108 protein-coding genes, 5 pseudogenes and 1 riboswitch (2 of these 114 cut by a window edge) are annotated in these 111,912 nt (G+C 71.9%); of the genes and pseudogenes, 54 read left to right on the top strand and 59 right to left on the bottom strand.

The window, feature by feature from the left end; genetic code table 11:
- On the bottom strand, positions 1-1,092 hold the 5' portion of the coding sequence (locus J3486_RS03775; RefSeq protein WP_229377576.1) for an MFS transporter. Its footprint begins 369 nt before the window's first position; only the first 1,092 of its 1,461 coding nucleotides appear in the window; it begins with the start codon at positions 1,090-1,092; its stop codon lies off the left edge, out of view.
- 374 nt (positions 1,093-1,466) lie between these two features.
- Here J3486_RS03775 and J3486_RS03770 point away from each other — a divergent pair, with 374 nt between their 5' ends.
- The 3 genes from J3486_RS03770 to J3486_RS03760 all read left to right on the top strand — a co-directional run bounded on the left by J3486_RS03770 (position 1,467) and on the right by J3486_RS03760 (position 3,229).
- Complete coding sequence (locus tag J3486_RS03770; protein WP_307804672.1) at positions 1,467-1,679, top strand: hypothetical protein; 213 nt, start codon at positions 1,467-1,469, stop codon at positions 1,677-1,679.
- 76 nt (positions 1,680-1,755) lie between these two features.
- Entirely contained in the window at positions 1,756-2,148 is a 393-nt protein-coding gene (locus J3486_RS03765) for a DUF302 domain-containing protein (RefSeq protein ID WP_207818460.1), read from the top strand.
- Between the two features lie 94 nt (positions 2,149-2,242).
- Complete coding sequence (locus J3486_RS03760; protein ID WP_207818459.1) at positions 2,243-3,229, top strand: NAD-dependent epimerase/dehydratase family protein; 987 nt, start codon at positions 2,243-2,245, stop codon at positions 3,227-3,229.
- Between the two features lie 6 nt (positions 3,230-3,235).
- On the opposite strand, the gene J3486_RS03755 is transcribed toward J3486_RS03760, so the two are convergent.
- Both J3486_RS03755 and J3486_RS03750 read right to left on the bottom strand, forming a co-directional pair.
- On the bottom strand, positions 3,236-4,345 hold the full coding sequence (locus J3486_RS03755) for a sensor histidine kinase KdpD (RefSeq protein ID WP_207818458.1): 1,110 nt from the start codon (positions 4,343-4,345) through the stop codon (positions 3,236-3,238).
- A 2-nt stretch (positions 4,346-4,347) separates the two neighbouring features.
- Positions 4,348-5,073, bottom strand: coding sequence for a response regulator transcription factor (locus J3486_RS03750; protein ID WP_207818457.1), 726 nt, complete (start codon positions 5,071-5,073; stop codon positions 4,348-4,350).
- A 124-nt stretch (positions 5,074-5,197) separates the two neighbouring features.
- Here J3486_RS03750 and J3486_RS03745 point away from each other — a divergent pair, with 124 nt between their 5' ends.
- From J3486_RS03745 to J3486_RS45140, 3 genes and pseudogenes are all read left to right on the top strand, one after another.
- Positions 5,198-5,896 carry a glycosyltransferase family 2 protein gene (locus tag J3486_RS03745; protein WP_207818456.1) on the top strand — a complete coding sequence of 233 codons (699 nt, stop codon included), beginning with the start codon at positions 5,198-5,200 and terminating at the stop codon, positions 5,894-5,896.
- Positions 5,893-6,519, top strand: a complete 627-nt coding sequence (locus J3486_RS03740; protein WP_207818455.1) for a DUF2064 domain-containing protein — start codon at positions 5,893-5,895, stop codon at positions 6,517-6,519. The genes J3486_RS03745 and J3486_RS03740 overlap by 4 nt, the downstream gene beginning before the upstream one ends.
- Positions 6,516-6,959: pseudogene (locus tag J3486_RS45140) on the top strand (class I SAM-dependent methyltransferase); the annotation flags it as partial. The gene J3486_RS03740 and the pseudogene J3486_RS45140, both read left to right, overlap by 4 nt.
- Before the next feature lie 176 nt (positions 6,960-7,135).
- On the opposite strand, the gene J3486_RS45135 reads toward J3486_RS45140, so the two are convergent.
- Together J3486_RS45135 and J3486_RS03730 are read right to left on the bottom strand one after the other, a co-directional pair.
- Positions 7,136-7,642, bottom strand: a complete 507-nt coding sequence (locus J3486_RS45135) for a hypothetical protein (RefSeq protein WP_374194677.1) — start codon at positions 7,640-7,642, stop codon at positions 7,136-7,138.
- A complete protein-coding gene (locus J3486_RS03730; RefSeq protein ID WP_207818453.1) occupies positions 7,609-8,871 on the bottom strand; it encodes a molybdopterin-dependent oxidoreductase in 1,263 nt (420 codons plus the stop codon). The genes J3486_RS45135 and J3486_RS03730 overlap by 34 nt, the downstream gene beginning before the upstream one ends.
- Positions 8,872-8,984: 113 nt before the next feature.
- Here J3486_RS03730 and J3486_RS03725 point away from each other — a divergent pair, with 113 nt between their 5' ends.
- Entirely contained in the window at positions 8,985-10,352 is a 1,368-nt protein-coding gene (locus J3486_RS03725; RefSeq protein ID WP_307804671.1) for a hypothetical protein, read from the top strand.
- A 12-nt stretch (positions 10,353-10,364) separates the two neighbouring features.
- Here the strand turns inward: J3486_RS03725 and xdhC are convergent, their stop codons facing one another.
- The 4 genes from xdhC to J3486_RS03705 all read right to left on the bottom strand — a co-directional run bounded on the left by xdhC (position 10,365) and on the right by J3486_RS03705 (position 16,294).
- Positions 10,365-11,168, bottom strand: coding sequence for a xanthine dehydrogenase accessory protein XdhC (gene xdhC, locus J3486_RS03720; RefSeq protein WP_207818452.1), 804 nt, complete (start codon positions 11,166-11,168; stop codon positions 10,365-10,367).
- Position 11,169: 1 nt separating this feature from the next.
- Positions 11,170-13,545 carry a xanthine dehydrogenase molybdopterin binding subunit gene (gene xdhB, locus J3486_RS03715; RefSeq protein ID WP_207818451.1) on the bottom strand — a complete coding sequence of 792 codons (2,376 nt, stop codon included), beginning with the start codon at positions 13,543-13,545 and terminating at the stop codon, positions 11,170-11,172.
- Complete coding sequence (locus tag J3486_RS03710) at positions 13,542-15,017, bottom strand: xanthine dehydrogenase small subunit (RefSeq protein ID WP_207818450.1); 1,476 nt, start codon at positions 15,015-15,017, stop codon at positions 13,542-13,544. The genes xdhB and J3486_RS03710 overlap by 4 nt, the downstream gene beginning before the upstream one ends.
- Positions 15,018-15,376: 359 nt before the next feature.
- Positions 15,377-16,294, bottom strand: a complete 918-nt coding sequence (locus tag J3486_RS03705) for an AraC family transcriptional regulator (protein WP_229377381.1) — start codon at positions 16,292-16,294, stop codon at positions 15,377-15,379.
- Positions 16,295-16,435: 141 nt separating this feature from the next.
- Between J3486_RS03705 and J3486_RS03700 the strand changes: the two genes are divergently transcribed.
- Positions 16,436-17,215: an alpha/beta fold hydrolase gene (locus J3486_RS03700; RefSeq protein WP_374194688.1), complete on the top strand. Its 780-nt coding sequence runs from the start codon at positions 16,436-16,438 to the stop codon at positions 17,213-17,215.
- On the opposite strand, the gene J3486_RS45130 is transcribed toward J3486_RS03700, so the two are convergent.
- Both J3486_RS45130 and J3486_RS45125 read right to left on the bottom strand, forming a co-directional pair.
- Positions 17,199-17,417 (bottom strand): hypothetical protein, encoded by a 219-nt coding sequence (locus tag J3486_RS45130; RefSeq protein WP_374194676.1) that lies wholly within the window; start codon positions 17,415-17,417, stop codon positions 17,199-17,201. The genes J3486_RS03700 and J3486_RS45130 overlap by 17 nt on opposite strands.
- A 128-nt stretch (positions 17,418-17,545) precedes the next feature.
- A pseudogene (locus J3486_RS45125) lies at positions 17,546-17,908 on the bottom strand (lytic polysaccharide monooxygenase); the annotation flags it as partial.
- Positions 17,909-18,178: 270 nt separating this feature from the next.
- Here J3486_RS45125 and J3486_RS03690 point away from each other — a divergent pair.
- Complete coding sequence (locus J3486_RS03690; protein WP_207818448.1) at positions 18,179-18,871, top strand: alpha/beta fold hydrolase; 693 nt, start codon at positions 18,179-18,181, stop codon at positions 18,869-18,871.
- 117 nt (positions 18,872-18,988) lie between these two features.
- On the opposite strand, the gene J3486_RS03685 is transcribed toward J3486_RS03690, so the two are convergent.
- Positions 18,989-19,309 (bottom strand): FAD-dependent monooxygenase, encoded by a 321-nt coding sequence (locus J3486_RS03685; protein ID WP_207818447.1) that lies wholly within the window; start codon positions 19,307-19,309, stop codon positions 18,989-18,991.
- A 44-nt stretch (positions 19,310-19,353) separates the two neighbouring features.
- A riboswitch (cobalamin riboswitch) is annotated at positions 19,354-19,554 on the top strand.
- A 70-nt stretch (positions 19,555-19,624) separates the two neighbouring features.
- On the opposite strand from J3486_RS03685, the gene J3486_RS03680 reads away from it, so the two are divergent.
- From J3486_RS03680 to J3486_RS03665, 4 genes are read left to right on the top strand one after another with little or no spacing between them, the layout of a single operon-like run.
- Positions 19,625-20,674, top strand: a complete 1,050-nt coding sequence (locus J3486_RS03680; RefSeq protein ID WP_207818943.1) for an ABC transporter substrate-binding protein — start codon at positions 19,625-19,627, stop codon at positions 20,672-20,674.
- A complete protein-coding gene (locus J3486_RS03675) occupies positions 20,671-21,687 on the top strand; it encodes an iron ABC transporter permease (RefSeq protein WP_207818446.1) in 1,017 nt (338 codons plus the stop codon). Before J3486_RS03680 ends, J3486_RS03675 begins: the two co-directional genes overlap by 4 nt.
- Positions 21,684-22,466: an ABC transporter ATP-binding protein gene (locus J3486_RS03670; RefSeq protein ID WP_207818445.1), complete on the top strand. Its 783-nt coding sequence runs from the start codon at positions 21,684-21,686 to the stop codon at positions 22,464-22,466. The genes J3486_RS03675 and J3486_RS03670 overlap by 4 nt, the downstream gene beginning before the upstream one ends.
- 22 nt (positions 22,467-22,488) lie before the next feature.
- Positions 22,489-24,117: a CdaR family transcriptional regulator gene (locus tag J3486_RS03665; RefSeq protein WP_207818444.1), complete on the top strand. Its 1,629-nt coding sequence runs from the start codon at positions 22,489-22,491 to the stop codon at positions 24,115-24,117.
- A gap of 13 nt (positions 24,118-24,130) precedes the next feature.
- Here the strand turns inward: J3486_RS03665 and J3486_RS03660 are convergent, their stop codons facing one another.
- Positions 24,131-24,751: an L-threonylcarbamoyladenylate synthase gene (locus tag J3486_RS03660; RefSeq protein WP_207818443.1), complete on the bottom strand. Its 621-nt coding sequence runs from the start codon at positions 24,749-24,751 to the stop codon at positions 24,131-24,133.
- Positions 24,752-24,998: 247 nt separating this feature from the next.
- Here J3486_RS03660 and J3486_RS03655 point away from each other — a divergent pair, with 247 nt between their 5' ends.
- A complete protein-coding gene (locus J3486_RS03655; protein WP_207818442.1) occupies positions 24,999-26,156 on the top strand; it encodes a hypothetical protein in 1,158 nt (385 codons plus the stop codon).
- 39 nt (positions 26,157-26,195) lie between these two features.
- Here J3486_RS03655 and J3486_RS03650 read toward each other — a convergent pair whose 3' ends face one another.
- Positions 26,196-26,552, bottom strand: coding sequence for a hypothetical protein (locus tag J3486_RS03650; protein ID WP_207818441.1), 357 nt, complete (start codon positions 26,550-26,552; stop codon positions 26,196-26,198).
- Between the two features lie 75 nt (positions 26,553-26,627).
- Between J3486_RS03650 and J3486_RS03645 the strand changes: the two genes are divergently transcribed.
- Positions 26,628-26,984, top strand: coding sequence for a DUF779 domain-containing protein (locus tag J3486_RS03645; RefSeq protein ID WP_207818440.1), 357 nt, complete (start codon positions 26,628-26,630; stop codon positions 26,982-26,984).
- Between the two features lie 38 nt (positions 26,985-27,022).
- Positions 27,023-28,273: a phosphodiester glycosidase family protein gene (locus J3486_RS03640; protein WP_207818439.1), complete on the top strand. Its 1,251-nt coding sequence runs from the start codon at positions 27,023-27,025 to the stop codon at positions 28,271-28,273.
- A gap of 40 nt (positions 28,274-28,313) precedes the next feature.
- On the opposite strand, the gene J3486_RS03635 is transcribed toward J3486_RS03640, so the two are convergent.
- Positions 28,314-28,508, bottom strand: a complete 195-nt coding sequence (locus tag J3486_RS03635; protein ID WP_207818438.1) for a hypothetical protein — start codon at positions 28,506-28,508, stop codon at positions 28,314-28,316.
- A 125-nt stretch (positions 28,509-28,633) separates the two neighbouring features.
- Complete coding sequence (locus J3486_RS03630) at positions 28,634-29,491, bottom strand: phosphatidylinositol-specific phospholipase C/glycerophosphodiester phosphodiesterase family protein (protein WP_207818437.1); 858 nt, start codon at positions 29,489-29,491, stop codon at positions 28,634-28,636.
- 231 nt (positions 29,492-29,722) lie between these two features.
- On the opposite strand from J3486_RS03630, the gene J3486_RS03625 reads away from it, so the two are divergent.
- Positions 29,723-30,241 (top strand): hypothetical protein, encoded by a 519-nt coding sequence (locus tag J3486_RS03625; RefSeq protein ID WP_207818436.1) that lies wholly within the window; start codon positions 29,723-29,725, stop codon positions 30,239-30,241.
- 6 nt (positions 30,242-30,247) lie between these two features.
- Here the strand turns inward: J3486_RS03625 and J3486_RS03620 are convergent, their stop codons facing one another.
- The 6 genes and pseudogenes from J3486_RS03620 to J3486_RS03595 form a co-directional block, all read right to left on the bottom strand.
- Entirely contained in the window at positions 30,248-30,625 is a 378-nt protein-coding gene (locus J3486_RS03620) for a VOC family protein (RefSeq protein WP_207818435.1), read from the bottom strand.
- A gap of 12 nt (positions 30,626-30,637) precedes the next feature.
- A pseudogene (locus J3486_RS45120) lies at positions 30,638-31,001 on the bottom strand (ABC transporter ATP-binding protein); the annotation flags it as partial.
- A complete protein-coding gene (locus tag J3486_RS03610; protein WP_207818433.1) occupies positions 31,002-32,120 on the bottom strand; it encodes an acyl-CoA dehydrogenase family protein in 1,119 nt (372 codons plus the stop codon).
- Positions 32,117-33,301 (bottom strand): acyl-CoA dehydrogenase family protein, encoded by a 1,185-nt coding sequence (locus J3486_RS03605; RefSeq protein WP_207818432.1) that lies wholly within the window; start codon positions 33,299-33,301, stop codon positions 32,117-32,119. The genes J3486_RS03610 and J3486_RS03605 overlap by 4 nt, the downstream gene beginning before the upstream one ends.
- Positions 33,298-34,284: an NADPH:quinone oxidoreductase family protein gene (locus J3486_RS03600; protein WP_207818431.1), complete on the bottom strand. Its 987-nt coding sequence runs from the start codon at positions 34,282-34,284 to the stop codon at positions 33,298-33,300. The genes J3486_RS03605 and J3486_RS03600 overlap by 4 nt, the downstream gene beginning before the upstream one ends.
- An 84-nt stretch (positions 34,285-34,368) precedes the next feature.
- Positions 34,369-34,998: a helix-turn-helix domain-containing protein gene (locus tag J3486_RS03595; protein ID WP_229377380.1), complete on the bottom strand. Its 630-nt coding sequence runs from the start codon at positions 34,996-34,998 to the stop codon at positions 34,369-34,371.
- Between the two features lie 100 nt (positions 34,999-35,098).
- Between J3486_RS03595 and J3486_RS03590 the strand changes: the two genes are divergently transcribed.
- Together J3486_RS03590 and J3486_RS03585 are read left to right on the top strand one after the other, a co-directional pair.
- Positions 35,099-36,127 carry an NAD(P)/FAD-dependent oxidoreductase gene (locus J3486_RS03590; protein WP_207818430.1) on the top strand — a complete coding sequence of 343 codons (1,029 nt, stop codon included), beginning with the start codon at positions 35,099-35,101 and terminating at the stop codon, positions 36,125-36,127.
- Between the two features lie 25 nt (positions 36,128-36,152).
- Positions 36,153-37,052 (top strand): SDR family oxidoreductase, encoded by a 900-nt coding sequence (locus J3486_RS03585; protein WP_207818429.1) that lies wholly within the window; start codon positions 36,153-36,155, stop codon positions 37,050-37,052.
- Between the two features lie 15 nt (positions 37,053-37,067).
- On the opposite strand, the gene J3486_RS03580 is transcribed toward J3486_RS03585, so the two are convergent.
- Positions 37,068-37,499: a PPOX class F420-dependent oxidoreductase gene (locus J3486_RS03580; RefSeq protein ID WP_207818941.1), complete on the bottom strand. Its 432-nt coding sequence runs from the start codon at positions 37,497-37,499 to the stop codon at positions 37,068-37,070.
- 59 nt (positions 37,500-37,558) lie between these two features.
- Between J3486_RS03580 and J3486_RS03575 the strand changes: the two genes are divergently transcribed.
- Positions 37,559-37,927 (top strand): MerR family transcriptional regulator, encoded by a 369-nt coding sequence (locus J3486_RS03575; RefSeq protein ID WP_207818428.1) that lies wholly within the window; start codon positions 37,559-37,561, stop codon positions 37,925-37,927.
- 39 nt (positions 37,928-37,966) lie between these two features.
- Here J3486_RS03575 and J3486_RS03570 read toward each other — a convergent pair whose 3' ends face one another.
- Positions 37,967-38,806 carry an enoyl-CoA hydratase/isomerase family protein gene (locus tag J3486_RS03570; RefSeq protein WP_207818426.1) on the bottom strand — a complete coding sequence of 280 codons (840 nt, stop codon included), beginning with the start codon at positions 38,804-38,806 and terminating at the stop codon, positions 37,967-37,969.
- A 140-nt stretch (positions 38,807-38,946) separates the two neighbouring features.
- On the opposite strand from J3486_RS03570, the gene J3486_RS03565 reads away from it, so the two are divergent.
- Together J3486_RS03565 and J3486_RS03560 are read left to right on the top strand one after the other, a co-directional pair.
- Positions 38,947-39,540 (top strand): TetR/AcrR family transcriptional regulator, encoded by a 594-nt coding sequence (locus J3486_RS03565; RefSeq protein ID WP_207818424.1) that lies wholly within the window; start codon positions 38,947-38,949, stop codon positions 39,538-39,540.
- Positions 39,537-40,913 carry an MFS transporter gene (locus tag J3486_RS03560; RefSeq protein WP_207818422.1) on the top strand — a complete coding sequence of 459 codons (1,377 nt, stop codon included), beginning with the start codon at positions 39,537-39,539 and terminating at the stop codon, positions 40,911-40,913. The genes J3486_RS03565 and J3486_RS03560 overlap by 4 nt, the downstream gene beginning before the upstream one ends.
- A gap of 69 nt (positions 40,914-40,982) precedes the next feature.
- On the opposite strand, the pseudogene J3486_RS03555 reads toward J3486_RS03560, so the two are convergent.
- A pseudogene (locus J3486_RS03555) lies at positions 40,983-41,276 on the bottom strand (DUF664 domain-containing protein); the annotation flags it as partial.
- Positions 41,277-41,422: 146 nt separating this feature from the next.
- Here J3486_RS03555 and J3486_RS03550 point away from each other — a divergent pair.
- Positions 41,423-41,605: a hypothetical protein gene (locus J3486_RS03550; RefSeq protein WP_207818420.1), complete on the top strand. Its 183-nt coding sequence runs from the start codon at positions 41,423-41,425 to the stop codon at positions 41,603-41,605.
- Positions 41,606-41,629: 24 nt separating this feature from the next.
- On the opposite strand, the gene hemC is transcribed toward J3486_RS03550, so the two are convergent.
- The 4 genes from hemC to J3486_RS03530 all read right to left on the bottom strand — a co-directional run bounded on the left by hemC (position 41,630) and on the right by J3486_RS03530 (position 45,858).
- A complete protein-coding gene (gene hemC / locus J3486_RS03545) occupies positions 41,630-42,562 on the bottom strand; it encodes a hydroxymethylbilane synthase (RefSeq protein ID WP_207818419.1) in 933 nt (310 codons plus the stop codon).
- Positions 42,563-42,588: 26 nt separating this feature from the next.
- Complete coding sequence (locus J3486_RS03540; RefSeq protein WP_207818418.1) at positions 42,589-43,341, bottom strand: PIG-L deacetylase family protein; 753 nt, start codon at positions 43,339-43,341, stop codon at positions 42,589-42,591.
- 74 nt (positions 43,342-43,415) lie between these two features.
- A complete protein-coding gene (locus tag J3486_RS03535; protein WP_207818417.1) occupies positions 43,416-44,720 on the bottom strand; it encodes an alpha/beta fold hydrolase in 1,305 nt (434 codons plus the stop codon).
- Positions 44,721-44,832: 112 nt separating this feature from the next.
- Entirely contained in the window at positions 44,833-45,858 is a 1,026-nt protein-coding gene (locus J3486_RS03530; RefSeq protein ID WP_207818416.1) for a LacI family DNA-binding transcriptional regulator, read from the bottom strand.
- 312 nt (positions 45,859-46,170) lie between these two features.
- On the opposite strand from J3486_RS03530, the gene J3486_RS03525 reads away from it, so the two are divergent.
- The 9 genes from J3486_RS03525 to J3486_RS03485 all read left to right on the top strand — a co-directional run bounded on the left by J3486_RS03525 (position 46,171) and on the right by J3486_RS03485 (position 58,892).
- Positions 46,171-49,302: an alpha-L-rhamnosidase gene (locus J3486_RS03525; RefSeq protein ID WP_207818415.1), complete on the top strand. Its 3,132-nt coding sequence runs from the start codon at positions 46,171-46,173 to the stop codon at positions 49,300-49,302.
- A gap of 198 nt (positions 49,303-49,500) precedes the next feature.
- Positions 49,501-50,520 (top strand): LacI family DNA-binding transcriptional regulator, encoded by a 1,020-nt coding sequence (locus J3486_RS03520; protein ID WP_207818414.1) that lies wholly within the window; start codon positions 49,501-49,503, stop codon positions 50,518-50,520.
- Between the two features lie 92 nt (positions 50,521-50,612).
- Positions 50,613-51,905: an extracellular solute-binding protein gene (locus J3486_RS03515; RefSeq protein WP_207818413.1), complete on the top strand. Its 1,293-nt coding sequence runs from the start codon at positions 50,613-50,615 to the stop codon at positions 51,903-51,905.
- On the top strand, positions 51,902-52,792 hold the full coding sequence (locus J3486_RS03510; protein ID WP_207818412.1) for a carbohydrate ABC transporter permease: 891 nt from the start codon (positions 51,902-51,904) through the stop codon (positions 52,790-52,792). The genes J3486_RS03515 and J3486_RS03510 overlap by 4 nt, the downstream gene beginning before the upstream one ends.
- A gap of 1 nt (position 52,793) precedes the next feature.
- On the top strand, positions 52,794-53,630 hold the full coding sequence (locus tag J3486_RS03505) for a carbohydrate ABC transporter permease (protein WP_207818411.1): 837 nt from the start codon (positions 52,794-52,796) through the stop codon (positions 53,628-53,630).
- Between the two features lie 7 nt (positions 53,631-53,637).
- Positions 53,638-54,717 carry a glycosidase gene (locus J3486_RS03500; protein WP_207818410.1) on the top strand — a complete coding sequence of 360 codons (1,080 nt, stop codon included), beginning with the start codon at positions 53,638-53,640 and terminating at the stop codon, positions 54,715-54,717.
- A complete protein-coding gene (locus J3486_RS03495) occupies positions 54,714-55,934 on the top strand; it encodes a Gfo/Idh/MocA family protein (RefSeq protein ID WP_207818409.1) in 1,221 nt (406 codons plus the stop codon). Before J3486_RS03500 ends, J3486_RS03495 begins: the two co-directional genes overlap by 4 nt.
- Complete coding sequence (locus tag J3486_RS03490; protein ID WP_207818408.1) at positions 55,931-57,541, top strand: glycoside hydrolase family 13 protein; 1,611 nt, start codon at positions 55,931-55,933, stop codon at positions 57,539-57,541. The genes J3486_RS03495 and J3486_RS03490 overlap by 4 nt, the downstream gene beginning before the upstream one ends.
- Entirely contained in the window at positions 57,525-58,892 is a 1,368-nt protein-coding gene (locus tag J3486_RS03485) for a phosphomannomutase/phosphoglucomutase (protein ID WP_207818407.1), read from the top strand. The genes J3486_RS03490 and J3486_RS03485 overlap by 17 nt, the downstream gene beginning before the upstream one ends.
- 12 nt (positions 58,893-58,904) lie before the next feature.
- On the opposite strand, the gene J3486_RS03480 is transcribed toward J3486_RS03485, so the two are convergent.
- The 6 genes from J3486_RS03480 to J3486_RS03455 are packed head-to-tail and all read right to left on the bottom strand — an operon-like array spanning position 58,905 to position 64,980.
- Positions 58,905-59,939: a LacI family DNA-binding transcriptional regulator gene (locus J3486_RS03480; RefSeq protein WP_207818406.1), complete on the bottom strand. Its 1,035-nt coding sequence runs from the start codon at positions 59,937-59,939 to the stop codon at positions 58,905-58,907.
- Entirely contained in the window at positions 59,932-60,252 is a 321-nt protein-coding gene (locus J3486_RS03475; protein WP_207818405.1) for an L-rhamnose mutarotase, read from the bottom strand. Before J3486_RS03475 ends, J3486_RS03480 begins: the two co-directional genes overlap by 8 nt.
- Positions 60,253-60,269: 17 nt before the next feature.
- Positions 60,270-61,364 (bottom strand): rhamnose ABC transporter substrate-binding protein, encoded by a 1,095-nt coding sequence (gene rhaS, locus J3486_RS03470; RefSeq protein WP_207818404.1) that lies wholly within the window; start codon positions 61,362-61,364, stop codon positions 60,270-60,272.
- A 49-nt stretch (positions 61,365-61,413) separates the two neighbouring features.
- Positions 61,414-62,409: an ABC transporter permease gene (locus tag J3486_RS03465; RefSeq protein WP_207818403.1), complete on the bottom strand. Its 996-nt coding sequence runs from the start codon at positions 62,407-62,409 to the stop codon at positions 61,414-61,416.
- Complete coding sequence (locus J3486_RS03460) at positions 62,402-63,457, bottom strand: ABC transporter permease (protein WP_207818402.1); 1,056 nt, start codon at positions 63,455-63,457, stop codon at positions 62,402-62,404. The genes J3486_RS03465 and J3486_RS03460 overlap by 8 nt, the downstream gene beginning before the upstream one ends.
- Complete coding sequence (locus J3486_RS03455) at positions 63,454-64,980, bottom strand: sugar ABC transporter ATP-binding protein (RefSeq protein WP_207818401.1); 1,527 nt, start codon at positions 64,978-64,980, stop codon at positions 63,454-63,456. Before J3486_RS03455 ends, J3486_RS03460 begins: the two co-directional genes overlap by 4 nt.
- A gap of 322 nt (positions 64,981-65,302) precedes the next feature.
- On the opposite strand from J3486_RS03455, the gene rhaI reads away from it, so the two are divergent.
- The 7 genes from rhaI to J3486_RS03420 all read left to right on the top strand — a co-directional run bounded on the left by rhaI (position 65,303) and on the right by J3486_RS03420 (position 74,424).
- Positions 65,303-66,478 (top strand): L-rhamnose isomerase, encoded by a 1,176-nt coding sequence (gene rhaI / locus J3486_RS03450; RefSeq protein WP_207818400.1) that lies wholly within the window; start codon positions 65,303-65,305, stop codon positions 66,476-66,478.
- A gap of 53 nt (positions 66,479-66,531) precedes the next feature.
- The gene (locus J3486_RS03445; protein ID WP_207818399.1) at positions 66,532-68,571 is read left to right on the top strand and encodes a bifunctional aldolase/short-chain dehydrogenase; all 2,040 of its coding nucleotides are present in this window, start codon (positions 66,532-66,534) and stop codon (positions 68,569-68,571) included.
- Between the two features lie 219 nt (positions 68,572-68,790).
- Positions 68,791-70,242: a rhamnulokinase family protein gene (locus J3486_RS03440; protein WP_207818398.1), complete on the top strand. Its 1,452-nt coding sequence runs from the start codon at positions 68,791-68,793 to the stop codon at positions 70,240-70,242.
- 85 nt (positions 70,243-70,327) lie between these two features.
- The gene (locus J3486_RS03435) at positions 70,328-71,101 is read left to right on the top strand and encodes a (Fe-S)-binding protein (protein WP_207818397.1); all 774 of its coding nucleotides are present in this window, start codon (positions 70,328-70,330) and stop codon (positions 71,099-71,101) included.
- Positions 71,098-72,594: a lactate utilization protein B gene (locus J3486_RS03430; RefSeq protein ID WP_207818396.1), complete on the top strand. Its 1,497-nt coding sequence runs from the start codon at positions 71,098-71,100 to the stop codon at positions 72,592-72,594. Before J3486_RS03435 ends, J3486_RS03430 begins: the two co-directional genes overlap by 4 nt.
- The gene (locus J3486_RS03425; RefSeq protein WP_207818395.1) at positions 72,591-73,238 is read left to right on the top strand and encodes an LUD domain-containing protein; all 648 of its coding nucleotides are present in this window, start codon (positions 72,591-72,593) and stop codon (positions 73,236-73,238) included. The genes J3486_RS03430 and J3486_RS03425 overlap by 4 nt, the downstream gene beginning before the upstream one ends.
- A gap of 22 nt (positions 73,239-73,260) precedes the next feature.
- Complete coding sequence (locus J3486_RS03420) at positions 73,261-74,424, top strand: ABC transporter ATP-binding protein (protein WP_207818394.1); 1,164 nt, start codon at positions 73,261-73,263, stop codon at positions 74,422-74,424.
- Positions 74,425-74,496: 72 nt separating this feature from the next.
- On the opposite strand, the gene J3486_RS03415 is transcribed toward J3486_RS03420, so the two are convergent.
- The 4 genes from J3486_RS03415 to J3486_RS03400 are packed head-to-tail and all read right to left on the bottom strand — an operon-like array spanning position 74,497 to position 77,996.
- Complete coding sequence (locus J3486_RS03415; protein WP_207818393.1) at positions 74,497-75,660, bottom strand: FAD-binding oxidoreductase; 1,164 nt, start codon at positions 75,658-75,660, stop codon at positions 74,497-74,499.
- A gap of 25 nt (positions 75,661-75,685) precedes the next feature.
- Entirely contained in the window at positions 75,686-76,627 is a 942-nt protein-coding gene (locus J3486_RS03410) for an ABC transporter substrate-binding protein (protein ID WP_207818392.1), read from the bottom strand.
- Positions 76,624-77,298: an ABC transporter permease gene (locus J3486_RS03405; RefSeq protein ID WP_207818391.1), complete on the bottom strand. Its 675-nt coding sequence runs from the start codon at positions 77,296-77,298 to the stop codon at positions 76,624-76,626. Before J3486_RS03405 ends, J3486_RS03410 begins: the two co-directional genes overlap by 4 nt.
- A complete protein-coding gene (locus J3486_RS03400) occupies positions 77,295-77,996 on the bottom strand; it encodes an ABC transporter permease (protein WP_374194687.1) in 702 nt (233 codons plus the stop codon). Before J3486_RS03400 ends, J3486_RS03405 begins: the two co-directional genes overlap by 4 nt.
- A gap of 219 nt (positions 77,997-78,215) precedes the next feature.
- Here J3486_RS03400 and J3486_RS03395 point away from each other — a divergent pair, with 219 nt between their 5' ends.
- On the top strand, positions 78,216-79,181 hold the full coding sequence (locus tag J3486_RS03395) for a pirin family protein (protein ID WP_207818390.1): 966 nt from the start codon (positions 78,216-78,218) through the stop codon (positions 79,179-79,181).
- Positions 79,182-79,897: 716 nt separating this feature from the next.
- Complete coding sequence (locus tag J3486_RS03390; protein WP_207818389.1) at positions 79,898-80,692, top strand: VOC family protein; 795 nt, start codon at positions 79,898-79,900, stop codon at positions 80,690-80,692.
- A gap of 40 nt (positions 80,693-80,732) precedes the next feature.
- Here the strand turns inward: J3486_RS03390 and J3486_RS03385 are convergent, their stop codons facing one another.
- Complete coding sequence (locus tag J3486_RS03385) at positions 80,733-81,620, bottom strand: Rieske 2Fe-2S domain-containing protein (protein WP_229377379.1); 888 nt, start codon at positions 81,618-81,620, stop codon at positions 80,733-80,735.
- 264 nt (positions 81,621-81,884) lie between these two features.
- On the opposite strand from J3486_RS03385, the gene J3486_RS03380 reads away from it, so the two are divergent.
- Both J3486_RS03380 and J3486_RS03375 read left to right on the top strand, forming a co-directional pair.
- Positions 81,885-82,865: a TIGR03557 family F420-dependent LLM class oxidoreductase gene (locus tag J3486_RS03380; RefSeq protein ID WP_207818387.1), complete on the top strand. Its 981-nt coding sequence runs from the start codon at positions 81,885-81,887 to the stop codon at positions 82,863-82,865.
- 295 nt (positions 82,866-83,160) lie between these two features.
- The gene (locus J3486_RS03375; protein ID WP_207818939.1) at positions 83,161-83,529 is read left to right on the top strand and encodes a VOC family protein; all 369 of its coding nucleotides are present in this window, start codon (positions 83,161-83,163) and stop codon (positions 83,527-83,529) included.
- Between the two features lie 289 nt (positions 83,530-83,818).
- Here the strand turns inward: J3486_RS03375 and J3486_RS03370 are convergent, their stop codons facing one another.
- The 5 genes from J3486_RS03370 to fdh form a co-directional block, all read right to left on the bottom strand.
- On the bottom strand, positions 83,819-84,391 hold the full coding sequence (locus J3486_RS03370; protein WP_207818386.1) for a cysteine hydrolase family protein: 573 nt from the start codon (positions 84,389-84,391) through the stop codon (positions 83,819-83,821).
- A 386-nt stretch (positions 84,392-84,777) separates the two neighbouring features.
- Entirely contained in the window at positions 84,778-85,575 is a 798-nt protein-coding gene (locus J3486_RS03365; RefSeq protein ID WP_207818385.1) for a SigB/SigF/SigG family RNA polymerase sigma factor, read from the bottom strand.
- Positions 85,576-86,149: 574 nt separating this feature from the next.
- Positions 86,150-87,121 carry an NrfD/PsrC family molybdoenzyme membrane anchor subunit gene (nrfD, locus tag J3486_RS03360; protein ID WP_207818384.1) on the bottom strand — a complete coding sequence of 324 codons (972 nt, stop codon included), beginning with the start codon at positions 87,119-87,121 and terminating at the stop codon, positions 86,150-86,152.
- Complete coding sequence (locus tag J3486_RS03355) at positions 87,118-88,065, bottom strand: 4Fe-4S dicluster domain-containing protein (RefSeq protein ID WP_207818383.1); 948 nt, start codon at positions 88,063-88,065, stop codon at positions 87,118-87,120. The genes nrfD and J3486_RS03355 overlap by 4 nt, the downstream gene beginning before the upstream one ends.
- Positions 88,062-91,331, bottom strand: a complete 3,270-nt coding sequence (fdh, locus tag J3486_RS03350; RefSeq protein WP_207818382.1) for a formate dehydrogenase — start codon at positions 91,329-91,331, stop codon at positions 88,062-88,064. The genes J3486_RS03355 and fdh overlap by 4 nt, the downstream gene beginning before the upstream one ends.
- A gap of 847 nt (positions 91,332-92,178) precedes the next feature.
- On the opposite strand from fdh, the gene J3486_RS03345 reads away from it, so the two are divergent.
- From J3486_RS03345 to J3486_RS03330, 4 genes and pseudogenes are all read left to right on the top strand, one after another.
- On the top strand, positions 92,179-93,363 hold the full coding sequence (locus J3486_RS03345; RefSeq protein ID WP_207818381.1) for an alcohol dehydrogenase catalytic domain-containing protein: 1,185 nt from the start codon (positions 92,179-92,181) through the stop codon (positions 93,361-93,363).
- Between the two features lie 56 nt (positions 93,364-93,419).
- Positions 93,420-94,315, top strand: a pseudogene (locus J3486_RS03340) (aminotransferase class I/II-fold pyridoxal phosphate-dependent enzyme); the annotation flags it as partial.
- Between the two features lie 134 nt (positions 94,316-94,449).
- Positions 94,450-95,439, top strand: a complete 990-nt coding sequence (locus J3486_RS03335) for an SDR family oxidoreductase (protein WP_207818379.1) — start codon at positions 94,450-94,452, stop codon at positions 95,437-95,439.
- Positions 95,440-95,614: 175 nt separating this feature from the next.
- On the top strand, positions 95,615-96,121 hold the full coding sequence (locus tag J3486_RS03330; RefSeq protein WP_207818378.1) for a hypothetical protein: 507 nt from the start codon (positions 95,615-95,617) through the stop codon (positions 96,119-96,121).
- Positions 96,122-96,607: 486 nt separating this feature from the next.
- Here J3486_RS03330 and J3486_RS03325 read toward each other — a convergent pair whose 3' ends face one another.
- From J3486_RS03325 to J3486_RS03305, 5 genes are all read right to left on the bottom strand, one after another.
- Positions 96,608-97,531 carry an AraC family transcriptional regulator gene (locus J3486_RS03325; RefSeq protein ID WP_207818377.1) on the bottom strand — a complete coding sequence of 308 codons (924 nt, stop codon included), beginning with the start codon at positions 97,529-97,531 and terminating at the stop codon, positions 96,608-96,610.
- 88 nt (positions 97,532-97,619) lie between these two features.
- On the bottom strand, positions 97,620-97,949 hold the full coding sequence (locus J3486_RS03320) for a MoaF N-terminal domain-containing protein (RefSeq protein WP_207818376.1): 330 nt from the start codon (positions 97,947-97,949) through the stop codon (positions 97,620-97,622).
- A gap of 15 nt (positions 97,950-97,964) precedes the next feature.
- Positions 97,965-98,267: a DUF2630 family protein gene (locus tag J3486_RS03315; RefSeq protein WP_307804669.1), complete on the bottom strand. Its 303-nt coding sequence runs from the start codon at positions 98,265-98,267 to the stop codon at positions 97,965-97,967.
- Complete coding sequence (locus J3486_RS03310) at positions 98,264-98,911, bottom strand: NADPH-dependent F420 reductase (protein ID WP_207818375.1); 648 nt, start codon at positions 98,909-98,911, stop codon at positions 98,264-98,266. Before J3486_RS03310 ends, J3486_RS03315 begins: the two co-directional genes overlap by 4 nt.
- A 135-nt stretch (positions 98,912-99,046) precedes the next feature.
- Positions 99,047-100,063, bottom strand: coding sequence for an ABC transporter substrate-binding protein (locus tag J3486_RS03305; RefSeq protein WP_207818374.1), 1,017 nt, complete (start codon positions 100,061-100,063; stop codon positions 99,047-99,049).
- A gap of 312 nt (positions 100,064-100,375) precedes the next feature.
- Here J3486_RS03305 and J3486_RS44615 point away from each other — a divergent pair, with 312 nt between their 5' ends.
- The gene (locus tag J3486_RS44615; RefSeq protein WP_267878142.1) at positions 100,376-100,615 is read left to right on the top strand and encodes a hypothetical protein; all 240 of its coding nucleotides are present in this window, start codon (positions 100,376-100,378) and stop codon (positions 100,613-100,615) included.
- Positions 100,612-100,896 carry a hypothetical protein gene (locus J3486_RS45115; RefSeq protein ID WP_374194686.1) on the top strand — a complete coding sequence of 95 codons (285 nt, stop codon included), beginning with the start codon at positions 100,612-100,614 and terminating at the stop codon, positions 100,894-100,896. The genes J3486_RS44615 and J3486_RS45115 overlap by 4 nt, the downstream gene beginning before the upstream one ends.
- A 102-nt stretch (positions 100,897-100,998) precedes the next feature.
- Here the strand turns inward: J3486_RS45115 and J3486_RS03295 are convergent, their stop codons facing one another.
- Complete coding sequence (locus tag J3486_RS03295; RefSeq protein WP_207818373.1) at positions 100,999-102,258, bottom strand: DUF418 domain-containing protein; 1,260 nt, start codon at positions 102,256-102,258, stop codon at positions 100,999-101,001.
- Between the two features lie 213 nt (positions 102,259-102,471).
- On the opposite strand from J3486_RS03295, the gene J3486_RS03290 reads away from it, so the two are divergent.
- Entirely contained in the window at positions 102,472-103,155 is a 684-nt protein-coding gene (locus tag J3486_RS03290; RefSeq protein WP_207818372.1) for a response regulator transcription factor, read from the top strand.
- A complete protein-coding gene (locus tag J3486_RS03285; RefSeq protein ID WP_307804668.1) occupies positions 103,152-104,261 on the top strand; it encodes a histidine kinase in 1,110 nt (369 codons plus the stop codon). The genes J3486_RS03290 and J3486_RS03285 overlap by 4 nt, the downstream gene beginning before the upstream one ends.
- A 31-nt stretch (positions 104,262-104,292) precedes the next feature.
- On the opposite strand, the gene J3486_RS03280 is transcribed toward J3486_RS03285, so the two are convergent.
- From J3486_RS03280 to J3486_RS03270, 3 genes are all read right to left on the bottom strand, one after another.
- On the bottom strand, positions 104,293-104,982 hold the full coding sequence (locus J3486_RS03280) for a (2Fe-2S)-binding protein (RefSeq protein ID WP_207818987.1): 690 nt from the start codon (positions 104,980-104,982) through the stop codon (positions 104,293-104,295).
- Positions 104,975-105,544, bottom strand: coding sequence for a 2'-5' RNA ligase family protein (locus tag J3486_RS03275; RefSeq protein ID WP_207818371.1), 570 nt, complete (start codon positions 105,542-105,544; stop codon positions 104,975-104,977). Before J3486_RS03275 ends, J3486_RS03280 begins: the two co-directional genes overlap by 8 nt.
- A gap of 119 nt (positions 105,545-105,663) precedes the next feature.
- Positions 105,664-106,989 (bottom strand): glycoside hydrolase family 18 protein, encoded by a 1,326-nt coding sequence (locus J3486_RS03270; protein WP_207818936.1) that lies wholly within the window; start codon positions 106,987-106,989, stop codon positions 105,664-105,666.
- A gap of 76 nt (positions 106,990-107,065) precedes the next feature.
- Between J3486_RS03270 and J3486_RS03265 the strand changes: the two genes are divergently transcribed.
- Positions 107,066-107,542 carry a LysE family translocator gene (locus tag J3486_RS03265; protein ID WP_207818370.1) on the top strand — a complete coding sequence of 159 codons (477 nt, stop codon included), beginning with the start codon at positions 107,066-107,068 and terminating at the stop codon, positions 107,540-107,542.
- A gap of 136 nt (positions 107,543-107,678) precedes the next feature.
- Entirely contained in the window at positions 107,679-108,119 is a 441-nt protein-coding gene (locus J3486_RS03260) for a hypothetical protein (RefSeq protein WP_207818369.1), read from the top strand.
- Between the two features lie 98 nt (positions 108,120-108,217).
- Here J3486_RS03260 and gvpJ read toward each other — a convergent pair whose 3' ends face one another.
- The 3 genes from gvpJ to J3486_RS03245 form a co-directional block, all read right to left on the bottom strand.
- The gene (gene gvpJ, locus J3486_RS03255) at positions 108,218-108,562 is read right to left on the bottom strand and encodes a gas vesicle protein GvpJ (protein ID WP_207818368.1); all 345 of its coding nucleotides are present in this window, start codon (positions 108,560-108,562) and stop codon (positions 108,218-108,220) included.
- Positions 108,559-108,936, bottom strand: coding sequence for an ATP-binding protein (locus J3486_RS03250; RefSeq protein WP_207818367.1), 378 nt, complete (start codon positions 108,934-108,936; stop codon positions 108,559-108,561). Before J3486_RS03250 ends, gvpJ begins: the two co-directional genes overlap by 4 nt.
- 117 nt (positions 108,937-109,053) lie before the next feature.
- Complete coding sequence (locus tag J3486_RS03245; protein ID WP_207818366.1) at positions 109,054-109,386, bottom strand: helix-turn-helix domain-containing protein; 333 nt, start codon at positions 109,384-109,386, stop codon at positions 109,054-109,056.
- 144 nt (positions 109,387-109,530) lie between these two features.
- Between J3486_RS03245 and J3486_RS03240 the strand changes: the two genes are divergently transcribed.
- The gene (locus tag J3486_RS03240; protein WP_207818365.1) at positions 109,531-110,400 is read left to right on the top strand and encodes an RNA polymerase sigma factor SigF; all 870 of its coding nucleotides are present in this window, start codon (positions 109,531-109,533) and stop codon (positions 110,398-110,400) included.
- Between the two features lie 10 nt (positions 110,401-110,410).
- On the opposite strand, the gene J3486_RS03235 is transcribed toward J3486_RS03240, so the two are convergent.
- Both J3486_RS03235 and J3486_RS03230 read right to left on the bottom strand, forming a co-directional pair.
- A complete protein-coding gene (locus J3486_RS03235; RefSeq protein WP_207818364.1) occupies positions 110,411-111,310 on the bottom strand; it encodes a serine hydrolase in 900 nt (299 codons plus the stop codon).
- Positions 111,307-111,912, bottom strand: the 3' portion of a protein-coding gene (locus J3486_RS03230) for a LysR substrate-binding domain-containing protein (RefSeq protein ID WP_307804667.1). Its footprint extends 324 nt past the window's final position; 606 of the gene's 930 nt are visible here — the last part of the coding sequence; the start codon falls outside the window, past its right edge; the stop codon is at positions 111,307-111,309. Before J3486_RS03230 ends, J3486_RS03235 begins: the two co-directional genes overlap by 4 nt.

The following is a 111,912-nucleotide window of genomic DNA, read 5'->3' as shown; positions in this document are numbered from 1 at the left end:
CAGCAGGCACAGGCCGAGCAGCAGCAGTCCGGCGTAGATCGCCAGGTGGCCGCCCATGCGCAGCAGCAGGAACGCGGGCAGGGTCAGCACGACGAAGCCGATCATGCCGGTGAGCAGGACGGGCTTGCGGCCGACGCGGTCGGAGAGCGCGCCGAGCGGGTGCACGAGGCACATCAGGACGACCATGACGACGACGATGGCCACGAGGCCCGCGGTGGAGCCGTACTTCAGCTCGTCGGTGAGGTAGGTCGGCATGTACGACAGCAGGCCGTAGTCGGCGATGTCGTAGGCGGCGACGAGGATCATGCAGAGCAGCAGCGCGCGCCAGTGGTCGCGGAAGAACGGGCCGAAGCGGAACTTCGGCCGTTCGGCGCCCCGCTCGTGCTCACGCTCCAGCTCCTGGAAGGCGGGGGTGTCCTCCAGCTTGAGCCGCATGTACATGCCGATCAGGCCGAGGGGGCCCGCGACGAGGAACGGCACGCGCCAGCCCCAGGCCAGCATGGCCCCGTCGTCCAGGACCGTGGTGAGGACGGTGACGAGACCGGCCGCGCCGACGTATCCGGCGAGCGTGCCGAACTCCAGGTAGCTGCCGAAGAAGCCGCGCCGCTTGTCCGGCGCGTACTCCGCGATGAACGTGGCGGCGCCGCCGTACTCACCGCCCGTGGAGAAGCCCTGCACGACACGGAAGAGCAGCAGCAGGACCGGCGCCCAGATGCCGATGGCGGCGTACGAGGGCACCAGGCCGATACCGAAGGTGCCGAGCGCCATCATGATCATGGTGAGCGAGAGGACCTTCTTGCGGCCGATGCGGTCGCCGAGCGGTCCGAAGACGAAGCCGCCGATCGGCCGCAGCAGGAAGGCCGCGGCGAACGCGCCGAAGGACGCGAGGGTCTGGGCCGTCGGGTTGCCCGACGGGAAGAAGACCTGGCCGAGGGTGACGGCCATGTAGGAGTAGATGCCGAAGTCGAACCACTCCATGGCGTTGCCGAGCATCGCGGCCTTCACCGCGCGCCGCACCGCCGCCTCCTCGGTCACCGTGATGTCGCTGACGCGCAGCTTGGGGCTGCGCCGCCGCTCGATCACCCGGAACATCCCGCGGTGGCGGCGGACCGCCTCGGGATTCCACTCCGGTTCACTGTCACTGGCCGCCTGCGTCGTCTCCGCGCTCACGGACGGGTTCCTTCCTCCGGTTTCGCCTTCAGGCAGACCCGCCTGCCCTTCATCGTCACGTTCATGCAGCTCACCGCCGTGCGAACCCGGCGATGAAGATCACAGCCCCGCGCTCCCGGCGGCCCCGGCCCGCCGGGAACAAGTCCGCTTTCCGCAGCGCTGTCACTGATGTCCGGCCGTACGACGGAGCGCGGCCGACACACCGGTGGGCAGGGCCCCGGACGGACCGAAGGAGCGTGACAGCGATGGGCGGGTCAGGACCGGACAGGCCCCTGGCGAACGAGGACACCTGTGTCGTGACCACCTGTGGTCGCAAAATCGCCGTGCACCGGCTGCGGCTGGCGGTGGCCGACCGGCCCATCGGGCGGCTCGCCCTCGACGTGGGCGAGGACCGGGGCGGCGACCCGGGCGCGTGGGCCTCGCTCACCGCCGACGAGGCGCGGGAGCTGGCCCGCCTGCTGCTGCTGCACGCGGACCTGACCGAGCAGGGCGCGACCGCCGAGAAGTGACCGGCGCGCGCCGCTACCGCGTATCCCGCCGTCAGCTGTTCACCGTTTCCCTCGACCGGAAGGGCAGACCCCCGTCATGCGCTACGACCGCACCGTTCATCTGGACGCCGACTTCGCCACCGCCGTCGCACGCACCCGCGACGCCCTGGCCGCGCAGGGCTTCGGCATCCTCACGGAGATCGACGTCACGGCCACGCTGAAGGCCAAGCTCGATCACGACATGGAGGACTACGTCATTCTCGGTGCGTGCAATCCGCCGCTGGCGCACCGCGCCCTGGACACCGACCGGTCCATCGGACTGCTGCTGCCGTGCAACGTGGTGGTGCGCCGGGACGGCGACCGGACCGCGGTGCAGGCCCTCGACCCGAACACGATGGTCGCGCTCACCGAGCTCGACGCGCTGCGCCCGGTCGCCGAGGAGGCCACGCGACGCCTGGACGCGGCGCTGAAGTCGCTCGCGGACTCCTGACTCCCGCGGACCGCGGCACTCGTGACTCTTACGGAAGAGTGACGCACCGGCCCGGCGGGCCGGTCGGGCCCCGCCGCGGGCCTAGCGTGACGGCATGCGTGTGTTGGTCACCGGCGGTGCCGGTTTCATCGGGTCCCATGTGGTCGAGGCGCTCCGGGCGCGCGGACACGAGGCGTTCGTGTTCGACGTCCGCGACGATCCGGGGGCGGACGTCCGCGACCCCGAGGCCGTCGCCCAAGCGCTGAAGGGCGTCGACGCCGTCTGTCACCAGGCGGCCATGGTCGGCCTCGGCAACGGCGTCACGGACGCGGCGGCGTACGTCTCCCGCAACGACCTCGGCACCGCGGTGCTCGTCTCGGCGATGGCGCAGGCGGGCATCGCACGGCTGGTCCTCGCCGGGTCGATGGTCGTCTACGGCGAGGGGCGGTACAGCTGCCCTCGGCACGGGGACGTACGACCGGGCCCGCGCGCGGCCGGTGATCTCGACGCGGGCCGCTTCGAACCCCTCTGCCCGTCCTGCGGCGCCGCGTTGACGCCCGCGCTGATCGGCGAGGACGCACCGGCGGACCCGCGCAACGTGTACGCGGCGACCAAGCTCACCCAGGAACACCTCGCCGCCGCGTGGGCCCGCACCTCGGGCGGCTCCGCGCTCTCGCTGCGCTACCACAACGTGTACGGCCCGCGGATGCCGCGAGACACGCCGTACGCGGGTGTCGCCTCCTTCTTCCGCTCGGCGCTGGCCCGGGGCGAGGCCCCGCGTGTCTTCGAGGACGGCCGGCAGCGCCGGGACTTCGTCCACGTACGGGATGTCGCCGCCGCCAATGTCGTGGCGCTGGAGGCGGACGCGGCGGGCGGCGCGCTGCGCGCGTACAACGTGGGCAGCGGAGTCCCGCACACCGTGGGCGAGTTGGCGCGGGCGCTGGCCGCCGCGTGCCGGGGACCCGAGCCGGTCGTGACCGGCGAGTTCCGTCTCGGCGACGTCCGGCACATCACCGCGGACTCTTCGCGGCTGCGGGCGGAACTCGGCTGGCGGCCCGTCGTCGCGTTCGAGGACGGGATGCGGGAGTTCGCCGGGGAGTAGGCCCGGTCAGGGGGCCGCGGGCAGTGTCACCTCGAAGCAGCAGCCGCCCGGGATGTTGCGGACGCTGGCCCGGCCCCGGTGGGCCTCGACGATGCCGCGCACGATGGCGAGGCCGAGGCCCGCGCCCGCCGGGGGTGTCCTGGCGTCCGTGCCGCGCCAGCCGGTGTCGAAGACGCGCTGCAGATCGGCCTCGGGGATGCCGCCGCAGCCGTCGCTGACCGACACCACCACGCCGTCCGCGGAGCGGGCCGCGGCGACGGCGACGGTGCCGTCGGACGGGGTGCGCCGGATCGCGTTGACCAGCAGGTTGCCGAGGACGCGGCTCATCTCCTTGCCGTCGACCTCCACCGGCACCGGGTCGACGCGCTCGCCCACGAGCCGCACGCCGTGCTCCCTGGCCAGCGGGTCGGCGCCCGCGAGCGCGTCGCCGATCAGGTCGTAGACCGACATCCGCGCCGGGCTCAGCGGCAGGGCGCCCGCGTGGATCCGGGAGAGTTCGAAGAGGTCGCCGACCATGCCGTCGAGGTGCTCGACCTCGGTGCGCATCTGGGTGAGGTAGCGCCCCGGGTCGGCGGCGACGCCGTCCTCCAGCGCCTCGGCCATGGCCCGCAGGCCCGCCAGCGGGGTGCGTAGATCGTGCGAGATCCAGGCGACGAGTTCACGGCGCGCGGTCTCCAGGGCCCGCTCGCGCTCCCGGGACGCGGCGAGTTTCGCGCTGGTCGCCGCCAACTCCCGGCTGACGGCCTCCAGTTCGGCGGTGGCGGGGCCGTCGGGGGCGGCGAAGGAGCCGCCGTCACCGAAGGAGCGGGCCGCCACGGCCAGGGCGCGGCTGCGGGCGACGACCCAGCGGCCGAGCAGCAGCGCGGTCGCGAGCGACACGACGGCGGCCATCGCGACGACGGTGGTGACGACGGTGAGGTCGTGCGGCGACAGGAACATCGCCCAGGCGACGGCGAGGGTGCCCGCCAGCATGGCGAGCACGCCGACCGCGGCGACGACGGCGAGCAGCACGGTCAGGGAGCGGCGCCGGATCAGGCGCAGCGCCGCCGCCCCGGCGAGGCCGCTGGCGGCGGCGCCCCCGAACGCGTAGAGGGCGATGAGGAGGTTGGCGTGCACGGTCAGTCCCCCTGCCCGGCGGGTTCGAAGCGGTAGCCGACGCCCCACACCGTCTGGATGAGGCGCGGGCGGGCCGGGTCGTCCTCGACCTTGCCGCGCAGCCGGCGCACATGGACCGTGACGGTCGACAGGTCGCCGAAGTCCCAGCCCCACACCTCCCGCATCAGCTGCTCGCGGCTGTACACGCGGCCGGGATTGCGCAGCAGGAAGGTCAGCAGGTCGAACTCCCGCAGGGTCAGGGCGAGTTCGCGCTCGCCGCGCAGGGCGCGGCGGGCCGTGGGGTCGACCGTGATGCCGCCGGCGCTGACCGGCCCCCGGTCGGCGCCGGGGCGGGCGCGGCGCAGGACGGACTCGACGCGCAGGACGAGTTCGCGGGGGCTGAAGGGCTTGGTCACGTAGTCGTCGGCGCCGACCTCGAGGCCGAGGATACGGTCGTCCTCGTCGCCGCGCGCCGTCAGCATGATCACCGGGACGGGGCCGTGCGCCCGGATCCGCCGGCACACCTCCAGGCCGCCCATGCCCGGCAGCATCAGGTCGAGCACCACCAGGTCGGGCGGGAGCGCGGTGGCGCGGGCGAGGGCCTCGGGGCCGTCGGCCGCCCGGTCGACGGCGAATCCGGCCCGGTCCAGATATCCGGCGACGACCTCGGCGACGGTCGGGTCGTCGTCGACCACCAGGACGCGCGCGGGCTGCGCCGTCGGGCGTACGGGCTCGTGGGGCTGTTGCATGCCGTCCAGCTTCGCACCGCACCCCCGCCCCACGGCCGTCCGCAGGTCGCGGGGCGTGCGGACGTCCTTGTTTCGTAAGGAGCCTGCGCCCGTTTTGACCGGTTACTGTACGTAGGGTGATGCTGTGACTTCCCACCGCCCCCAGGTCGACGTGATCCTGCCCTGTCTCGACGAGGCCGAGGCCATTCCCTGGGTTCTCGAACGCATCCCGCCCGGCTGGCGCGCCGTGGTCGTCGACAACGGTTCGACGGACGGTTCCGCGGACCTCGCGCGCGGCCTCGGCGCCGAGGTCGTGCACGAGCCGGTCCGCGGTTTCGGTGCCGCCTGCCAGGCCGGTGTCGCCGCGAGCACCGCCGACATCGTGTGCTTCTGCGACTGCGACGCCTCCCTCGACCCGGGCGCTCTCGTGCCGTTCGTGCGCGCGGTGCGGGCGGGCGAGGCGGATCTGGTGCTCGGCAGGCGCCGCCCGGCGCGCCGTGGCACCTGGCCGCTGCACGCCCGGCTCGGCAATGCCGCCGTGGCCCGGATGGTGCGCCGCAGGACCGGGGTCGCCGTGCACGACATCGGCCCGCTGCGCGCGATGCGGCGCGCGGCGCTGGAAGGGCTCGCGCTCACCGACCGGCGCAGTGGCTATCCCCTGCAGATGGTGGTGCGGGCGGCGGAGGCCGGCTGGCGCATCACGGAGGAGGACGTGGCGTATCTGCCGCGCAGCGGACGTTCCAAGGTCACCGGCACCTGGCGCGGCACGTGGCAGGCGGTGCGCGACATGAGCCGGGTGCTGGCCGGAACGGACCCGCGGGCGATGGAGGGAGCCGTCCGATGAGCACGCTCCCCACGCTTCTCGTCATCGCCAAGGAGCCGCGTCCCGGCCGGGTCAAGACGCGGCTGACGCCGCCGTTCACGCCCGAGCAGGCCGCGGACCTGGCCGAGGCCGCTCTGACGGACACCCTCGGCGCGGTGGCCGCCGCGCCCGCGACCCGGCGGGTCCTCGTCCTGGACGGCGCTCCGGGGCCCTGGCTGCCGCCGGGTTTCGAGGTGGTGCCGCAGGTCGCGGGCGGTCTCGACGAGCGGCTCGCGGCCGCGTTCGCCGGGTGCGAAGGGCCCGCGCTGCTCGTCGGCATGGACACGCCGCAGCTGACGCCCGCGTTGCTGACCGTGGACTTCGACGCGGCGGACGCCTGGTTCGGTCCCGCGCTGGACGGCGGCTTCTGGGCGCTCGGCCTGGCCGCGCCCGATCCGGCGCTGTTGCGCGGGGTGCCGATGTCGACACCGCACACGGGAGCGGTCCAGCGGGAACGCCTGGTCGCCGCCGGACTGCGGGTGCGGGATCTGCCCGCGCTGCGGGACGTCGACACCGCCGCGGACGCGCAGGCCGTCGCGCGGTCCGCGCCGCACAGCGTGTTCGCGCGTCGCCTGGCCGACTGTACGGGCGTGGTACGCCGATGAGCACACCGTCCGCGACCACCGCCCCCTGGGCCGCCGCCGACCCGTACGCGGCGGCGCTGCGCGCGGGCGGCGGGTCGCTGTTCCTGCGCCGCTCCGACGGCTGGCTGCTGCCGCTGGACGTGGCGCGCTGGTGCACCCGGGCCGACGCCGTCGACCGCGCGGTGCTCGACCGCTGCGAGGGGTCCGTCCTCGATGTCGGGTGCGGTCCCGGCCGGCTCGTCGCCGAACTGCACCGGCGGGGCCGGGACGTGCTCGGCATCGATGTCAGCGAGGCCGCCGTCGACCGTACGACGCGCCTGGGCGGCGCCGTGCTGCGCCGCTCGGTCTTCGAGCCGCTGCCCGGTGAGGGCCGCTGGGGCACCGTGCTGCTGATGGACGGCAACATCGGGATCGGTGGCGACCCGCGCACGCTGCTGCTGAGGGCGCGTCAACTCCTGCGCGGCGACGGACTGTTGCTGGTGGAGACGGCCGCCGTCGACGTCGACGAGCGGGCCGAGGTCCAGGTCGTCGACGCCGCCGACCGGCCGCCGCTCGACGGCCGCCCGTTCCCGTGGGCGCGCGTGGGCACCGAGGCGCTGCTGCGGCACGCGCATGGGACGGGTCTCGCGGTCCGGGCTCAGTGGGGCGCGGGCGGCCGCCGCTTCGTCGCCCTCCGGACCTGCACGGCGAACACGAGCGCGGAACCGGCGAACAGCGCCGCGGTGATCAGGAGCCAGCGACCGAGGAAGCCGTCCGCCGACAGGCCGGTGGCGGAGCGGTAGCGGTCCGCCACGGCGCCGCCGATCAGCGGGAACCACACGAGGAGCAGCAGCGCGGACAGCGCGGCCGGGACCCGCACGTACCCGGCCGCCTGCCGCCGTCCCAGCGCCGTGAAGCCCTTCAGCAGGACACGGTCGGCGGTCGCGTACAGGGGCAGGAGCACGAGGTCGTGCAGCAGGGCGGCGCCCACCAGCCACAGCGCGACGGTGAACCAGTCGTCGGCGAGGAGTCGCACGGCCGCGTATCCGGTGAGGGCGAACGAGCAGCACAGCAGGAGGATCTGGAGCGGGCTGCCGAGCGGCAGCCGGAGCGTCGGCTTCGTCACGAGGGTCACAGCTTTCCGAAGGTGAGACGGGCCACCCATTTGGTGTTGAGGACACCGGGCGCGGCGGGCACGATGATGCGCGCCGGGTAGCCGTGGTCGGGGGAGAGTTCCGCGCCGTTGACGTACAGCGCGAGCAGGGAACGCGGGTCGGCGACCTGGTTCGAGCGCAGGGCGGCGTGGCGGAACGCGCCGTGCCGCTGGAGCGAGGCGACGAACACGTCGACCGGTTCGTCGTGGCCGACGAGGGCCGCGAGGTCGCGCAACCGCACCCCGCGCCACTCCTGGTCCGACGTGGACCAGCCCTCCACGCAGGCGATCGGCAACTCGGCGGTGTGCAGGGGGAGCCGGGACAGTTCGGCGCGGCTCAGCCGGATCGTCCCGGTGCGGCCGGTGAGCACGAGCCGCCAGGCCTCGTCGCCGGTCTCCGCCGCGTCGATCCCGGCGTAGGCGGCGGTCTTGTTGATCTGGAAGGCGTTGCCCCCGCTGCCCGGGTCGCCGCCTCCGTGCGGGGCGAGCAGGGCGGTGCGGCGCAGCGGGCCGTCGAAGCTGCGCCCGACCGTGGTGGCGAACAGCAGCAGCGCTCCCCCGCCGACGAACCAGAAGGCGCCGCGCCGCGAGAAGGTCGGCTCCGCAGGATGCGGCGCCACCAACTCGTCGTGTACGTCGGCCCGTTCGTCGCTCTGCTCTGCGTCCTGGTGTCGCATCGCGCGTACGTTGCGCAGCGCGAGCGGCAGCTTGAGCGCGGTGTGGACCGCGAACGCCGCGAAGAAGACCCAGGCGCCGTAGAAGTGGAGCCGGTAGAAGGAGCCGGGGAAGACGTAGTCGAGCTGGACGTTGAGCACCCCCGTCACGAACTCGAACAGGCCCCCGCCGACGAGCAGCAGCAAGGAGAGCCGCTCCAGGGCGTGGCTGACCGAGCGGACGGGCGGCAGCGCGAACAGCTTCGGGATCACCGACCACAGCTTGGCCAGGAGCACCGGGATCAGGGTGACGCCGAGGGTGACGTGCACACCCTGCGTGAGCCGGTAGAGCCAGCGGGGGTCGGTCGGCCAGGAGAAGAGATAGAAGCCGAGGATCCCCTTGTCCGGTGTCTTGTCGTTCACGGTCGCGAGGTCCGGGTTGTACGCGGCGTAGGAGAGCAGCCCTGTCACGAACAGCACGGTGATGCCGGCGAGCAGCACGAGCCCGAGCACGGAGGTGAAGCGGAGCCCTCGCAGGGGGCTGCGCCAGAACGCGGCCGAGGTGGGCGGAGGCGGGATGTCACGCATGCTGCGACCGTAGGCCGGACCCACCCCCGCGCAGGGCCCGCGACTCATGACGAAACCCTGACGTCCGGCCACGACGACACGGTCGGCGCACGTGCACGCCGTACGTTGCAGACGTGATCCGCACGAAACCCTCCACCGGCTCCCCCGGTACCCGCCACGATCTGATCGCCGTCGCGGCCGCCGCGCTCCTGGTGACCGCCGCCGTGCTGATCGGTCGGCACATCGAGCACACCTACGGCACGCTGCACGTCGGATGGCCGCCGCTCTACGCGAACTGGCTGCCCCATGCGGGCCCCGGCACGCCCGCGGCGATCGTGGTGGCCGTCGCCGTCGTCACCTGCGGCCCCGCGGTCGCGGCCCGGCTGCGATGGCGGGCGCTGCTCGCGGCGTCCTGGGCGGCCGCGAGCATCTGGATCCTGTCGCTCGCGCTGATCGACGGCTGGCAGCGCGGCGTCGCGCGCCGCCTCACCACGCGCTACGAGTACCTCCAGGTCATCGACCGGTTCCACGACATCCCCGCGACGCTGCGGGACTTCACCCGGCACATCCTCATCGACTCCCCCGACCACTGGCCCGCGCACACCGCGGGCCATCCCCCTGCCGCCCCGCTCACCTTCGTGCTGCTCGACCGGATCGGCCTCGGCGGGGGCGCCTGGGCGGGCCTGTGGTGCATCGTCGTCGGCGCCACCGGGTGCGTGGCGGTGCTGATCGCCGTACGGGCGCTGGCGAGCGAGGACCTGGCGCGACGCGCGGCTCCGTTCCTGGTGCTCGCGCCGGTCGCGGTGTGGATGGGGGTCTCGGCCGACGGGTACTTCGCGGCGGTGGCGGCGTGGGCGCTCGCCTGCCTGGCGCTGTCCGTCACCGGCCGGTCGCCCAGGGCCTCGCTCGGGTGGGCGGCGCTCGCCGGGCTCTTGTACGGACTGACCTGCTATCTCTCGTACGGTCTGACGCTCTTCGCCGTCATCGGCGCGGTGGTGCTGCTGCTCGGGCGGCGCGTGGTGCGGGAGCGGCCGCTGCTGCTCGCGGCCCTTGCGGTGGGGCTCACGGTGGTGCCGCTGGCGTTCACGCTCGCGGGGTTCGACTGGTGGGAGGCGTACCACCTGTTGGTGAAGCGCTACTACCAGGGCGCGGGCGGCATCCGTCCCTACGGGTACTGGGTGTGGGCCAATCTCGCGTGCACGGTGCTGATCGCGGGCCCGGCCACGGTGGCGGGGCTGCGGCGGGCGGGCGCGCTGCTGCTGCGCGACCGCCGCCGCGACGCCGCCCGCACCCGCCTCGCCGTCCTGGCCGTGACGGCGCTCGCGGTCCTGCTGATCGCCGACCTGTCCGGCATGAGCAAGGCGGAGACGGAACGGATCTGGATCCCCTTCACCCTGTGGCTGCTGGCCGCGTGCGCGTTCCTTCCCCGTCCGCGCGCGTGGCTGACGGCGCAGGCGGTCCTCGCCCTGCTGATCAACCACCTGCTGCTGACCGGCTGGTGACGGTACGTCACTTCAGGCGCCGTCGAACCCGCGCAGCAGGTCGGCCGCGACGCTCACGGCGATCGTCGCCGGCTCCTTGCCGGTGATGTCGGGCAGGCCGATCGGGGTCCTGATCCGTTCGATGGCCGCCTCGTCGTGGCCGCCCTCGGTGGCGAGGCGCGTGCGGAAGCGGGCCCATTTGGCGGCGGACCCGATCAGCCCGATGGAGCCGAGATGGCCGGCGCGCAGGGCGGCGTCGCACAGGGCCGCGTCCTCGGCGTGGTCGTGGGTCATGATCAACACGTGGGTGCCGTGCGGCAGTCGGTCGAGGACCTCCTCGGGCAGCAGCGGTGTGTGATGGACGTGCACCTGGGCGACGGCGTCCGCGAGGACGGCGAGCCGTTCCTCGGTGAGCATGTCGGCGCGGCTGTCGATCAGATGCAGGTCGAGGTCCTGGCGGGCCAGGATGCGGGCCAGTTCCAGGCCGACGTGCCCGACACCGAAGACGGCCACCGCGCCGACCACCGGCAGCGGTTCGAGGAGCACCGAGACGGTGCCGCCGCAGCACTGCACGCCGTGCCGGTTGGTCACCTTGTCGTTCAGGGCGAAGTCGATCAGCTCCGGCTCCGGCTTGCGCGCCTCGATCATCTCGCGGGCCCGGTCGATGGCGACGGCCTCGACGTTGCCGCCGCCGATCGAGCCCCAGGCCGCGTCGGACGCGACGACGAGTTTGGCTCCGGCCTCGCGCGGGGCGTGGCCGCGCACGGTCGCGACGGTGACGAGCACGCCGGGCTCCCGGCGTGCCCGCAGCCGCGCGACCGCGGCGATCCACGTCATGTCAGGCACCGCTCAGCGCCTGCGTGCCGGTCAGGCCGTCGCGCGCGGCCGTGCTCTCACGGGCGGCCTGAACCGCCCAGAACACGGCCTCCGGGGTCGCGGGCGAGGCCAGTTCGACGGCGGTACCGGGCGCACCGAACGCGGCGGCGGCCTGCCGCAGCGCCTCGCGCACACAGAACGCCAGCATCAGCGGCGGCTCACCGACGGCCTTCGAGCCGTACACCGCGCCCTCCTCGGCGGCGTTCTCCAGGAGCGTGACATGGAACTCCTCGGGCATCTCCGAGAAGCTCGGCAGCTTGTAGGTGCTCGCCGCCCGGGTGAGGAGCCGGCCGCGATGCGGTCCGTCGCCCGCGTCCCAGCGCATGTCCTCCAGGGTCAGCCAGCCCGCGCCCTGCACGAACCCGCCCTCGATCTGCCCGATGTCGATCATCGGGGAAAGACTGTCGCCGACGTCGTGCACGATGTCCACGCGCCGGGTCCGGTACCCGCCGGTGAACCCGTCGACCTCCACCTCGGCGACGGCCGCGCCGTGGGCGAAGTACTTGAACGGCGAGCCGCTGAACGTGCCCGCGTCCCAGTGCAGTCCTTCGGTGCGGTAGAAGCCGGCCGCGGAGAGCTGGACCCGCTGGAAGTACGCGGTGCGCACCAGGTCGTCCCAGGCGAGCTCCTTGTCGCTGCCGATGCCGCGGGCGACGCCCTCGACGATCCGGACGTCGCAGGCGTGCGAGCCGAGCTGGGTCGCGGCGACCTGGAGGAGGCGTGCGCGCAGCTGCTCGCAGGCGTCCTTGATCGCCGCGCCGTTCAGGTCGGTGCCCGAACTGGCCGCGGTGGCCGAGGTGTTGGGCACCTTGTCGGTACGGGTCGGGGCGAGCCTGACCTTGTGCAGCGGGATACCAAGGGTGGTCGCGGCCACCTGGATCATCTTGGTGTGCAGGCCCTGGCCCATCTCGGTGCCGCCGTGGTTGATCAGGACGGAGCCGTCCTTGTAGATCAGCACCAGCGCGCCGCCCTGGTTGAAGGCGGTGAGGTTGAACGAGATGCCGAACTTGATGGCGGTGACGGCGAGTCCGCGCTTGGTGTGCGGATGCGCGGCGTTGAACGCGGCGATCTCGCGCCGCCGGTCGGCGACCCCGGCGTTCTCCTGCACCTGCTGCCACACGGCGGCGATCCGCTGCGGCGCGAGGACCGGCTGTCCGTACGGCGTCGTCTGGCCGTGCCGGTAGAAGTTGCGCTCGCGCAGTTCGGCCGGGTCGAGGCCGAGCAGCGGTGCGCAGCGGCCCATGATGTCCTCGATCACGAGCATGCCCTGGGGTCCGCCGAAGCCGCGGAAGGCCGTGTTGGAGACCTTGTTGGTCCTGGCGATGCGGCCTTCGACCCGGGCGTTGGGGATCCAGTACGTGTTGTCGATGTGGCACAGGGCGCGGGCCACGACGGGTTCGGAGAGATCGAGGCTCCAGCCGCCGTCCGCGGTGAGAGTGGCGTCGAGGGCCTGGATGTGCCCGTCGGCGTCGAACCCGATCCGCCACCGCGCGTGGAAGCCATGGCGTTTGCCGGACATGGTCAGGTCCTGCGTGCGGTTGAGCCGGAGCCGCACCGGGCGGCCGGTGAGCCGCGCGCCGAGCGCGGCGACAGCCGCGAAGCCGTGCGGCTGCATCTCCTTGCCGCCGAACGCGCCGCCCATCCGCAGGCACTGCACGGTCACCTCGTGGCTGTGCAGACCGAGGACGTGGGCGACGATCTCCTGCGTCTCGGAGGGGTGCTGGGTGCTGCTCTGGACGAAGACCTGACCGGCCTCGTCGATGTGGGCGAGCGCCGCGTGCGTCTCCAGGTAGAAGTGCTCCTGGTCGCCGAACCGCAGCTCGCCCGTGAACACGTGCGCGGAGTCGGCGAATCCGGCGTCGACGTCCCCGGTGGTCATCACGGGCCGAGCGCCGTGGAAGCTGCCCGCCTCGATCGCCTCCTCCAGCGAGACGAGGGCGGGCAGTTCCTCGATGTCCACCTCGACGGCCTCGGCGCCGAGCCGTGCGGCCTCCAGGGTCTCGCCGAGCACCCAGGCGACGGCGTGGCCGTGGAACATCACCTCGTCGGGGAAGAGCGGTTCGTCGTGCTTCATCCCGGCGTCGTTGACCCCGGGCACGTCCGCGCCGGTCAGGACACGGACGACGCCGGGCACGGCGAGCGCGGGCGCGGTGCGCAGCGCGGTGATCCGGCCGCGGGCCTTCATGACCTGGACCGGGTGGGCGTGCAGCACGTCCTTGGTTCGGTGGACGAGGTCGTCGGTGTAGAGCGCGGCGCCGGTGACGTGCAGCCCCGCGCTCTCGTGCGGCAGCGACAGGCCGACGGCGGGCTTCTCGGGTCGTTCGGACAACTGGCTCATGCCGACACCGCCTCGGTGGTCTGCGCGTACAGCTTCAGCAGGCTCTGCCCGAGCATGGCGCTGCGGTACGCGGCGCTGGCCCGGTGATCGCTCATCGGTGTGCCCTGGGCCCGCAGCACACGGGCCGCCTCCTCGACAGTCTCCTGCGACCAGGGCTCGCCCTCCAGGGCCGCTTCGGCGGCGAGCGCGCGGATCGGGGTGGCGGCCACGCCGCCGAGTCCGATCCGGGCCCTGCGCACGACCCCGTCGCGGAGGTCGAGGGCGAAGGCGGCCGCGACGCTGGAGATGTCGTCGAACCGCCGCTTGGCGATCTTGTGGAAGGCGGTGGTCGGCGCGAGCGGCAGCGGGACGCGTACCGCCCGGATCAGTTCGCCGGCCCGGCGCACGCTCTGCCGGTAACCGGTGAAGTACTCGGCGAGCGGCACCTCGCGCTCGCCGTCGGCGTCGGCGAGCACCAGCGACGCCTCCAGCGCGAGCAGCACGGGCGCGCCGTCCCCGATCGGGGACCCGGTGCCCAGGTTGCCGCCGAGGGTGGCGCTGTTGCGGATGAGGCGGGACGCGAACTGCGGGAACAGTTCGGCGAGCAGCGGGACCCGGCCGTCGAGGCGCCGCTCGATCTCGGTGAGGGTGAGCGCGGCCCCGAGCTCGATGTGCCCCTCGGTGACGTGCAGTTCCCTCAGTTCCGGCAGCCGGTCGACGGCGATGACGCAACCGGCCCGCCGGGCACGGATGTTGACCTCCACGCCCCAGTCGGTGGACCCGGCGACCACGACGGCGTCGGGCCGCTCGCGCAGCAGCTCCAGCGTCTCGGCGAGACTGCCGCGGCGCAGGAACTCCCGGTCGCCGCGGGCGTACGCGGTGGGGACGGCGGCGGGCGGCTCCTGGTCGCGCCGGAGCGCCAGCGGATCGTCGGCGGCGGGCGCGCCGACGGCGTACGCGGCGTCACGGATCGGCCGGTATCCGGTGCAGCGGCACAGGTTCCCGCTCAGCGCGTGCAGATCGAAGCCGTTCGGCCCGTGCTCGGCGCCATCGTCACCGGCACCGTCGCCTTCCTGGCTCGCGTGCGCACAGCGGTCGGGCCGGTAGTACTCGGCGGCCATGCTGCACACGAACCCCGGTGTGCAGTAACCGCACTGGGATCCGCCGCGCGCCGCCATCTCCTCCTGCACCGGGTGCAGGGTCGGCGCGGTGCCGGGTTCACCGGCGCGGGCGAGCCCTTCGGAGGTGACGATCTCCTGCCCGTCGAGGGCCGCGACCGGCACCAGACAGGCGTTGACCGCCACCCAGTCGGTGGGCCGGTCCACGCCGGGCCGGGCGACGAGGACCGAGCAGGCGCCGCACTCGCCCTCGGCGCAGCCCTCCTTGGTGCCGGTCAGGCCGCGCTCGCGCAGGAAGTCGAGGACGGTGGTGTGGGGCGCGGCCGGGGCGATCGGCGCCTCCTGCCCGTTGACCGTGATCCGTGCCGCTACCACGACAGCACCTCGTCCCGGTGCGCGGGCGCGGGCCGTCGATTCGTCGTGTACGCGAGGTACGTCATGTACGCCAAGGTCGGGCAGCTTTCTGTGGTCGGACGCGCCACGGCACGAGGACGGCGGGCGCGCAGCGGCACGCGTCGACGGCGTACCGGAAACCGGAAAAGGGGAGGACGGACGACTCGGCACGCGCCGCGGACGGGCGGCGTGCCGGGTGGGCTTCAGCAGCCGTGCGCGATCCGCCCCGGGGCCCAGGCCGTGCGCTGGGCGAGGCGACCGAGGTCGGAGAAGCTGTCCATCCGCTCGTCGCCTCCTCTCCGCGGTTTCGGGCATGTCTCAGGGCCGACGATGACGGCAAGCTAGCCGCTGGGGTGAGGGAGATCAAGAGGGTGCCCGGTCGATCCCGGCGGCCGGCCGGCCCGAGCCGTCCGCCGCGGCGGCTCCCACGGGCCGCCGTCCGGCCATGCCGCGTCGTCCACGGTCAGGAACGGTTCCGCCGCCACGGTGCGCGGCGTCAGACCGGTGAACGCGCGCACTTCCCTGTGCAGGTGCGACTGGTCGAAGTAGCCGCTCTCCACGGCGACTTGGGCCGCGGGGGCACCGGCGACCAGGCGGTGGACGGCGTGGTCGAAGCGGGCCAGGTTCACGGCGTGTTTGGGCGGCATGCCGAGTTGCGTGCGGAAGCGGGTCCACAGGCGCTTGCGGCTCCAGCCGACTTCGGCCGCGAGGTCGTCGACGCGGACGAGGCCGGGGCGGGCGGCGATGCACTGCCAGGCGCGAGCGACCTCCCGGTCGACGGGGCGGGCCGCGGCGCAGCGGCGCTGGAGCGCGTCCTTCACCTGTGCGAAGCGTTCGTCCCAGGTGGTGGTCTCGGCGAGCCGCTCGCGCAGGCGGGCCGCGTCGCGGCCCCAGAGGTCGTCGAGGCTCGTCATCGCGCCGGCCAGGTCGGCCGGGCCCACGCCGAGGGCCGCGCGGGCCACCACCGGGGACAGCCGCACCTGGAGGCACGCGAGGTGGGCGCCGCCGACCCGGACGGTGCCGCCGCGGCCGAAACCAGGGCCCGCGACCATGCTCCCTGCGGGACGCGGACCGGTGCCGTCGTCCACGGTGGCCCTGCCCGCGCCGAACTCCAGAGCCAGCATCACGGAGGGGTGCGGGACGATGCGCAGTCCGCCGTGGAGCGGGCCGGCGATGCGGAACCCGGCCATGTCGACACCTGCCGCCCGGCTCGACCACCCCGGGCGTGCCACCTCCCACTCGGCGGGATCGGCTCGCATGTCTCGAGTGTACGAGCCCGGGGCGCGGAACATTTGTCCAATCCCCGGCGGCGGGCCGACGCCCACAGTGACGGCATGAATGCTTCTTCCTCGGGTCAAACCCCCATCCCGGACCGTGATGTGACGGCACATCAGGACAGGATGCTCGCCCTCGAAGACGGCGGTCTGCACGTGTGTCTGGACGGACCGCCCGACGCGCCCGCGCTGCTGCTCCTGCACGGTTCCGCCGCTTCCACCGAGTCCTGGCACGCGATGGTTCCGCTGCTCACCGCCCGCCATCGAGTCATCCGCGTCGACCTGCGCGGGCACGGCCGCTCGGCTCCGCCCGCCGAGGGCGGCTACGCGGTCACCGAGCAGGCCCGCGCCGTCGCGGCGGCGCTGGACCGGCTCGGCGTGGCGCAGGTCGTGGCCGTCGGCCACTCCAGCGGCGGCTACTGCGCGACCGCGCTCGCCGAGCTGCGGCCCGACCTGGTCTCCGCGCTGGTCCTCGTCAGCACCGGGCCGAGCGTGGAGGCGTTCAACGGGCCCGACACCAGCGCGATCGGGCCCGAGCAGTGGCCGCCCAGCGACGACCTGGTGCGCCGGTTCGCGAGCAGCGGTTTCCGCGCGGGCTTCCCGGTCCCGCAGGACCTCGTGGACGACGTACGGTCCATGACGTACGAGGCGTTCACCGCGGCCGTGGGGGCGTCGCAGACCTACCTGGCCGAACAGGCGCTGCCGGAACGGCTGATGAAGGTCGGCAAGCCGCTGCAGGTCGTCTTCGGCGACCAGGACGGGCGCTGGCGGCCCGGCTCCGCGGCCGACTACCGGACCGTGCCGGGCGCGCGGGTCGCGTGGCTGCCCGGGTCCGGGCACACGCCCGTCCTGGAGGACCCGGAGGGGACGGCGGCGCTGCTGCTCGCGTTCACCGCGGAGGGGTGAGCGGGGCGTCGGCGGGCCGCGGGCGGTGGCGCAGATGGAGCCAGGCGCCCGCGGTCAGGGCCGCGCCCGCTCCCGCCGACGCCGCGGCCGGGCTCTGGCCGGTGTCGGCCGGAGCCGTCGCGTCGCCGCCGTCGAAGGCAACGTCCGAGCAGGAGAAGAAGTTCTCCTGACTGTCGGAGCGGATCCAGTGGACGAACGCCATGTGGCGGCCCCTGCGTTCGGGAAGCTGGAGATCCCAGGAGTTGTGGCCGTCCGGGTCCCCAGGTCGCCCTCGTTCGGCGGGTCCTGGACGGTCTGCGCCTTCTCCAGGTCCGACCAGCCCAGCGGCTGCCCGGGATCGAAGCCCTCCTTGGTGACGTAGACCTCGAACCGGCCGGGGTGGTGCGCCCAGTCGCCGTACTGGAACCGGCCGGTGGCGCCGGCCGTGGGAGGGGTGACGGGCCAGTCGGTGCGCGCGGCGTTGTACGGCGAGAAGTCGTACGGGCTGCGGTCACCGGCGCTGCACAGGGTGCCGTCGGGGACGTACCCCTCGCCGCGGCCATCCGCGTCGGAGTCGAGCACCGCGAACCAGCTGTACAGCGGGGTGGTGCTCGCCTCCTCGACGGCCGCCTTGCAGGCGGGGTTGGTCGGCATCTGGGTCGCGGAGTTGGCGAGCAGGTCCTCGGAGCAGAGGCAGGTGCGCGAACCCGGCATCAGGGCCACGCCGTGCGCGGCGACCGGGGACGGCGCGGCGAGCAGGGCGGCGAGGGCGAGGCCGGTGGCACCGGCCAGGCCCGCCGCGCGCCGGGCACGCGCCGGGCACGCGTCGGGCGTCGGGCGTCGGGCGTCGGGCGTCGGGCGTCGGGGAACCGTCATGGGAAGGTCTCCTTCGGGACGTCTCCGACGAGCGGTACGCCCCGTGGTCGGCGGCGGAACCGATTCGGTTGCCCCCGCTGCCGCGTGACCATGAAGTAGCCTCCCCGCATGCCCGACATCCGCACAGCGCACGTGGCGGGGCTCCGCCTCTCCTACGAGGTCACGGGCCCCGTCGACGCCCCGCCGCTCGTCCTCCTGCACGCGCTCGGGGAGAGCGCGGGCGACTGGGCGCCGGTGGTCCCTGCGTTCGCCCGCGATCACCGCGTGCACGCCCTCGATCTGCGCGGGCACGGGCGCAGCGCCTGGCCGGGCACGTACTCGCTGGAGCTGATGCGGGCGGATGTGGCGGGGTTCCTCGACGCGTTGGGGCTCGACCGGATCCGTCTGGTGGGGCACTCCATGGGCGGCGTCGTGGCCCAGTTGTTCGCCGCGGCGCAGCCGGAGCGGGTGACGCGTCTGGTCCTGGAGGACGCTCCGCTGCCCCGGCCGCGCACGCCGCCGCCCCTGGTCCGTCCGGAGGGCGAGCTCTCCTTCGACTGGGAGATGGTGGTGGCGGTGCGCCGGCAGCTCGACAGCCCGCCCGCCGCGTGGCTGGACGGGCTGGGGAGGATCACCGCGGACACCCTCGTGATCGGTGGTGGCCCGCCGAGCCATGTGCCGCAGGACGGTGTCGCGGAGCTGGCCGAGCGGATCCCCGGCGGGCGGCTGCTGACCATTCCCGCGGGGCACCTCATCCACCAGGCGGAGCCCGAGGCGTTCGCGGCGGCCGTGTCGCGGTTCCTCGACGGCCGGGCCGACTGAGCCGACGCTGAAGCGGCGGCACCACGGTCTTCAGGCCCCGCTGGGTCGGTCCGACGTGGTCGAAGCCCGGGTGGGCGGTGGGGTCCATCGCGTACTCACCGACGGCGACCGACGACTCTACGACTCGACGACGAGCCGGCAGCGTTCGTAGCGGCGCTCGGAGTACGCGGTGAACGCCTCCTGCAGTCCGGTCTCGTCGGGCGTCCGACGCCAGGCCGTGGTCGGGTACCCGACGGCCATGCAGGCCTCGGCGCAGCCGATCGCGTCGAGCGCGCGCAGCCCGTATACCGGTTGGCCGATGCCGACTCCGTCGACCGACGCGTGCGGATCCGCCTGTGGTTCGACGACGTGCACGGCGTGTCCGGCGTTGCGTAGCGCGATCGCGGTGGACGGTCCACCGGTCCCGCCACCGACGATGAGAACACTGCCTGGGCTCATCTCGACCACCTTGGTTCGTCCGTATTCGCGTCGTGCCGGGCCCGTGATAGTTTCGCCGGGCCAGTCGTACCTTTGCACGGTCTGTCCGTGCACGGGTCAGGGAATCCGGTGGGAATCCGGAGCTGACGCGCAGCGGTGAGGGTGACGGGCGGAGCAACAGCCACTGGGCCGACGACACGGCCTGGGAAGGCGCTTCGCGCGGACGACCCCGAGTCCGAAGACCTGCTGGCGGCCTCCGGGAGCGTCGTGCGGCCCGGTGGTGGACCGTAGGCCGGCTCCGCGTATGAGCCCTGGACGCAGAGGAACTGCCCCGTGCTGCCCGCCCGTTTCCCCCGTCGAGTCCTTCGTGCCGCGCCGCTGCTGGCGGGTGCGCTGTCCCTGACCGCCCTGACCGGATGCGGCGGGGGACCGAAGAGCCCCGAATCCGCCGGCGAGAAGGCCGGGCGCGCCGTCACGGTCGACAACTGCGGTACGAAGGTACGGATCGCACACGCCCCGCAGCGCGCCGTCGCCCTCGACCAGGGGTCCACGGAGATCATGCTGTCGCTGGGCCTCGCCGACCGGATGGTGGGCACGGGCACCTGGACGGACCCTGTTCTCAAGGGACTTGAGAAGGCGAACGCGAAGGTGCCGCGGCTCGCCGACCGCTACCCCTCCTTCGAGAAGGTCCTGAGCACCGAACCGGACTTCGCCGCGGCCTCGTTCACGTACACGCTCGGCAAGGGCGGTGTGGCGTCGCGCGACAAGTTCGCCGAACTGGGCGTCCCCACCTACCTCTCCCCCACCGACTGTGCGGGCAAGGACAACAGCGGCGACGGCGACGGGGCACGGACCACGCCGCTCACGCTCGGCACGGTCTATGGAGAGATACGCGACCTGGCGCGGATCTTCGACGTGCGGGAGCGCGGCGAGAAGCTCGTGCAACAGCTCAAGTCGCGCGTGAGCAGGGCCACGTCGGGGTTCGGCGGGGGTGACACCAGCGTCCTGTACTGGTTCGCGAACTCCGACTCGCCGTACATGGCGGGCTGTTGCGGCGCCCCCGGTGTCATCACGAAGGAGCTGGGCCTGCGCAACGTCTTCGACGACACCCGCCAGGAGTGGCCGCAGATCGGGTGGGAGACGGTCGCGGAGCGCGATCCGGACGTACTCGTCATCGGCGATCTGACGCGCCGCTCGCAGTCGGCGGAGTCCGCCGCGCAGAAGATCGCGTTCCTGGAGTCCGATCCCGTCACCAAGCACATGACGGCGGTGCGCGAGAAGCGTTATGTGCTGCTGAGCGGGCAGGACCTCAACCCGACGATCCGCACGGTCGACGGGGTGGAGAAGGTGGCCGCCGCCCTGCGTGACTTCGGCCTCGCGAAGTGAGCCTGGTCAGGCCCGGTCTGTACTGGGCGGCGGGCGTCGCCGCGCTGTGCGTGTCCGTCGCCGTGGCGATCACCTTCGGCCCGGCGCAGATCCGGGTCGGTGACGTGTGGGCGTCGGCCGGCGCGCGGCTTGGCTGGGGCAGCTCGGACCTGTCCCCGATCCGCGACGGCATCGTCTGGAATCTGCGGCTGCCGCGCACGCTCCTCGCGGCGGTCTGCGGAGCCGGGCTCGCCGTGTGCGGAACGGTGTTGCAGGCGCTGCTGCGCAATCCGCTCGCCGATCCGTTCGTGCTCGGGGTGTCGTCGGGGGCGTCGACCGGTGCCGTGCTCGTCGTGGTGCTCGGGGTCGGCGGCGGCGCCCTGTCGGTGTCCGGCGGGGCCTTCCTGGGCGCGGTCTGTTCGTTCGCCCTGGTGCTGCTGCTCAGCCACACGCTGGGCGGCACCACGGACCGGGTGGTGCTCAGCGGGGTCGCGGCCATGCAGCTCTTCTCGGCGCTGACGTCGTTCGTGGTGCTGACGGCCGCCGACGCGGAGACGACGCGCGGCGTCCTGTTCTGGCTGCTCGGTTCGCTCGGCGGGGTCGGCTGGACGGAGGTCTGGCTGTGCCTGTCGGTGCTCGTGGTCGCCCTGGTGGTGTGTCTCGGGCACGGGCGGGTGCTCGACGCCTTCGCGTTCGGCCCGGAGGCGGCGGCCGCGCTCGGCGTCCGCGTGGCCCGCACCCGGCTCGTGCTCCTGTGCGTGACGGCGCTGCTGACCGCGGTCCTGGTGAGCGCGGCGGGTGCGATCGGTTTCGTCGGTCTGGTGCTGCCGCACGCGGCGCGCGCCCTGGTCGGTCCCGGGCATGCGCGGCTGCTGCCGGTGACGGCGCTCGCCGGGGCGGTGTTCCTGGTGTGGGTGGACACGGTGGCGCGGACCGTCCTCGAACCGCAGGAGGTTCCGGTGGGGGTGGTGACGTCGCTGATCGGCGTGCCCGCGTTCGTGCTCGTGCTCCACCGGGGCAGGGCGGTCCGGTGACGGCGGGCCTGCACGCCGACCGCGTGTCCTTCTCGGCGGGTGGCACGCTGATCCTGGACGGGGTGAGCATCGGCCCGCGCCCCGGCGAGGTGACCGGTCTGCTCGGACCGAACGGCTCGGGCAAGTCGACGCTGCTGCGGCTCCTGGCCGGGGTGCTGGAACCCGGCGCCGGTGTCGTCACGCTCGACGGCGGGCCGCTGGCCGACGTGGGCCGCAAGGAGGCCGCCCGCCGTATCGCGATGGTGCAGCAACAGGCGGACACCCAGGTCGAGTTGACGGTCGGCGACGTCGTACGCCTCGGCCGGATCCCGCACCGCAGGGCCTGGTCGCCCGCGTCGGCGGCGGACGAGTCGGCGGTCCGCTCCGCACTGGAGCGCAGCGGCCTGGCCGACCGGGCGCACCGCCTGTGGCACACGCTGTCGGGCGGCGAGCGGCAGCGGGTGCAGATCGCCCGCGCCCTGGCCCAGGAACCGCGCGAGCTGCTCCTCGACGAGCCGACCAATCACCTCGACATCCAGCACCAGCTGGAACTCCTGGACCTGATCACCGGCCTCGGTCTGACCAGTGTCGTCGCGCTGCACGACCTGAACCTCGCCGCGGCGTACTGCGCGCGGGTCGTGGTCCTGCGCCACGGCCGGGTGGTCGCGGCGGGCCCGCCGGGCGACATCCTCACCGAGGAACTGATCGCGGACGTGTACGGGGTGCGGGCCCGGGTGACGCTGCCCGACGACGGTCGCCCCCACATCAGGTTTCTGGGCACCCTCGCGCGCGATTCCTAGGAACGCTCACTACTCTGTGCCGATGCCCGACGCTCTCGCCGCCGCTCCGCCGTCCGTACGTCGGCTCGCCGACGCCCTGGGCCCTGGTGCGGCCTGCTCCGGCCGGGACGAGGTCGCGGTCGCGGACATCGTCGTGGCCGGACCCGACGAGCCGCTGCACGACGTCTCCGGGGCACTGATCCTGGCGGTCGGGGTCCGCGCCGACGAGGCGGCCGCTTTCCTCGGCGCCGCGGCGATCGCGGGCGCGGCGGCCGTGGCCTTCAAGATCGCCGACGGCGAGATCGCGCCCGACACCCGGGAGGCGGCCGAGGTGGCGGGCCTGCCCGTGCTCGGTGTGCCCGCCGCCCTGCGCTGGGACCGCGCGGAGGCGGAGCTGCGCGCGGTGCTCGCCTACGGCGGGCGGTACGGGCCGGACGGCGCCCGTGACCTGTTCTCGCTCGCGCAGACCGTGGCGACGCTGACCCGCGGCGTGGTCAGCGTCGAGGACAGTGCGCACCGGGTCGTCGCGTACGCGGGCCCCGGCGAGGAGGCCGACGAGCTGCGCCGCCGCTCCGTGCTCGGCCGCGACTGCCCCGAGCCCTATCTGAAGCTGCTGCGCGAGCAGGGCGTGTACCGGCGGGTCCGGGCCGGCGACGAGGTGATCGAGGTCGCCGCGCAGCCCCAGCTGGGTGCGCGGGCGCGCCTGGTGATCGGGGTGAACGCGGGCCGGCGTCCGCTCGGCACGATCTGGGTGCAGGAAGGCTCGGCGCAGCTGGCGCAGAACGCGGCGCAGGTGCTGCGCGGCGCGGCGCGGCTGGCCTCGTTCCAGCTGGTCGACCACTATTTCCGGGGGGATGCACGGGCCCGGCTCGGTTCCCGTGAGGAGCTGAGTCACGGGCTGCTCACCGGGCGGTTCGACGCGGGCGCGCTCGCCGCGCACCTGGGCGTGGACCCGGCGGCGTCGGCCGATGTCGTGGCCGTCGATCTGCGGCTGCCCACCGAGGGCATGGACGCCCAGCGCGCCGAGGCGGCCGGTGTCGTCTCCGTGCACGCGGCGGCGCACCGGGAGAACGCGCTCGTCGCGCAGGCGTGCGGCCAGATCTACGCGATCCTGCCGTGCCCGGCGGCTGCGCCCGCGGACGAGGCGCCGCTGGAGCGCTGGGCCGCCGATCTGGTGGTCACCCTGCGCCGGTTGACCGGCAGCAAGGTGCAGGCGGTCGTCGGGGGCCGCGCCACCCGGCTGAGCGATGTGCCCGCCATGAAGATGCACGGCTACCGGGGCCTGCAGCTGATGACCCGCACCCCGGACCAGCCGGTCGCCTCGCACACCCGGCTCACGCCCGCGCTCCTGGTCCGCGACACGCTCGATCTGCTGCGTGACGCCCCGCACGTGCGCTGGCCCGCGATCGACGCGCTCGTCGCGCACGACCGGGCCCACGGCGGCGACACCGCCCGCTCGCTGCTGCGCTACCTCGACGCGTTCGGTGACGTGGCCACCGTCGCCAAGGAGCTGAACGTCCACCCCAACACGCTGCGCTATCGCATCCGCCGCGCCGTCGCCCTGACCGGCCTCGACCTGGACGACGCCGAGCACCGGCTCGCGGCGGTCCTGCATCTGCGGCTCGCGCTGGACACGCCGACGGCGCCGGACCGGCCGTTCCCGACCCGCTGACGCGGCGGCGCGGTCACTCGAAGCGGTCGGGGTCCCCCGCGCCGCGCCGCACGATCTCGGCTTCCCCGCCGGAGAAGTCGATCACGGTGGTGGGTTCGGTGCCGCAGTCGCCTGAGTCGAGGACGGCGTCCACGACGTGGTCGAGGCGCTCCTTGATCTCCCAGCCCTGGGTGAGCGGTTCGTCCTCGCCGGGCAGCAGCAGGGTGCTCGACAGCAGCGGCTCGCCGAGCTCGGCGAGGAGCGCCTGGGTGACGACGTGGTCGGGGATGCGCACGCCGACGGTCTTCTTCTTCGGGTGCTGGAGCTGACGCGGCACCTCGCGGGTCGCGGGCAGGATGAACGTGTAGCTGCCGGGCGTGGCCGCCTTGATCGCGCGGAACACGTCATTGTCGATCATCACGAATCTGCCCAGCTGTGCGAAGTCCTGGCACACCAGCGTGAAGTGGTGCTTGTCGTCGAGGTGCCGGATCGACCGGATCCGCTCGACACCTTCCCGGTTGCCCAGTCGGCAACCGAGTGCATAACAGGAGTCCGTGGGATAGGCGACAAGTGCGCTGTCGCGGATGCCGTCGGCAACCGCGCTGATGATGCGCGCCTGCGGGTTCGCGGGGTGGACGTCGAAGTACCTGGCCATCCGCCGAGCCTACGGGATCGTGCGCGGTGGACGGCGGTACGGCCCGCGGTGTCCGTGCACGATGAACAAGAGGGTGCAGAGAGGGTGCGGAGGGTGAGTCACGGCATGCGCGACACACGCGGCATTCGCGATCCCACGGATTCGGCTCGCACGCGCGACAATCCCGACACCGACCCACCCCGCCCGAGCGCATTGACAGGTTCACGGACCATACTGGTTGCGCACCGATCGCCCACAGAACGACTCCATGGCCTCTAAGAAGAACGCTTCCTTCACTCCCGCCCCCGACACCGTGTGGCTGTCCCGCGGGCGGCACCTCGGACCCGAGCCCGAGCAGGACGTCCGGCGCAACCTCATCGCGCTCAAAGCCGCCGGTGTGCTCGACGACTTCCTCGATCTGGATCCGGTCGAGGCTGCCCGCTCCACGGTGTTGCACCCGCGTGACGCGGACGCCGACCCGGGCCCGCTCGCCCGCCGTCTGTTCGAGGCCCGCTGGCGCGTCGCCGACGACGTCACGGTGCGCGCGCAGCTGACGACGTACGCCCCGGAGCGCCGCAAGGACGGCACCGGCACGACCTGGGTGCTCGCCGCGGAGGCCGAGCGCCCCTGGGCGCTGGACTGGCCGTCCCCCGCGGCCATGTTCTGGCCGGACAGCGACCGGGTTCCGTGGGACCACGACACCGTCGCGGGTCTGCGGCTGCGGGACACGAACCATCTGCCCAAGGACGACGACGAGCTGCGCCACCAGCTCAGGGACTGTGCGCGGCGCAGCTGGTACACGCATGTCGTGGTGCACGAGGCGATGACACCGGACGCGCGCGGACAGCAGCCGATCACCCCGTTCCTGCCGCCCGCCCTGCGGCACCGGGTGATCGAGCACCGGGCCTCGCCCGAGCAGTCGCAGATCGCCGACTTCGCGATGAAGCGGGAGTTGAACGTGCGGATGCCGCGCGGCGGCGCCGTCGTGCTGCCCACGCAGCCGCCGCTGCCCGGCTACGACGCGGAGCGGGCGGAGGTCCGCAACGTCTTCCTGGACGGCAGTGAGCCCGCCGAACTCATCGCCAGGATCGTCGAGTTCGCGACGCTGCCGCGCCCGCTGCCCGAGGACGCGGAGCAGGCCGTCGCCCGGCTGCGCGCGGGCTGGCATCTGCTGACGCCCGACGAGGAGCTGACGCACGCGCAGGACATGGTCACCAAGTACGCCGACGCGCTGGAGGCGATGACCAAGTCCCGTGACGCGTACAAGGAGGCCGCCGAGGCGGCGCAGGCCGCGCTGACCGAGGCCCGGCGCGGCGACGGCACGACGTCGGCTCTGCCGCTGACGCCGCCGGGGCTGAAGCCGGACGGTTCGCCGCTCAGCGCGCTCACGAAGGCGTTCGGCCGCTTCCGCGACCCGAACAAGTAACCGCGCTCCCCGGCCCTCTTCGGTCCTCCTCGGCCCTTCTCAGTCCGACCCGGGTTCGCCCGGGTCGGACATGCGCACGGCGATCTCCTGCAGCAGTTCGGCGGAGTTGACGTCGCTGTGTCCCTCGTCGTGCACCTTGGCGAGCTGCGTGAAGAGGAACGCGAACGCCTCGACGAGCGAGACACTGGCCGGCATGAGCGCGGCGATGGTCAGCTCCGCCGCCTGTTCCGCGCTCGCCCCGGCCGGGATCTCCACGGTCGGGAACACCTCCGAGACGAGCCGCCCCAGCTGTGTCAGGTCGGTGTCGAGCGCCTCGCCGTCGCTGAGTCTGCGCACCATCTCCTGCGTCTCGGTCAGCACGCCGATCGCCCGCAGGATGATCTCCCTCTGTTCCATGCGGGGAGCCTATGCGGGAGCGGCCCGCATGTGTGCAACGTCGTCGCAACGTACGCGCGCCGACACTGACGCACCATGACCGACGTACCCCGCGTGGAGCTGACGTCCGCGGCCGCCGAACTGGTGCGGCGGCTGCGCGCGGCTCACGGCCCGTTGATGTTCCACCAGTCCGGCGGCTGCTGCGACGGCAGCGCCCCGATGTGCTATCCGGCGGGCGAGTTCCGCACCGGCGGCTCCGACGTGCTGCTCGGCGAACTGACCGTGGAGGGGGTGGCGGAGCCGGTCTCGTTCTGGATGTCGAAGAGCCAGTACGAGGTGTGGAGTCATACGCGGCTCATCGTCGATGTCGTCGAGGGCCGCGGCAGCGGGTTCTCGCTGGAGGCGCCGGAGGGCGTACGTTTCCTGATCCGTTCCCGGCTGGTCGGTACCTAGCCATCGACGGGACCCGTGTCGTCTGCTGAACTCCCCTGATGCAGAAGAGAGTTGACACACTCGGCAGAAGACACATCCGTGGCGGACGGACCAGACTTCTCGCGGCGCTCGGCGTCGCGGGCCTGCTGGCCGGGACGGCCCTGACGGGCGCCGCTCCGGCCAGTGCCGCGTCCGGGACCGAGGTGGCGCCGGGCGTCACCTACACCGAGTTCGACATACCGGCCGCCAAGGGCACCGCGCACGCCCATGTCCTCACCGTCGACCTGCGCGACCCGCACGTACGCGTCGACCTGCTGCACCCGGGCGCGGTCGGCGCGCGCGCCACCGTCTCGGCGATGGCGGACGCGGGCGGTGCGGTGGGCGGTGTGAACGGGGACTTCTTCAACATCACGGAGTCGCAGCACCCGGGGGTCGAGGCGACGGGGGCCGCGGTGGGCCCGGCGATCGCGAGCGGGCACACGCTGAAGGCCGCGGTGCCGGACGGCCAGCGGTTCGGACCGGCGCTGCCGCCGGGCACGTCGACGCGGGACGTGCTGGGCGTCGGCGTCGACCGGCGGGCCCGCCTCGACAGCCTCGCGCTCGACGGCAGCGTCCGCACCCGGGACGACTCCGTGCCGCTGGGCGGGCTCAACCAGTACGCGCTGCCGGTCGGTTCGGTAGGGGCGTTCACGCCCGACTGGGGCAGCGTGTCGCGGGTGCGGGCCACCTGCGGCACGGACACCCAGCGGGCCGCCCCGTGCAGCACGGACACGTACGAGGTGACGGTGCGCCACGGCCGGGTCGTGGCGGCGGCCGACACTCCGGGCAGCGGTGCGCCGGCCGACGGGACCACCGTGCTGGTCGGCCGGGAGGCCGGCGCGCAGTGGCTGCGGAAGCTCTCGCCGGGTGATCCGGTGTCGGTGCACCACCGACTGGTCGCGGCGGACTCGCGCGTGCCGTTCCGGTTCGCGGTCGGCGGCTATCCGGTGCTGCGCGACGGGGCCCCGCTGCCGGGTCTCGACGCGAAGACGTCGGCGGTCCGCACGGCGGCGGGCATCGCCGACGGCGGCCGCACCCTCGTCCTGCTCGCCCTGGACGGCGCGCCCGCCTATCGCACGGGTCTGTCGATGGCCGAAGTGGCCACGACGATGGCGGACTTGGGGACGGACGACGCGTTCAGTCTCGACGGCGGCGGATCGTCGACGCTGGTCGCGCGGGAGCCCGGGGCCGCGAAGGTCGCGGTCCTCAATCATCCGACGGACACCCCGGAGCGCGCCGTGGCCAACGGGATAGGTGTGTTCTCGCGCTGACCGGCCGCTGAACTCCCCCGCAGGCAGGGCCGCGAGCCGGTCAGGGCTTGATGCTGCTGACCAGGCTCGCGGTCGCGTCGATGCCGTTGTGGAGGGTCGGGGCGACGCCGGTGCCGGCGAGGAGGAAGCCGAGGAACACGCAGACGAGGGCGTGCGAGAGCTTCATGGCGCCGCTGCGCAGGAAGATCACCGCCACGATCAGGAGCAGCAGCACGAGGGAAATGGACAGTGACATCGCCGAGCCTCCTCCGCCACGTCAACACCGTGGCTTTCGGCCGCAAGTGTGGCGCAGCGGAGGGCGCACGCCGGGGCACGACCTGTCCCCCGAACGGGTGTTAACCGGCAGTCACCGGGCGCGGATCACCGGTCGTGGGCGTCGAGGAAGGCTTCGAGTCCCGCGAGGTCGTCGGTGTTGAGGTGGTCGACGTCGGCCGCGATCAACTCGGCCCACAGGGCGTCCCGTTCGGGCCCGGCGACATCGGGCGTGGCCCAGAAGCGGACGCGCTGGCCACGAGCGTGGGCGGCGGAGACGATGCCGCGCAGCTTGTCGCGTTCGGCGGCGGGGATCGGACCGCCGCCCAGCCAGGTGAAGTTGTTCGTCCAGTTGTCGCTGATGAGCGGGATGAAGGACGCCGGGTCCGCGCTGCCGAGGTCGGTGAGGCGGCCGTCGTAGAAGGCGCTGCGGGTGCGCTGGGCCCGCATCACCGGGCCCGCGGCGCGGTCGCCGGAGACGACGGCGGTGACGGGCCCGGTGCGCACGCGCCCGTTCGCGTACGTCGTGAACAGGCCGCGGTGTCGGCGGAGTTGCCGGTCGAGTTCCTGGTACGTCGCGGCGCCCTCGGTCTTGATGTCGATGAGGAGCTGAAGCGACACCCGCCACCCCTGGTACACGGAGCCGTGGTGGGCGCGGACGCGGTCGGCGAGCGGCGCGAGATACAGCGATTCGAGGGTGCGCGTGGGGTCGAGGTCGACGGGGTCGTGGGCGACGAGGAGCTCGCCGTCGACGAGGTAGATGTCGGCCTCGACGCTGTTGAAGCGGTGGTCCAGGGCGTCGAACAGCGGGCGCGGGTGCTCGTAGTCGTTGTGGGCGTGGGCGCGCAGCAGGGGGCGGGGGCCGCGCTCGGCTCCCGTGGCATGGGCGAGTTGTGGTGCGGCGACACCGGTGGCCAGTGCGGCGGCGAGTGTGCCGAGGGCTCTGCGGCGGGTGGTCAGGGCCATGTGTGCCTCCCGTGGTGGGCCGGTGGGACACGGGTGAGTATGCGCGGCCCGTGGTGCCGGAGGGCAGCCCTGTGGGGGGAGTTGGCCGGACCGCCGCCTGTGGTTCACCTGCCGCGGGGCGCTCGGGAGTCCTGCCGTACAGTGTGGCCGATCATGGACGCATCAAGGGTGGGAGGCGCTGTGCGAGGTGGACCGATCCGCGGACGTCGCGCGGGGTGCACCGTGGCGGCGGTGGTGCTGCTGGCCGCGGTGGGCACGGGGGCCTGGGCGGTGTTCGGGCGTGCCGGGCATCCCTTCGACGACGCGCGGGCCTGCGAGGGGAGCACGGTTCCGCTGCAACCGGCGCTCGGCCAGGCCCGGCTGTCGCTGCCCGTGGACGCCACGGACGTGCACTACTACTCGTATGCCGGACGGGCGGCCGACGGCACGGTCCTGGCGGTCTCCTTCCACAGCACGCGTCAGGCGATGAACACCTATCTGCGGCGGACCGGGCTCGTCACCGAGGGCCTGGACTCGCTCGACGACGGCCGCTTCACCCTGGGGGACACGGGTAAGGATCCGGCCACGCTGCACCTGTGCGGCGACGCGCCGTACATCCAGGCGCCCGCCGTCCTGATCGAGAAGGAGCGCCCTCGGTCGGACGGCGCGCGCGAAGTCGTGGATGTGGCGGCCCAGTTGACCGAAGCGGGCCTCGGTGGTCTGCGGCAGGAGACCTGGGTGCAGCTCACGGTCCGGGAGCCGGCGGGCTGACCACGGTCAGCCGGCGGACCGCTCGGCCGCGCTGCGCTCCACGCAGAACTCGTTGCCCTCCGGGTCGTGCAGCGTGACCCAGCCCGTGCCGTCGGGCCTGCGGTGGTCGCCCTGGAGGGTGGCACCGAGGGCGAGCAGCCGGTCGACCTCCTCGTCGCGGGTGCGCTCCTGGGGCTGGAGGTCGAGGTGGACGCGGTTCTTGGCGTCCTTGCCCTCGGGGACGCGGATGAACAGCACGCCGACGGAGGCGCTCTCCACGAGGGCCTCGGGGTCGCCGGGCTTGTCCTCGTCGGTGATGGCACCACCCAGCGCCTCGGCCCAGAAGCCCGCGAGGGTGTACGGGTCGGCGCAGTCGATGGTGACGTGACGGATCAGTGAAGTCATGCGCCGAATCGATCACGAACGGCGGTCGTTGTCCACCGAGTTACGCGTCGGCTCCGTCAACTCGCCCCACTGCAGCGTCCGTCCGCACCCCCGCTCCGGCAGGACCCGGTCGTGGCCGACAGCCGGCAGCCCGGCGCCCGTCTCCCGCCGGAACTCCTCGACGACGCCCACGAGAGCGCACGAGAGAGGCGGCGGTCGACGCGTCCAGCAGGGCGGTCATCTCGTGGCAGATCAGGCAGCGCGGGCGCAGCGCGAACGCCCGTTCCGGACAGGCGCGTTGCACCTGACCGGGGCCGACCTCCTGGGGCCTGCGCCCGAGGAGGCCGGCGCCGAGCCCCACCGCGCCCGCCGGCTCCGCGATGCGCCTCGCGCCGCCTCACGGCGCCCGGAGGTCGACGAGTTCGGCCAGCTCCTCCCGGTGGCGTCCCGCGGTGCCGAGGGCGATCGAGTCCGCCTTGGCACGCTTGAGGTAGAGGTGGATCGGGTGCTCCCACGTCATGCCGATACCACCGTGCAACTGGAGCGCCTCCTCGGCGACATGGACCGCGACGGGCGCGGTGTACGCCTGGGCGACGGCCACCGCGACGTCGATGTCGTCGCTGCCGGTGGCGAGCGCGTCCGCCGCGTTGCGGGCGGTCGCGCGGACGCGCACGACCTCCAGCCACAGCTGGGCGAGCCGGTGCTTGAGCGCCTGGAAGGAGCCGACGGGCCGGTTGAACTGGTGGCGTTCGCGCGTGTAGCGGACCGTCTCCGTCAGCAGCCAGTCGGCGACGCCGAGTTGCTCGGACGCCAGCAGTCCGGCCCCGGCGCGCAGGGCCCGGCGCACCGCGGGCGCCGCGGTGCCGGTGAGCAGCCGTCCGGCGGCCCCTGCGAGGCGTACCGCGGCCAGCGGACGCGTCCGGTCGAAGCTCGTCTGCGGCTCGACCGTGACACCGTCGGCCGCGGCGTCCACGGCGAACAGCCCGCTCGGCGTCGGCACGAGGAACACGTCGGCAACGGCGGCGTCCGCGACACCGGTGACGCGCCCGGTCAGCGTACCGCCCGCCTCCCGTACGTCCTTGAACTCGCGCCCCGCGGTCGCCGACAGCGGCACCGCGAGCGCCCCGATCGCGCGGCCGGAGGCGAGCTCGGACAGCAGGGTCGCGGCCTCCTCACCCCCCTCGCCGTCGCAGGCGAGCAGCGCCTCGGTGGCGATGACCGCGCTCGTCAGATACGGGACCGGGGCGACGGAGCGCCCCAACTCCTCCAGGACGACGGCGACTTCGCGGTGCGTGGCACCCTGGCCGCCGCGCTCCTCGGGGACGAGCAGCCCTGCCAGGCCCATGTTCTCGGCGAGGTGCTTCCACAGCTCGCGGTCGTGCGGCGTGTCGCTCTCCACGCGGGCGAGGACGGACGCGGCGTCGCAGTGGTCGGCGAGCAGATCGCGGACCGCGGCGCGCAGCGCCTCCTCGTCCTCGGAGTACAAGAGGTCGCTCTGTGCGTGTTGTGCGCTCATCGGGCCAGGTCCTTCCACGCGACGTCCTTGTCGGTGCGCGGCTCGGACGGCAGGCCCAGAACGCGCTCGGCGACGATGTTCAGCAGGACCTCGCTCGTCCCGCCCTCGATGCTGTTGCCCTTGGCCCGCAGGTAGCGGTACCCCGCCTCGCGGCCCGCGAAGTCGACGATCTCCGGGCGACGCATCGTCCAGTCGTCGTACAACAGGCCCTCCTCGCCCAGGAGTTCCAGCTCCAGGCCGCTGATCTCCTGGTTGAGCCGGGCGAAGCCGAGCTTCATGCCGGCGCCCTCGGGTCCGGGGTGTCCGGCGACGAGCTGCTGGCGCAGCCGCTCACCGGTGAGGCGGGCGACCTCGGCGTCGACCCACAGCTGCACCAGCCGCTGGTGCAGATCGTGGGTGCGCAGCTCGGGCCGCTCGCGCCACACGTCGGCAACGATGCCGATGAGGCCGCCCTCACGCGGGATGCGCATGCCGCCGATGGCGACGCGCTCGTTGTTGAGGGTGGTCTGGGCGACCTTCCAGCCGTCGCCGATCTCGCCGAGCCGGTGGGCGTCGGGGATCCGGACGTCGGTCAGGAACACCTCGTTGAACTCGGCCTCGCCGGTGATCTGGCGCAGCGGCCGCACGTCGACGCCCGGGTCCGTCATGTCGCACACGAAGTAGGTGATGCCCTTGTGCTTGGGCACGTCCGGGTCGGTACGGGCGATGAGGATGGCGAACCGGGCGTTGTGCGCGCCGGACGTCCACACCTTCTGGCCGTTGACCACCCAGTCGTCGCCGTCGCGGACGGCGCGGGTGCCGAGCGCGGCGAGGTCGGAGCCGGCGCCGGGCTCGCTGAACAGCTGGCACCACACCTCCTCGCCGGTCCACAGCGGCTTGAGGAAGCGCTGCTTCTGCTCCTCGGTGCCGTAGCGCAGGATGGTGGGCGCGGCCATGCCGAGGCCGATGCCGTTGCGCCGCGGCGCGTTGTCGGGGGCGCCCGCGGCCTCCAGCTCGGCGTCCACGACGGCCTGGAGGGCGCGCGGCGTGTCGAGCCCGCCGAGGCCCTCCGGGTAGTGCACCCAGGCGAGTCCCGCGTCGAAGCGGGCGCTGAGGAAGTCCTCGCGGGAGGTGGTCGCCACCGGGTGGGCGGCAAGGAACTCCTGGGTGAGGGTGCGCAGTTGAGCTGCGTCGACGGTCATGCGGCGGCTCCTTCCGTACGGGCGCGGAGGCCGGGCACCACGACGACGCGGCCGGTGGTGACACCGTCGGCGACGCGCTGCACGGCGGCCGGGGCGTCGGCGAGGTCGACGCGGTCGCTGACCAGCGGCTTGATGGCGCCGCTCGCGGCGAGCTCGGTGAGCCGCTCGTGGCAGTGCGGGATCAGCCCGGGGTTCTTCTGCGCGTACAGGCCCCAGTGCAGGCCCATGATCGAGTAGTTCTTCACGAGGGCGTGGTTGAGCGCCGGGCTCGGGATGGTGCCCGAGGCGAAGCCGACGACGACGATCCGGCCCTCGAAGGCGACGGTCTTCGCGGACTGCGTGTACGCCTCGCCGCCCACCGGGTCGTAGATCACGTCGGCGCCACGGCCGCCGGTCGCCTCCTTCACGGCGGCGATGACGTTCTCGGAACGCCGGTCGATGACGACGTCACAGCCCAGCTCCTGGGCGACCTTGGCCTTCTCGGGTCCGCCGACGACACCGATGACGGTGGCCCCGGCGGCCTTGCCGAGCTGGACGGCGGCGCTGCCGACCCCGCCCGCGGCGGCGTGCACGAGCAGCGTCTCGCCCTCCTGGAGGCGGGCCCGCTGGTGCAGTCCGAACCAGCCCGTCTGGTAGCCGATGTGCAGCGCCGCGGTCTCGGCGTCGTCCAGGGCGTCCGGCGCGGGCAGCAGCGCACGGGCGTCGGCGACGGCGTACTCGGCGAAGCCGCCGTACGGCAGCGCCGGGTTGGCGATGACGCGGCGGCCGTCCTCGGTCTCGCCGCAGATCTCCACCCCGGGGGTGAACGGCAGCGGCGGCCGCACCTGGTACTGGCCGCGGCACAGCAGCGCGTCCGGGAAGTTGATGTTGGCGGCGCGCACCTTGAGCAGGACCTGCCCCTCGCCGGGCACGGGGCGCTCCACCTCTTCGAGGCGCATCACCTCGCTCGGCTCGCCGTTCTCGTGCACTTGCCATGCCTGCATGCGGGGCCTCCACGGGACTGCTTCGTCACACGGTTCGGCTGCATACTAAGCGGTCGCTTGCCCTTCTGTGAATGCCCTGGTGCCTCACTCCTCGGAGCGGGGCGCGCGGGCGGGCCGCGCCCGTACGTGCATCCGCTCCCCCTGCGGACCGAACAGGCTCAGGAATTCGGCCGGCCCCTCGCCGGTCGACCCGAACCAGTGCGGGACGCGCGTGTCGAACTCGGCCGCCTCCCCCGGGACGAGGACCACGTCGTGCTCCCCCAGGACGAGCCGCAGCTTGCCGGACAGCATGTAGATCCACTCGTAGCCCTCGTGGGTCTGCGGGTCGGGCTCCGCCTTCCCCTGCGGCACGATGATCTTGTACGCCTGGAGGCCGCCGGGCTGCCTGGTCAGCGGAATCATGGTGCGCCCGTGCCGCGTGACCGGCGCGGCCCGCACCCGGGGGTCCTCCACCGGCGGGGCGCCCACCAGCTCGTCCAGCGGCACCTTGTGGGCGCGGGCGATCGGCAGCAGCAGCTCCAGGCTGGGCTTGCGCAGGCCCGACTCCAGACGGGAGAGCGTACTGACGGAGATGCCGGTGGTCTCGGAGAGCCCGGAGAGCGTGGCGCCGCGCTCCTTGCGCAGGGCGCGCAGCCGGGGACCGACACCGGAGAGCACGTCATCCATGCTCACATCGGGGGCGGTCCCCTGGGGGTCGTCTGCGTGTGCGTTCATCCATCCATTGCAGTTTCGGCAAACGTGTTTGTCAATCCCGTAGATCGGGTGCACCTTGGCGGTCATGAGGCATGAGCCGGCGATCGAACGAGGTGAACCCATGAAGAGCACGCAGCGGGAGACGTACGAGGTCGTGGTCGTCGGAGGCGGCGCGGCGGGACTGTCGGCGGCGCTGATCCTGGGCCGGTCCCGGCGCTCGGTCCTGGTCGTCGACGCGGGCGAGCCGCGCAACGCACCGGCCGCGCACATGCAGGGCTTCCCCTCGCGCGACGGCATGCCGCCCGGCGCGTTCCTGGCCGAGGTGCGCAGGGAGGTCTCCGGGTACGGCGTGGAGCTGGTGCGGGGCCGGGTGACGTCGGCCGAGCCGGACGGGAGCGGCGAGTTCGATCTGGAGCTCGCGGACGGCGGCCGGGTGCACGCGCGCCGCCTGGTGATCGCGACCGGCCTGGTCGACGAGCTGCCGGACGTGCCCGGGGTCGCCGAGCGCTGGGGCAAGGACGTGCTGCACTGCCCGTACTGCCACGGCTGGGAGGTGCGGGACCAGCCGATCGGCGTGCTGTACCGGAAGGCGGTCGGCACGCATCAGGCGCTGTTGTTCAGCCAGCTCTCCGACGACGTGACGCTGTTCCTGGACGACACGGACGCGGACGAGCTGCCGGACGACGACTGGCAGCTGCTGGCCGCGGCCGGGGTGAGCGTGGCCACCGGCAGGATCGACGGCCTCGTGGTGACGGACGACCGGCTGACCGGGGTGCGGCTCGCGAGCGGGCGGGTGCTGCCGCGGTCGGTGTTCGTGGTGCCGACGCGGATGGTGCCGCGCGACGGTCTGCTGTCCGCGCTCGGCGCCCGTACCGAGGAGACTCCGGCGGGCCCGTTCGTGTCCGTGGACCCGACGGGGCAGACCAGCGTGCCGGGCGTGTGGGCGGTGGGCAACGCGGCCGGTGCGGCGGAGCAGGTGATCAACGCGGCGAGCGCGGGCTACCGGGCCGGCGCCTTCATCAACGCGCAGCTGGTCACCTCCGATGCCGCGCGGGGCGCCGAGCTACGCCGGTCCGGGGCCTTCTCGCCGGAGGGGGAGCGGGCGGTGGCGCGGGCCCGCACCAAGTCGGGCGCGGGCGTGGCAAGTTGAGGGTGCAAGCGGTATCCATGGCCGCATGACGACTCCCGATCCGCCCGGACTGCCCGCCCCTCCCCCGCTCGGCGCCTCGGCGCTGCCCCCGGGCACGTACGACGACCGGATCGTGCTGGTGACCGGGGGCGGGACCGGGCTCGGCCGGGCGATCGCGGCCGAGTTCGCGCGGCTCGGCGCGGACGTGATGATCGTGAGCCGCAAGGGCGAGCATCTGGCGCCCGCGCGGGAGGAGTTGGCGGCGGTGGAGGGCGCGGGGAAGGTGACGGCGGCGACCTGTGACATCCGGGACGCGGGCCGGATCGCCGAGGTCTTCGACGCGGCGGTGGCGGCGCACGGCCGCGTCCCGGACGTCCTGGTGAACAACGCGGCGGCGAACTTTCCCGTCCCGGCCGAGGAGTTGAGCCCGGGCGGCTGGCGTTCGGTCGTCGACATCACGCTCAACGGCACGTTCTTCATGAGCCGCGAGTTCGGCCGCCGGCACTTGGCGGCGGGCACACCGGGGTCGGTCATCGCGGTCGGCGCCTCGTACGCGTGGACCGGCGGGCCCGGATACGCGCACAGCGCGGCGGCGAAGGCGGGTGTGAAGAACCTGGTGGAGACGCTGGCGGTGGAGTGGGGTCCGTACGGCATCCAGGTCAACGGTCTTGTGCCGGGGCTCATGCCGCACGACGACATGACGTCCGACATCCGCGCGAACCTGGACCGGGCCGAGGACCCCGGCGCCCGCCAGCCCGCTCTCCGGGTGGGCGCGCCACGGGAGTTGGGCTGGGCGGCCACCTTCCTCGCCTCCCCCTACGCGCGTTTCGTCAGCGGCCACACGCTGGTGGTGGACGGGGCGAACTGGCAGCGGCGCGCTCTGGTGAACGCGCCGGTGGCCACGGTGCGGGAGCAGATGGGGCGGGGGCCGTTCGTCGACGGGTGACGGGGCGGGTCGGCTTCAGCCGATGCGCTGCCCGTAGACGCGCTCGACCTCCATGACCATCAGCACGCGCCGGTCGGCGACCATCGCGGTCCGGAACTCGTCCCAGTCCGGGTGCTCTCCCGCGGCCAGCCGGTAGTGGTCGACGAGCGCCTCGACCTCGGGCCCGTGCGGGTCGTCGCCGGGACCGGTCAGTTTCACGACGCCCTCGGCCGTCGCCCAGGACCTCCCGTCGGGGGCGGTGACCTCCAGGGCGGCACGGGGGTCGCGGCGCAGGTTCGCCGTCTTGGCCCGCCCCTCGGTCATCGACACGTACAGGGCCCCGGTGGCCGGGTCGTAGAAGGGCGTGACGGGCGAGAGCTGGGGCCGCCCGTCGGACTTGAGGGTGGCGAGCACCCCGAGTCGGCTCTGGGCGAGCAGCGCGCGGGGGTCGAAGGTCGTGGCAGACATGGCAGACATGGCAGAATCATCGACCTTCAGACCGGTGTGAAGGTCAAGGGGGACACGGCATGCGGATCGGGGAGCTGAGCCGGCGGACCGGGGTGCGCACGCACCAGTTGCGCTACTACGAGTCCCAGGGCCTGCTGCGCCCCCGGCGCGGCCCGAACGGCTATCGCGACTACGGCGACGACGCACCGCTCACCGTCGGCCGGATCCGCCACCTCCTGGAGGCGGGCCTCTCCACCCGGGACATCGCGTCGATCCTCCCGTGCGCGACCGGTTCCACCCCACAACTGGGGCCCTGCGAGGAGCTGTTGACCACACTGCGGGACCGACGCGCGGACCTGGACGCCCACATCGACACCCTCGTCCGCACACGCGGCTTGCTGCAGAGCTACATCGAGGCGACGGAGCGGTTGAGCACTCCGGCTGTCTGACGCCCGGCACCGAGAGGATGCGGCAGCGCCCCGCATGCCTCACACCCCGCGGAACCGCGGCGCCTCCCGGCGGGCCCGCGCCGTGAAGCCCTCGGTGGCGTCGTCCGATGTGAGGGTGAGCGCGGCGCTCATGGCGACCCGGTCGAGGGCCGTGTCGAGGCCCGCGTCGGCGTAGGTGTCGATGTCGCGCTTGACGGACCGCACGGCCAGGGGTGCGTTGGCGGCGATCTCCGCGGCCAGTTCTCGTGCGGTGTCCGCCAACCCGTCGCCCGGGACGACCTGTTGGAGCAGGTGGAGCCGGTGCGCGGTGTCGGCGTCGATGCGCCGGCCGGTCAGGGCCAGGTACTTGGCCCAGCCCGCACCGGCCTCACGTGCGATGCGCAGGTCGCCGCCCGCGTCGACGGCCACGCCGAGCCGTGCCTCCGGCAGGGCGAAGACGGCGTCGTCGGCGGCGATCCGGACGTCCGCCATGAGGGCGAGCTCGAAGCCGAAGCCGAGGCAGTACCCCTGCACGGCGGCGACGACGGGCTGCGGCAGGCGGGCGAACGCGGCGAACCGCTCGTGCACCCAGCGGATCCCCTCGTAGTAGGCATGGCTGCGGGCGGACCGGCTGTCCCCCTCGATGCCGCCGCCGGGCGCGGTGACGTCGATGCCCGCGCAGAAGGCCCGGCCCTCGGCCCGCAGCAGGACGACCCGGATGCGGTCGTCGAAGCGGATCCGGTCGGCCAGCGCCCCGAGCTGTCGGCTGGACTCCCAGCTCCAGGCGTTGAGCTTGGCCGGGCGGCAGAGCGTGACGACGCCGACGCCGTCCTTCTCCACGTCCAGGCGCAGCCGCCGTTCGTCGCCGTCGGGGATCGAGAGGTCGGTCGTGTCGATCATGCGGCCCCCAGCGGTCGTCGGGTTCCCCCACGGGTTCTGCCTGGCGGCGCGCAGCGTAGCGGCCCGGGTCGACACCTTGAAGGGCCGCGCCCCGACGAGTGGAGTAGACACTGTCTACGTCGATCGGGTAGACAGTGTCCATGCAGACCGGAGAAGACAGCGGGACCGGGGGCGGCCTGCGGGACCGCCTCGTCGACACAGGCGTGGCCCTGGTGGACGCGGAGGGCGCGGCGGCGCTGTCGCTGCGGGAGATCGCCCGGCGCGCCGGGGTCTCGCACGGGGCGCCGCGCCGCTACTTCCCCACCCACCTGGAGTTGCTGTCGGCGATCGCCCGGCGCGGCTTCGAGCAGCTGGGAGAGGAAGCGACGCTCGCGCTGCGCGGGGCAGCCGCGGAACCGCGCCGCCGGATCGCCGCACTGGCCCGCACCTATCTCGCGTTCGCGGCGGAGCATCGCGGCATGTACGAGCTGATGTTCCGTCACGATCTGCTGGAGAGCGACGAACTGGGACTGCGCGACACGAGCCTGCCCCTGTTCGCGATGCTGACGGAGCTGGTGGCCGGCGTCCGCCCCGAGGCCGAACCCAGGCTCGTGGCGGGCGCGTTGTGGGCCAACCTGCACGGCGTCGCCCAGCTCTGGGGCTGGGGCAGCCTCCAACTCGCCGTCGCCGTCGACGACATCGAGCCGCTCCTCGCCTCGGTGCTCGACGCCCACCTGGGCCCGGCGCCCCGATGACCGGCCGCGCGCACCGGCGCGTCACGCTCGCGGGAAGTGTCGTCGGCGCGGTCCTCGTGGCGCTGGACGGCACGGTGCTGACCATCGCCCAGCCCGCGCTCCAGCACGATCTGGGCGCCTCGCTGACCCAGGTCCAGTGGACGAGCACGGGTTATCTGATCGCGGTGGCGAGTCTGCTGGTCTTCGCGGGGCGGCTCGGCGACCGGTTCGGGCACCGGCGGCTCTTCGGATACGGCACGCTCGGGTTCGCGGCGGCGTCCGCGGGCATCGGGTGCGCGCCGGGCATCGGTGCGGTGATCGCGCTGCGCGTGGTCCAGGGGGTGTGCGGGGCGCTGCTCCAGCCGGCGACGCTCGGCATGCTGCGGGCGGCGTACCCGCCCGACGAACTCGGCATGCCGATCGCCCTGCGCACCAGCGCGATCGGGGTCGCCGCGGCCACGGGCCCCCTGGTCGGCGGGGTGCTCACGGCCCACCTGGGCTGGCGTTCGGCGTTCTTCCTGAGCGTGCTCCCCGCCGTGGCGATCGCGGTTCTGGTGCTGTGCGCACCGGACCCCGGGGAGCACACCGAGCGGCGGACGAGGAACCTCGACGGAGGCGGCGCGCTGCTGCTGGGGGCGGCCCTCGCCTGCCTGGTCGCGGTACTGGTGACGCTGCCGGGTGCCGGCTGGTCACAGGTGACGGTCGCGGCCCTCGTCGGGGCGTGCGCGGCGACGGCGGCCTTCGTCGTCCATGAGCGCCGCGTCCCGGACCCGCTGCTCTCCCCCGCGCTGCTCGCCTCGCCCGCGGTGGCGGCGGGGCTCGGCGTCCTGCTGACCGCGTCGGCGGCTTTCATGGGCACGCTGTTCGTGGCGACGTACTTCCTCCAGGACGTCCTCGCGCTCGACGCCCTGGGCACGGCGCTGCGCATGCTGCCCGCCGCGCTGTGCATGGTCCTCGCGGCGCCGCTCTGCCCGATGCTGCTGCGCCGCCTGGGCACCCGCCCGGTCGCATCGGCCGCGACGCTCCTGCTGGCGGCGGGCGTGTTCGCCTTCGGCCGGCTGGACACGACGGCCCGCGGCTGGCAGGTGGCGGCCTGCGCGGTCGCGATGGGCATCGGGTTCGGCGCGGTCATGGTGGCGGCGACCGAGGTGGTGGTGCGCCGCGCCGCCGTCGCCGATGCCGGGGTGGCCGGCGGCCTCCAGCAGACGGCGATGAACATCGGCCCCGTGCTCGGGGTCGCGACGGCGACGACCCTGCTCGCGTCCGGATCCGACGTCGCGACGTCGATGGGCACCACCCTCACGGTCCTGGCAGCGGCCGCCTGCCTCGGGACGGTGGCCGCGCTCAAGCTTCCGCACGGCGAACGGACCGCCGTACGGGAAGCGGCTCACTAGCCTCCCGTCCTCGGCCCGGTAGGCGGCCAGGATCCGCGCGGTGGGGATGTCGGGGGCGGCGGTCCACTCCTCGTGCTCCCCGCCGGGCGGACGGGCGGCGACGTCCTCGGCGGCGAACCCCCGGCGTCTCCAGCGCCGTTCGACCCGGCCGAGGTGCTGCACCAGCCCGGGCGGGGACCAGGCCGACGGTTCGACGGGGGTGCGGAGCTGCTGGTCGAAGAGCCCGGCGAGCTTGCGCGTCAGCGCCTCGCGGTACCGGTCCCCATGGCCGAGAAGCAGTTCGCGGGAGTCGGAGACGTCGCCGGCCGGGCCGGCGAGGAACGCGGGAACCTCCGCCGGGGCCTCTTCGGAAGGCTGCGGCATCCCGCGCACCCAGCGCGGCCCCGCCGCCCCCTCCACGCCCCCGCGCTCATCGCCTGACCGAAGGGCCTTTCCGCCGCCGACTTATTGGGTGATGATGAGGATCATCGCGGAGCCGAAGCGCTCCGCCGAGTCGATGGGGGGTCGACATGGTTCTTGTCGTCGTTCTGCTGATCGTCCTGGCCGCGGTGGTCGGGGGCCTGCTCCTCGCGGTGCGGCGCAGGGGTGGTGCGGGCGAGCGGGGCGCCGCGGAGCGCGCGGCCATGGAGCAGGGGTTCGCCAGGGCGAACGGTACGTCCAACGCCGCGCAGCAGAATTCGATGTGGCCCTGAGCGAGCGGGCCTGACGGTGTCCGCTCAGTGAGCGATCCCGTCGATCAGCTCGCGGGCGCCCTGCCGCAGCAGGGCCACCGCGACCGACATCCCCAGGGTGGCGGGGTCCAACGGCCCCGCCCACTCCTGGGCGTTGAGCACCCGCTTCCCGTCGGGCGTGAACACGCAGGCCCGCAGCGACAGATCACCGCTGCGGCCGGCGCGCGCGTATCCGGCGACGGGCGAGTTGCAGTGCCCCTGGAGCACGTGCAGGAACATGCGCTCGGCGGTCGCCTCCCGCCACGTGTCGTGGTACCCGAGGCCACTGACCGTGTCCAGGGTCCTCTCGTCGTCGGCGCGGCACTGCAGCGCGAGGATCCCGGCGCCGATCGGCGGGCACATCACCTCGGGGGTCAGCACCTCCGTGACGACGTCCGTGCGCCCGATCCGCTCGAGCCCCGACAAGGCGAGCAGCAGCACGTCCGCGTCGCCGGCGGCGAGTTTCTCCAGGCGCCGGTTGGCGTTGCCGCGCATCGGCACGCACTCCACGTGCGGGTGGCTCGCGGCGAGTTGGGCGATCCGCCGGACCGACGACGTGCCGACCCGGGTTCCCTCGGGCAGTTCGTCGAGGGTGCGGCCCTTCGGGTCGATGAGGGCGTCGCGTACGTCGTCGCGCTTCAGGTACGCGGCGAACGTGCAGCCCTCGGGCAGCGGCCGGTCCGCCGGGATGTCCTTGAGGCAGTGGACGGCGAGATCGGCGCGGCCGTCGAGCAGTGCCTGGTCGACCTCCTTGGTGAAGGCGCCCTTGCCGCCGAGCCGCGCCAGATCGCCCATCCACTTGTCGCCGCTGGTGGTGACGGGCACGACCTCGGTGCGGATCCCCGGGTGGAGCGCGGCGAGTTCGGCGCGTACACGCTCCACCTGGGCCAGGGCCATCGGTGACGAGCGGGAGACAATTCGGATCAACTCAGCTGCCATCCCGACACCATAGGCCCCTCGTGACGTCAGCGGCCGAAGACCTCGAAAGGCACCGCGGGCTTTCCGCCGAACTGCTCCCTGACCCGCTCCACGTTCTGCGTGAGGAAGGTGCGGCAGTACGTCTCGGGGTCCTCGTCCGTCAACGCCTCGATGTAGGTGCGGTGTTCGAGCAGCGACCGCACCGCGCGCTCGATGCCCGCGCTCGCGTCGACCGCGTGCGTGGGCTGTGCGGAACCGGCGACGGCGACCCAGCGCACCCCGTTCCACGGTTCGAGGCCCTGCTCGACGAGTTCGGGGAAGATCCACCGGTTGCCCGCGTCGGCCGCCGCGTCGAGCGTGGCCCGGCCCACGGCGACATGGTCGGGGGTGTTCCAGAAGACGCCGCCCCAGGTGTCGCGGTGGTTGAGCGTGATGACCAGTTCCGGACGGTGGCGGCGGATCGCGGCGGCGATGTCGCGGCGCAGCGCCGTGCCGTACTCGACGACCCCGTCCTTGTGGTCCAGGAACTCCACGGCCCCGACCCCGACGACGGCGGCGCTGGCCCGCTGCTCCTGCTCGCGCAGCGGGCCGCACTTGTCCGGCTCCAGGGTGTCGATGCCGGCCTCGCCGCGGGTGGCCAGGACGTACGTGACGTCGCGTCCGGCGTCGGTCCAGGCGGCCACGGCCGCGGCGCAGCCGTACTCCAGGTCGTCGGGGTGGGCGACCACCGCGAGGGCGCGCTGCCAGTCGTCGGGCATGGGCTGCAACTGGGCGGGGGTGTTCTGCTCGGGCAGGCTCATGAGGGCAGCGTAGGCGCCGGAAGGGGGAGGCGGCGCGTCCGGTTGCCGCACCGCCCGGCAATGCCCGGGAGGACTCAGATCTCCCCGTGCACCATCCCCAGCAGCCTGTCCAGAACGCGCGGGCCGCCGGCCCGCAGCCCGTCGTGCTCGAACTCGTTGGTCACCCAGGGCCGCAGTCCGCGGATCGTCCCGGCGGTGCGCAGCGCGTGACCGGTGTCGACGTACATGTCGTCGTGGTAGACGGCCGCGACCGCCGGCACCTCGTTGGCGGCGAGCCGGGACGGGTCGTACAGCGGCGTCCACTCGGTGCGCGCGGCCAGCGCGTGCGCGGTGTCGCGCAGCGGCCGCAGCGCCGGGTCGCAGTCGAACTGCCAGGGGTGGATGGTCTCCCCGGTGAAGTACAGCGGTCCGTCGCCCTCCAGGCTCCGCACCCCGTCGAACCGGGGGAACTCGGCGCGCACCCGCTCCGCGGACCAGTCGGTGGCCCGGCCGCCCTGTGCGTAGATCGCCTCGTGCAGCAGCGCGTACAGCGGGGCCGCGGCGAACGACAGGGCGCCGGCCACCTGTTCCTGGAAGGAGTCCGACAGGTCCCGGCCGGCCGGGGTGCGCACGAACGCGTCCTCCAGCAGGTAGTGCAGCCGGTCGCTGCCGTCTCCCGCGCCCAGCCAGATGCCGAGGGACTGGAAGGCCTCCAGGGTCAGCCGGTAGCCGTTCGGCAGTACGGGCTCGTGCTCGGCGATGTGGGCGCCGATCTCGCGGGCCCGCTCGACGTCCATCGGGTAACGGGCGTAGTGCTCCCGCACCTTGCGCTCGACGCGCGGGTAGGCGGCGCGGTAGACGTCGTCGGCGTGGCCGTCGAGGGTCGGCAGTCCGCCCGTGATGACGGCGGCCGCCATGCCCTCCGGCGCGGCCGACAGGTAGTGGACGGCGCAGAAGCCGCCGAAGCTCTGGCCGAGCACCGTCCAGGGGGCGCCGCCGGTGACCTCGTGGCGGATCAGTTCGCAGTCGCGCACGATCGAGTCGGCGCGGAAGCGGGTGAGATACCGGGCCTGCGCCTCGGCGTCGCCGCGCAGCGGCAAGGTCTGTCGGTTGGCGGGGGTGGAGGCACCGGTGCCGCGCTGGTCGAGGAGGAGGACGCGGTGGTCCTGGAGGGCGCGCCCGAGCCAGGCCTGGGTTCCGGAGAAGCGGTGGGCGCCGAAGCCGGGGCCGCCCTGGAGGTAGACGAGCCAGGGCAGGTCGTCGTGGGCGCGGCCGGGGGCGACGGCCTCACGGGCGTACAGCTCGATCCGTTCGCCGTCGGGGGCCTCGTGGTCCAGGGGGACGAAGAAGCGGCGGTCGGTGAGGACGACCCCGGCCTGACGGTAGCTGGCGGCGCTCAAAACGGCTCCTGTGCGCAAGTGCGGTGGTACGAGGGGACACGAGGGGAAACGGTGCAGGGTGAGTACGGGAAAACGTACTGCTGTCCACTTCAGCACATGTGCGCGGCCGAGGTCAGCGCGCCCCCAGGCTGGAACCGCGGACGACGAGTTCCGGCTGGAGCACGACACGGCGGTGTTCGTGCCTGCCGCCGCGGTCCGCGGCCTCGATCTCGTCCAGGAGGAGTTCGGCGGCGAGGGCGCCCATGGTGACGGCGGGCTGGCGCACCGAGGTGAGCGGCACCGCGGCGGCGGCCGCGAACTCGATGTCGTCGTAGCCGACGATGGCGATGTCCTCGGGCACCCGCACCCCGGCCGCGTACAGGGACTGCAGGACGCCGAGGGCGAGCAGGTCGTTGGCGCAGAAGACGGCGGTGGGGCGGTCGGCGAGGCCGAGGAGGCGGGCGCCCGCGTCGCGTCCGGCGGCGACGTCGAGGCGCTCGGTGGGCAGTTCGTGCAGGGCCGAGGCGGGCAGCCCGGCCTCGTCGAGAGCGCGCAGGGCGCCCTGACGGCGGTCCTTGACCTGATTGAGGGCGGGCGGGCCGCTGACGTACGCGATCCGGCGGTGTCCGGCGTCGAGGAGGTGGCGCACGGCGAGCGCGCCGCCGTTGACGTCGTCCACGGAGACGGAGCACTCGGTGGCGCCCTCGGCGACCCGGTCGACGAGCACGAACGGGATGTCGTGGCGCCGGAACTGCTCGACGGTGCGGCCGGTCGCCTCGGCCGGGGTGAGCAGCACGCCGCGCACCCGCTGCTCGGCGAAGAGGGAGAGGTACTCGGCCTCCTCGCTCACGCTCTGCGCGCTGTTGCAGACCATCACGCCGAGCCCGGCCTGGCGGGCCGCCCGCTCGGCGCCGCGCGCGACGTCCACGAAGAACGGGTTGCCCATGTCGAGGACGAGCAGGCCCATGATGCGGCTGCGTCCGGCGCGCAGCTGGCGGGCGGACTCGCTGCGGACGTAGCCGAGCCGGTCGATGGCCGAAAGGACGCGGGCCCGGGTCTCCTCGGCGACGGTGTCCGGCCGGTTGATCACGTTCGAGACGGTGCCCACGGACACCCCGGCGACACGGGCGACGTCCTTGATCCCCACGGACTGTGCCATCGGGTGTGATCCTCCAGGTGAGCAGGTGCGGCAGAGGGAGTCTACGCGGGGCGATCCGATCGACGTTCGGCACGCCGAACGTCTCCCCCGGTCAGGTTCCGCCCCTCGATGCGACACAAAGCTTGAATCGTTTCGCTCGGACAACCCGGCCACTCTGCGTCCGGAAGCATCCCCTGTCAATGCGCCTGCACAGGTACATGACTGCACACCCCTTGCCTCCCGTCACAGCTGCCTCTAAGTTCCTCCACCCCGCATTGAATCGTTTGAAACGGTTTCAATCGGTAGCTCCTTCACCGTCGAAGGGACCCGCAGATGACCAGCGACATCCGCCGGCGCACCGTTCTCGCCGCGACCGCGGGCGCCGTGCCCGTCGTGGCCGCGGCCGGAACGTTCGGCGCCGCCGCGCCCGCGTCGGCCGCCACCGCCTCCCCCACCCTCACCCGGAACGCCGCCCCGGACGGCGCCGTCACCGGCCTCACCGTCGAGCACCGCGTCCTCCCCCTGGGCACGGACGCCACCCGTCCCCGCTTCGGCTGGCGCCTCGGCTCCCGGCGGCGCGGCCTCGCCCAGGGCGCGTACCGCGTCCGCGTCGCCACCTCGGCCGCACGCCTCGCCTCGGGGCGCGGCGACGTGTGGGACAGCGGCCGCGTCGCCTCGTCCGACTCGGTCGCCGTCACATACGCCGGGCCTCAACTGGAGCCTTCCACCCGGTACTTCTGGACCGTGAGCGCCTGGGACACCGAGGGCCGCCCGGTCGGCACGTCGGCACCGGCCTGGTTCGAGACGAGCCTGCTGTCCACGGACGGCGTCACCCGCTGGGACGGCGCACAGTGGATCGGGATGAAGGGCAAGACGCCGAACTCGCAGGGCGCGCCCCTGTTGCGCGCCGAGGCCCCGCTCACCAAGGGCAGAAGGGTCGGCGAGGCCCGCCTGTACGTGACCGCGCTGGGCGTGTACGAGGCGTATGTGAACGGCGAGCGCGTCACCGTGCCGCAGGACGGCGGTCGCACGGTCGAGCTCCTCACGCCCGGCTGGACGAACTACGACATGACCGTGAACTACATGACGTACGACGTCACGGACCTGGTCGCGGCAGGCCGCGGCTCCGTGACGGTCGGCGCGGTGCTCGGCAACGGCTGGTACAACGCCCGGATATCCGAGGGCAGTACGTACTACGCGAAGGACGGCAACCCGCTCGCGCTGAAGGCGAAGCTGCTGATCCGGTACACGGACGGATCGACGCAGACGCTCGTCACGAAGGAGGGCGCGAACGGCGGCGCCGCCTGGAAGGCCACCGACACCGGCCCGTACCGCGCCGACGACATCTACGACGGCCAGACCTACGACGCCCGCCAGGAGCTCGGCGCCTGGACGGCCGGCGGCTTCGACGCCTCGACGTGGTCGGACGTCGAACAGGTCGGCTACACAACGAAGTTCCCGAAAGCGAAGCTCGTCGCCTACCCCGGCGAGACGGCCCGGCTGATGGCGAGGTGGGACCGCACCCCGCAGTCGGTCACCGTCTACGACAAGGTCACCGGTCAGGCGTCGAGTGCGAACGGGAAGGGGCGGATCGTCCCCGATCCGGACCGGTCGACGGCGAAGGCGCCGGGTCCCGTGACCCTGCGCACCGGCGACACGGCCGTGTTCGATCTCGGCCAGAACATGGTCGGTGTGCCGCGGTACTCGGTGCGGGGCCCGGCGGGCGCCCACGTCATCGTCAGGACAGGCGAGATGCTCAACGACGACAGTGCGGGCGCCGACGGCCCGGCCGGCTCGCTCTACCGGGCCAACCTGCGCTCGGCGAAGTCCACGAGCACCTACGTCCTCAAGGGGGCCGACGGCGGCGAGACGCATCAGGACTCGCTCGCCTTCTACGGGTTCCGGTACGTGTCAGTGGAGGTGACGACGCCGGACACCGAGGTCACCTTCTCCGGGCTCGTCGGCAAGGTCGGCACGTCGGCGCTCACCGACACCGGTAGCCTCACGACCGACGACGAGGACGTCAACCAGCTGATGAGCAACGTGCGTTGGGGCCAGCGCGGAAACTACCTGTGGGTGCCGACCGACTGTCCGCAGCGCGACGAGCGGCTCGGCTGGACCGGCGACACACAGGTCTTCTCGCACACGGGCCTGTACAACACCACCGACGCGGTGAGCTTCCTCAGCCACTTCGAGGAGATCCTCATCGAGTCGCAGAAGATCTACGGGGTGGACGGCGCCCAGTTCACGGCGGTGGCACCCGGCAACCGCTACAACGCGGCCGCGCCGTGCAGCGGTTGGGCGGACTGCGGCGTCATCGTGCCGTGGACGGTCTGGCAGATGAGCGGCGACACGACGGTCGTCGACCGCAGCTGGGACGCGATGGTCCACTACATCGACTGGATCAAGCGGAAGGGCGGCGACACGTACGCGGGCCAGGGCGCGATCTTCGCCGACTGGCTGGCGTTCCAGAACACCGGCACCCAGCTGATGAGCGACGTGTACTACGCGTACAGCGTCCGCCTGATGGCGCAGATGGCACGCGCCACCGGCCGCGACGACGAGGCGAAGGCGTACGACGAGCTGTTCGGCAACATCCGCAAGGCGTTCCTCGCGCAGTACGTCCAGGTCGACGGTGACACGATCACGGTCAAATCGAGCATCGGCGGCAAGCCGCCCATGGGGGGCGACCCGGAGGACAACAGCCAGTCGGCGCTGCTGTGGGTCCTCAAGCTCGGCTTCTACGACACGCAGTCCCAACGCCGCGCGCTGGTGGGCCTGTTGGCGGACAACATCGGCAACGACGCGGCGTACAAGGCGGCCCATCCGGACAGCGCCCGTGTGCAGTACGCGGAGAACACCCTGTCGGTCGGCTTCCTCGGTTCGAACGTCATCGCACCGGTCCTCACCGACGAGGGCCGCGCCGATCTGGCGTACAGGCTGCTGCACCAGGACGCGATGCCGTCGTGGCTGTACTCGGTGAAGAACGGGGCCACGACGGTCTGGGAGCGCTGGAACTCGTACTCGAAGGAGGACGGCTTCGGGCCGGTGGAGATGAACTCCTTCAACCACTACTCGTACGGCGCGATCGCCGAGTGGATGTACGCGTACATGGCCGGTATCGCGGGCGACCCCGACCACCCGGGGTTCCGGCACTTCACGCTGCGGCCGCACCTCGATCCGACCGGTGGCATCACCCGGGCGTCCGGCCGGTTCCTGTCGCCGTACGGCGAGATCGGCAGCGCGTGGTCGCTGGCCAAGGACGGGACGCTGACGTACGAGGCGGTCGTCCCGGCGAACACCACGGCGACCCTGACCCTGCCCGCCGTGTCGGCCGACGCCGTCCGTGAGGGGCGCACGCCGCTGGGCCGCGTGGACGGGGTGCGGCTCGTCGGGTTCGCCGACGGCGCGGCGACCTTCACGCTGCCCGCCGGACGGTACGAAGTGACCAGCGCGACGCGCTGACCCGGCGCCGGGTGCGGGGACCGCCCCACGCCCGGCCCACGCCCACGCCCACCCCCACGCTCCGTCTGTGACGTGGATCACCGCTCTCAGACTCTTGACGCCCTGTCGTTCAAACCGGTTTGGTTAACCCCGTTCCGCGGTTCAAACCGGTTTGAAAGCGGGCCGCCCCGGCGGTCCGACGACAGGGAGTCCAGCACCATGGCACGCAAGCCCACCATCGCCGACGTCGCCCAGCGCGCCGGTGTCTCCCGTGCCACCGTGTCCTTCGCCCTGAACGACCGGCCCGGTGTCGCGGAGGAGACCAAGGCCAGGATCATGGCCGCGGCCGCCGAGCTCGGCTGGACGCCCAGCCGTTCGGCGCGCGCCCTGTCGCTCGGCAAGGTCGGCGCGTACGGGCTCGTGCTCGCCCGGGACCCCGAGCAGATCGGCACGGACCTGTTCTTCCCCGCGTTCATCGCCGGGGTGGAGACCGTGATCGGGCAGCGCGGTGACGGTCTGATGGTGCACGTCACCACGCCCTCCAAGGAGCGCGGCGTGTACGAGCGGATGGCGGCGGAGCGGCAGGTGGACGGTGTCCTCCTGACCGACCTGCGCCAGGACGACCCGCGCCCCGCGCTGCTGCAGGAGCTCGGCCTGCCCGCCGTCGTGGTGGGCCGGCCCGAGTGGGGCGGCGGGCTCACCGCGGTCAGCCTGGACGACGAGCCCGCCTACGCGGCCGCCGTACGCCGCCTGGCCGAACTCGGACACCGCAGCATCGCCCATGTCGAGGGCCCGCAGGAGCTGCGGCACGCGCAGCGCCGGCGGCAGGCCTGGGAGCAGACACTCGCCGCGCTCGGGCTGCCCGCGGGCCCGGTCCTGCCGGGCGGTTTCAGCGCCGAGGGCGGCGCGCTCGCCACCCGCGAGCTGCTCGGCCGCGCCGAACCGCCGACCGCGATCGTCTACGGCAACGACCTGGCCGCGATGGCCGGGCTCTCGGTCGCCCAGGAGCTGGGCGTGCGGGTGCCGGACCAGCTCTCGGTCGTCGGCTACGACGACACCCCTCTGACCCGTTACAGCTTCCCGCCGCTCGCCTCCGCCCGTGCGGACGCCCGCGGCTGGGGTGAGGCGGCGGCCCGCGCCCTGGACGCGGTCGTCGCCGTCGGCGAGGCGGCGCATGTGAAGCTGCCGCCCGCCCGCTTCGTGCCCCGCGCCTCCATCGGTCCCGCTCCGCGCGGCTGACGCAGGGACACACCCCACACCGGTCGCGCCCGGCGCCGACCGGCCATGGCGCACGGCGACGAGGCCGCGCGTGAACAGTTCGGAGATCCAACATGCTGAGGAGAACGGCGTCCGCGCTGCTCGTACTCGCGATCGCGGGCACGGCGACGGCCTGCGGCAGGGCCGCCCCGGACGCGGCCGACGCCGCGAAGGCACGCGGCCCGATCACGGTGTGGCTGTCGAACAACGCCCAGGAAGTGCAGTGGGGCAAAGCGATGGTCGCCGCGTGGAACAAGGCGCACCCCGACCAGCACGTCACGGCGCAGCAGATCCCGGCCGGCAAGACGTCCGAGGAGGCGATCAGCGCCTCGATCATCGCGGGGACGAGCGCCTGTCTGGCGTTCAACACCTCGCCCGCGGCGGTCCCGACGTTCCAGAAGCAGAACGGCCTCGTGCCGCTGAACGACTTCGCGGACGGCGCCTCGTACATCGAGCGGCGCAGCGGCTCCCTCGCCGACCAGTACAAGTCGGCGGACGGCAAGTTCTACCAGCTGCCCTGGAAGAGCAACCCGGTCATGATCCTCTACAACAAGAAGCTGTTCAAGAAGGCCGGTCTGGACCCGGAGCACCCGAAGCTCGCGACGTACGACGAGTTCCTCGCCACGTCGCGGAAGCTGGTGCGCAGCGGCGCCGCGCAGGCGGCGATCTGGCCCTCGCCCAGCAGTGACTTCTTCCAGCCCTGGTACGACTTCTACCCGGCGTTCGCCGCGCAGAGCGGCGGCAAGCAGCTCATCGAGGACGGCAAGCCGCAGTTCGACTCGCAGGCGGGCCGCCAGGTCGCGTCCTTCTGGCGGACGTTGTACGCCGAGAAGCTCGCGCCGCAGGAGGCGTATCCGGGCGATTCACTGAACGACGGCAAGGCCGCGATGGCCACCGTCGGGCCGTGGGCGATCGCCGCGTACAAGAACAGCGTGGACATCGGTGTCGCGCCGGTGCCGACCGCCGACGGGAAGACCGGCGGGCACTCGTTCAGCGACGAGAAGTCCGTGTCGATGTTCAGCTCGTGCAAGAACCGGGCCACGGCCTGGGACGTGCTGAAGTTCGCGACGTCGGTGCGGCAGGACGGGAAGTTCCTCGACACGACCGGCCAGATGCCGATGCGCACCGACCTGACGTCGAAGTACGCGGGCTTCTTCGAGAAGAACCCTACGTACAAGGCGTTCGCCGAGCAGGCGAAGCGGGTCGTCGAGGTCCCCAACGTGGCGGGCTCCGTCGACATCTGGCAGGCGTTCCGCGACGCGTGGACGAAGTCGGTCGTCTTCGGCCGTGAGTCCACGGACGCGGCGCTGCGCGACGCCTCCTCCGAGATATCCCACCTGCTCGCCGAATACGAGGACCCGTCATGAGCACCCTGGCCAAGGCTGCCCCGCGCAGGGGCCGGATCGGCGCTCTGTTCGTGTCGCCGTACGTGCTGTTCATCCTGGTCGTCTTCGCCGTGCCGCTGGTCTACACGGTGTGGATCTCCTTCCACCGCTTCTACTTCACGGCGCCCGGCACCCACATCGACGCGCCGTGGGTGGGCCTGTCGAACTACCGGGACGTCTTCACCGACCCGGTCGTCGGCCGCGCCTTCCTCAACATCGCGATCTTCCTGGTCATCAATGTGCCGCTGACCGTGGGCCTGTCCCTGGTGCTGGCGTCGGCACTGAACTCGAAGATCAAGGGGCGGGCCTTCTTCCGGGCCGCGTTCTACCTCCCCTACGTGACCGCGAGCGTCGCCCTGGTCGCGGTGTGGCAGTTCCTGTTCGGCTCGGACGGGTTCGTCAACCACGCCCTGGGTTCGCTGGCACCGGATCCGTCATGGCTGGTCAACTCGCATCTGGCGATGCCGATGATCGCGGTGTTCGTGACGTGGAAGCAGCTCGGCTTCTTCGTGATGCTGTACCTGGCCGCCCTGCAGAACGTCGGCCAGGAGCTGTACGAGGCGTCCGCGATGGACGGCGCGGGCAAGGTGCGCCAGTTCTTCTCGGTGACCGTGCCCGGGGTGCGGCCCGCGACCACGCTCGTCGTGATCTACGCGATCATCACCGGCGCCAACCTGTTCAGCGAGCCCTATCTGCTGACCGGGGGCGGCGGTCCCGATCACGCGTCCACCTCGCCGGTGCTGCTGATGTACCAGAAGGGCATCGAGCAGGGGCACCCCGACTTCGCCGCGGCGCTCGGTGTCGTCCTCATCGCCTTCGTCGCGATCGTCTCGCTCGTCGCCCGCAAGCTCTCCGAGAGGGGCAACTGACATGCGCAACAGCCTTCGCGCCTCGAAGCCCGTGCGCTATGTGCTCCTGTCGCTCGGCGCCGTCGCCTTCCTCTTCCCCTTCTACTACATGGTCGTCGGCTCACTGCGCACGACGACGGTCGGCGACCTGTCGGCGGCCGTCCCTTCGGGCCTGACCGGCGCCAACTACTCGGCGATCAACGGCGCCATCTCGGTGGGCCGTTCGCTGCTCAACTCGGGCATCATGACGATCGGCGTGCTGGTGTGCACGCTCGTCTTCGGGGTGCTCGCCGGCTACGGGCTCGCGGTGCTGCGCTTCCGCGGCAAGGGCGCCGTGTTCGGGGCGCTGCTGCTGGTGCAGATGATCCCGTTCCAGCTGCTCACCCTGCCGCTGTACGTGCTTGTGGTCCGCGACTACGGGCTCGGCGACAACTACCTGGGCATGATCCTGCCGTTCGCGATCAACTCGACGGCCGTGTTCCTCTTCCGCCAGTTCTTCCTCCAGATGCCCGCTTCCCTCTTCGAGGCGGCCCGCATCGACGGGGCGAGCGAGCTGCGGATCCTGTGGAGGATCGCGCTGCCGATGGCGCGGCCCGCCGTCCTCACGGCACTGCTGCTGACGTTCATCGGGCCGTGGAACGAGTTCCTGTGGCCGTTCCTCGTCACGAAGAACGCCGACATGCAGCCCCTCGCCGTCTCCCTGGCGAGCTTCCTCTCCAACATGCAGGGCACGGTCGCCAACCCGGCGGGCGCCCTGCTGGCCGGCGCGGTCGTCCTCGCCGTCCCCGCGGTGGTGCTGTTCCTGCTGTTCCAGCGCCACTTCACCTCCACCGACATCGACTCCGCTACCAAGGGCTGAATCCTCCATGAGCACCACCACCGACACCACGGCCATCCCGTACCGCCTCGTGCGCAAGGGTGTCGTCATGTCCCCGCTGGCCGGCGAGGCGAACGAGACCGAGGGCGTCCTCAACCCGGCCTCCGGCCGCACCCCCGACGGCAGGCTGCACCTGCTGCCGCGGCTGGTCGCGGAGGGCAACGTCTCGCGGGTCGGCCTCGCCGAGGTCACCTTCGACGAGCAGGGTGTCCCGAACGGCGTCGAGCGCCGCGGTGTCGTCCTCGCCCCCGACGAGGGCTGGGAGCGCGGCAAGAACAACGCCGGTGTCGAGGACCCGCGCGTCACCTGGGTCCCGTCCCTCGGCCGGCACGTGATGTCGTACGTCGCCTACGGCCCGCTGGGCCCGAAGCCGGCGCTCGCCGTCTCCGAGAACCTGACGGACTGGACCCGGCTCGGCCCGATCCAGTTCCAGTACCAGGCCGACCTCGACACCGACCTCAATCTGTTCCCGAACAAGGACGTCGTCCACTTCCCCGAGCCGGTCCCGGGCCCGGACGGCGAGATGGCGTACGCGATGCTGCACCGCCCGATGTGGGACCTCGGCTGGTTCCGCGAGGGCGAGGGCGTGCACCTGCCCGCCGGTGTCACCGACGAGCGGCCCGGCATCTGGATCTCGTACGTGCCCGTCGCCGAGGTCGAGGCGGACATCCGCGCGCTGACCCGGCCGCGCGACCACCGCCTGGTGGCGCTCTCGGAGTACGAGTGGGAGTCGCTGAAGATCGGCGGCGGCCCGGCCCCGATCCGCGTCCCCGAGGGCTGGCTGCTGATCCACCACGGTGTCTGCGGTGCCATCGAGGACCCGTGGGCGCAGAACCAGAAGGTGTCGTACGCGGCCGGTGCCATGATCCTCGACCCGGCCGACCCGTCGAAGGTGCTGGCCCGCTCGGACGCCCCGCTGATGGCGCCGGAGACCGAGGAGGAGCTGTCGGGCACGGTCCCGAACGTCGTCTTCCCGACGGCGATCGAGGAGATCGACGGCGAGCTGTACGTGTTCTACGGCATGGCCGACGCGCACATCGGCGTCGCCGTCCTGGAGCGCACCGCGTGAGCGGCGGCGCCCGCGCTCCGCTCGGCATCGGCCTCGTCGGCTGCGGCGGCTTCGCCGAGTTCGTCCTCGACGCGGCGGTCGGCCTGCCGGGTCTGCGGCTTGCCGCGGTCGCCGATCCGTCGGCGGAGCGGGCGGCGCGGCTCGGCGAGCGGCACGGTGTCCCGGCCCTCGCGTCCCTGGAGGAGCTCCTCGAACGGGACGACGTGGAGGCCGTGCTGATCGCCACGCCACCCGCCACCCATGCCGCGATGGCCGTCGCCGCGCTGCGCGCCGGGCGCCATGTCTTCTGCGAGAAGCCCCTCGCGACCACGACCGAGGACGCGGCCCGGGTGGCCGCGGAGGCGCGCCGCGCCGGCCGCGTCCTGGTGGTGGACCATGTGCTGCGCTACAACCCGCTGCTGCGGGCCGTGCAGCGGCTGACCGAGCGGGGCCTGCTCGCGCCCGCGCGCCGGTTCCTGTTCGAGAACGACGCCTCCGACCAGGACCTGGGCCCCGATCACTGGTTCTGGGACCCGGCGCACAGCGGCGGCATCTTCGTCGAGCACGGCGTGCACTTCTTCGACGCGGCGCGGGCGCTGCTGGGTTCGGACCCGGTGAGCGTGCGGGCCACCGCCGTGCGCCGCCCGGACGGTCCCGTCGACATGGTCAGCGCGGACGTCGTGCACCCGGGTGGGGTGCTCGCCTCGCACCTGCACTCGTTCACGCACGCGCACCGCGCCGAGCGGCAGCTGATGCGCCTGGACCACGGGTTCGCGGAGACACGGATCAGCGGCTGGATCCCGGTGCGGGCCGAGATCTCCGCGTGGACGGACGAGGAAGGCGCCCGGGAGTGGGAGCGACTGCCGCAGCTGGTCGACGACCTGCTCGCCGTGGAGGGCTTTCTGCCGCACGGCGAGGAGTGGATCACCGTCCGTGTCGAGCGGGACGCCGGCTCGTCGGCCCGGGCCCGCGGCCGCGGCGAGGAGCGGTCCGTGCCGCACCGCGTGCACGCCGTCCTCGACCTCGGCGGTGAGCCGCGCAAGCCGTACGTGTACGCGCGCAGCGTGCGCGCCGCCCTGACAGATCTGGTGCGGGCCGTGCGCGAGGGCGTGGTCCCCCAGGCGGACGCCGTCAGCGGGCTCACCGCGGTCGCGGTCGCCGAGGCCGCGACGGTCGCGGCCGACACCGGTGTCGCACAGCCCGTGCCGCACCCCCTGATCGAGGAGACGTCCGTATGAGCTGGTGGCAGGACATGGTCTGCTACGAGGTCCATCCGCGCGCGTTCGCCGACTCGAACGGCGATGGCATCGGCGATCTGCCGGGGGTCACCGCCCACCTGGAGCACATCAGGGATCTCGGCGCGGACGCGGTGTGGATCACGCCGTTCTATCCGTCGCCGCTGGCCGACGGCGGCTACGACATCGCCGACCACACGGGGGTCGCCGAGGATCTGGGCACGAGTGCCGACATCGACGAACTGACGTCACGGGCGCACGAGTTGGGCCTGAAGCTCATCGTCGACCTGGTGCCGAACCACACCTCGGACCGGCACCCCTGGTTCCAGGAGGCGCTGGCGGCGGGGCCCGGTTCGGCGGAACGGGAGCGGTACCTGTTCCGTCCCGGCCGGGGCGCGGACGGTGAACTGCCGCCCAACGACTGGCAGTCGGCGTTCGGCGGACCCGCCTGGACCCGGGTGCCGGACGGCGCGTGGTACTGCCATCTGCACGCCGCCGAGCAGCCCGACCTGAACTGGCGCAACCCGAAGGTGCGGGACGCGTTCGCCGACGTCCTGCGGTACTGGCTCGACCGGGGCGTGGACGGGTTCCGGGTCGATGTGGCGCACGCCCTGTTCAAGGCGGAGGGCGAGCCCGATGCGGGCCCCGGCCAGCACGGCGACCCGTGGCGCAACCACCTCATGCCGTACTACGACCAGGAGGAGCTGCACCCGCTGTACCGCGACTGGCGGGCGCTCCTCGACACGCATCCCGCGCCGCCGGGCGCGGTCGAGCCCCGCGACCGGGTGATGGTCGCCGAGTCGGCCGTCTTCGACCTGGAGCGGCTGGCCCGCTACATCCGGCCCGACGAGATGCACCAGGCGTTCAACTTCGCTTTCCTGGAGGCGGGTTGGGACGCGGACGAGCTGCGCCGAGTGGTCGACGGTTCGTTCGCGGTGCCCGGTGCCGCGGTGACCTGGCTGGTGTCCAGCCATGACGCGGTGCGTCCCGTGACCCGGTACGGCTCGCTGCGGAGGGCGCGGGCGGCCGCGCTCCTGATGCTGGCGCTGCCCGGTTCCGCGTACCTCTACCAGGGCGAGGAGCTGGGCCTGCCGCAGGCTCACGTTCCCGACGACCGGATCCGCGACCCGCTGTGGGAGCGTTCGGGCCGCACCGAGCGCGGCCGGGACGGCGCCCGGGTGCCGCTCCCCTGGTCCGGCGCGCACGCACCGTACGGCTTCACCTCGGCGCCCGCCGACTGCACGTGGCTTCCGCAGCCCGACGACTGGGCCGCGCTGGCGGTCGCCGCGCAGGAGCGGGACCCCGGCTCGACGCTCGCCCTGTACCGCGAGGCGCTGCGGCTGCGCCGCGCCCATCGCGCACCGGATGCCGCGGCCCCGCCGCAATGGCTCTCGGCGCCCGGCGCCGACGTGCTCGCGTTCCGCCGCGGCGACCTGGTGTGCGCCGTGAACCTCGGCGACATGCCCGCACCCCTCAACTCCCTTACCCTGCCCGGACGCCCGGTGCTCGGCAGCGAGCCGTTCGACGGTGACACGCTGCCGCCCGACACCGCCCTGTGGCTGCTCGTTCCCTCTTCCCCCGAAGGATCTGACGATGACCTCCGCGACTGACCTCTCCGGACTCGTGAAGGCGTACGACGTGCGCGGTGTCGTCCCCGACCAGTGGGACGAGAAGCTGGCCGAGCTGTTCGGCGCCGCGTTCGTGCGGGTGACCGGCGCCGGCGCGATCGTGACGGGCCATGACATGCGGCCCTCCTCCCCGGTCCTGTCCGGCGCCTTCGCGCGCGGCGCGGCGGCCCTGGGCGCGGACGTCACCGAGATCGGCCTGTGCTCGACGGACCAGCTGTACTACGCGTCGGGCGCGCTGAACCTGCCCGGTGCGATGTTCACGGCGTCGCACAACCCGGCGCAGTACAACGGCATCAAGATGTGCCGGGCCGGGGCCGCGCCGGTCGGCCAGGACACCGGCCTGACCGAGATCCGCCGACTGGCCGAGGAGTGGAGCGAGTCGGGGGCGCCCGCGCCGGCCGCGAAGCCCGGCACGATCACCCGCCGCGAGACGCTGAAGGACTACGCCGCCCATCTTCTGGGCCTGGTCGACCTGACCTCGATCCGTCCGCTGAAGGTGGTCGTGGACGCGGGCAACGGCATGGGCGGGCACACCGTCCCGACGGTCTTCGAGGGCCTGCCGCTGACCCTCGTCCCGATGTACTTCGAGCTGGACGGCACGTTCCCGAACCACGAGGCGAACCCGCTGGACCCGGCGAACATCGTGGACCTCCAGGCCCGCGTGAGGGCCGAGGGCGCCGACCTGGGCCTGGCCTTCGACGGCGACGCCGACCGCTGCTTCGTCGTCGACGAGAACGGCGACCCGGTCTCCCCGTCCGCCATCACCGCCCTGGTCGCCGCCCGCGAACTGGCCCGGCATCCCGGCGCCACCGTCATCCACAATCTGATCACCTCGCGGACCGTGCCCGAGGTGATCGAGGAGCACGGCGGCACGCCCGTACGCACGCGGGTCGGCCACTCCTTCATCAAGGCCGAAATGGCCCGCACCGGCGCCGTGTTCGGCGGCGAGCACTCGGCGCACTACTACTTCAAGGATTTCTGGAACGCGGACACGGGCATGCTCGCCGCCCTGCACGTGCTGGCCGCGCTCGGCGGCCAGGACGGCCCGCTCTCCGCGCTGACCCGGAGCTTCGAGCGGTACGCCGCCTCCGGCGAGATCAACTCGACCGTCGCCGACCAGGCCGGCCGCACGGCGGCGGTCCGCGCGGCCTGGGAGTCGCGCCCGGACGTGCGGGTGGACGAGCTCGACGGACTGACCGTGGCGGGCGCCGACTGGTGGTTCAACCTCCGCCCCTCCAACACCGAGCCGTTGCTGCGGCTCAATGTGGAGGCGCGCACCCCCGAGGCGATGCGCGCCGTACGGGACGAGGTGCTGGCGACCGTCCGCGGCTGAACCGACGCCGGGTCAGCCTATGGCCCGACTCGATCCCCGCACCACCAACTCCGGCCGCAGCACCACGTGTTGATGGCGATGGGCGGCGGACCGCTCCCCCGTCTCCTGGAGCAGCAGCTCCGCCGCGATCGTGCCGAGGGTGTACGCGGGCTGCCGCACCGAGGTGAGCGGCACGGTGGCCGCCGCCGCGAACTCGATGTCGTCGTAGCCGACGATGGAGATGTCCTCGGGGACCCGTACCCCGGCCGCGTACAGGGCCTGGAGGACGCCGAGGGCGAGCAGGTCGTTGGCGCAGAAGACGGCCGTCGGGCGGGGGGTGAGACCGAGGAGGCGGGCGCCCGCGTCACGGCCCGCGCCCACGTCGAGGCGCTCGGTGGGCAGTGCGCGCAGCAGCGACTGCGGCAGCCCGGCATCGGCGAGCGCCTTCAGGGCGCCCTCCCTGCGGTCCTGCACCTGCTTGAGATGCGGGGGCCCGCTGACGAAGGCGAGGGAGCGGTGCCCGCCGACGAGGAGATGGCGCAGGGCGAGCGCCCCGCCGGACACGTCGTCGACGGCGACCGAGCACCCGTCCGCCTCCCCTCCGGCCCCGGCGACCCGGTCCACGACGACGTACGGGATGCCATGACGCCGGAAGTCGCTCAGGGTCGCTCCGCTCGGGTCCGCCGGGGTGATGAGGGCGCCGCGCACCCGCTGTTCGGCGAAGAGCGACAGGTACTCGGCCTCCTCCGCCGGGCTCTGGGCGCTGTTGCAGACCATGACGCCGAGTCCGGCGGCGCGGGCGGCCCGCTCGGCGCCCCGGGCGATGTCGACGAAGAACGGGTTGCCCATGTCCAGGACGAGGAGCGCCACGATCCGGCTGTGCCCGGCTCTCAGCTGCCTGGCGTACTCGCTGCGGACGTAGCCGAGCCGGGCGATGACCTGCTGGACGTGGCGGCGCGTCGCCTCGGAGACGCGCTGCGGCTGGTTGAGCACGTTCGAGACGGTGCCCACGGAGACCCCCGCGACGCGTGCCACGTCCTTGATGCCGACCGTCGCACGCTCAGGCAAGGTGGAAGACCTCGGTGAGCGGGCGCATCGCCGCGTCCGGGGCCTGTCCCTCCAACTCCTCGAAGAACTGCCCCATTTCGGCCTGCCATCTGGCGTTCACCTCGGTGGCGTCCATGGCGGCGCGGGCCTTGTCGAAGTCCTCCGTCTCCAGATAGCCGACGAGCAGGCCGTCCTCCCGCAGGAAGAGGGAGTAGTTGTGCCAGCCGGTCGCGGTCAGGGCGTCCCGCATCTCCTGCCACACGTGCGTGTGGCGGGCGCGGTACTCCTCGATCCGGTCGGCCCTGACCTTGAGCAGAAAACAGACGCGCTGCATGACTTCCGGGCCCCCACTCAGAACGTGAACCGGTCGATGTTCGACTTGTTGAAGACGGTCGGCTTGCCGAGCGTCACGACGCCGTCCTTGCCGATGGTGTACTCGCCCAGGTCACCGGCCTTGAACCGCTCGCCCTCCTTGCCGGTGATCTGCCCGGACTCCAGGGCGACGGCGGTGTGCGCGGCGAGCGCGCCCAGCTTGGCCGGGTCCCACAGTTCGAACGCCTCGACGGTGCCGTTCTTCACGTAGGCGCGCATGTCGTTGGGGGTGCCGAGGCCGGTCAGCTTGACCTTGCCCTTGTACTTGGAGCCCGACAGGTACTGGGCGGCGGCCTTGATGCCGACGGTGGTCGGGGAGATGATCCCCTTCAGGTTCGGGTGCTCCTGGAGCAGTCCCTGGGTCTGCTGGAACGACTTCTGGGCGTCGTCGTCGCCGTAGGCGGTCGCGACGAGCTTGATGTCCTTGTACGCGGGCTTCTTCAGTTCGTCCTTCATGTAGTCGATCCACGTGTTCTGGTTGGTGGCCGTCTGGGCCGCCGAGAGGATCGCTATCTCGCCCTTGCCGCCGATCTGCCGGGCGATCTCCTGGACCTGGGTGCGGCCGAGGTCCTCGGAGGAAGCCTGAGAGACGAACACGTTGCGGCAGTCGGCCTTGGTGTCGGAGTCGTAGGTGACGACGCTGACGCCGTTCTTCATGGCCTGCTTCAGGGCGGTGCACAGGGCGCCCGGGTCCTGCGCGGACACGGCGATGCCGTCGACCTGCTGCTGGGTGAGCGTGTTGACGTAGGACACCTGTCCCGAGGTGTCGGTGCCGCTGTTGGTCCCGACCTCCTTGTACGTCGATCCCAGCTGCTCCAGCGCCTTCTTGCCGCCGTTGTCGGAGGTCGTGAAGTACGGGTTGTTGACCTGCTTGGGCAGGAAGGCGACCGTGAGGCCCTTCTTGGTGGCGGCGTTCGGGTCGGCCTTGCCCGCGGCGTTGGACTTCGCCGCTTCCTTGTCCGTGTCGTTCTTGGTGGTGCCGCCGCAGGCGGTGGCCCCGACGACGAGGGCGGTGGTGACGGCGAGCGCGGCGGTGAACCGGCGGGTGCGGGCGGTCGGGCGAAGGGCACGCATGAGGAATCCTTACGGGACGAAGGAGTGTGGGGAGAGGGGAGTGTCCTGGTCAGGGGGTTGCTGGTGCCGTCGCGGTCTTCCTGCGGGCCCGGGCCTGGCCGAGCTGCCGGCCGAGGCGCGGCGCGAGCACGGAGACGACGAGGAGGACGCCGGTGACGACGATCTGGGACTGGGCGGAGACGTTCAGCAGGCTCATCACGTTCTGCAGCGTGCCGAGCAGGAAGACCCCGGCGATCGCCCCGCCGAGGGTGCCCTTGCCGCCGTCGAAGTCGATGCCGCCGAGCAGCACCGCCGCGATGACCGAGAGTTCGAGGCCGGTGGCGTTGTCGTAGCGGGCGCTGGCGTAGTGCAGCGCCCAGAAGACGCCGGTGAGCGCGGAGAGCAGGCCCGTCGTCACGAACATCGACAGCTTGAGCCGCTTGACGCGGATGCCGGAGAACCGGGCCGCCTCCTCGCCGGCGCCGATCGCGAAGAGCGAGCGGCCGAGGTGGGTGGCGTGCAGCACGACCACCGCGATGGCGAGCAGCACCACGAAGGGCAGGGCGGCGTACGGGACGAAGGACTCGCCGAAACGGCCCGCGCCGAAGTCCAGGTACTGCGAGGGGAAGTCGGTCACGGAGTCCGAGCCGAGGACGATCTGCGCGATGCCGCGGTAGGCGGCCATGGTGCCGATGGTGACGGCGAGCGAGGGCAGGCCGAGCCGGGTCACGAGCAGCCCGTTGACCAGCCCGCACACGAGGCCGAGGACGAGACAGAGCGGGATGATCGTCTCGATGGCCATGCCGTGGTTCCACAGGGCTCCCATCACGGCACCGGACAGGCCGGCCGTGGAACCCACCGACAGGTCGACCTCACCGGAGACGACGAGCATCGTCATCGGGAGGGCGATCAGCGCGATCGGGAGCGTGTTGCCGATGAGGAACGACAGGTTGAGCGCGTTGCCGAAGTTGTCGACGAACGAGAACGAGCAGAGCAGCAGCACGATCAGCAGCGCGCCGACGGCGGTGTCCCAACGAACCACGCCGGCACGGGAGTTCTTACGCATGGCGGGCGCTCCTCATCTGTGCGGCCTGCTTGCGCAGCACTGCGGCGACGCGCAGCGCCAGGATCCGGTCGACGGCGATGGCGAGCAGCAGCAGGATCCCGTTGATGGCGGTGACCCAGACGGAGCTGACGCCGATGGCGGGCAGCACGCTGTTGATGGAGGTCAGCAGGAGTGCGCCGAGGGCGGCGCCGTAGACGCTGCCGGAGCCGCCGGTGAAGGCGACACCGCCGACGACGACGGCGCTGACGACGGTGAGTTCGTAGCCGTTGCCGGTGGCGGAGTCGACGTTGCCGAAGCGGGCCAGGTAGAGGGCGCCCGCGAGTCCGGCGAGGGCGCCGCACAGCGCGTACGCGGTCATGGTGCGCTTGCGGACGGGGACACCGGCGAGGTTGGCGGCCTCGGGGCTGGAGCCGAGCGCGTACAGCTCGCGGCCGCTGCGGTAGCTGCGCAGGTAGTAGCCGACGCAGAGCAGCACGGCGGCGGCGAGGATCGCCAGGTAGGGCACGACCCACAGGCCGTCGTGGCCGAAGTCGACGAAGCCGTTCGGCAGGTCGGAGGCGACGATCTGCTCGGAGCCGACCCAGATGGAGTCGATGCCGCGGACGATGTAGAGCGTGCCGAGGGTGACGACGAGGGCGGGCACCTTGCCGAGGCTGACGAGCGCGCCGTTCAGGACGCCGAAGACGGCGCCGATGACGACCGCGTACAGCACGGCGACGAGTGAACTGCCGCCGCCCTGGAGGTAGTTCCCGGCGGCGAAGGCCGAGATGCCGAGGACGGAGCCGACCGACAGGTCGACGTTGCGGGTGATGACGACGACGGCCTGTCCGGTCGCCACGAGGACGAGGATGGTGGCGTTGAGCAGCAGGTCCTTGACGCCCTGCTCGGACAAGAACGCGGCGTTGTACACCTCGGTGGCGAGCAGCATCACGACGAGGACACCGGCGACGGCGAGCTCGCGGACCCTGAACACCTTGTCGAGCAGGCGGCGCCCCGCGGTGGGCGGCGGCGCGGCGCCCTCGCGCACCGGTTGAGCGGTGACGGTCATGCCGCCCTCCCCTGGGTCGTGCGTCCGGTGGCGGCGGCCATCACGGTCTCCTCGGTGGCCTCGGCGCGGGCGAGTTCGGCGGTCAGCCTGCCCTCGTGCATGACGAGGACGCGGTCGGCCATGCCGAGGATCTCCGGGAGATCGGAGGAGATCATCAGCACCGCGACCCCGTCGGCGGCGAGCGACGACAGCAGACGGTGCACCTCGGCCTTTGTGCCGACGTCGATGCCGCGGGTCGGTTCGTCGACGATGAGCACCTGCGGCCCGGTGGCAAGCCACTTGGCGAGGACGACCTTCTGCTGGTTGCCGCCGGACAGGGTGCCGACGACGTCGGCCAGGCGTGCGTACTTGACCTGCAGCTTCACCGACCAGTCCTGCGAGCGGCTGCGTTCGGCCCCGCGGTTCATCAGGCCGGCGCGGGACGTAGCGGCGAATCCGGTCAGGCCGATGTTCCGCTCGATGGACAGGTCCATCACCAGGCCCTGCGCGCGCCGGTCCTCGGGGACGAGGGCGAGCCCGGCGTGCATGGCGAGGCTCGGCGCGCCGGGCTTCAGTTTCCGGCCGAGCACCTCGACCTCACCACCGTCGAACCGGTCGACGCCGAAGATCGCGCGGGCGACCTCGCTGCGGCCGGCTCCGACGAGTCCGGCGAGGCCGACGATCTCACCGCGCCGCACCTCGAAGGAGACGTCGGTGAACACACCCTCGCGGGTCAACCGACGTACGCTCAGCGCGACTTCGCCGGGTTCGTTGTCCTGCTTGGGGTAGAGCTCGTCGAGGTCGCGGCCGACCATGCGGCGCACGAGGTCGTCCTCGGTGAGCCCGTCGAGGAGTTCACTGGCGACCAGGGCGCCGTCGCGCAACGTTGTCACCCGTTGGCACAGCTCGAAGATCTCCTCCAGGCGGTGCGAGATGAACAGCACGGCCGCGCCCTGTTCGCGCAGCGCCCGGACGACGCCGAAGAGGCGGGCCACCTCGCTGCCGGTCAGCGCCGCGGTGGGCTCGTCCATGATCAGGACGCGGGCCTCGAAGGAGAGCGCCTTGGCGATCTCGACGAGCTGCTGGTCGGCGATGGACAGGCCGCGGGCCGGCCGGTCCGGGTCGAGGTCGACGCCGAGCCGCTTGAACAGGGCGGCCGTCGCCGCCTTGACGGAACGGTGGTCGACACGGCCGAGGGACCGGCGCGGCTGGCGGCCCATGAAGATGTTCTCGGCGATCGACAGGTCGGGAAAGAGCGTCGGTTCCTGGTAGATGACGGCCACGCCCGCGTCGCGCGCGTCGGCGGGGCCGTGGAACTCCACCGGCGCGCCGTCGAGCAGCACCGTGCCGGAGTCCGCGCGGTGCACCCCGGCGAGGGTCTTGATCAGAGTCGACTTGCCCGCGCCGTTCTCCCCCGCGAGGGCGTGGGCCTCGCCCGCGTACAGCTGGAGCGACACCCCGCGCAGGGCGCGCACGGCACCGAAGGACTTGCTCACCCCCTCCAGAGCGAGCACCGGAGTCCGCTCCGGTTCAGGATGCGTCATTGCATGCCTCCATGAGTTGCCCGGGTGGATGGCTGATGTGAGTGGGCGGCTGATGTGAGTGGACGGCTGGGGTGAAATGTTTCAGTGAAGTTGCCCGGAAGCTAGTCGCGCCGCTCCGGAGAGGTCAAGGGGTCGACGACGGACCGATCCGCGCACGGCAACACGATTGAGTAACTCCATTGACCTTGCACGACCTTGCGTGAGACCCCTTGACGGTCCTCTCGCACGGGGTTAACTTCCCCAGCGAAGTGAATCGATTCATACGGATGATTCATACCGATGACTCATACGGACAACGCAGACCGCGCACCCAGAGGTGGACATGCCTGACATCGCTGCCGTGAAGGCCGCACTCGCCGACCAGCGGATCGAGACGCCGTCCTGGGGCTACGGCAATTCCGGCACCCGGTTCAAGGTGTTCGCCCAGGCCGGTGTGCCGCGCACCCCGCAGGAGAAGCTGGAGGACGCGGCGAAGGTGCACGAGTTCACCGGGATCGCGCCGAAGGTGGCGCTGCACATTCCGTGGGACAAGGTCGACGGCTCCGACGGGTACACGAAACTGTCCGCGTACGCCAAGGAGCGCGGCGTCGAGCTCGGCACCATCAATTCCAACACCTTCCAGGACGACGACTACAAGCTGGGCAGCGTCTGCCACCCGGACCCCGTGGTGCGCCGCAAGGCGGTCGAGCACCTCCTGGAGTGCGTCGACATCATGGACGCCACCGGGTCGAAGGACCTGAAGATCTGGCTCGCCGACGGCACCAACTACCCGGGCCAGGACGACATCGTGGCCCGCCAGGACCGGCTCGCCGAGTCCCTGGCGACGGTCTACGAGCGGCTCGGCGACGACCAGCGGCTGCTCCTGGAGTACAAGTTCTTCGAGCCGGCCTTCTACACCACGGACGTGCCGGACTGGGGCACCTCGTACGTGCAGTGCCTGAAGCTGGGTGAGCGCGCTCAGGTCGTGGTGGACACCGGTCACCACGCGCCGGGCACCAACATCGAGTTCATCGTGGCGCTGCTGCTGCGTGAGAAGAAGCTCGGCGGCTTCGACTTCAACTCCCGTTTCTACGCGGACGACGACCTGATGGTGGGCGCCGCCGACCCGTTCCAGCTCTTCCGGATCCTGCACGAGGTCGCCGGCAACGGCGGCTTCGACCCGGCGACGAACGTGGCGTTCATGCTGGACCAGTGCCACAACATCGAGGCGAAGATCCCGGCCGTCATCCGCTCGGTGATGAACGTCCAGGAGGCCACCGCCAAGGCGCTCCTCGTCGACCGCGAGGCCCTGGCCGCCGCACAGGCCGTCGGTGACGTGCTGACCGCCAACGCCGTGCTCATGGACGCGTACAACACCGATGTCCGCCCGCTGCTCGCCGAGTGGCGCGAGGAGCGCGGCCTGAACCCGGACCCGGTCGCCGGGTACAAGGCGTCGGGCTGGCAGGAGCGGATCGTCGCCGAGCGGGTGGGCGGGGAGCAGGCGGGGTGGGGCGCCTGAGCCCGCTCGTCCGTACGTCCGTCACAACTCCCCCGCCTTCCTGAGGAACCCGCATGTCCACACATTCCGAAGTCGCCGCGCTGCTGGCCCGCTCGAACCGGCTCGGCGCCGATCCCCGCAACACCAACTACGCCGGCGGCAACACGTCCGCCAAGGGCACCGCGACCGACCCCGTCACCGATGGTGACGTCGAGCTGATGTGGGTGAAGGGCTCGGGCGGCGACCTCGGCACGCTCAAGGAGTCCGGGCTCGCGGTGCTCCGCGTCGACCGGCTGCGCGCGCTCACCGAGGTCTACCCGGGCGTGGAGCGCGAGGACGAGATGGTCGCCGCGTTCGACTACTGCCTGCACGGCAAGGGCGGCGCCGCCCCGTCCATCGACACCGCGATGCACGGCCTGGTGGACGCCGCGCACGTCGACCACCTGCACCCGGACTCCGGGATCGCGCTGGCCTGCGCCGCCGACGGAGAGAAGCTCACCGCCGCCTGCTTCGGCGAGAAGGTCGTGTGGGTGCCGTGGCGGCGTCCCGGCTTCCAGCTCGGCCTGGACATCTCCGCCATCAAGGCCGCCAACCCGCGGGCCATCGGCTGCGTCCTGGGCGGGCACGGCATCACGGCGTGGGGAGACACGGCCGAGGAGTGCGAGGCGAACTCCCTCTTCATCATCCGCACCGCCGAGACGTTCCTCGCCGAGCACGGCAAGGCCGACCCGTTCGGCCCGGCCGTCGAGGGGTACGAGCCCCTGGCCCGGACCGAGCGCCGCGACCGTGCCGCCCGACTCGCGCCGCTGATCCGGGGGTTGGCGTCCGCCGACCGCCCGCAGGTCGGTCACTTCGACGACTCGACGGTGGTCCTGGACTTCCTCGCCGCGGCCGAGCATCCGCGCCTGGCCGCGCTCGGCACGTCCTGCCCCGACCACTTCCTGCGCACCAAGGTGCGCCCGCTCGTCCTCGACCTGCCGCCGACCGCCGAACTCGACGCGGTCGAGGCCCGGTTGAAGGAGCTGCACGCCGCCTACCGCGAGGAGTACGCGGCGTACTACGAGCGGCACGCGGCACCGGACTCCCCCGCGATGCGCGGCGCGGACCCGGCGATCGTCCTCGTCCCCGGCGTCGGCATGTTCTCCTTCGGCAAGGACAAGCAGACCGCGCGCGTGGCGGGCGAGTTCTACCTCAACGCCATCAACGTGATGCGCGGCGCCGAGGCGGTCTCCTCCTACGCGCCGATCGAGGAGTCGGAGAAGTTCCGCATCGAGTACTGGGAGCTGGAGGAGGCCAAGCTCCGCCGGATGCCGAAGCCGAAGCCCCTGGCCACCCGCGTGGCACTGGTGACGGGCGCGGGTTCCGGCATCGGTAAGGCCATCGCGCACCGGCTGGTCGCGGAGGGCGCATGCGTCGTCGTCGCCGACCTCAACGCGGAGGGCGCGGCGGCGGTCGCCGAGGAGCTCGGCGGCCGGGACAGGGCGGTCGCGGTCGCCGTCGACGTCACGTCGGAGGAGCAGATCGCCGAGGCCTTCAAGGCGGCCGCTCTCGCGTTCGGCGGCGTCGACCTGGTGGTCAACAACGCGGGGATCTCCATCTCCAAGCCGCTCCTGGAGACGACGGCCAAGGACTGGGACCTCCAGCACGACATCATGGCGCGCGGTTCCTTCCTGGTCTCCCGCGAAGCGGCGCGCGTGATGAAGGCGCAGGGCATGGGCGGCGACATCATCTACATCGCCTCCAAGAACGCCGTCTTCGCCGGCCCCCACAACGTCGCGTACTCGGCGACCAAGGCCGACCAGGCCCACCAGGTCCGCCTGCTGGCCGCCGAGTTGGGCGGCGACGGCATCCGCGTCAACGGCGTCAACCCCGACGGCGTCGTGCGCGGCTCCGGCATCTTCGCCGGCGGCTGGGGCGCCGAGCGCGCCGCCGTGTACGGGGTGGAGGAGGAGAAGCTCGGCGAGTTCTACGCCCAGCGCACCCTGCTCAAGCGCGAGGTCCTCCCCGAGCACGTGGCCAACGCGGTGTTCGCCCTGACGGGCGGCGAGCTGACCCACACGACGGGGCTGCACGTGCCGGTGGACGCGGGGGTCGCGGCAGCGTTCCTCAGGTAGCAAGGCGCCCCGTCAGGGGCGCGGGGCCGAGTCGATATGCGGCTCCGCCGCGCGGGCGCGACAAGCCCCCACCGACCACCGGACGAAGAACAACGATGGGGGTCCGGGGCGCAGCCCCCCGGTCTCGGGACGGGAAGGGGAGGCGGGGCGACCGGACCGCCGCCCCCTTCCCCCACCCGTACCGCGCACGACCACCCCAGCCCACCCGGAGCCACCCACATGCCCCACTCCCCCAACTCCCCCTACGCCGCGGTCGACCTGGGCGCCTCCAGCGGCCGCGTCATGACCGCCCAGGTCACCCCGGACACCCTCACCCTCACGGAGACCCACCGCTTCCCGAACCGCCCGGCCCGCACCCCGGACGGCCTGCACTGGGACATCCTCGGCCTGTACACGGGCATCCTCGACGGCCTCCGCAAGACGGGCGGCGTCCGCTCCGTCGGCATCGACAGCTGGGCCGTCGACCACGGCCTCCTCGACGCGGACGGCCACCTCCTCGGCAACCCGTTCCACTACCGCGACACGCGCACCGACCACATCGCCGAGAAGGTCTGGGCGACGATCCCCCCGGCGGAGCTGTACGCGGCCACGGGCATCCAGTACGCGCCGTTCAACACCCTGTACCAGCTCGCCGCGGCGCAGGGCACCGCCCAACACGCGGCGGCGGCGCGTCTGTTGCTGATCCCGGACCTGCTCACGTACTGGCTGACGGGACAGCAGGGCACGGAGCTCACCAACGCCTCCACCACCCAGCTCATCGACCCGACCACCGGCGACTGGGCGCACGGCGTCGCGTCCCGGGCGGGCATCGACCTCGCCCTCTTCCCGCCCCTGCGTCGCCCCGGCGACCCGGCGGGCGACCTCCTCCCGCACGTCCTGGAGGAGACGGGCCTGACCGGGCCGGTGCCGGTGGTGACGGTCGCCTCCCACGACACGGCGTCCGCGGTGGCGGCGGTCCCGGCGACCACGCAGCACTTCGCGTACATCTGCACCGGCACCTGGTCCCTGGCCGGCCTCGAACTCGACGCACCCGTCCTGACCGAGGAGAGCCGCGCCGCGAACTTCACCAACGAACTCGGCATCGACGGCACGGTCCGCCACCTGCGCAACATCATGGGCCTGTGGCTGCTCCAGGAGTGCCAACGCACCTGGCAGGACACCGACTTGGCGTCCCTGCTCGACGAGGCCGCGAAGGCGCAGCCCCTCCGTTCGGTGGTCGACGCCGGCCACACCGACTTCCTGGCGCCCGGCGGCATGCCGGACCGGATCGCGGCGGCCTGCCGTGCCACGGGTCAGCCCGAACCCCGCACCCGCGCCGAGACCACCCGCTGCATCCTGGACTCGCTCGCCCTCGCCCACCGCCGCGCGGTCATGGACGCGGCGCGGCTCGCCGACCGTCCGGTGGACGTCGTGCACATCGTGGGCGGCGGCGCCCGCAACGACCTGCTGTGCCAGCTGACCGCCGACGCCTGCGGGCTCCCGGTGGTGGCGGGCCCCGCGGAGGCGGCCGCGCTCGGCAACGTCCTCGTGCAGGCGCGCGCCGACGGCGTGCTGGGCGACCGTGCGGCGATGCGTCAACTCCTGGCCGCGACGCAGCCATTGACGCGCTACGAGCCGCGCGGTGACCGTGCGGTGTGGACTGCGGCGCACGCCCGGGTCGCCAACCCGTGACCCGGAGCCTTCGAGCACGTACGCTGCACGCAGTCGCTGTATCCATCCGATGACCAAGCCGTACCGATCACACGAAGGGGCCACGATGCGTGTCGCGCTCTTCCTGACCTGTGTCAACGACACGCTCTATCCGGACACGGGCCGGGCTGTGGTGAAACTGCTGACCAGACTGGGTGTGGAGGTTGACTTCCCGGCAGCCCAGACCTGTTGCGGACAGCCGCACTACAACACGGGCTACCGTCATGAGGCCGAGCCCTTGGCCCGTCATTACTCCGATGTCTTCGGCCCGGGGATCGCGTCGGGTGATTACGACGCAATCATCACGCCGTCGGGTTCGTGCGCGGCGATGGTGCGCGAGCTGTACCCGCGGATGGGCGAGCGGGCGCGCGCCGAGGGCCGCGGCGACCGGCTCGCCACGCAGCTCGCGCCGGTGATCCCGAAGACGTACGAGCTCACCGAGTTCCTGGTGGACGTGCTGAAGGTGACCGACGTGGGCGCGTACTACCCGCACAAGGTGACGTACCACCCGACCTGCCACGGCCTGCGCTCCCTCGGCCTGGGCGACCGCCCCACCCGGCTGCTCTCCGCGGTCAGGGGACTTGAGCTGGTGGAGCTGCCGGGCGCGCAGGAGTGCTGCGGCTTCGGCGGCACGTTCGCCGTCAAGAACTCCGATGTCTCGGCGGCCATGGGCACGGACAAGGTCCGCAACGCCGAGGCCACCGGCGCCGACACGCTGTGCGCCGCGGACAACTCGTGCCTGATGCACATCGGCGGCACGATGACACGCCTGAAGGTCGGCATGCGGTCGGTGCACATCGCGGAGATCCTGGCCGGCACGGAAGAGGAGCCCCTGTCATGAGCGGCGGCACGTTTGTCGGCATGCCCGCCTTCCCGAAGGCCGCGCACGACGCCGTACGGAACACGACCCTGCGCGCCAATCTGCGGCACGCCACCCACACCATCCGCGACAAGCGGGCCCGCGCCGTCGCCGAACTCGACGACTGGGCACGCCTGCGCGAGGCCGGCAAGCAGATCAAGGACCACACGCTCCGCCATCTGGAGCACTACCTCGTCCAGTTGGAGGAGTCGGTCACGGCCGCGGGCGGCACCGTCCACTGGGCCGCCGACGCCGACGAGGCCAACCGGATCGTGACCAGGCTGGTCCGGGAGGCCGACCGCGGTGACGCCGAGAAGCGTGAGGTCGTCAAGGTCAAGTCGATGGCCACGCAGGAGATCGGCCTCAACGAGCACCTGGAGGCCGAGGGCATCCACGCCTACGAGACCGACCTCGCCGAGCTCATCGTGCAGCTCGGCAAGGACCGTCCCTCGCACATCCTCGTCCCGGCCATCCACCGCAACCGCGGCGAGATCCGCGACATCTTCACCAAGGAGATGGGCAGTTGGGGCCGCCCGGCCCCCGAGGGCCTGACCGACACCCCCGCCGAGCTCGCCGAGGCGGCCCGGCTGCATCTGCGCGAGAAGTTCCTGCGCGCCAAGGTCGGCATCTCGGGGGCCAACTTCATGGTCGCCGAGACCGGCACCCTCGTCGTGGTCGAGTCCGAGGGCAACGGACGCATGTGCCTGACCCTGCCCGAGACCCTGATCTCGGTCGTCGGCATCGAGAAGATCGTGCCGACGTGGCAGGACCTGGAGGTCTTCCTCCAGACCCTCCCGCGCTCCTCGACGGCCGAGCGCATGAACCCGTACACGTCGACGTGGACCGGCACCACGGACTCCGACGGCCCGCAGACCTTCCACCTGGTCCTGCTCGACAACGGCCGCACCGACACCCTCGCCGACGAGGTCGGCCGCCAGGCCCTGCGCTGCATCCGCTGCTCGGCCTGCCTCAACGTCTGCCCGGTGTACGAGCGTGCGGGCGGCCACGCCTACGGCTCGGTGTATCCCGGCCCGATCGGCGCCATCCTCTCCCCGCAACTGCGCGGCACGGCCAGCGAGATCGACGCCTCGCTGCCCTACGCGTCGTCGCTGTGCGGCGCCTGCTACGAGGTCTGCCCGGTCGCCATCGACATCCCCGAGGTCCTCGTGCATCTGCGCGAGCGGGTGGTGCAGGGCGGTGAGGTGACCCGGCGCGGCGCCAAGGTGAAGCTGAAGCCGGCCAAGGGACACGCGGCCGAGCGGGCCGCGATGCGCGCCGCCCGCTGGGCGTTCACCCACCCGGCGGCGCTCGCCACCGGGCAGCGCCTCGCCTCGCGCACCCGCCGCTTCCATCCGCGGACCATGCCGGGCCCCGGCCGGGCGTGGACGGACACCCGCGACCTGCCCCAGGTACCACCGGAACCGTTCCGCGACTGGTGGCAGCGCACCGACGGCGGCAAGGAGGCAGGCAAGTGAGCAGCAGGGACGTGATCCTGGGCCGGGTGCGGCGCGCGCTCGGCGGTCCGGTCGGGGAACCGGTGTCGTACGAGAAGGACATCGACCGCGGCTATCTGCGCGAGCACGGCGAGCGCACGACCGAGCAGACGGTGGAGCTGCTGGCGGAGAACCTGGCGGACTATCGGGCGATCGTGCACCGGTGCCCCTTCGGGGAACTGGCCGATACGGTTGCCCGCCTCCTCGCCGAGCACGGCACGAGCTCCGTAGTGACACCCCCGGGCCTGCCCGAGGAGTGGCTGGCGCGGACCGATGTCACCCGCATCGCCGACGAACCCGGCACCACTCCCGCCGAACTCGACGGAGTCGACAGTGTCGTCACCGCCTGCGCGGTGGCGATCGCCGAGACCGGCACGATCGTCCTCGACGGCTCCCCGGACCAGGGCCGGCGCCGTATCACCCTGGTCCCCGACCATCACGTCATCGTGGTCCACGTCCCCGCCCAGGTCGTCTCCTCCGTCCCGCAGGCCCTCGAACGGCTCGACCCGGCGCGCCCGCTGACCTGGATCTCCGGCCCGTCCGCGACCAGCGACATCGAACTCGACCGGGTCGAGGGGGTGCACGGCCCGCGCACCCTGGAGGTGGTTCTGGTGAGCGGGGACTGAACGGCGCGGTTAGCGTGAGTCCATGATCCGGTTCGATCAGGTCACCAAGCGGTACGCGGACGGCACCACGGCGGTGGACGACCTCTCCTTCGAGGTCGCCGAGGGCGAACTGGTCACGCTCGTCGGCCCTTCGGGCTGCGGCAAGACCACGACGATGATGATGGTGAACCGGCTGATCGAGCCGACGTCGGGGCGCATCTACGTAGACGGCGAGGACATCGCGACGGTCGACCCGGTGAAACTGCGCCGCCGCATCGGGTACGTCATCCAGCAGGTCGGTCTCTTCCCGCACCGCACGATCCTCGACAACACGGCAACCGTCCCGGCCCTGGTCGGCTGGAAGAAGACGAAGGCACGGGCGCGCGCGGCCGAGCTGCTGGACATGGTGGGCCTGGACCCGACGACGTACGGCAGCCGGTATCCGGAGCAGTTGTCGGGCGGTCAGCGGCAGCGGGTGGGCGTCGCGCGGGCGCTGGCCGCCGATCCGCCGGTGCTGCTGATGGACGAGCCGTTCGGCGCGGTCGACCCGGTGGTGCGCGAGCAGTTGCAGGACGAGTTCCTGCGGATGCAGGCCGCCGTGCGCAAGACCGTGCTGCTGGTCACGCACGACATCGAGGAGGCGGTGCGGCTCGGCGACCGGATCGCGGTGTACGGCCAGGGGCGCATCGAGCAGTTCGACACCCCGGGCGCGGTGCTCGGCAGTCCGGCGACGCCGTACGTGGCGGAGTTCGTCGGCGCGGACCGCGGCCTGAAGCGGCTCTCGGTGACACGGATCGAGCCGGACGACCTGGAGCAGCCGGCGGTGGCCAGGATCGACGAGTCGGCGGCGCAGGCGGCGGCCCGGATGCGGGAGACGGGCGACCGGTGGGCGGTGGTACTCGACGAGAAGGACGATCTGCACGGCTGGGTCGGGCTCGACGAGACGTCGCTGGCCGGGCAGGACGGCCGGGTCGGCGACCTGGCGCACCGGATGAACGCCTGGGTCCCGGTCGGCGCGCCGCTCAAGCAGGCGTTCGGCGTGATGCTGCAGCACGACGCGGGCTGGGTCGCGGTCCTGGACGGCGCCCGCTTCCTGGGGGTGCTGACCCCGGCGAAGCTGCATGAGGCGCTGCGTCGTTCGGTGGACGCGGACGCGCTGGGGGTCGGGCGGGACGAGGTGGAGTTCGACTCGGTGGCGGACGCCTGACCGAAGCCCGAGGCGAGCCTGAGCCAAGCCTGGCTCAAGGGCGGCAGCCGTCCGCACCCGGAAAACCTCACCCTAGACGTCAGGTTGAGACTTGGGCGTGAAATGGTTCATGGCGCGCAGGTTCTCGTCCTGTACGTCACTGTCGACGGGCCGGTCCGGACGGTAGGGGGCCAGCTCCTGCACGGGCCGTCCTTCGGTGATCTCGCGAGCGGCGAGGCTGCCGAGCACGGGGGCCAGGGTGACGGCGCTGTGCGAGACCAGGTGGTAGAGCCCGGGCGCCTGCGGGACGGTCCCCACCAGCGGCAGTCCGTCCAGCGGTACCGGCCGGATGCCGATCCGGGCGTCGGCGATCCGTACGCGTCCGACGTCCGGCACGAGGGTGCGGGCGCGCCGCTGCAGTTCCTGCGGGAGTCCGTCGACCGTGCCGCGCAGCCGTGCGTCGATCTCCCAGGACAGGGCGAGCACCCCACCGTCGGCGGTGGGCCGCAGGTCGACGCCCGGGGCGGCGAGGATCGCGGTGAGCGGGCGGCCGGGCAGCGGGCGGCTCTCGACGATCAGGCCGGGCACCCGGCGCATCGGCAGCCGTACCCCGGCGCTCGCGGCGACCCGGTCGGCGCCGGGCCCCGCGCAGTTGACGACGGCGTCGGCGCGCCAGGTACGTTCGCGTGCGGCCACGCCGGTGACGCGGGCGCCGTCGCGCAGCAGCCCGGTCACCGGGGTCCCGTAGTGCGTCTCGACGCGGCCGTGGCGTGCGGCGGCGTCGAGCAGGGCGCGTACGAACCGGGGTGCGTCGAACCAGGCGGCGCCCGCGTGCACGACGACCTCGTCGGCGGCGCAGGCTGCCGGGTCGGCGGCGGGGGCGATCTCACGCAGGACCGCGGCGGGCACGAGCCGGCAGTCGTGGCCCCAGTTCCGCGCCCGCAGCGTCCGTTCGCGCAGGGCCCGGTGGTCGTCCTCGGTGCCCGCCCACTGGACGAGCGGCACCGGATGCCGCCAGCCGGGCCCGCCCAGTTCCTCGACGAGGCGCAGATGTCCCTCGGATCCCCGCCGGTTCAGCCGGTAGTAGGCGTGCGGGGTCTTGAGGTGGGTCACGTCCGCGGCGAAGGTGGCGCCGGACGTGCCGGCCGCGGGCCGCTCGGCCCGCTCCACCATGACGACGTGGACGCCCGCGCGGGCGAGGTGGTAGGTGACGCAGGCGCCGAGCACGCCTGCGCCGACGACGACGGCTGCCTTCATAGGCGTCCCCGTTCCCCGTCCGGGCCTACTTCAACAGGCCTTTGTCCTCCAGATAGGTGCGTGCGACATCCTCGGGCAGCCGCCGCCAGCTGTCGACCTGTTCGTTGAGCGAGGCGAGGTCGGCCGTCGTGAGGACGGAGTTGAGGGCGCCGAGCGCGCCAGCCACCTTGTCGCTGCCCGCGCGGGAGCGATTGACGACGGGCACGATGTAGTCCGCGTTCTGCAGATGCTTGTCGTCGGCGAGGAGGACGAGCCCGAAGTCGTCGAGCGTGGCGTCCGTGCTGGTGGTCAGCACCATCTGGTCCTGCCCGTTCTGCACGGCCTGTTTGGACTGGGTGGTGCCGACGCCCTTGGGGTCGATGCCGGTGATGTCGATGCCGTAGACGCTCTTCAACCCCGGCTCGCAGTACGGGCGCTGGACGCATTCGTCGCCGGCGGCGAGCCGCACTCTCAGGCCCGAGGCGCCGAGGTCGCTCAGCGTCCTGAGCCGGTGTTCCTTCGCGTACGGGGCGGCGACGGCGAAGGCGTTCTGGTCGACGGCCTTCCCGGGGTCGAGCACGACGAGCCCCCGGGGCGCGGCGAGCCGGCGCAGGGCGGTCATGGTGGCGTCGAGGTCGGGGGAGCCGACGGGCTGCGCGTCGGCGCCGTTGGTCTTGGCGTTGAGCCAGTCGGCGAACGTGGCGGCGTACTCCGGGACGACGTCGATCTGCCCCGACTCCAGGGCGGGTTCGTACAGTTCGCGGTTGGCGACGGACAGGATCTCGGTCCCGTATCCGGCGTTCTTCAGCAGCAGCGCGTACATGTTGGCGAGCAGATCGCTCTCGGTGAACCCGGCCGAGCCGATGACGAGGTGCTTGCTGTCGCCGGGCGGCGCGGTCACCTGCCCCTGGTTCTCCAGCGAGGGCCCGCCGCCGCACCCGGCGAGCAGCAGCACCCCGGCCACGAGACCCACCACGAGCCGCCTCATCCGGCCCTCCCCCGTGCCCAGGCCGGAGCGAGCCGCTCGGCGATCTCGAACAGCCCCTCCACGAACAGGGCGAACGCGGCGACGAGCACGGCTCCGGCGACGACCTGCGGCGTACTGGCGAGGTTGAACCCGGCGGTGATGATCCGTCCCAGGCCCCCGCCGCCCGCGAGCGCGGCGATGGTCGCGGTGGCGACGAGCTGCACGGCGGCGATCCGCACCCCGTTCATGATCATCGGCAGTGCGAGGGGAAGCTCCACCTTCCACAGCATCTGCCTCCCGGTCATGCCCATGCCCCGTGCGGCCCGCACCACCTCACGGTCGACGCCGCGCATGCCGACGTACGCGTTGGTGAGCAGCGGCGGTACGGCGAACAGCACGAGGGCGACGACGGTGGGCCCCTCCCCGTACTGACCGAGCGGGGTGAGGAGCAGCAGGACGAGCACGGCGAAGGTGGGCACGGCCCGTCCGACGTTGGAGATGTTGACGGCGAGCGCGCCGCCCTTGCCGAGGTGCCCGAGCACCAGCGCGATCGGCAGGGCGATCAGACAACTCACGACGAGACACACGACGGTCAGCACGAGATGCTGCTCAAGCCGGTGCCAGATGCCGTCGTCGCCGGACCAGTGGGCGGAGTCGGCGAGCCAGTTCCAGGCGTCGGTGAGGGTCTTCACGCGCGGCTCCCGCTGGTCGCTCTCATCCACGGGGTGAGCAGCCACCCGACCCCGAGCAGCAGCAGGTCGGCGGCGACGGCGATGACGACGCACAGCACGGACGCGGTCAGCACCTGGGCCTTGAAGTACGTGTTCATCCCGGCGTAGATGAGGTTGCCGAGCCCGCCGTAGCCGACGATCGCCCCGACGGTCACGAGGGACACCGCGGAGACGGTGGCGATGCGCAGTCCGGCCATGGCGGCGGGCAGCGCGAGCGGCAGTTCCACGGTGAGCAGCAGCCGGACGGGTCCGTAGCCCATGCCGCGCGCGGCCTGCCGCGTCTCTTCGGGGACGGCGCGCAGCCCGGCCAGGATGTTCCGTACGAGCAGGGTCAGCGAGTACAGCACGAGCCCTGCGACGACGAGCGTCGCGGAGAGCCCGTAGGCGGGCAGCAGCAGCGAGAACATGGCCAGCGACGGGATCGTGTACAGCACGGTGGTCAGGGCGAGCACGGGCCCGGCGGCCCACCCCCACCGGCGCGCGACGACGGCCAGCGGAACGGCGATCACGAGTGCCAGGGCGACGGCGACGCTCGTGATCTGAAGGTGTTGCAGCACGGCGTCCACGAGGATGTGCCGGCGCGTGCTCAGGTACGCGCCGCAGATCCAGTCGTTGCGGGCGAGACAGTCGTCCGGCGGCGCATCGGTCACGGCGGTCACAAGGGGCACTCGTCCATTCCAGTGGCCCGGGCGCAACTCGGCGCGCTGGGTGACCCGTCCGGGCGGCGGGACACGGCGGCGGCGCGGGGCGCGTGCCGCCTCGTCCGGTGGGCGGGCACGGTGGCCCGGCGGCGCGCCGCTCCACCGAACTCAGGGCCGGGGCCTTCGGCTTCTGGGCCGGGCGTCGTCGACGGCACGGAACAGGGCTAAGTTGTGCCCATGAGCAACCTTGACCGTCAGGCAGTCCCCTCGCTGTGCGGCGGCCGCGGATTCGTCGTCGCCGAGCCGGTGCGCGAACTCCTGAGCCCCCGCCGAGTACAGCTCGGCGAATCCACCGAAGTGCGCCGGCTGCTGCCGAACCTCGGCCGCCGCATGATCGGCGCGTGGGCGTTCGTGGACCAGTACGGGCCCGACGACATCGCCGACGAGCCGGGCATGCAGGTGCCGCCGCACCCCCACATGGGGCTGCAGACGGTGTCGTGGCTGCACGAGGGAGAGGTCCTGCACCGCGACTCGACGGGCAGCCTCCAGACCATCCGGCCGCGCGAGCTCGGACTCATGACGTCCGGCCGGGCCATCTCCCACTCGGAGGAGTCCCCCAAGTCGCACGCCCGCTTCCTGCACGGCGCGCAGCTCTGGGTCGCCCTGCCGGACGAGCACCGCCACATCGACCCGAAGTTCGAGCACCACGCCGACCTGCCCACCGTCACGGCGCCGGGCCTCGACGCGATCGTCATCCTCGGCGAACTCGACGGCACGGCGTCTCCCGGTTCGGCCTACACGCCCATCGTCGGCGCCGACATCACCCTCGCCTCCGGCGCCGAGGCGAGCCTGCCCCTGGTCCCCGACTTCGAGTACGGGGTCCTCTCGATGTCGGGCGAGGTCCACGTCGACGGCGTGCCCGTGCTGCCCGGTTCACTCCTCTACCTCGGCTGCGGCCGCACCGAACTCCCGCTGCGCGCCGCGTCCGACGCCGAGATCATGCTCCTCGGCGGCGAGCCGTTCGCCGAGGAACTGGTCATGTGGTGGAACTTCATCGGCCGCAACCAGGACGAGATCACTCAGGCCCGGGAGGACTGGATGAGCGGGTCGCGGTTCGGTGAGGTGAAGGGGTACGACGGGGATCGGCTGGATGCGCCTGAGCTGCCGCCGGTACCGCTTAAACCCCGAGGTCGAGTGCGCTGAACTGGACTTTCATAGCCTGACCCTAACGAAGTCGAGCGAGTGGCTTGGTCGACCTGCTCGACTTCGCTTCACCTCGATCGCAAACGCCGCTCGCAGCGTCTGAGTCCACGTCTTCGACTCGCAGGTTTCGCCAGCTGTAGGCAGCTTTAGTCAGACTGATGCTGACCCCATGCTGACTTGCGCGGCCGTTTGCCCAGTTCCCGCAAAACGCCGCTTGGCCGACGGGGCGAGTCTCGACGCCGAGAGCCTCGCACGTACGTAATTCGCACCCTCGGGTCGCATTGCCCTGAGCCCGCAGCAGGAAACCGAGAACAAGGTCCACCGCAAGGCCCGTGCCGCCAGGACTGGGAGACCGAGCTCCCGGGCCACCCAGGTCGCCATCGATTGAGCCGTTCATCGAAGTCTTCCTGCAGGAACTCCGGAAACACGCTGCCCGAAGTGCGGTCGACGACGTATCTCCTCCCACTCCACGATGTTCACCATCAGGACATCTTCCCGGGCGCCGACCTCTTACGGGACAACCTTTAGGAACTCATTCACCGCGGGCCGCCCGAATCGGCGCCGCCACCCCCATCGCGGATAGAAGACTCTAAAACGGGGCACCCGGATCAACGTTCGAACTTTTGAAGGCCGCCTCCCACGAGCCGTGCCGAACAGAGGTATCTCGGGCCCTGCTACAGCGCCACGGGCGTTGATCCCGTCAGGTTGGTCTGAATATGAGCAGCTACAGCAACCAAGCGCCGCCCGTCTCGAACGTCTCGAATCCGGGCGCTCCGTGCTGGGTCAATCTGTCCACTCACGATCTGCGGATGGCGGAGACTTTCTACCGTGCTGTTCTCGGGTGGGAGTGGCGAACCGGCAGGCTGGGGGACGATGACCGGTTCGCCAGCGTCGGCGGCGTTCCTGTCGCGGGCGTATCCGTTGTGGGTTCCGAGTGCCCGGGGACGGCCTGGACCCCCTTCTTCGCCACGCAGAGTGCGCACGAGACCGAGGCCCGCAGCCGGGAGCGTGGAGGTACGACCGCCGTCGGCCCCTTGTCCTACCCATATGGACGGGCGGCGGTCCTGGCCGACCGAGACGGGGCCGTCTTCGGCATATGGGAGGGCGAATTGATGGCCGATTGGGAGCACTGGCGCCGCGCAGCTCCGGCCTCCGTGGAGCTGCACACTCGGGATGCTTTCGACGCCGCTATTTTCTATGCCGAGGTCCTCGGCTGGGGCACAGGAAGTCCGGGGTGCTGCGAAGTCGACTACGAAGACGAAAAGGTCGTTCTGCGCAGCCACGGTGTTGCAGTGGCGCGCATCTACTCCGGCGCAGTTGAATCTGCCCCTGACCCGGCGATTAGGCCGCGCTGGCAGGTGCACTTTGCAGTCGAGGACGTAGAAGCCTGCATGCAGGCCACGCGGGTGCATGGCGGCAAGGTCCTGGCGGCATCGGACGGGTCGAGGAATGCGACCCTCTCCGACCCGGACGGTGCGCTTTTCGCCGTAACAGAGAGCCAGGGCAGGTGAGTGACGCCCGCTCGCCAGACCTCACCCGTGAGACGGGTTCTCAGCCGGCGTTCGGCAGACGTACCGCGAGGGTGCCGTCCGGCTCGATCCGGGTCTCGAAGCGCGGTTGCGGGGCCGTTGCGGGTCCGCTGACCACCGCACCGTCGGACAGCCGGAACTCGCTGCCGTGCCAGGGGCAGGTCGCACAGCCGTCCTTGATGTCGCCCTGGGACAGCGGACCTGCGAGGTGACTGCACCAGTCGGCGAGCACGTCCACGGAGCCGTCTTCGTCGCGGACTACCAGCACGGGTACCTCGCCGACCATGCGCCGCTCGGGTTTCCCGGGCGTCAGGCCATCCAGCGAGCCGAGCTGATGCCAGCCCGGTTCCACCAGGTGGGGCACCGGTTCCGTCTTGTTGGCGCCCGAACCCTGCCGGTAGGCGAGATGGCCGCCGATGAACCCGCCGACACCGGCGCAGGTCAGACCGGCGAGCCCGAGCGCCCGGCCGAGCACGGGGCGACGACCGCGTACGACGAACGAGGCGGCGTACATCGACACGGCGCCCGCATTGGAAGCCGCGTGCACGATCCCCGTGCGCATCTGCTGTTCGTGCTGTTCGGCCCAGTCCGCCCACCCGGCCAGCGCGGCGGGCAGCGCCGTGAGGGTACCGACACCGGCCAGCACACGGGCCTGCCGGCCGGCTCCGGGCACGAAGTCCAGGACGGCGGACGACATCCAGGCACCCATCGGCACCTGCACCAACACCGGATGCAGCGGGTGACCCAGCGGGCGCCCGTGGAGCACGTCACGCAGTGGACCGAGAGGCAGCGACCGGACGGCCTTCTGGACGGGTGCCACCAGACGGTCAAGCGCCTGGGCCGTCTCGAGCCGCTCGATCGCGCTCAGACCGAGTTGCAGGGCGCGCGAGAGACCAGACAGAGCGGCCATCGACGAAGAGCTGGGGACGGAGTCAGGCGTCATGCCCCTGCGAGTTTCCAAGCCGAGCCAGGACAAACAAGCAAATAATTAGTCTAATGGACAACCAATAAGACCCGTTTGGACTGAAATAGGCTGGATACCCGGCCCCAGAACCCATCCGCATACAGATGCGTTTGTTCTCAGCCCGGTCGTCGCGCAAGAAGAAGCCCACCGTCAGCGCTCCTGAGTCCGCGCTCCGTAATACGCGCGGGGACACGAACGGAAGAGGAAGTCGTGCACGTTGGATACAAGCTCGCCGCTGAAGCGTTCGGCCCCACGGAACTGATACGGCAGGCGGTGCTGGCCGAGGAGGCCGGCTTCGACTTCGTCGAGATCAGCGACCACTATCACCCCTGGCTCGACAACCAGGGGCATTCGCCGTTCGCCTGGTCCGTCCTGGGCGGTATCGCAGCCAAGACCTCCCGGATCGGCCTGGCCACTGGGGTGACCTGCCCGACCGTTCGCTACCACCCGGCGATCATCGCGCAGGCGGCTGCCACGCTCGCCCTGATGTCCGAGGGCCGGTTCGTCCTCGGAGTCGGGTCCGGCGAGCGGCTCAACGAGCACGTCATCGGCCCGGGGTTCCCCGATACCGTCGGGCCCCGGCACGACATGCTCCGGGAGGCTCTGGAGATCATCCGGATGCTGTGGGAGGGAGGGTACCGATCCTATGAGGGCAAGCACCTCCAGCTGCGGGACGCGCGGGTCTTCGACCTCCCCGACGAGCCTCCCCTGATCGCCGTGGCGGCCAGCGGCCCGCCCTCCGCGCGGCTCGCCGCGGAACTCGGCGACGGCCTCTTCGCCACCGAAGCGAAGCCAGAGATCACCCGCCACTACCGCGACAACGGTGGCACAGGACCGCGCTACGCCGAGGTGCCGATGGCTTGGGCTCCTGACGAGGACACGGCGGCGAAGGCCGCGCTCGAGACCTCACGGTGGGCGTTGACCGGCTGGAAGGTCATGAGCGAACTGCCCAACCCGGTCAACTTCGAGGCCGCCACCTCGACCGTGCGTGAAGAGGACATCCGAGAGAAGTTCGCCTGCGGCACCGACCCGGAGCGCTTTCTCGCGGCGGCCCAGCCCTTCGTCGACGCCGGTTTCGACCACCTGGTGATGCAGAACGCCGGCCCGGACCCCGACGCCTTCATCGACTTCTATCAACGCGAACTCGACTCACGCATCCGGCAGCTGTCTCCAGCCGGCACCGGGCCATGACCTGCCCCTGATCGCCGCCCGGAACAAACTTCCCGGGCCCGCCCCCGAAGAGAATTTTCGCCTTGCCGCGGTGGCACTGGGAGCGAGAGCCACGGCCCGGGTTACGTGTCGTGGCCACCGCCAGGTGTCCTCCTGGTCCCGCTCATCGCCATCAACCCTCCCCCTCGCGCTCGGCGCGACAGTGCCTCCGGCGCTCCTGCGGGGTCTCCGTCGGAAGCTACGTGTGCGCATCCTTCACCAGGGCACCCGTGACCACCCGGGGAAACGTGTCGTGAACGTGGACGAGGAGAACGCCATGCCTGTGGCCACCTACTGTCTGACCGCCGTGGACTGCCCCGATCCCGCTGCACTGGCGGGCTTCTACGCTGCGCTCCTTGGGGGCGAGGTGAAGAAGGCGAGGGACGACTGGTACGACGTGTACGCGCCAGGCGGCCATCGCATCGCCTTCCAGCGGGCCGAGGGTTACCAGCCGCCGCAATGGCCGCGTGCGGACAACTCCCAGCAGCTGCACATCGACCTCAATGTCACAGACATGGCCGCAGCGGAGGCCGAGGCACTGTCGCTCGGCGCCATGCCCCTGGACCTGGAGGACCGGAACGGGCAGCGCGGGTTCCGCGTCTATGCCGATCCCGCGGGTCATCCGTTCTGCCTGTGCCGCGCCTGACACACGGCTTGCCCGATGATGGGCGCCAGGGCTACGCGCCCTTCGCCCAGGGATCTCTCCATGAATCTGTCGCTGCCGAACCGGAACCGGCGGCCGGTGACCACGCCCGCGGTGCCGCGGCCTGCGCGTTCACGGTCGTATACCGCCGGAACGGTGGCGCAGGCGACGGCACCGTCACGGGCAGCGACGCGACCTGCCCTGGTCGTCGGCCCGTGCCTGGTCGAGAAGCCCTGCGGGCGGGAACACCTCGCTGGCCAGAAAGCATCCGAACCGCGCCATCACTCGCTCTTCACGTGGGCGGCTCAGTGTCCTGGGTGAACGTGACGTCCTGACCCCTGACTATGTGCGCACCCATGTTCCTGCGCATCATCTCCAGTGCCGCGTCGGCGAGGCGGCGGTGGATGGGGGCGACGGCGTCGGAGACGACCGTCACGTCCAGGTGCCGGATATGAGCGTCCAGCGCCGAGTACAGCACGCACTGCTCGGTGACCTGGCCGCACAGGACGACGTGACGCACGCCCAGTTCCCACAGCAGATACATCAGCGGTGTCTCGTAGAAGATCGAGTGCCGCGCCTTCACGACGAACAGTGCGTCGTCGTCCGGCAAAATCGGCTCCACGAGATCCGCATGCGGCCCGGCCATGGCCGCGTCGACGAGTTCGCCGTGGTGTGAACGCCACTGCCCAAAGTTGTCGTTGGCGTACACCACCGGAACACCGCGGGCGCGTGCCGCGGCAAGCAGCTCGGCGATGACCGGCACCGCCTTGCGTGCCCCGGGCAGCAGCAGGTCGGCGTCCTGGTGGTCGTACGTGTTGATCATGTCGATCACGATCACGGCGGCCGACGGGCGGGCGGCGCTCATGGCCACGCCCTCAGCAGCGTCTTCATCATGTGTCCCCTGCACAGCTGGAGTTGCCTGTCGAACATCGTGAGCCGGAGCAGTCGGCCGGCGGCGCTGTCATCGACACCGCTGACGCGTACGTCGCGTATTCCTTGCCATGTCAGAGTGTGCATCGGCCGCACTTCCCAACGTGCGTGGTGTGAAGGTGGGGCTCAGCGGCCCCCTACCAGGGGCTCACATCATGCGGTGTCCCGCGGGGTGACCGTCTGCGCCGGAGGGCGCTGCGCGTACCCACGGCCGGAGACGTCATGCAGATTCCCGAGGCCGGCGCGCCAGCTGGGCGGCAGGTGACCAGGAACGCGACTGACGGCTCCGGGTCGACGCCCGTCAGGGTGAGGAGTGCACGTTCAGGCGGCGCGGTCACGCCCCGCCTGGGGGTCGGCGTCGTCGCGGATCGTGGCGCAACTGCGGGCGATGAGGCGGGAGACATGCATCTGCGAGATGCCTAGCTCCTCGCCTATGCGGGCCTGGGTCATGTCTTCGAAGAAGCGCAGGTAGAGGATGACGCGTTCACGCTCAGGCAGATGGGCGAGCCCTTCCTTGGCGGCTTCCCGGTCGGCGACGAGGTCGTACGCCGGCTCGGTCTCGCCCAGGGTGTCGGACAGGCTGTACCCCTGCTCCGCGGCGCCCACTTCGGCGTCGAGCGACAGACTCCTGTAGCTCTCCAGCGCCTCCATCCCTTCACGTACCTCGTCACAGCTCAGTCCGGCCTCCTGCGCGATCTCCTGCGTACTGGGCTCTCGGTCGGGGTGGTCGGGCCGGTTCATGAGGTCGCGGCGCGCGAAACGGGCCTTGTTGCGGAGGTCCTTGATCCGGCGGGGCACGCGCAGGTCCCAGGCGTGGTCCCGGAAGTGGCGGCGCAGCTCACCCGTGATGGTGGGCACTGCGTACGGCTCGAAGGCGCCGCGCCCAGGGTCGTAGCGGTCGACCGCCTTGACCAGCCCCACGGCCGCGACCTGCTCGAGATCCTCCACGCTCTCCCCCTTGTCGCGGAAGCGCCGGGCGAGGCGGTGGGCCATGGGCAGCCATGCCTCCACAAGCTCCTCTCTCAGCACATCGTGCTCGGGGCCCTGCGAGCTCACGGCCAGACGTTCGAAGGTTTCCTCGGTGTGGGGTGCGTCGTCGTGCACGCGGTGCGTGACCATCAGGATTCGCTCCTCGGCGGGACGATGTACATGGGCGACAGCGAGCGACGGACGCCATGGCACCAGGGCGTTTCACTCGCGAGGGGCGCCTGTTGTCCCAAGCACACGACATCCGGGACCTCCTCGCCCGACGGGGCGGACAGCCAGGCCGGGCGGGGGCTCGCTGCGGATGCCCTCGCTGACCACGTTACGCGCCGGCACCACTCGACACATCCGAACAAAAATTCCCATACCTCCCGCCCCGCTGGCGGCGCAAAGGCGGGCCGTGGCCGAGAAACGTCTGCCCTGAGCGCGGAAGGTACGCGTCGGTGCGCGCACAGGTCCTCCACGGCGGCGGTCCGGGCCAGGTGATCGGCGTGGCCAGGATCCGCAGGTCGCACTGGGTGGATTCCGCGCGCGGCACTCCCCACGCGCCTCTAGGGCGAGAGGAGTCACCAAGACGGTCAGTCAGCGGCGACAGCACCTGGGAGCGACCGTGTCGCCTCTCACGCTCCGGCACGAACGGAGGTCGTACGGGGCTCCGCGATGCAAGGGCTCGCGCAACGTGACAGCTACCCGACGGCCCCTTCCTGCCTCACGGCCGGTCGAGGTCGTCATCGGGATCGCGGCCCGCCGCCGCGTACTGCGGGCCGACGGTGTAGCGAGGATCCTCAGCCGACGCGATGCCCGCCGCGAAGATGCCGAACCGTGTGCACGCGGAGCCGGCAAGGAGACCCAGTCCCGCCACGACGGCAGCCGGGCGACTGCGCCGGCCGAGCAGGGCCGCGCCCGCCGCGCCCGCGACGGTAAGAGCCTCGGCGCAGCGCAGCAGCGTTCCCGCACGGCCGGACCGGTAGGTCTCCGCCACCATGCCCAGGTCGCGTTCGGCTGCCCGGATCGCGATCTGCTCGGACGCGGCGGCCAGCGCCGCCGCGCAGATCGCCGGGGCGTTCTCCCCTCTGGGACCCACGACGAGAGCCATGCCGGACGCGGCGGCCACGGCCGATGCGGCGAAGACGTAGGGCAGTTGACGGTGGGCGCCGTGCCAGGCGGGTACCGCGGTGTCCGCCGCCAGCACCCCGGTGTAGGTGGCGAGCGCGGGACCGAGCAGGGCGGCGCCGGTGGTCGCCACCGCGCCGGTGCGGGGCAGTCGGCCGGTGGCTGCAGTCAGCGCGGCGACCCCGGCCGCGGGCCCGTAGGCACTGAGGATCCAGGACCCGACGCTCATCGGCGAGGTGGGCTTGATGACCCGCAGCATGTTCGGGAAGCGGCTCGGCACACCGAGGTCGTTGACGAGCGCGGCAGCGGACAGGGTGACCGCCGCGAGCGAGGAGGCCTTCAGCGCTGTGGCCATCCTCTGCCGCCCGGTGACGTGAGCGCCTGCCGCGAGCACCGAGCCCGCGCCGGCGAGCCCGCCCAGGAAGAAGTAGCCCGCGATGTCGCGCGCCGCCCAGGACGGGGCCTTGATGATCGGCCTGCCGTAGTACGAGCCGAACTCGGCGCGCGGGACCATCAGTTCCTCACCGCGGCGCTTCCCGCCGCGGCGCCGAGATCCTGTCGCGCTCATCGCCGTGCCTTCCCTCGAAGGACGGCCGGGACCGCGAAGGACATCGCGAGACCACCGGCCAGGGACAGCGCCGCGACACCCGCGTGTTTCCACATGGCGGGCAGGTCCCGGGTCGTGACGACCGGGTCCGGGGGCAGCCCGTACACCTCGGGCCGGTCCAGGAGGAGGAAGAACGCTCCGTCGCCGCCGACGCCGTCCTCGGGGTCGTGCCCGTAGAGACGCGCCTCGCTCACCCCCGACTCGTGCAGTTGGTCGACGCGCAGAGCGGCTCGCTCACGCAGTTCGTCGAGCGGGCCGAACTGGATGGACTCGGTCGGGCAGGCCTTCGCGCAGGCCGGTTCCTGGCCGGCGCCGAGACGGTCGTAGCAGAGGGTGCACTTGAACGCCCGGCCGTCGGAGGGGCGTTGCTCGATGACGCCGTACGGACATGCGGGCACGCAGTAGCCGCAGCCGTTACAGATGTCCTCCTGCACCACGACGGTGCCGAACTCGGTGCGGAAGAGCGACCCCGTGGGGCACACGTCCAGACACGCGGCGTGCGTGCAGTGCTTGCACACGTCGGACGACATCAACCAGCGCATGTCGGAAGCGCTGCCGCTGCTCTGTGTCGCGGCGTCCCCCGGCCCCTCCGGTTCCGTGCCGGCCATCGGCAGGACGGTGCGTCCTGCCGGGGAGGGCGGGCCGTCGGCGGGTGCCGACTGTTCGATGAACGCCACGTGCCGCCAGGTGGAGCTGCCCAGGCCTTGGGTGTTGTCGTAGCTCATGCCGCTCAACGACAGCCCGTCCTCGGGGATCGCGTTCCACTCTTTGCACGCGATTTCGCAAGCTTTGCATCCGATGCAGACGGACGTGTCGGTGAAGAACCCCACCCGTGGCGGGGCGTCCTTGTGCCCCGCGTCGCGTGCCGGGTCCGGTTCTGGGCCGCTGAGCAGGTTGCGGGTCACGTCTTCGGCTCCGTTCCCGTTTCGTCGGTGATGCCGGCCCTGCGGCGGTACTCGGCGACCAGCTTCGGCAGGTCCGGGCCGCGTGGGCGCCTGCCTGCGATGATGTCCGCCGTCAGCGCCTTGTCCTCCTGGATGTGGGAGTTGGGGTCGAGCGCGATCGCGACCAGTTCGTTGGCCGCGTCCCCGGTGGCCACTCCGTTCGGCCCCCAGTGGAACGGCAGCCCGATCTGGTGCACCGTCCGCCCGTGCACGGTCAGCGGCTTCAGCCGCTCGGTCACCATCACCCGCGCCTCGATGGCGTTGCGCGCGGTGACGATGGTCGCCCAGCCGCCGTGCACGAGGCCCCGCTCAGCGGCGAGCCGGGGCGAGAGCTCGCAGAAGAACTCCGGCTGCAGTTCGGACAGGTAGGACGACCAGCGGCTCATTCCGCCCGCGGTGAAGTGCTCGGTCAGCCGGTGCGTGGTGACGACGTACGGATAGACGTCGGCGCCGGGTTCGTCGCCACTCGGGTGGTAGCGGTTGCCCTCGCGCGGACGCAACTGCCGGGTGGGAGAGCGCGACCACGACGGATACAGGGCGTTGACGAAGGGCGAGTCCTGCGGCTCGTAGTGGGTCGGGAGCGGTCCGTCCTCAAGGCCGGCCGGCGCGTACAGCCAACCCTTGCCGTCGGCCTGCATGATGAACGGGTCGTCGCCGCGCAGCGCGTCGGGCCCCGTGGCGCCCTCCGGCGGCACGTAGTCCGGAGACCGGTCGGGCACGAAGTCGGGGACGTCGTGGCCCGTCCACCGGCCGGCGGCATCGTCCCACCACATGTAGGACTTGCGGTCGCTCCAGGGCGTTCCGTCCGGGGCGGCGGACGCGCGGTTGTACAGGATGCGCCGGTTCGCCGGCCACGCCCAGGCCCAGTCGGCGGCCACCCAGTCCTGTTCCGTGTGCGGGGTGCGGCGGGCCGCCCGGTTCACACCGTCGGCGAAGACACCGCAGTAGATCCAGCATCCGCACCGGGTCGAGCCGTCGTCCTTCAACTGGGTGTAGGCGGACAGCGGCTCCCCGTCCGGGCCATGTCCGTTGATCTCGGCGAGGACCGCGGCGGCGACGGGTTCGCGCAGCGGGCCGTCCACCGGGTAGTCCCAGGTCAGATCCTGCACGGCCCGGTCCATGGGGTCATCGGACGCGGCCAGTCGCTCCTTGATGCGGCGGCCCAGGTGGTACATGAACCACAGGTCGCTGCGGGCGTCGCCGTCCGGCTCGACCGCCGCGTGGTGCCACTGAAGCCAGCGGTTGGTGTTGGTGAACGAGCCGGACTTCTCCGTGTGCGCCGCGGCGGGAAAGAAGAAGACCTCCGTGCCGATGTCCTCGGTGCGCATCTCCCCGGTCTCGATCTCCGGGCCGTCCTGCCACCAGGTCGCCGATTCGATCAGCGAGAAGTCCCGCACGACCAGCCACTCCAGCTCCGCCATACCCATGCGCTGCAGCCGCGTGTTGGCCGAGCCGACCGCGGGGTTCTCCCCCATCAGGAAGTAGCCCTTGCACGTGCCGTCGAGCTGCGCGAGCACGGTGTCGTACGTGCTGTGGGAGCCGGTCAGGCGCGGGAGGTGGTCGAAGCAGAAGTCGTTGTCCGCCGTGGCGGCGTCACCGTAGTACGCCTTGAGCAGACTGACGAAGTAGGAGCGCATCTCGCCCCAGAAGCCCTTGTCCGTCCGGCTGGCCGTGACGAACGCGTCCAGGTCCTCGTGGGCGTGCGCGTGCGGCATCGGCAGGTAGCCGGGGAGCAGGTTGAACAGGGTCGGGATGTCGCTGGATCCCTGGATGGAGGCGTGCCCGCGCAACGCCTGGATGCCACCACCGGGGCGGCCGATGTTGCCGAGCAGCAGTTGCAGGATGCTGGCCGCGCGAATGTACTGCGACCCCACGGAGTGCTGCGTCCAGCCGACCGCGTAGGCGAAGGCGCTGGTCCGTTCGCGCCCGGAGTTGGACGTCAGCGCGTCGCACACCTCCAGGAACGTCTCCCGCGGTACTCCGCAGGTCTGCTCGACGAGCTCCGGGGTGTAGCGCGCGTAGTGCCGCTTGAGGACCTGGAAGACGCAGCGGGGGTGCTGCAGGGTCTCGTCCCGGGCCGCGTCGCTGTGGGCCTGGGCGCCGCCCGAACCCTGCGTCTCCGCTCCCCCGGCGGCGCTGATCCTGGCCGGGGCGTCCTCACCGACGCGACGCTCGTACTGCTCGTCGACCTCACCGGTCGGCTGCTGCACATCCCCGCCCTCGTACTGCCAGCTCTCGGGGTCGTAGTGGTGCTCTTCCTCGTTCAGGCCGGAGAAGATGCCGCCCAGGTCCTCGGTGTCCTGGAAGTCCTTGCTCACCAGGGTCGCCGCGTTCGTGTACGCGAGCACGTACTCGCGGAAATCCTTCTCCTCGGACAGGACGTGGTTGATGATGCCGCCGAGGAAGGCGATGTCGCTGCCCGCGCGAAGGGGGACGTGCAGGTCGGCCAGCGCGCTGGTACGGGTGAAGCGCGGGTCCACGTGGATGATCCGCGCGCCCCGCGCCTTGGCCTCCATCACCCACTGGAATCCCACGGGGTGCGCCTCGGCGAAGTTCGAGCCCTGGATCACGATGCAGTCGGCGTGCTGCAGGTCCTGCATGAACGTGGTCGCGCCACCACGTCCGAAGGAGGAGCCGAGCCCCGCGACGGTGGAGCTGTGACAGACCCGCGCCTGGTTCTCCACCTGGACCACGCCGAGCCCGGTCAGCAACTTCTTGATCAGGTAGTTCTCCTCGTTGTCCAGCGTCGCGCCGCCGAGACTGGCGATCCCGAGCGTGCGGGCCGTGCGGAGTCCGTCGTGCTCCCACTCCCAGGTGCGGCGCCGGGTCTCGACGACTCGATCGGCGACCATGTCCATCGCCGTCTCCAGATCAAGCGGCTCCCAGTCCCGCGCGTAGGGGCGGCGGTAGAGAACCTCGTGACGGCGCGCGGATCCGGTGGTGAGCTGAAGCGTCGCCGACCCTTTCGGGCACAGGCGTCCCCGGCTCACCGGGGAGTCCGGATCACCCTCGATCTGGACGACGCGGTCGTCCTTGACGTAGATCTCCTGACCGCATCCGACGGCGCAGTAGGGGCAGACCGACTTCACAACCCTGTCGGCGGTGTCGGTACGCGGGCGCAGCGTCTCGCTGCGCGACGACATCGCGGCCGCACCCCGCCCCAGCGGGTCGGTCCCGGTGATCTGGCGGAAGACCGGCCAGCCGAGGATCCGGTTGCGAGCACCCATCGCTCCTCCATGGCTCACGGCACACAACGAGTCTCGTGCGGACCCGTGCGGCCGGCGACTTCAGGTACTACAGCGCGTGACCGGAGGGCGGCGCGCCCGCCGCCAAGTACCCCTCCCCCGGCGGACGACACTTCCGCCTCGGTGCCGGGTCTCCCCGCACGGCAATGCTCTCCTTGTCCGCCTCGACGAGGACCGCGGCCATCGTCCACTGCGACGCGCGCCGCTCCGCGCCCTTTCCGACTGCCGGACCGCCGGACCGCCGATTCGCCGATTCGCCGAAGCATGTCTGGAGCCGTTCATGACGGCCCAGCCGGCCATGTCGACACATGGTCTGGTCGATATGGCCACGCTGCTCGGCGAAGGTGCGGAACGGCTCGGCAAGTCGCCCTACGTCCTGGTGTAGCCGCGCTCGCAATCGGCGTGGAATCCACAGCCCACATTGAAGGGAATGCGCACACGGTCACTCCGTCGCCGACCATTGGTGGAGGTAAATCCTCAAGATTTGCCTGATTCATCCTCGCTGTGCGGTGCGTGATGTTTATTCGTAGGGTCGAGAGGCAGACGCACAATGTGCGCTAGCGGGCCGAGCAGATCGCCACGCGCACCCTGAACAAGACCAGGGGCCCGCACCGCGAGCCGCACCTCCACCAAGTACCCGCACAGGCCTCCCAGCGAATAGGCAAGCGATCCGAAAAGGGAGCGCAGGGCCGCACCAAGAACCCGCTCTTACGCGAGGCCCGACGCGGGAACGCCATAGGCGGCTCCTTGATGAACAAGGCGGAACCGGCCAGGACCGTCGGCCGCTGAACCGCACCTGCACGCACCGACCGTTGGGAGGCGCGTTTCCATGCGCGCTCTGACATGGCAAGGCAAGCGCGACGTACGCGTCGAGGAGGTCCCCGACCCTCGTATCGAGAAGCCCGACGACGTCGTCGTCCGGGTCACCTCGACAGGGATCTGCGGCTCGGACCTGCATCTCTACGAGGTGTTCGGCCCGTACCTCGATCCCGGGGACATCCTGGGCCACGAGACGATGGGCATGGTCGTGGAGACCGGCCCCGAGGTCACCGGTGTGGCCGTCGGGGACCGGGTGGTGATCCCGTTCAACGTGTCCTGCAACACCTGCTGGATGTGCCGGCAGGGCCTGCAGTCCCAGTGCGAGACGACGCAGGTGACGTCCATGGGCACCGGGGCCGCGCTGTTCGGCTACACGAAGCTGTACGGGCAGGTGCCCGGCGGCCAGGCCGAGTATCTGCGGGTGCCTTTCGGCAACACCTTGCCCATCAAGGTCCCGGACGGCCCGCCGGACGACCGGTTCGTCTATCTGTCCGACGTCCTGCCCACCGCATGGCAGGCGGTGGAGTACGCCGCCATCCCCGCCGGTGGCAGTGTCACCGTTCTCGGGCTCGGCCCCATCGGCGCCATGGCGACGCGGATCGCCCGCCTGCGCGGCGCGGAGCTGGTCATCGGCGTGGACCTGGTGGACGCCCGGCTCGAACGGGCTCGCCGACACGGGGTCACCACCCTGGACCTGCGCGAACACGACAAGGACCTGGGCGACGCCGTCCGGGACCTCACCCGGGGCAGGGGGACGGACGCCGTGATCGACGCGGTCGGCCTGGAGGCCCATGGAGCGCCTCTCGCCCAGGCGGCGCAGTGGGCCACCGGCCTCCTGCCCGACAGGCTCGCCCGGCCCCTGATGGAGAACGTCGGCGTCGACCGGCTCGGCGCCCTGCTCACGGGGATCGACGCCGTGCGCCGCGGTGGCACGCTGTCCGTCAGCGGCGTCTACGGCGGCGCCGCGAGCCCGCTGCCCCTGCTCACGCTGTTCGACAAGCAACTTCAGCTGCGCATGGGGCAGGCGAACGTCTGGCGTTGGGTCGACGACATCCGCCCTCACCTCACCGACGACGATCCCCTGGACGTCGACGGATTCGCCACGCACCATCTCCCTTTGAGCGAGGGCCCGGCGGCGTACGCGACGTTCCAGGCCAAGGAGGACGGCATGGTGAAGACCTTGCTCAAGCCGTGATGGCCGCAAAAGGGGCTTGGCGGGACGGCACCGACGGGAACACGTCCTGGCAGCGTATGAATCACGAGGCGGCGCCCGTCCTGCAGGCGCTCGACGCCTACCGCAGGCGAGCATGCTGTCGTTCTCCCCGCCGGGCCACAAACAGGCTCGGGGCGCGGACCCGTACGTGCGCGAGGTCCTCGGCGACGCCGTCTTCCTCGGCAACCTGCTGGCGTCGGGGGAACTAGACGACCGCCGGATGCGCGGCGGGCACCTCCGGCGTGCCGAAGAGCTGATGGCGGACGCCGTGCACGCGGACCACACGTTCTTCACGACGTGCGGTAGTTCGCTGTCGGTAAAGGCGGCCATCCTCTTGGTGGCCTCTCCGGGCGAGCAGTTGCTGATCGCCCGGGACGCGCACAAGTCGGTGGTGTCCGCCCTGATCCTGTCCGGCATCGAACCGGTGCGGGTCGAGCCGCGCTGGGACCGTGAGCGGCAGCCGGCCCACCCGCCGTCGGCAGCCGCTGTGGACGCGGCCTTCGACGCCCGTCTCCGCGCGGTGGGCCCGCTGGTCACGAGCCCGACGCCGTACGGCAGTTGCGCCGATCTCCGCGGCATCGCCGAGGCCTGTCACCGGCGCGGCCGCCCGGTGGTCGTCGACGAGGCATGGGGCGCGCATCTGCCGTTCCATCCCGATCTGCCGACCTGGGCGATGGACGCGGGCGCGGACGTCCGCGTGACCAGCATCCACAAGATGGGCAGCGGCCTGGAGCAGGGGTCGGTGGTCCATCTGCGGGGCGATCTGGTCGCGCCGGAGGTGCTGAAGGACCGCGCGGACCTGCTGAGCACGACGAGCCCGTCGGTCCTGATCTACGCAGGTCTCGACGGATGGCGGCGCCAGATGGTCCTGCGCGACCGGGACCTGCTGGCCCACGCGCTTGACCTGGCCGCCGAGGTACGGGCCGGCATCGAGCGGTAGTGCTGCCAGGCAGACGATTCCAAGGCAAAAGGTGGCTTGCCAGGAGGTTACGGTCCGCAGCCCTTGGGCACACGGGGCACGTTCCCCGCGCCACGTCAGCCCGAGCGCACCCGGTGAAAGGCGATGAGATGATCCACCGCAACCGCCTCCCGTTCCGGGCCAGGGGCCCGGGGGCCCTGGTCACCGGTGGCTCCCGGGGACTGGGCCTGTTCATCGCCCGGCACCTGGCCGAGCGCGGATGCACCGTGACCATCGCGGCCCGGGACACCGACGAACTGGAGCGCGCGGCAGCGCAGCTGCGCAAGGAGACCGGTGCGACCGTGCACGTGGCCGTGTGCGACGTACGAGACCGAGCTGCGGTCCGCGCCGTGCTGCGCGAGGTCCACGAGCGCGACGGCCTCGACATCGTGATCGCCAACGCGGGTGTCATCCAGGTGGCGCCCGTCGAGGCGATCGGCTCCGAGGAGTTCGTCGACGCCATGGACACGATGTTCTACGGCGCACTGCACACGTCTCTGGAAGCGCTGCCCCACCTGCGAGAGACTCGCGGACGCCTCGGCCTCGTCGGCTCCGTCGGCGGTCTGCTCGGCGTGCCGCACCTGCTGCCGTACTCGTGCGCCAAGGCCGCGGTCGGCGCTCTCGCGGAGGGGCTGCACGCGGAGGCGGCGGCGTCGGGCGTGAGCGTCACCGCCGTCCATCCCGGGCTGATGCGCACCGGCTCGCACCGGCAGGCCGAGTTCGGTGGGGACGCGAGTGCCGAGTTCGGCTGGTTCAGCACCGCCGCGGGCGCTCCCCTGCTGTCGATGGACGCGGACCGGGCGGCCCGCAGGATCGTGGACGCGGTGGTCCAGCGGCGGGCGCGGCTGGTGCTCACCGCGCCGGCCAAGGCTGCTCAGCTCGCGCACGGTGTGGCTCCCGGCCTCACCACCCGCCTGAGCGGAGTCGCCGCGCGGCTGCTGCCGTCCGCGCCGGGCCGAGGCCCACTGCGCCAGGGCGCCGAAACCGGGGAGCCCGGCCATCCGATCGCGCGGCGGATCAGGGCCTGGGGCAGCAAGCGCAACGACCGGGCTGTGCACGAGGCCAACCAGCAGGAACCCGGACCTCGCACCAGTTCGTGATCCCGCGACCTCTGTTTCGGACCCGCACCCGTGGGAATCCAGCTCACGCTCGAGATCACCGACACCGCACAGCCGACCACACGTCCCACACTCCGGGCCGAGAGGCGCGCCCCGTCGTCGGCGAGGCACAGGAGGAGCGTGTGACGACCGACCGTCCCCGACAGAATGGCCGGCCATGACGGGTGCCGACTCGACGGTGCCCGTCCGCTGGCTGGCCCGCCAGACGGCGTGGGCCCGGCGTGGCCACGACGCCGTGCTCGGCACCATTCGCCTGGCCTTGGCCGGACACACGGGCCAAAGGGCCGCGCGCAGCCGGCACGACGCCGTCTACTACCGGACACGCCCGCCTCTGGGAGTCACCACTCCCTGGGAGCATCCGCACGTCCACGGGGCCAACATGGGCGTAGCGGCCGCGGCCTACCTCAGAGTGGGCGGCTTCGCTCCGCTCGCCACCGGCGAGGACCGCGATCTCGTCGCGCGGCTATCGGCGACGGGGCACCGCATCGCCCGGACCGACGACCACCCCGTGCGCACCGCGCACCGCCTGCGCGGCCGCGCTCCAGGAGGCCTGGCCGATCTCCTCGCCTCCCTGGAACGGCCGACGCGCCCTTGTGACAGGACCACGCTTCCTCCGGAAACGGCTGCGCCGAGCCCTGCGATCCCGTACGCGTGTGATCGATGATCGTCATGGCTGCCCGGACACGAACTGCGCGCGGCGAGGGCCTGGCGTCCGCAGCTTGGTCCGGTCAGCGACCGGTCCACGGCCGCCCGCTCCATCTAGTGCTTGTGCAAACGTCGTTGAAAACCTCACTGTCGTTCGCAGCGCTCGACTTGGTGCGCGACGACGAAGAGAGCTACGCGCCGACCACTCCGTGCAGCCGCCGATCGGGACCGCTCTTCGATGACACTGCGCCCGGCGCTTCCACGATCGCGTGGCAGCCGTGCTTCGACACGAGGGGCGACGCCCGTGGGAGACGGATCGTCTGTTTGCCAGGTGCCGGGTCAGCACCGACCGCTCCTCTCCCGGACCAGGCCGCGACCGCCGCAGCCGGGCGAACACACCTGTTGCGAAAGGAGCCTGGGTATGTCTGGAGAGGTGAGCTGCCGGTCGCTTTGCTGAGCGTGCGTCGGCAGAGGCGGGGGCGTGGAGTGAGCGGGTGTGACGAGTTCAGGGGCGTTGTGTCCGGTCGGGTGACGTGGTGTGGGGGTCGTGGCGGAACCCGGCCGGGGTGGTTCCGACGTGGGCCTGGAAGAACTTGGTGAAGTTCGCGGGGTCGGTGAAGCCGAGCCGGTGGCCGATGCGCCAGGCGGGCAGATCGGTGTGGACCAGGAGGCGTTTGGCCTCCAGCGCCACGCGGTCGTCGACGTACTGTTTCGCGGTCCTGCCGGTGGCGGCGCGCACGGCCCGGTCCAGGGTGCGTCGGCTGTGGCCGAGCATGCGGGCGTACTCGACGGCGGAACGGCTGTGCCGGTAGTGCTCCTCCACGGCGCTGCGGAACGCGGCGAGCACGGGATCGGCGGCGTCCAGCCCGGTGTCCCGCTGGGTGCGGGCCACGCGGGACAGGTGCAGGAGCAGCACCGTGAACAGGGGGCGCAGGGCTTCGTCCGCGTCGGCCGGCGACAGGCCCGGACTGAGGTCGATCTCGGTGCGCAGGTGCTGGACCGCGGCGTCGATCCGGCCGCGGTCCATGGCCCCGGGGCGCAGCAGGGAGGGCAGGGTGTGGTCGTCGAGGCCAACCCGGGCGGCGACCCGCGGCGACAGGAATCCGGGCCGGGCGACGACGTACAGGGCGTGGTACCGCTCGGGAGGTCCGAAACGGTGCACCTGGCGGGGCCCGATCCAGAGCACTTCGCCCGCCTGCAGTCGGTGGTCGGCGAAGTCGACCATATGGGCGGGGCAGTCGCCGTGGGCGAACAGCATGAGCTGGAAGCCGGTGCTGTGTGGGCTGGTGAGAAAGTCACGGGGCACGGACGCGGGGATGGCGGACACCTCGCGGCAGCGCACTCCCACGGCCAGAGCGGAGCTCTCACGGAAGTGGTCGGAGAGGATCTCGCCGGCGGGGCGGCCCGGCGGCCGGTGCGTCGGCGTCATGGTTCCACGATGGCCCGGGCCCGCCGTCGGCGCACGGGCTGAGCGTGCTCGCCGCCAGGGGCCGGGGGCCGCTGCCGGTCGCGCCCAGTCAGGGACGCGGGGTGATGGTGCCGCGCAGATTCCAGAAGGCGCCGGAGGCGAGGTCGGTGATGTTGGTCCACACGGTGCCCGCGGCGAAGTCCTGAACGTGGCTGACGGTGTTGCCGGTGTCCGGCTCCGTCCAGGTGACCATCCACAGGTCGGGGCGGACCTCGGTGCGGGTGACGGTGAAGGTGTTGAGGGTGCCGCTCGGGTAGCCCGGGTCGGCGATCACGGTCACATCGAGTCCGTCGTCGGCGGTGAAATGCATCTCGTACTGGTTCGTGGGCCCGAAGTCGAAGAGAAATCGGCGGCCGACGACCTGGGTCGTGCTGGTCATGACGAGTCCTTCCTGTCAGTTCTGGTAGGCCGCCACCACGGCGGCGGGACGTACGGTGGCGGCGCGCGGGTCCTGGCCGTACTCGGCGAGGGCCTTGCGCCGGCGGAGCAGGTCCCACAGCTGGTCGAGCTCCCGCTCGATGGCGCTCAGCGCGGCGGTGTTGCCGTACGGGGCTGCGGGCATCGTGGCGTGCAGTCGGTGCTCCTCGTCGTGAAGATCACGGATGCGGGCCAGCAGGTCGGAGTTGTCCATGGTGGCGCTCCGGTGGGTGTTGGTGTCGGCCGGTGTTCGGCTGCCGCGGGCGGGAGGGCCGGTCACGGCAGGACGATCTTGATGCCGCTCATCCAGCCGGCGCCGAGGCTCTCCTGCAGCGTCATGTGCAGGAACTGGAAGCTCTCCAGTTCACGGGCGCGGCGCAGCGGGCCGGCGTCGACGGCATGCAGCCCGCCCGTGCGGCCCAGCTCCAGAACCTGATGTTTGGCCTGTTGGTCGTCGCCTGCGACGAACAGATCCAGTGGGGTGCCGGTGGCGAGTTCGCCCGCGATGAGGGTGCCCGCGAAGATGGTGTTGAACGCCTTCACCACGTGGGCCTCCGGCGCGACGGCAGCGATCTCCTCGGCCGCGGACGTGCCCGGGGCGACGGTGAGCGCGTCGAAGGTGGTGAAGTCGACCGGGTTGGAGATGTCGACGACCACCTTGCCGGCCAGGGCCGCCCGGTGTGTGGCCGCCACCTCCTTGGCGGCCTCGAAGGGCAGGGCCAGGACGACGACGTCCGCGTCGGCGATGTCCTCGGTCAGACCGCTGCGGACATCGGCGCCGGGCACGGCCCGCACCAGCTGTGCGGCGAGTTCGGTGGCCTTGGCGGCGTTACGGTTGATGAGACGGACGGCGCTGCCACCGACCAGAGCGCGGGTGGCAATACCGTGGGCCATGCTCCCGGCGCCGATCATCGTGATCTTCATGTGGGGGTCTCCTTGCGCGTGCTGCGGTGAATAGTCCGGGGTCCGTGGGCAGGTGGGTGCATACGCGGACAGGGGTTCGTGAACGGCGCGACGCGATGCCCGAGTTCGTCGTGCGCGGTGATGTGCCCGGGGTCGTCAGTGCCAGAGGCGGTCGATGCCGGTGGGGTTGTCACCGGTGACGGGGCCGATGAAGTCCTCCATCACACCCCGCAACCGCTCGACGCGGCCGCGGTCGCCCATGAACTCGAGGAAGCCCTTCGGGCTGGTGTTGGCGTACTCGGGCAGCGGCTTCCAGCCGGGGATGGTGATGTCGGTGCGGGCCGGCCACTGGGCCGAGGCCTGCTGGGCCGCGCTGCTGAGCCGGTAGCTCATGTAGAGCTTGGCGGCGTTGGGATGCGGGGCGTCCGCGAGGATCGCGCCCATCTGGTACCAGGACTGGAAGAAGTCCTCGCGCGCGGGGAGGAACCGCATGGTGTCCCCGGCGCCGGGGTTGAGGAAGTAGAACGAGGTGAAGGTGGCGGCCCGCTCCCCCGTGGCGATCACCTCCAGAGGGGTCGCGGTCCCGCGCACCCACAGCGGGTTCTGCGCCTGCAGCTTCTCCAGCCAGCCGTAGCCGTGCTGGGCGATGATCTGCTCGAACTGGTACAGCACGGCGTCGTCGTCGTGCGGATAGGTCAGCACGAGCCGGTCCTTCAGATCGGGCCGCAGATAGTCGACCGCCTCGCGCGGGGCCCGCTCCTCGGGGATGACCGCGGTGTCGACCACATTGGAGAACGCGAACGCGAACAGGGCGTAGTAGGTGCCGTCCGGATCCACGTAAGCGGGGTCGACATGCTCCAGGCCCAGGGGCCGGTACGGCATCAGCAGCCCCTGCTCCTTCCAGTAGGGGAAGTCGTAGAGAGTCTGGACGTGAACGACGTCGGCGCGGTTGTCGCCCCGCAGGTGCATGCCGTCGATGCGGCCGTTGTGGTACTTGCTCAGGTCGACCGTCACCTCGACGTCGATGTCCGGGAACCGCTCGGAGAATCCGGCGGAGTACAGCCCGGCCTGGCCGGGGGCGTCACCGCCCGCATAGACCACGAGCTTGCCGCCTTCGGCACGGGCCGCGGCATACAGCTCATCCATCGCCCGCAGTTCGTCGTTCGCACTCATCAGATGTGTCCTCTCAGATGCGGAGCGCGCGGCGCCGCTCGCCACCGTGCTCCGCTGTGGCCGGCCGGCGCGATCCGTCGGCCTGAACACCTCCAACGCTAGGCAGGCGACGACTACGAAGCGTGGTCGAAAAGCGTTAGAAGATGGTGGAAAAGGCCCACCGCGCCAGTCCATCCGGCCGGGGGCCTGCCCGCAGACCGAAGTGCACTTGGCGCGAGATACCGGCCAGATGCCGCATCCACGTCGGCCCGAGCCCGCCATCGCGGGTGTCAGCGTCGACTACTACGTCCGCCTGGGGAGGGAGTGGTGCCCTTGACCCAGCGAGGGGTGCGACGGGCCGAGGGCACCTTTTCCGCCGGCCTCAAGCGGGTCCTGGATTCCATGACCGGCTCACCGGCGTTTATCCACGCCGGCCGCCTCGTCATCCTCGACGTCGACGACCTCGGCCGCGCCCTGTACGCACCACCTCTGTTCACCGCCCCAGCCCGCCCGGTCAACATCGGCCGCTTCGAGTTCCTCGACCTCACCAGCCGCATCTTCTTCCCCGGCTGAAACGGCTCCGCCAACACCACCGTCTCCCTGCTGCGCACCGAAGCAGGCCGAGAGCCCCGGGCGATACCGAACTCACCGGCCTCATCGGCGAACTCGCCACCCGCAGAGACGAGTTCCGCACCGCCTGGACCAACACAACGTCCGCCTGCACCACACCGGCCGCAAGACACCGTCACCCGGCCGTCGGCGAGATCACTCTCGACGTCGACGCCATGCAGCTGCCCGGCGACGCCGGACCGACCCTCACCGCCTACAGCGCCAAACCAGGCCGGTGCCGTTGAAGCCGCGGGGTCGCGGAGATGCGTTTCGCGTCCGGCCGGGCCCTCGACCGAGCCGCCGTGCCAACCGTGCCCCGGCGCTTCGCCGATGTCCTGGCCGGCCTGCTACCTGACGTACCGCGCGGGCAGCGTGAGCGTGTGCAGCAGCTGTTCCAGCGGCCCGCGCCGGAACCAGTGGGTCCACAGGGTGCACAGGAGTACGGCGGCCGCGATGAAGCCGAGCAGGACCCGGAGTCCGGAGATCGAATCGTCCTCGATCCAGGACACGTACCAGACATCGGTGAGCAGCCACAGGGCCACGATGTGCAGAACGTAGGCCGTCAGTGCGGACATCCCGACTGCGGCCACGGGCCGGGCGAGCCGGGTCGTGCGCGGCATCCGGTCCACGACGGTGAGGCACAGGGCGATGGCGGCGAGGGCAACCCCCGTGTTGCCGAGAACGGACAGGGTCGTCTGGCTGTGCGGAGCGGCCACCAGGAGCCAGGCGAGCGGCGTGCCGTCCTTCAGGGAGCCGACCTGGTCGGACCACCAGGCCGAGGCGGCCGACCCGCCGTCCGTGGCCGCCGCGACGGTCGCGACGGCGCCCGGGACGATCCGCAGCAGCAGCCAGGAGGCGCCGTAGCCGAACAGGGCGAGACCGGCGCCGACAGCCGCGAGACGGGTTCGGATGCCGGGCCGGGTGAGGTCGACGCGGGCCACGGCCATCCCCGCGACCAGGAACGGAATCCACGTCAGGACCGGGTACTCACCGGTGAACAACAGTTCCACCAGCCCGTCCGTGCCGGTGAGCCGAGCCAGCGGGTCGACGGCGATGAAGTCGTCCGCCCAACCGTTCCGCTCGGTCGACTTCCGTATCACGAACAGGACTTGGGGAAGGACCAGTGCACCTGTGACGGCGATGAGCGTGAGCGTCGCGGCCCGCAGCCGGTACAGCGGGAGGACCACCAGGAAGAGCAGGGCGTAGAAGCTGAGGATCACGTCCACGTCGGTGTCCAGGGCGGTCAGCACGTATCCGAGGACCAGCAGGACGAGGGCGCGGATCACGATCCTGGCAGCCGCCCGGCGGCCCTCGCGGCCCGTTCGGGGTTGTGGGCGGCCGGTGATGATGACCAGGGAGAAGCCGGCGAGGACGGCGAAGAGCGCGGAGGAACGGCCCCGGGCGGTCTCCAGCAGGAAGCCCACCGGTCCGCCGACGGTGACGTCCGGTCCGATGTGTGCGGAGAACATGCCGAGGACCGCGAGCCCGCGGGCGAGGTCGATGCCGATGAGCCGTGCGGGCGACGGCGGCGTGACGTCCGTGGACCGGTCTTCCGATGCGGGCAGCGCCGCCTGGTGCGGCGCTGCCGTCGATGCGGCGTCAGTCATGGGCCCAGCGTTGACGTCCCGGGCCCCGCATCCCACCCGTCACCCTTCCGGAACACCTGGGCCGATCGGCCGGCTTCGCCCCGCCGGTCGGCGCGATCCGGCCCTCCCTCCTCCCCTGGGGCGGAGCCGCCGTCGGGCTACAGACGTGGGCCGCTTCGCGTGCTAGGTATCGAATGGGTCAGCGCGCGAGGAGCTCGCCGTCCGGGGGTACAGATGATCCGAGTAGTGGTGATCGACGACGAGGCTCTGGTCCGAACAGGCTTCACTCACATCCTCGACGCCGCGGACGACATCGAGGTCGTCGCAGCAGTGTCCGGCGCTCAAGGGGCCACGTGCGTCGCCGAGTTGCGGCCCGACATCGTCCTCCTGGACATTCGGATGCCCGACACAGACGGACTCACCGTCCTGGAACGCATCCGCCGTCTGCCGGACCCGCCCGTCGTCGCCATGCTCACCACCTTCGACACCGACGAGTACGTGGCGACGGCCCTGCGCCGCGGCGCGGCCGGCTACCTCCTCAAGGACACCGATCCGGAGCGACTCCCGCTCCTGATCGCGGAGTTGGCCGACGGTGCGACGGTGCTGTCGGCCACCGTGACCCGCACCGTGGTCAGCGGCTACCTCGACCATGTCGAAGGCGGCAGCGGCGAACCGGCCGCGACACGGCTCGTCGACCGGATCACCGACCGAGAGCGGGCCGTCCTCCTCCTCCTGGCCGAAGGGCTCGCCAACTCCGAGATCGGCGACCGCCTGCACCTGAGCACGGGAACCGTGAAGGGCCATGTCAGCGCGATATTGGGTAAGTTGGAGGTGGGAACCCGCGTGCAGGCGGCCCTCCTCGCCGAACGCGCCGGCCTGCTGAGGCCGGTGCGCGACGGAGACGGTGGCGAGCGGTGAACTTCTGCCGTCGCCACCCCGCACTGGTGGACCTCGCCCTCGTCGTGACATCCCTGGCCGACCTGTGGGTCAACATCGATCCCGAGCAGCGCCTCCCCCTCGGCTGCGCCCTGCTCGCCTCCGCCGCCCTGGCGCTACGACGCAGGCTGCCGCTGACGACGTTCGTCCTCACGCTGCCCGCGGCCTCGGTCACCGACGCGGTGTTCGCCACGCTGGCCGCGCTGTACACCCTCTCGTCGCTCAACCGGCACCGCGCCCTGCTGACCGGTTGCGCCGTGGCCTTCGCGATCTGCGACTTCCTGCCCTGGCCGTGGACCGAGCTGGACCCTGAGGACGTCTCCGACACCCACGGCCTCATCCACTTCACCTACACGCTGGCCACCGCCACCGCACCGGTATTTCTCGGTCAACTAGTCCTGGCGAGAAGGGAGTTGTCGAGCCGGATCGCCGAAATCTCCGAAGCCCGCGAACACGAGCGGCTGCTGACCGCACAGCACGTTCTGGCCAAGGAACGCGCACAACTGGCCCGCGAGATGCACGACGTCGTCTCCCACCAGGTCAGCCTCATCGCCGTACGCGCGGGAGCCCTTCAAGTGGGCACGCGGGACTCCGACGCCAAGGAAGCCGCGACGACGATCCGCCGGCTCAGCGTGCAGACCCTCGACGAGCTGCGCCACATGGTCAGCGTGCTGCGCGCCGCCGGCAGCCAGCCCACCGAGCTGACCCCCCAGCCCTCGCTCGCCGATCTGCAACAGCTCGTCCGCAGCAGTGGTATCGAGGCGGAACTGAGGTCGGAGCTGTCCGAGAACCTTCCGCCCACGATCCAGCGCGCCGTCTACCGAACCGTCCAGGAGGCCTTGACCAACGTACGCAAACACGCACCGGGCGCCACCGCGCGGATCCACCTCAGCCACTCCTCCGGCACCATCCGCGCCACCGTCACCAACACCGCCGCCACCCGCCCCGCCCTGCCGCTCCCCAGCGCCCACCACGGCCTGGCCGGACTCCGTGAACGCGCCACGCTCCTCGGCGGCTCCGTCACCTCGGGGCCCACGGCAGAAGGCGGATACGTGACGCGCCTGGAACTCCCCGTCGAACAGGGCTGACCGCAGCGCCCGACGGTTGTTCGCGTTCCGCTCAGGGGCGCGCCAGACAGCAGTCGCCGCACAAAGAACCGGCCGACGCCCGGTACAGGAGGCAGCAGCTGCGCCGTCGGAACGTCGGACCAGGTCCCGTGACAGTGCCCGTGCCCACGAGGCGTCCTGTGGCGAGGAGTTGACCGATGAGGGGTGTCAGGACCGGGCGGGTGTCGGGGCGGGCCCGTTGCAGGACCGCTGCCGATCCGACGAGCGCGGAGGCGACGTTTCCGTCCAGGAGCCTCGGGGCGATCTTCACGTCGAGTGCGCGCTCCACGGCCGCCAGCGGCACGGTGACCTGTTCGAGCAACGCGTCGGCCAGGTGCGGCAGTTGGCGGACGTCGCGGCCCGTGGGTGGCGTGCGCAGTCTGATCTCCGAGGAGCCGTCGACCCACTCCGGGTGGCTCAGGACGGGCACGATGCCGTGCAGGACCGCGCAGGCCAGCAGCGGTGACCACAGGCGGGCCGCGAGCCCCAGGTGCACGATGGACACCCCGACGCGGGCCTCGTCCGTCCCGAACCGGCGGTTCACCTCGCGGGCCCGCTCGGCGAAGCCCTCCGTGAAGGACTCGGCACTCCCCCGGCCCGTTCCGTCCGGCGCGACGGGCAGGGCGAAGAAGCCGCCCAGCCGTGCCACGTCCCGGAGTGCGTCAAGCACCGCGGCGGCCGCCGGTTCGGTCTGCTCACTCACGACCCGAACTCCCCTGTCCGGAGGGTGAGCTCGGCCCGTCGGATCCCTTCGGACCCGCCGCCAGCGGTAGTTCCGCGAGAACGCGCCAGCCGGAGCGGCCCAGGGCGACCACATGCACCGTAGCGATCTCCGCCGTGACCGGCAGTCGGGGCGCGATCTCGCGGGCGACCTCGGCGGCGACGGCCGGATCGGCGTTCAGGGCCACCGTGAGGTGCACCGGCGGGTTGGGGCCGAACCGACCGCCGTACGGGGGTTGGTCGGGGAACGCTCGGCGCACGGCGTGCGCCGTCGCGGCCAGTTCGGGTACGGGGACGGCGACGAAGCCGTCCTGCCGCTCGACCTCGGCGAGCCGGATCCGGACGGGATCTCCCGGCAGTGCGTGGCGCAGCCGGTCGAGCTCCGGTGCGCCGACCCGGTCCGCGGGCAGCCATGGGTACAGCAGCGTGGCGTGCGCGGGCACGCCCGGACGCACCACGCGTGCGTCCACCTCGCTCGCCCGCCGCAGCAGCGGCTCGGCCGCGGGCACGACCGCCACCACCGCTGTCGTTCCCGGTTCCGTCATACGCCTCGCCTCTCGCGCCCCGCCTCGTCCCTGTCCCGCCCTGTCGGCAGGATGTCACGCGGCGGGCGCACCACTCGGGGCGCCCCGGCGGGGAGGCACCCCGAGCGCGTACGGCCGGGTCAGTGTCCGAGGGCGCGGTCCACGGTCCGTACCAGCCGGCCGTCGGGAGTGTCGCCGTCGAGCGACCAGAACATGGCGCCGCCGAGCCCCTTGGCCCGTACGTACGCGGACTTCTGGCGCAGCACCTGCGGGTCGTCGTACGTCCACAGGGTCGTGCCGTCGAAGAGCCAGGCGTGCCCGCCCTCCGGGTCGCGGTGCAGCGTGTACGTGCCCGAGTCGGCCAGCGCCTTCAGCTCCTTGTAGTCCGCGTAGCCGGCGGCCCACTTCGCGGGGGCCGGGCCGGTCGCGGGCTGCCCCATGCCGTCGCCTCCGCCGAGGACCCCGGTCCAGCCCTGCCCGTAGAACGGCATGCCGACGACGAGTTTGCGCGCCGGGGCGCCACGCCGCAGCCAGGCCTGGACGGTGCCGTCGACACTGAAGTCGTCGCGGGCGTACAGGGCCGACTGCTGGGCGGTGGTCTTCTCACCGCTGACATGGAAGTCGTATCCCTGGAGATTGACGAAGTCGAGATCCTTCATGATCTTGCGGACCTCGAAGCCGGCGTCGATCTTCGCGGGGGCCGTGGGCACGAAGGCGGACAGTTCGTAGTGCTTGTGCCGCGTACGGCCGTAGGCGTCGAGCTGCTTGCGGAACTCGGCGACCAGAGCCGTGTAGTTCTGCTTGTCCTCGGGACGGTGCACCGTGTCGGTGTCGCCCTCGGAGCCCGGCCACTCCCAGTCGATGTCGATGCCGTCGAAGACACCGGACGCGGCGCCCTGGCCGCCGCGGGCGCCGTCCTTGGGCAGGTTGCCCTTGATGTACAGGTCGATGCAGGAGGCGACGAACGCCTTGCGGGAGGCGGGCGTGCGGGCCGCGTCCGAGAAGTGGGTGGACCATGACCAGCCGCCGAGCGAGATCATCGCTTTGAGGCCCGGGTTCGCGGCCTTGAGTTCGCGCAGCTGGTTGAAGTTGCCGGCGAGCGGCTGGGTGTCGGTGTCGGCCACGCCGTCCACGGAGTTCGCGGCGTCGAGGGGGCGCTCGTAGTCGGCCCACGGGTCGGACTCGCCGGGGACGTTGCCCATCAGGCATGTGCCGTCCGGGCTCGCGTTGCCGAAGGCGTAGTTGATGTGGGTGAGCCGGGCCGCCGATCCGCCCGCCTGCAGGTCCTGGACCTGGAAGTCCCGGCCGTAGACGCCCCATTGGGTGAAGTAGCCGACGCGGCGCAGGGATTCGTGGTGGTCGCCGCCGTGTCGGCCGTCGTGGGCGAAGGCGGCCGGGGCGAGTGCCCCGAGCAGGGAGAGCGAGCCGACGGCGACGGCCGCCCGGGTGAGGAGTCTTCGGCGCAGGCGAACGCGCGTGACTGGGCGCATGGAGGAGCTCACTTCCGCGAGGGGACGTCAAATGCCGGGCAGAACAGTGGACTTGCGCGAAACGGACGTTATTGGTCTGGACCAGAAATGGTCAAGAGACCTGCGCGGCCCTCCGGCCGCGGAAGGCGGCGACGCGTGTGCGCTTCTGGCCGTACGCACGCTGCGCTCCGCGACCGCGCCGCCCGCTGCCGCCCCGGCACCTCCGCCGGACCGGGAGATCCTGCGACGGGCGGTGACCACCAATCTGCTCAACCCCAAGATCATTCTGTTCTTCGCCGCGTTCCTCCCCCGGTTCACCGATCCGGCGCACGGGCCGCTGTGGGCACAACTCCTCACACTGGGACTGCTCTTCCTCCTCGTCGGGCTCGTCTGGGACAGCACGATCGGGCTGTGCGCGGGACGGTTGGGCCGGAGCCTGACGCAGGGGAGGAGGACGGGCGTGGCGGTGACCGTCGGGGCCGGGGCGACGTTCGCGGCGCTGGCCGTTCTCCTGCTGAAGGACGCCGTCCGGGGCGTCTCGGGCCTGTGAGGTCGAGTACCGCAGAAGACCCCGCCACGACGGGGGAAAGGTGGCGGGGCCTGCAGTCCGATTGCCCGGCAACGGCTGGAGCATGCCTGCGAAGGTGCCGGGGTTTCGTGGGCGCGGCAGGGCTGTGATCGGAAGGGTGTCATCGGACGGCCGTGCACGGCGTTCCGGCGGGTGGGCCCCTGGCCGGGCCGCACGGGACGATCATGCGAGCGAGGCGTGTCTGGCGCAGGTCGCGCTCGACCTGCCGGCGCGGCGCGCTCCGGGTGCCTCGATCTGCCCCTCGGACGCAGCGCGTCGCGCGTACGAAGGGGAGAGCGTCGAAGCGGACTCCGACCTCGCCTCGAAGAGCGATCTGCTCGGCCTCGCCAAGGACTTGAAGGGCGCCGGCCCGGACCGCACGCACCTGCTGACGCCCCCTGTCGCCTACGACACGCAGGGCGCGGGACGCGTCGTGCCGATGGACCGGGACGGCCGGAAGGCGTGGAGCGCGCCGCGCCACGACCGGCCGGGCCCCCGGTCCGCGACGCACCCGTCAGTGGGCGACACGTCCCGCTCCCCCGTGTCGGCGGGCTCGTGACCGGTGGGGCCGGCGGGAACCGCCCTTCCCTTCGCCGACGCGGCGCGGCAGCGGATCGTCCGGACCGAGCGGGTCCGCGTCCAGGTCGCGGGGCCGCCTCAGCGCTCGCGCGGTTGTCCCAGTGCGTCGGAGATGCCCTTGACCACTCCGGACAGCGCGCTCTCCGTTCTGCCGCGGGACGCGGTGCCGCTCATGATCTCGGGCAGACCGGCGGGCTTCTTGCTGCCGGTCTCCAGGTCGAGCCGGTTGCACGCCTCGGCGAAGCGCAGATAGGTGTCCACGCTCGCGACGACGATGCGTACGTCGATCTTGAGGATCTCGATGCCGACCAGGGAGACGCGGACGAACGCGTCGATGACGAGGCCTCTGTCCAGGATCAGTTCGAGCACGTCGTACAGACCGCTCGTGCCTGCGCCGCCACCGCGGGGAGCCGGAACGCTCATCGGTCCCCCTCCCGCGGCCGCGGCCGGAAGCAGGCCGTGACGTCCTTGCCCCGGGGGCACCGGTGGGCCTGCCAGGTGTCCGCGAGCGCGTCGATGAGCAGCAGACCCCTGCCGCCGGTCTCCTCCGTGCCCGCCGCGCGCGGGCGCGGCGGTGCCGGATCGTTGTCGTGCACCGTCACATGGAGACAATCACCGTCCCAGGTGAGGATCAGCTGCGCGGTGCTTCGAGCATGGACGTGTGTGTTCGTGACGAGCTCCGAAACCGTCAGCAGCACGGCGTCGACCGTGTCGGGCGAGGTCGCGGGCCACCCCAGGTCCTGGAGATGGTCGCGCGTCCAGTCGCGGGCCGTCTTGACCCCGCTGCTGATCGGCATCGAGCGCGCCCATCCCACAGCCCTGAGTGATGAGTCGGGCACGATGGACCGCCTTTCTGCGTCCCTTTCCTCGTGCCCCGCTTCGGCCGCCGCACAAGTGGTGCGGCCGGGGTTCGTTCAGGAGACCGGAAGCTCGGGGGTCACGCGGTCGGCCTCGTCGCGCACGAGCAGCGCCAGCAGGGACGCCACGCTCACGTCCGCCTCGGCCGGGTGCCGCAGGATCTTCGCCGGGTCGATCGCGTAGACGTTGCTGCGGCCCTCGCGGACATGGGAGAGGTATCCGGCCTCTTCGAGATCGGTGATGATCCGCTGCACGGCCCGCTCGGTGAGGCGGCAGTGCGCGGCGAGATCCCGGATCCGTACGTGCCGGTTGTCGGCGATGGCCGCCAGAACCCGGGCGTGGTTGGTCAGGAACGTCCACCCGGTGTGCGACGTGGTCTGCTCGTCCATGCCTCCACTCTAAAACGTTTCCCGCTGCCAAAAACACGAATCGGTTTTCTGGTATTGGTTGACGTGATTCAGAGTTCGTACCAGTCTGTTGGAGACCGGGCGACCTCGTACATCCGCCAGCACAGCCACAGAGGGGGATTCCTCATGAACACCGTGACGGCACCCGAGTCCGCGCACCACTCCGCCGCACGGACCCCGCACGAGCTGATCGAGCGCGCCTACACGGACCCGTCCTCGATCGCTCCGCGCGACGCGCGTGAGGTGGGCAAGCACTTCTTCGACCGCCTCACCCGCCTCGAAGAGGGCACGCACGAGTACCAGTACGTGCGCAACGTGCTGATCGAGATGAACCTCTCTCTCGTGCAGTACGCGGCCTCGCGCTTCAAGCACCGCGGCCCGGAGGAGATGGAGGACATCGTCCAGGTCGGCACGATCGGTCTGATCAAGGCGATCGACCGGTTCGAGCTGACCCGCGAGGTCGAGTTCACCTCGTTCGCCGTCCCGTACATCACCGGTGAGATCAAGCGGTTCTTCCGTGACACCACCTGGGCCGTGCACGTGCCGCGCCGCCTCCAGGAGGCCCGCATCGAACTGTCCAAGGCGACCGAGGAGTTGCAGACCCGCCTGGGCCGGCTGCCCACCACCGCCGAGCTCGCGGATCTGATGCAGCTCGAACCGGGCGAGATCGCGGAGGCGCAGCGGGCCGCGAACGGCTACAACGCCGCTTCTCTCGACGCCTCCGTGACCGGCCAGGACGACGACAGCGACGCGCAGCTCGCCGACTTCATCGGCGTCGAGGAGAACGCCTACGAACTCATCGAGAACTACCGTTCGCTGGCGCCGCTGATCGCCGATCTCGACGAGCGGGAGCGCACGATCATCCATCTCCGGTTCGTCGAGGAGCGCACCCAGCAGCAGATCGCCGACGAGCTGGGCTACTCCCAGATGCACGTCTCGCGGCTCATCTCCCGCACCATCGCCAAGCTCCGCACGGGCCTGATGGCCACCGCGTAGCGCGGGACGGTCACCCGCGGCCGGGCCCCGGCCCGTTCCCGGCCGCGCGGAGCGCGTCCACCGCGATCCGCGCGGCCGTGCCGATCACCGCGTCGGCCGCGGGCAGGATCGCGGCGGTCCGCACGGTGCGGGTGAAGACGGCGACGGCGTAGCGGCCCCCGTCCGGGTAGGCGACCACGCCGACCTCGCCGCGCAGTGTCGGCAGCGAGCCGGTCTTGCCCGCGACGTGCACGTCGTCGAAGGGGAAGCCGGAGGACAGCCGGTGCGGCCAGACCTGAAGCCCCATCAGGCGCCGTATGTCGGCGCCGTGTTCGGGTGTGCAGGCGGTGTCCTGCCAGATGGCGGAAAGCAGCCGCGTCAGTTCGCGCGGGGTGCTGCGGTTGGCCCGCTCCGGGTCGAGCGCGCGCAGCCGGGCGATGACGTGCGGGTCGGCCAGGGCCCTGGCGCCGCCGGGTCCCGCGTCCTCCTTGACCATCGCCATCGCCGCCCCGAAGGAGTGCACCGTGAGGGTGCGGGTGAGTCCGAGCCGGGCCGTCGTGCGGTTCACGGCGTCGAGGCCGACGCGTTCCAGGAGCAGATCCGCGGCGGCGTTGTCGCTCACGGACATCATCAGGTAGGCGAGATCACGCAGCGAGAGCCGGGCCGCGTCGAGCATGGCCGCGAGGCCGGTCGGTCCGGCGGAGCGCCCGGCGGGCGGGCACTCGACCTGTTCGGTGAGATCCAGGTCGCCCGCCGCGGCCCGCTCGTGCAGCGCCACCAGCAGGGGCAGCTTGTGGACGCTCGCGGTGCACACCAACCGGTCGCCGTGCCAGTCGATCTCGGCGCCGGAGTCGATGTCGCGTGCGTGCAGCCGGCCGGTGACCCCGGCGTCGGCGAAGGCCGTACGGATGGCGGTGAGGGTGTCGGTCATAGCCAGTACTCCGCTGCGGGGCGCAGGTGCGTGGGGCGGGTGGGGGTGTCGGGGCGGGCGTCGGCCGTGGTGCGCAGCGCGTGCTCGGCGGCATCGGCGAAGGCCTGCGCGGCGGTGTCTCCGTGCCCGCGCGGCCAGGCGACCGAGTGCCGCCAGGCGAGCGGCGCGCCGACGAGCGGCCGCCAGACGAGATCCGGGTGCGTGTCGTCGTCCCGGGCGTCGCGCGGGGCGAACGCCACGGCCGCGGCGGACAGCACGAGGCCGCGGACGAAGCTGGCGCCGCGGCCGTGCCGGACCGCGGGCGGTGTGTAGCCGCCGCGCGCGCAGGTGGTCAGCAGATCGTCGTAGAGCGCCGGTGCTCCGGACCGGGGGAAGAGCACCAGGTCGTGGCCGCTCAGCGCGGCGAGGGGCACTTCCGCGTGTTCGGCCGCGGGGGCGCCGCGCGGCAGCAGGACTCCCAGATCACGGCGGAGCACCGGCCCGAGGTCGAGCCCGGTCACGTCGCAGGGATGGTGCAGCAGGCCCACGTCGAGCTCGCTCGCGCCGAACCGGTCGAGCTGTTCGGCGGTGGACAGCTCGTGCAGCTCCAGTTCGGCCTCCGG

Origin of the sequence: Streptomyces sp. VRA16 Mangrove soil, from assembly GCF_017377775.1 — a bacterium.
GTDB lineage: Bacteria > Actinomycetota > Actinomycetes > Streptomycetales > Streptomycetaceae > Streptomyces.
Note: the sequence above shows the minus strand (reverse complement) of the source record. Positions and strands in the feature narration are given on the sequence as shown.

Coding starts and splice junctions, on each gene's coding strand:
- J3486_RS03310 (WP_207818375.1), bottom strand. CDS start 98,911: ATGAAGATCACGATGATCGGCGCCGGGAGCATGGCCCACGGTATTGCC.
- J3486_RS03590 (WP_207818430.1), top strand. CDS start 35,099: ATGAAGAGCACGCAGCGGGAGACGTACGAGGTCGTGGTCGTCGGAGGC.
- J3486_RS03460 (WP_207818402.1), bottom strand. CDS start 63,457: ATGACCGTCACCGCTCAACCGGTGCGCGAGGGCGCCGCGCCGCCGCCC.
- J3486_RS03600 (WP_207818431.1), bottom strand. CDS start 34,284: ATGCAGGCATGGCAAGTGCACGAGAACGGCGAGCCGAGCGAGGTGATG.
- J3486_RS03655 (WP_207818442.1), top strand. CDS start 24,999: ATGGCCTCTAAGAAGAACGCTTCCTTCACTCCCGCCCCCGACACCGTG.
- rhaS (WP_207818404.1), bottom strand. CDS start 61,364: ATGCGTGCCCTTCGCCCGACCGCCCGCACCCGCCGGTTCACCGCCGCG.
- J3486_RS03295 (WP_207818373.1), bottom strand. CDS start 102,258: ATGACTGACGCCGCATCGACGGCAGCGCCGCACCAGGCGGCGCTGCCC.
- J3486_RS03730 (WP_207818453.1), bottom strand. CDS start 8,871: ATGCGTGACATCCCGCCTCCGCCCACCTCGGCCGCGTTCTGGCGCAGC.
- J3486_RS03665 (WP_207818444.1), top strand. CDS start 22,489: ATGCCCGACGCTCTCGCCGCCGCTCCGCCGTCCGTACGTCGGCTCGCC.
- J3486_RS03685 (WP_207818447.1), bottom strand. CDS start 19,309: ATGAGCCCAGGCAGTGTTCTCATCGTCGGTGGCGGGACCGGTGGACCG.
- J3486_RS03240 (WP_207818365.1), top strand. CDS start 109,531: ATGAACACCGTGACGGCACCCGAGTCCGCGCACCACTCCGCCGCACGG.
- J3486_RS03485 (WP_207818407.1), top strand. CDS start 57,525: ATGACCTCCGCGACTGACCTCTCCGGACTCGTGAAGGCGTACGACGTG.
- J3486_RS03690 (WP_207818448.1), top strand. CDS start 18,179: ATGCCCGACATCCGCACAGCGCACGTGGCGGGGCTCCGCCTCTCCTAC.
- J3486_RS03635 (WP_207818438.1), bottom strand. CDS start 28,508: ATGTCACTGTCCATTTCCCTCGTGCTGCTGCTCCTGATCGTGGCGGTG.
- J3486_RS03760 (WP_207818459.1), top strand. CDS start 2,243: ATGCGTGTGTTGGTCACCGGCGGTGCCGGTTTCATCGGGTCCCATGTG.
- J3486_RS03565 (WP_207818424.1), top strand. CDS start 38,947: ATGCAGACCGGAGAAGACAGCGGGACCGGGGGCGGCCTGCGGGACCGC.
- gvpJ (WP_207818368.1), bottom strand. CDS start 108,562: ATGAGCGTTCCGGCTCCCCGCGGTGGCGGCGCAGGCACGAGCGGTCTG.
- J3486_RS03475 (WP_207818405.1), bottom strand. CDS start 60,252: ATGCAGCGCGTCTGTTTTCTGCTCAAGGTCAGGGCCGACCGGATCGAG.
- J3486_RS03395 (WP_207818390.1), top strand. CDS start 78,216: ATGAGCAACCTTGACCGTCAGGCAGTCCCCTCGCTGTGCGGCGGCCGC.
- J3486_RS03570 (WP_207818426.1), bottom strand. CDS start 38,806: ATGATCGACACGACCGACCTCTCGATCCCCGACGGCGACGAACGGCGG.
- J3486_RS03325 (WP_207818377.1), bottom strand. CDS start 97,531: ATGACGCCGACGCACCGGCCGCCGGGCCGCCCCGCCGGCGAGATCCTC.
- J3486_RS03530 (WP_207818416.1), bottom strand. CDS start 45,858: ATGGCACAGTCCGTGGGGATCAAGGACGTCGCCCGTGTCGCCGGGGTG.
- J3486_RS03595 (WP_229377380.1), bottom strand. CDS start 34,998: ATGAACGCACACGCAGACGACCCCCAGGGGACCGCCCCCGATGTGAGC.
- hemC (WP_207818419.1), bottom strand. CDS start 42,562: ATGGCAGCTGAGTTGATCCGAATTGTCTCCCGCTCGTCACCGATGGCC.
- J3486_RS03430 (WP_207818396.1), top strand. CDS start 71,098: ATGAGCGGCGGCACGTTTGTCGGCATGCCCGCCTTCCCGAAGGCCGCG.
- J3486_RS03235 (WP_207818364.1), bottom strand. CDS start 111,310: ATGACCGACACCCTCACCGCCATCCGTACGGCCTTCGCCGACGCCGGG.
- J3486_RS03275 (WP_207818371.1), bottom strand. CDS start 105,544: ATGACGGAACCGGGAACGACAGCGGTGGTGGCGGTCGTGCCCGCGGCC.
- J3486_RS03320 (WP_207818376.1), bottom strand. CDS start 97,949: ATGACCAGCACGACCCAGGTCGTCGGCCGCCGATTTCTCTTCGACTTC.
- J3486_RS03435 (WP_207818397.1), top strand. CDS start 70,328: ATGCGTGTCGCGCTCTTCCTGACCTGTGTCAACGACACGCTCTATCCG.
- J3486_RS03560 (WP_207818422.1), top strand. CDS start 39,537: ATGACCGGCCGCGCGCACCGGCGCGTCACGCTCGCGGGAAGTGTCGTC.
- J3486_RS03620 (WP_207818435.1), bottom strand. CDS start 30,625: ATGACTTCACTGATCCGTCACGTCACCATCGACTGCGCCGACCCGTAC.
- J3486_RS03375 (WP_207818939.1), top strand. CDS start 83,161: ATGCCTGTGGCCACCTACTGTCTGACCGCCGTGGACTGCCCCGATCCC.
- J3486_RS03415 (WP_207818393.1), bottom strand. CDS start 75,660: ATGAAGGCAGCCGTCGTCGTCGGCGCAGGCGTGCTCGGCGCCTGCGTC.
- J3486_RS03750 (WP_207818457.1), bottom strand. CDS start 5,073: ATGCAACAGCCCCACGAGCCCGTACGCCCGACGGCGCAGCCCGCGCGC.
- J3486_RS03630 (WP_207818437.1), bottom strand. CDS start 29,491: ATGGCCCTGACCACCCGCCGCAGAGCCCTCGGCACACTCGCCGCCGCA.
- J3486_RS45135 (WP_374194677.1), bottom strand. CDS start 7,642: ATGGGTGGCCCGTCTCACCTTCGGAAAGCTGTGACCCTCGTGACGAAG.
- J3486_RS03705 (WP_229377381.1), bottom strand. CDS start 16,294: ATGCGAGCCGATCCCGCCGAGTGGGAGGTGGCACGCCCGGGGTGGTCG.
- J3486_RS03645 (WP_207818440.1), top strand. CDS start 26,628: ATGACCGACGTACCCCGCGTGGAGCTGACGTCCGCGGCCGCCGAACTG.
- J3486_RS03510 (WP_207818412.1), top strand. CDS start 51,902: ATGAGCACCCTGGCCAAGGCTGCCCCGCGCAGGGGCCGGATCGGCGCT.
- J3486_RS03245 (WP_207818366.1), bottom strand. CDS start 109,386: ATGGACGAGCAGACCACGTCGCACACCGGGTGGACGTTCCTGACCAAC.
- J3486_RS03660 (WP_207818443.1), bottom strand. CDS start 24,751: ATGGCCAGGTACTTCGACGTCCACCCCGCGAACCCGCAGGCGCGCATC.
- J3486_RS03550 (WP_207818420.1), top strand. CDS start 41,423: ATGGTTCTTGTCGTCGTTCTGCTGATCGTCCTGGCCGCGGTGGTCGGG.
- J3486_RS03385 (WP_229377379.1), bottom strand. CDS start 81,620: ATGGCCGCTCTGTCTGGTCTCTCGCGCGCCCTGCAACTCGGTCTGAGC.
- J3486_RS03580 (WP_207818941.1), bottom strand. CDS start 37,499: ATGTCTGCCACGACCTTCGACCCCCGCGCGCTGCTCGCCCAGAGCCGA.
- J3486_RS03740 (WP_207818455.1), top strand. CDS start 5,893: ATGAGCACGCTCCCCACGCTTCTCGTCATCGCCAAGGAGCCGCGTCCC.
- xdhB (WP_207818451.1), bottom strand. CDS start 13,545: ATGAGCCAGTTGTCCGAACGACCCGAGAAGCCCGCCGTCGGCCTGTCG.
- J3486_RS03525 (WP_207818415.1), top strand. CDS start 46,171: ATGACCAGCGACATCCGCCGGCGCACCGTTCTCGCCGCGACCGCGGGC.
- J3486_RS03520 (WP_207818414.1), top strand. CDS start 49,501: ATGGCACGCAAGCCCACCATCGCCGACGTCGCCCAGCGCGCCGGTGTC.
- J3486_RS03365 (WP_207818385.1), bottom strand. CDS start 85,575: ATGGTCACGCACCGCGTGCACGACGACGCACCCCACACCGAGGAAACC.
- nrfD (WP_207818384.1), bottom strand. CDS start 87,121: ATGAGCGCGACAGGATCTCGGCGCCGCGGCGGGAAGCGCCGCGGTGAG.
- J3486_RS03700 (WP_374194688.1), top strand. CDS start 16,436: ATGCTCGCCCTCGAAGACGGCGGTCTGCACGTGTGTCTGGACGGACCG.
- J3486_RS03390 (WP_207818389.1), top strand. CDS start 79,898: ATGAGCAGCTACAGCAACCAAGCGCCGCCCGTCTCGAACGTCTCGAAT.
- J3486_RS03330 (WP_207818378.1), top strand. CDS start 95,615: ATGACGGGTGCCGACTCGACGGTGCCCGTCCGCTGGCTGGCCCGCCAG.
- xdhC (WP_207818452.1), bottom strand. CDS start 11,168: ATGACGTGGATCGCCGCGGTCGCGCGGCTGCGGGCACGCCGGGAGCCC.
- J3486_RS03440 (WP_207818398.1), top strand. CDS start 68,791: ATGCCCCACTCCCCCAACTCCCCCTACGCCGCGGTCGACCTGGGCGCC.
- J3486_RS03610 (WP_207818433.1), bottom strand. CDS start 32,120: ATGAGCGCACAACACGCACAGAGCGACCTCTTGTACTCCGAGGACGAG.
- J3486_RS03370 (WP_207818386.1), bottom strand. CDS start 84,391: ATGAGCGCCGCCCGCCCGTCGGCCGCCGTGATCGTGATCGACATGATC.
- J3486_RS03250 (WP_207818367.1), bottom strand. CDS start 108,936: ATGCCGATCAGCAGCGGGGTCAAGACGGCCCGCGACTGGACGCGCGAC.
- J3486_RS03765 (WP_207818460.1), top strand. CDS start 1,756: ATGCGCTACGACCGCACCGTTCATCTGGACGCCGACTTCGCCACCGCC.
- J3486_RS03305 (WP_207818374.1), bottom strand. CDS start 100,063: ATGAGTGCGAACGACGAACTGCGGGCGATGGATGAGCTGTATGCCGCG.
- J3486_RS03500 (WP_207818410.1), top strand. CDS start 53,638: ATGAGCACCACCACCGACACCACGGCCATCCCGTACCGCCTCGTGCGC.
- J3486_RS03650 (WP_207818441.1), bottom strand. CDS start 26,552: ATGGAACAGAGGGAGATCATCCTGCGGGCGATCGGCGTGCTGACCGAG.
- J3486_RS03420 (WP_207818394.1), top strand. CDS start 73,261: ATGATCCGGTTCGATCAGGTCACCAAGCGGTACGCGGACGGCACCACG.
- J3486_RS03290 (WP_207818372.1), top strand. CDS start 102,472: ATGATCCGAGTAGTGGTGATCGACGACGAGGCTCTGGTCCGAACAGGC.
- J3486_RS03445 (WP_207818399.1), top strand. CDS start 66,532: ATGTCCACACATTCCGAAGTCGCCGCGCTGCTGGCCCGCTCGAACCGG.
- rhaI (WP_207818400.1), top strand. CDS start 65,303: ATGCCTGACATCGCTGCCGTGAAGGCCGCACTCGCCGACCAGCGGATC.
- J3486_RS03490 (WP_207818408.1), top strand. CDS start 55,931: ATGAGCTGGTGGCAGGACATGGTCTGCTACGAGGTCCATCCGCGCGCG.
- J3486_RS03345 (WP_207818381.1), top strand. CDS start 92,179: ATGCGCGCTCTGACATGGCAAGGCAAGCGCGACGTACGCGTCGAGGAG.
- J3486_RS45130 (WP_374194676.1), bottom strand. CDS start 17,417: ATGGCGTTCGTCCACTGGATCCGCTCCGACAGTCAGGAGAACTTCTTC.
- J3486_RS03585 (WP_207818429.1), top strand. CDS start 36,153: ATGACGACTCCCGATCCGCCCGGACTGCCCGCCCCTCCCCCGCTCGGC.
- J3486_RS03515 (WP_207818413.1), top strand. CDS start 50,613: ATGCTGAGGAGAACGGCGTCCGCGCTGCTCGTACTCGCGATCGCGGGC.
- J3486_RS03640 (WP_207818439.1), top strand. CDS start 27,023: ATGCAGAAGAGAGTTGACACACTCGGCAGAAGACACATCCGTGGCGGA.
- J3486_RS03505 (WP_207818411.1), top strand. CDS start 52,794: ATGCGCAACAGCCTTCGCGCCTCGAAGCCCGTGCGCTATGTGCTCCTG.
- J3486_RS03575 (WP_207818428.1), top strand. CDS start 37,559: ATGCGGATCGGGGAGCTGAGCCGGCGGACCGGGGTGCGCACGCACCAG.
- fdh (WP_207818382.1), bottom strand. CDS start 91,331: ATGGGTGCTCGCAACCGGATCCTCGGCTGGCCGGTCTTCCGCCAGATC.
- J3486_RS03605 (WP_207818432.1), bottom strand. CDS start 33,301: ATGACCGTCGACGCAGCTCAACTGCGCACCCTCACCCAGGAGTTCCTT.
- J3486_RS03410 (WP_207818392.1), bottom strand. CDS start 76,627: ATGAGGCGGCTCGTGGTGGGTCTCGTGGCCGGGGTGCTGCTGCTCGCC.
- J3486_RS03465 (WP_207818403.1), bottom strand. CDS start 62,409: ATGCGTAAGAACTCCCGTGCCGGCGTGGTTCGTTGGGACACCGCCGTC.
- J3486_RS03540 (WP_207818418.1), bottom strand. CDS start 43,341: ATGAGCCTGCCCGAGCAGAACACCCCCGCCCAGTTGCAGCCCATGCCC.
- J3486_RS03335 (WP_207818379.1), top strand. CDS start 94,450: ATGATCCACCGCAACCGCCTCCCGTTCCGGGCCAGGGGCCCGGGGGCC.
- J3486_RS03455 (WP_207818401.1), bottom strand. CDS start 64,980: ATGACGCATCCTGAACCGGAGCGGACTCCGGTGCTCGCTCTGGAGGGG.